This window comes from Sphingomonas sp. Leaf339, from assembly GCF_001426195.1.
Classification (GTDB): Bacteria; Pseudomonadota; Alphaproteobacteria; order Sphingomonadales; family Sphingomonadaceae; genus Sphingomonas.
Window position 1 is genome coordinate 1 of the sequence record NZ_LMRS01000034.1, and the last position, 114,490, is coordinate 114,490.

Annotated in this window: 110 protein-coding genes, 2 tRNA genes and 1 pseudogene (1 of these 113 cut by a window edge); 46 read left to right on the plus strand and 67 right to left on the minus strand. The window is 65.0% G+C overall.

Going from position 1 to position 114,490, the window contains the following annotated elements; all coding sequences use genetic code 11:
- Positions 1-334: 334 nt before the first annotated feature.
- Positions 335-1,457 (plus strand): annotated as a pseudogene (locus ASG67_RS12485) (IS3 family transposase).
- Between the two features lie 276 nt (positions 1,458-1,733).
- On the opposite strand, the gene ASG67_RS12490 reads toward ASG67_RS12485, so the two are convergent.
- The 27 genes from ASG67_RS12490 to rpsL all read right to left on the minus strand — a co-directional run bounded on the left by ASG67_RS12490 (position 1,734) and on the right by rpsL (position 18,489).
- Entirely contained in the window at positions 1,734-2,378 is a 645-nt protein-coding gene (locus ASG67_RS12490) for an adenylate kinase (RefSeq protein ID WP_056530688.1), read from the minus strand.
- A gap of 27 nt (positions 2,379-2,405) precedes the next feature.
- Positions 2,406-3,770, minus strand: coding sequence for a preprotein translocase subunit SecY (gene secY, locus ASG67_RS12495; RefSeq protein WP_056530691.1), 1,365 nt, complete (start codon positions 3,768-3,770; stop codon positions 2,406-2,408).
- Positions 3,771-3,903: 133 nt separating this feature from the next.
- The gene (gene rplO / locus ASG67_RS12500) at positions 3,904-4,446 is read right to left on the minus strand and encodes a 50S ribosomal protein L15 (protein ID WP_056530694.1); all 543 of its coding nucleotides are present in this window, start codon (positions 4,444-4,446) and stop codon (positions 3,904-3,906) included.
- 96 nt (positions 4,447-4,542) lie between these two features.
- On the minus strand, positions 4,543-4,719 hold the full coding sequence (rpmD, locus tag ASG67_RS12505) for a 50S ribosomal protein L30 (protein WP_056530697.1): 177 nt from the start codon (positions 4,717-4,719) through the stop codon (positions 4,543-4,545).
- A gap of 6 nt (positions 4,720-4,725) precedes the next feature.
- The gene (gene rpsE / locus ASG67_RS12510) at positions 4,726-5,523 is read right to left on the minus strand and encodes a 30S ribosomal protein S5 (RefSeq protein WP_082543505.1); all 798 of its coding nucleotides are present in this window, start codon (positions 5,521-5,523) and stop codon (positions 4,726-4,728) included.
- Positions 5,524-5,525: 2 nt separating this feature from the next.
- The gene (gene rplR / locus ASG67_RS12515; RefSeq protein ID WP_056530700.1) at positions 5,526-5,876 is read right to left on the minus strand and encodes a 50S ribosomal protein L18; all 351 of its coding nucleotides are present in this window, start codon (positions 5,874-5,876) and stop codon (positions 5,526-5,528) included.
- Positions 5,876-6,409, minus strand: coding sequence for a 50S ribosomal protein L6 (gene rplF, locus ASG67_RS12520; protein WP_056530703.1), 534 nt, complete (start codon positions 6,407-6,409; stop codon positions 5,876-5,878). Before rplF ends, rplR begins: the two co-directional genes overlap by 1 nt.
- The gene (gene rpsH / locus ASG67_RS12525; RefSeq protein WP_056530707.1) at positions 6,409-6,804 is read right to left on the minus strand and encodes a 30S ribosomal protein S8; all 396 of its coding nucleotides are present in this window, start codon (positions 6,802-6,804) and stop codon (positions 6,409-6,411) included. The genes rplF and rpsH overlap by 1 nt, the downstream gene beginning before the upstream one ends.
- A gap of 9 nt (positions 6,805-6,813) precedes the next feature.
- Positions 6,814-7,119 carry a 30S ribosomal protein S14 gene (gene rpsN, locus ASG67_RS12530; protein ID WP_056530710.1) on the minus strand — a complete coding sequence of 102 codons (306 nt, stop codon included), beginning with the start codon at positions 7,117-7,119 and terminating at the stop codon, positions 6,814-6,816.
- A 54-nt stretch (positions 7,120-7,173) separates the two neighbouring features.
- The gene (gene rplE / locus ASG67_RS12535; RefSeq protein WP_056530713.1) at positions 7,174-7,758 is read right to left on the minus strand and encodes a 50S ribosomal protein L5; all 585 of its coding nucleotides are present in this window, start codon (positions 7,756-7,758) and stop codon (positions 7,174-7,176) included.
- A complete protein-coding gene (gene rplX, locus ASG67_RS12540) occupies positions 7,751-8,068 on the minus strand; it encodes a 50S ribosomal protein L24 (protein WP_056530717.1) in 318 nt (105 codons plus the stop codon). Before rplX ends, rplE begins: the two co-directional genes overlap by 8 nt.
- Positions 8,068-8,436 (minus strand): 50S ribosomal protein L14, encoded by a 369-nt coding sequence (rplN, locus tag ASG67_RS12545; RefSeq protein WP_056530720.1) that lies wholly within the window; start codon positions 8,434-8,436, stop codon positions 8,068-8,070. Before rplN ends, rplX begins: the two co-directional genes overlap by 1 nt.
- Positions 8,437-8,627: 191 nt before the next feature.
- Positions 8,628-8,900: a 30S ribosomal protein S17 gene (rpsQ, locus tag ASG67_RS12550; RefSeq protein ID WP_056530723.1), complete on the minus strand. Its 273-nt coding sequence runs from the start codon at positions 8,898-8,900 to the stop codon at positions 8,628-8,630.
- 10 nt (positions 8,901-8,910) lie between these two features.
- Positions 8,911-9,111: a 50S ribosomal protein L29 gene (gene rpmC, locus ASG67_RS12555; RefSeq protein ID WP_056530727.1), complete on the minus strand. Its 201-nt coding sequence runs from the start codon at positions 9,109-9,111 to the stop codon at positions 8,911-8,913.
- Between the two features lies 1 nt (position 9,112).
- A complete protein-coding gene (gene rplP, locus ASG67_RS12560; RefSeq protein WP_056530730.1) occupies positions 9,113-9,547 on the minus strand; it encodes a 50S ribosomal protein L16 in 435 nt (144 codons plus the stop codon).
- Positions 9,548-9,562: 15 nt separating this feature from the next.
- Positions 9,563-10,270: a 30S ribosomal protein S3 gene (rpsC, locus tag ASG67_RS12565; RefSeq protein ID WP_056530733.1), complete on the minus strand. Its 708-nt coding sequence runs from the start codon at positions 10,268-10,270 to the stop codon at positions 9,563-9,565.
- Positions 10,270-10,647, minus strand: a complete 378-nt coding sequence (rplV, locus tag ASG67_RS12570) for a 50S ribosomal protein L22 (RefSeq protein ID WP_056530736.1) — start codon at positions 10,645-10,647, stop codon at positions 10,270-10,272. The genes rpsC and rplV overlap by 1 nt, the downstream gene beginning before the upstream one ends.
- The gene (rpsS, locus tag ASG67_RS12575) at positions 10,647-10,922 is read right to left on the minus strand and encodes a 30S ribosomal protein S19 (protein WP_056530739.1); all 276 of its coding nucleotides are present in this window, start codon (positions 10,920-10,922) and stop codon (positions 10,647-10,649) included. Before rpsS ends, rplV begins: the two co-directional genes overlap by 1 nt.
- A 3-nt stretch (positions 10,923-10,925) precedes the next feature.
- Positions 10,926-11,765, minus strand: coding sequence for a 50S ribosomal protein L2 (gene rplB, locus ASG67_RS12580; protein WP_056530742.1), 840 nt, complete (start codon positions 11,763-11,765; stop codon positions 10,926-10,928).
- Positions 11,766-11,771: 6 nt separating this feature from the next.
- Complete coding sequence (locus ASG67_RS12585; protein WP_056530744.1) at positions 11,772-12,086, minus strand: 50S ribosomal protein L23; 315 nt, start codon at positions 12,084-12,086, stop codon at positions 11,772-11,774.
- Positions 12,079-12,705, minus strand: a complete 627-nt coding sequence (gene rplD, locus ASG67_RS12590) for a 50S ribosomal protein L4 (RefSeq protein ID WP_056530748.1) — start codon at positions 12,703-12,705, stop codon at positions 12,079-12,081. The genes ASG67_RS12585 and rplD overlap by 8 nt, the downstream gene beginning before the upstream one ends.
- 4 nt (positions 12,706-12,709) lie before the next feature.
- A complete protein-coding gene (gene rplC / locus ASG67_RS12595; protein ID WP_056530751.1) occupies positions 12,710-13,444 on the minus strand; it encodes a 50S ribosomal protein L3 in 735 nt (244 codons plus the stop codon).
- A gap of 212 nt (positions 13,445-13,656) precedes the next feature.
- The gene (rpsJ, locus tag ASG67_RS12600; protein ID WP_007406109.1) at positions 13,657-13,965 is read right to left on the minus strand and encodes a 30S ribosomal protein S10; all 309 of its coding nucleotides are present in this window, start codon (positions 13,963-13,965) and stop codon (positions 13,657-13,659) included.
- 159 nt (positions 13,966-14,124) lie between these two features.
- Complete coding sequence (tuf, locus tag ASG67_RS12605) at positions 14,125-15,318, minus strand: elongation factor Tu (protein ID WP_056531388.1); 1,194 nt, start codon at positions 15,316-15,318, stop codon at positions 14,125-14,127.
- Positions 15,319-15,417: 99 nt separating this feature from the next.
- Positions 15,418-17,514: an elongation factor G gene (gene fusA / locus ASG67_RS12610; RefSeq protein ID WP_056530754.1), complete on the minus strand. Its 2,097-nt coding sequence runs from the start codon at positions 17,512-17,514 to the stop codon at positions 15,418-15,420.
- 82 nt (positions 17,515-17,596) lie between these two features.
- A complete protein-coding gene (rpsG, locus tag ASG67_RS12615; RefSeq protein WP_056530758.1) occupies positions 17,597-18,067 on the minus strand; it encodes a 30S ribosomal protein S7 in 471 nt (156 codons plus the stop codon).
- A 50-nt stretch (positions 18,068-18,117) separates the two neighbouring features.
- On the minus strand, positions 18,118-18,489 hold the full coding sequence (rpsL, locus tag ASG67_RS12620; protein WP_010164594.1) for a 30S ribosomal protein S12: 372 nt from the start codon (positions 18,487-18,489) through the stop codon (positions 18,118-18,120).
- 292 nt (positions 18,490-18,781) lie between these two features.
- On the opposite strand from rpsL, the gene ASG67_RS12625 reads away from it, so the two are divergent.
- From ASG67_RS12625 to nagA, 4 genes are all read left to right on the plus strand, one after another.
- Positions 18,782-18,858, plus strand: a tRNA-Trp gene (locus ASG67_RS12625).
- Between the two features lie 96 nt (positions 18,859-18,954).
- Positions 18,955-19,782 carry a copper homeostasis protein CutC gene (locus ASG67_RS12630; protein WP_235535196.1) on the plus strand — a complete coding sequence of 276 codons (828 nt, stop codon included), beginning with the start codon at positions 18,955-18,957 and terminating at the stop codon, positions 19,780-19,782.
- 160 nt (positions 19,783-19,942) lie between these two features.
- The gene (locus tag ASG67_RS12635) at positions 19,943-20,998 is read left to right on the plus strand and encodes an SIS domain-containing protein (RefSeq protein ID WP_056531391.1); all 1,056 of its coding nucleotides are present in this window, start codon (positions 19,943-19,945) and stop codon (positions 20,996-20,998) included.
- Positions 20,995-22,128 carry an N-acetylglucosamine-6-phosphate deacetylase gene (nagA, locus tag ASG67_RS12640; protein ID WP_056530762.1) on the plus strand — a complete coding sequence of 378 codons (1,134 nt, stop codon included), beginning with the start codon at positions 20,995-20,997 and terminating at the stop codon, positions 22,126-22,128. The genes ASG67_RS12635 and nagA overlap by 4 nt, the downstream gene beginning before the upstream one ends.
- Before the next feature lie 36 nt (positions 22,129-22,164).
- Here the strand turns inward: nagA and galA are convergent, their stop codons facing one another.
- Together galA and ASG67_RS12650 are read right to left on the minus strand one after the other, a co-directional pair.
- The gene (gene galA, locus ASG67_RS12645) at positions 22,165-25,056 is read right to left on the minus strand and encodes a beta-galactosidase GalA (protein ID WP_056530765.1); all 2,892 of its coding nucleotides are present in this window, start codon (positions 25,054-25,056) and stop codon (positions 22,165-22,167) included.
- Between the two features lie 39 nt (positions 25,057-25,095).
- The gene (locus tag ASG67_RS12650) at positions 25,096-25,833 is read right to left on the minus strand and encodes a GntR family transcriptional regulator (RefSeq protein ID WP_056530769.1); all 738 of its coding nucleotides are present in this window, start codon (positions 25,831-25,833) and stop codon (positions 25,096-25,098) included.
- 243 nt (positions 25,834-26,076) lie between these two features.
- On the opposite strand from ASG67_RS12650, the gene ASG67_RS12655 reads away from it, so the two are divergent.
- The 4 genes from ASG67_RS12655 to ASG67_RS12670 are packed head-to-tail and all read left to right on the plus strand — an operon-like array spanning position 26,077 to position 34,989.
- Positions 26,077-28,701 (plus strand): beta-mannosidase, encoded by a 2,625-nt coding sequence (locus ASG67_RS12655; RefSeq protein ID WP_082543546.1) that lies wholly within the window; start codon positions 26,077-26,079, stop codon positions 28,699-28,701.
- On the plus strand, positions 28,698-31,250 hold the full coding sequence (locus tag ASG67_RS12660) for a glycoside hydrolase family 3 C-terminal domain-containing protein (RefSeq protein ID WP_056530772.1): 2,553 nt from the start codon (positions 28,698-28,700) through the stop codon (positions 31,248-31,250). The genes ASG67_RS12655 and ASG67_RS12660 overlap by 4 nt, the downstream gene beginning before the upstream one ends.
- Positions 31,247-32,665 carry a glycoside hydrolase family 125 protein gene (locus ASG67_RS12665; protein ID WP_056530775.1) on the plus strand — a complete coding sequence of 473 codons (1,419 nt, stop codon included), beginning with the start codon at positions 31,247-31,249 and terminating at the stop codon, positions 32,663-32,665. Before ASG67_RS12660 ends, ASG67_RS12665 begins: the two co-directional genes overlap by 4 nt.
- Complete coding sequence (locus ASG67_RS12670; RefSeq protein ID WP_056530778.1) at positions 32,662-34,989, plus strand: GH92 family glycosyl hydrolase; 2,328 nt, start codon at positions 32,662-32,664, stop codon at positions 34,987-34,989. Before ASG67_RS12665 ends, ASG67_RS12670 begins: the two co-directional genes overlap by 4 nt.
- A gap of 36 nt (positions 34,990-35,025) precedes the next feature.
- On the opposite strand, the gene ASG67_RS12675 is transcribed toward ASG67_RS12670, so the two are convergent.
- Positions 35,026-35,484: a DUF3617 domain-containing protein gene (locus ASG67_RS12675; protein ID WP_082543507.1), complete on the minus strand. Its 459-nt coding sequence runs from the start codon at positions 35,482-35,484 to the stop codon at positions 35,026-35,028.
- A gap of 152 nt (positions 35,485-35,636) precedes the next feature.
- On the opposite strand from ASG67_RS12675, the gene ASG67_RS12680 reads away from it, so the two are divergent.
- Genes ASG67_RS12680 through ASG67_RS12690 form a run of 3 tightly spaced genes read left to right on the plus strand, consistent with a single transcriptional unit; the run spans position 35,637 to position 40,264 of the window.
- Positions 35,637-36,977 (plus strand): MFS transporter, encoded by a 1,341-nt coding sequence (locus ASG67_RS12680; protein WP_056530781.1) that lies wholly within the window; start codon positions 35,637-35,639, stop codon positions 36,975-36,977.
- A 3-nt stretch (positions 36,978-36,980) separates the two neighbouring features.
- The gene (locus ASG67_RS12685; RefSeq protein ID WP_056530785.1) at positions 36,981-39,092 is read left to right on the plus strand and encodes an alpha-galactosidase; all 2,112 of its coding nucleotides are present in this window, start codon (positions 36,981-36,983) and stop codon (positions 39,090-39,092) included.
- Between the two features lie 29 nt (positions 39,093-39,121).
- Positions 39,122-40,264 carry a glycoside hydrolase family 68 protein gene (locus ASG67_RS12690; protein WP_156460811.1) on the plus strand — a complete coding sequence of 381 codons (1,143 nt, stop codon included), beginning with the start codon at positions 39,122-39,124 and terminating at the stop codon, positions 40,262-40,264.
- A gap of 3 nt (positions 40,265-40,267) precedes the next feature.
- Here ASG67_RS12690 and ASG67_RS12695 read toward each other — a convergent pair whose 3' ends face one another.
- From ASG67_RS12695 to ASG67_RS12730, 8 genes are all read right to left on the minus strand, one after another.
- Complete coding sequence (locus ASG67_RS12695; protein WP_056530788.1) at positions 40,268-41,308, minus strand: LacI family DNA-binding transcriptional regulator; 1,041 nt, start codon at positions 41,306-41,308, stop codon at positions 40,268-40,270.
- 100 nt (positions 41,309-41,408) lie between these two features.
- Positions 41,409-44,027, minus strand: coding sequence for a TonB-dependent receptor domain-containing protein (locus ASG67_RS12700; protein ID WP_056530791.1), 2,619 nt, complete (start codon positions 44,025-44,027; stop codon positions 41,409-41,411).
- Positions 44,028-44,171: 144 nt separating this feature from the next.
- Positions 44,172-45,689 carry a tryptophan halogenase family protein gene (locus ASG67_RS12705; protein ID WP_056530794.1) on the minus strand — a complete coding sequence of 506 codons (1,518 nt, stop codon included), beginning with the start codon at positions 45,687-45,689 and terminating at the stop codon, positions 44,172-44,174.
- A gap of 2 nt (positions 45,690-45,691) precedes the next feature.
- Complete coding sequence (locus ASG67_RS12710) at positions 45,692-47,653, minus strand: glycoside hydrolase family 97 protein (RefSeq protein WP_056530796.1); 1,962 nt, start codon at positions 47,651-47,653, stop codon at positions 45,692-45,694.
- Positions 47,654-47,736: 83 nt separating this feature from the next.
- A complete protein-coding gene (locus tag ASG67_RS12715; protein WP_056530799.1) occupies positions 47,737-50,829 on the minus strand; it encodes an efflux RND transporter permease subunit in 3,093 nt (1,030 codons plus the stop codon).
- A gap of 4 nt (positions 50,830-50,833) precedes the next feature.
- Positions 50,834-51,868 carry an efflux RND transporter periplasmic adaptor subunit gene (locus ASG67_RS12720; protein ID WP_156460833.1) on the minus strand — a complete coding sequence of 345 codons (1,035 nt, stop codon included), beginning with the start codon at positions 51,866-51,868 and terminating at the stop codon, positions 50,834-50,836.
- Between the two features lie 20 nt (positions 51,869-51,888).
- Positions 51,889-54,357 carry a zinc-dependent metalloprotease gene (locus ASG67_RS12725; RefSeq protein ID WP_056530801.1) on the minus strand — a complete coding sequence of 823 codons (2,469 nt, stop codon included), beginning with the start codon at positions 54,355-54,357 and terminating at the stop codon, positions 51,889-51,891.
- A gap of 107 nt (positions 54,358-54,464) precedes the next feature.
- The gene (locus tag ASG67_RS12730) at positions 54,465-56,081 is read right to left on the minus strand and encodes a hypothetical protein (RefSeq protein WP_056530806.1); all 1,617 of its coding nucleotides are present in this window, start codon (positions 56,079-56,081) and stop codon (positions 54,465-54,467) included.
- 155 nt (positions 56,082-56,236) lie between these two features.
- Between ASG67_RS12730 and ASG67_RS12735 the strand changes: the two genes are divergently transcribed.
- From ASG67_RS12735 to ASG67_RS12760, 6 genes are all read left to right on the plus strand, one after another.
- Positions 56,237-57,418, plus strand: a complete 1,182-nt coding sequence (locus ASG67_RS12735) for an HlyD family efflux transporter periplasmic adaptor subunit (protein WP_056530809.1) — start codon at positions 56,237-56,239, stop codon at positions 57,416-57,418.
- An 8-nt stretch (positions 57,419-57,426) separates the two neighbouring features.
- Entirely contained in the window at positions 57,427-58,095 is a 669-nt protein-coding gene (locus tag ASG67_RS12740; RefSeq protein ID WP_056530812.1) for a glycosyltransferase, read from the plus strand.
- Between the two features lie 30 nt (positions 58,096-58,125).
- Positions 58,126-58,446 (plus strand): glycosyltransferase family 2 protein, encoded by a 321-nt coding sequence (locus tag ASG67_RS19860; protein WP_056530815.1) that lies wholly within the window; start codon positions 58,126-58,128, stop codon positions 58,444-58,446.
- 3 nt (positions 58,447-58,449) lie between these two features.
- A complete protein-coding gene (locus ASG67_RS12750) occupies positions 58,450-59,535 on the plus strand; it encodes a PilZ domain-containing protein (RefSeq protein ID WP_056530818.1) in 1,086 nt (361 codons plus the stop codon).
- A gap of 184 nt (positions 59,536-59,719) precedes the next feature.
- Positions 59,720-60,916 carry an HD-GYP domain-containing protein gene (locus tag ASG67_RS12755; protein WP_056530821.1) on the plus strand — a complete coding sequence of 399 codons (1,197 nt, stop codon included), beginning with the start codon at positions 59,720-59,722 and terminating at the stop codon, positions 60,914-60,916.
- A 59-nt stretch (positions 60,917-60,975) separates the two neighbouring features.
- A complete protein-coding gene (locus ASG67_RS12760; RefSeq protein WP_056530824.1) occupies positions 60,976-64,392 on the plus strand; it encodes an amidohydrolase family protein in 3,417 nt (1,138 codons plus the stop codon).
- Between the two features lie 304 nt (positions 64,393-64,696).
- On the opposite strand, the gene dxs is transcribed toward ASG67_RS12760, so the two are convergent.
- The 3 genes from dxs to ASG67_RS12775 form a co-directional block, all read right to left on the minus strand.
- A complete protein-coding gene (gene dxs, locus ASG67_RS12765; RefSeq protein ID WP_056530827.1) occupies positions 64,697-66,622 on the minus strand; it encodes a 1-deoxy-D-xylulose-5-phosphate synthase in 1,926 nt (641 codons plus the stop codon).
- Between the two features lie 43 nt (positions 66,623-66,665).
- Positions 66,666-67,127, minus strand: a complete 462-nt coding sequence (locus ASG67_RS12770) for a Fur family transcriptional regulator (RefSeq protein ID WP_056530830.1) — start codon at positions 67,125-67,127, stop codon at positions 66,666-66,668.
- A 64-nt stretch (positions 67,128-67,191) separates the two neighbouring features.
- Positions 67,192-67,575 carry a MerC domain-containing protein gene (locus tag ASG67_RS12775; RefSeq protein ID WP_056530833.1) on the minus strand — a complete coding sequence of 128 codons (384 nt, stop codon included), beginning with the start codon at positions 67,573-67,575 and terminating at the stop codon, positions 67,192-67,194.
- 307 nt (positions 67,576-67,882) lie between these two features.
- Here ASG67_RS12775 and ASG67_RS12780 point away from each other — a divergent pair, with 307 nt between their 5' ends.
- The 3 genes from ASG67_RS12780 (at position 67,883) to rpsI (ending at position 70,076) form a co-directional block, all read left to right on the plus strand.
- Positions 67,883-68,926, plus strand: a complete 1,044-nt coding sequence (locus ASG67_RS12780) for a COX15/CtaA family protein (protein WP_235535197.1) — start codon at positions 67,883-67,885, stop codon at positions 68,924-68,926.
- 119 nt (positions 68,927-69,045) lie between these two features.
- A complete protein-coding gene (gene rplM / locus ASG67_RS12785) occupies positions 69,046-69,525 on the plus strand; it encodes a 50S ribosomal protein L13 (protein WP_082543510.1) in 480 nt (159 codons plus the stop codon).
- Complete coding sequence (rpsI, locus tag ASG67_RS12790) at positions 69,525-70,076, plus strand: 30S ribosomal protein S9 (protein ID WP_082543511.1); 552 nt, start codon at positions 69,525-69,527, stop codon at positions 70,074-70,076. The genes rplM and rpsI overlap by 1 nt, the downstream gene beginning before the upstream one ends.
- Before the next feature lie 114 nt (positions 70,077-70,190).
- Here the strand turns inward: rpsI and ASG67_RS19230 are convergent, their stop codons facing one another.
- The 3 genes from ASG67_RS19230 to ASG67_RS19720 all read right to left on the minus strand — a co-directional run bounded on the left by ASG67_RS19230 (position 70,191) and on the right by ASG67_RS19720 (position 71,343).
- The gene (locus tag ASG67_RS19230; protein ID WP_200940795.1) at positions 70,191-70,430 is read right to left on the minus strand and encodes a hypothetical protein; all 240 of its coding nucleotides are present in this window, start codon (positions 70,428-70,430) and stop codon (positions 70,191-70,193) included.
- A 94-nt stretch (positions 70,431-70,524) separates the two neighbouring features.
- Positions 70,525-71,190, minus strand: a complete 666-nt coding sequence (locus ASG67_RS19235; RefSeq protein ID WP_200940804.1) for an acyltransferase family protein — start codon at positions 71,188-71,190, stop codon at positions 70,525-70,527.
- A gap of 24 nt (positions 71,191-71,214) precedes the next feature.
- A complete protein-coding gene (locus tag ASG67_RS19720; protein ID WP_268796294.1) occupies positions 71,215-71,343 on the minus strand; it encodes a hypothetical protein in 129 nt (42 codons plus the stop codon).
- A 358-nt stretch (positions 71,344-71,701) separates the two neighbouring features.
- On the opposite strand from ASG67_RS19720, the gene ASG67_RS19545 reads away from it, so the two are divergent.
- The 6 genes from ASG67_RS19545 to ASG67_RS12825 all read left to right on the plus strand — a co-directional run bounded on the left by ASG67_RS19545 (position 71,702) and on the right by ASG67_RS12825 (position 78,488).
- On the plus strand, positions 71,702-72,499 hold the full coding sequence (locus tag ASG67_RS19545; protein WP_056530836.1) for a PEPxxWA-CTERM sorting domain-containing protein: 798 nt from the start codon (positions 71,702-71,704) through the stop codon (positions 72,497-72,499).
- Between the two features lie 274 nt (positions 72,500-72,773).
- Positions 72,774-74,519, plus strand: a complete 1,746-nt coding sequence (locus tag ASG67_RS12805; RefSeq protein ID WP_235535198.1) for a DUF1800 domain-containing protein — start codon at positions 72,774-72,776, stop codon at positions 74,517-74,519.
- Positions 74,519-75,907, plus strand: a complete 1,389-nt coding sequence (locus ASG67_RS12810) for a DUF1501 domain-containing protein (RefSeq protein WP_056530839.1) — start codon at positions 74,519-74,521, stop codon at positions 75,905-75,907. The genes ASG67_RS12805 and ASG67_RS12810 overlap by 1 nt, the downstream gene beginning before the upstream one ends.
- Positions 75,908-75,971: 64 nt before the next feature.
- Positions 75,972-76,844, plus strand: coding sequence for an IclR family transcriptional regulator (locus ASG67_RS12815; RefSeq protein ID WP_162244357.1), 873 nt, complete (start codon positions 75,972-75,974; stop codon positions 76,842-76,844).
- Positions 76,845-76,901: 57 nt separating this feature from the next.
- Positions 76,902-77,813, plus strand: a complete 912-nt coding sequence (locus ASG67_RS12820; RefSeq protein ID WP_056530846.1) for a hypothetical protein — start codon at positions 76,902-76,904, stop codon at positions 77,811-77,813.
- A gap of 198 nt (positions 77,814-78,011) precedes the next feature.
- Positions 78,012-78,488, plus strand: coding sequence for a BLUF domain-containing protein (locus ASG67_RS12825; RefSeq protein WP_056531408.1), 477 nt, complete (start codon positions 78,012-78,014; stop codon positions 78,486-78,488).
- A gap of 59 nt (positions 78,489-78,547) precedes the next feature.
- Here ASG67_RS12825 and ASG67_RS12830 read toward each other — a convergent pair whose 3' ends face one another.
- The 3 genes from ASG67_RS12830 to lepA form a co-directional block, all read right to left on the minus strand.
- Entirely contained in the window at positions 78,548-78,964 is a 417-nt protein-coding gene (locus ASG67_RS12830) for a BLUF domain-containing protein (RefSeq protein ID WP_235535199.1), read from the minus strand.
- A gap of 296 nt (positions 78,965-79,260) precedes the next feature.
- The gene (locus tag ASG67_RS12835) at positions 79,261-79,797 is read right to left on the minus strand and encodes a DUF937 domain-containing protein (RefSeq protein WP_056530847.1); all 537 of its coding nucleotides are present in this window, start codon (positions 79,795-79,797) and stop codon (positions 79,261-79,263) included.
- A gap of 325 nt (positions 79,798-80,122) precedes the next feature.
- The gene (gene lepA, locus ASG67_RS12840; protein WP_056530850.1) at positions 80,123-81,946 is read right to left on the minus strand and encodes a translation elongation factor 4; all 1,824 of its coding nucleotides are present in this window, start codon (positions 81,944-81,946) and stop codon (positions 80,123-80,125) included.
- A gap of 295 nt (positions 81,947-82,241) precedes the next feature.
- Between lepA and ASG67_RS12845 the strand changes: the two genes are divergently transcribed.
- On the plus strand, positions 82,242-83,090 hold the full coding sequence (locus ASG67_RS12845; protein WP_235535221.1) for a CsgG/HfaB family protein: 849 nt from the start codon (positions 82,242-82,244) through the stop codon (positions 83,088-83,090).
- A gap of 21 nt (positions 83,091-83,111) precedes the next feature.
- Here the strand turns inward: ASG67_RS12845 and ASG67_RS12850 are convergent, their stop codons facing one another.
- Both ASG67_RS12850 and pnuC read right to left on the minus strand, forming a co-directional pair.
- Complete coding sequence (locus ASG67_RS12850) at positions 83,112-83,645, minus strand: AAA family ATPase (protein ID WP_056530858.1); 534 nt, start codon at positions 83,643-83,645, stop codon at positions 83,112-83,114.
- On the minus strand, positions 83,642-84,193 hold the full coding sequence (pnuC, locus tag ASG67_RS12855) for a nicotinamide riboside transporter PnuC (protein WP_056530861.1): 552 nt from the start codon (positions 84,191-84,193) through the stop codon (positions 83,642-83,644). Before pnuC ends, ASG67_RS12850 begins: the two co-directional genes overlap by 4 nt.
- A 160-nt stretch (positions 84,194-84,353) precedes the next feature.
- Here pnuC and ASG67_RS12860 point away from each other — a divergent pair.
- Positions 84,354-84,430, plus strand: a tRNA-Pro gene (locus ASG67_RS12860).
- A gap of 10 nt (positions 84,431-84,440) precedes the next feature.
- Here the strand turns inward: ASG67_RS12860 and ASG67_RS12865 are convergent.
- Complete coding sequence (locus ASG67_RS12865; RefSeq protein WP_056530864.1) at positions 84,441-84,800, minus strand: hypothetical protein; 360 nt, start codon at positions 84,798-84,800, stop codon at positions 84,441-84,443.
- A gap of 4 nt (positions 84,801-84,804) precedes the next feature.
- The gene (locus tag ASG67_RS12870; protein WP_235535200.1) at positions 84,805-85,425 is read right to left on the minus strand and encodes a transcriptional regulator; all 621 of its coding nucleotides are present in this window, start codon (positions 85,423-85,425) and stop codon (positions 84,805-84,807) included.
- Positions 85,426-85,740: 315 nt separating this feature from the next.
- Here ASG67_RS12870 and ASG67_RS12875 point away from each other — a divergent pair, with 315 nt between their 5' ends.
- A complete protein-coding gene (locus ASG67_RS12875; RefSeq protein ID WP_056530867.1) occupies positions 85,741-87,285 on the plus strand; it encodes an O-antigen ligase family protein in 1,545 nt (514 codons plus the stop codon).
- 3 nt (positions 87,286-87,288) lie between these two features.
- Here the strand turns inward: ASG67_RS12875 and ASG67_RS12880 are convergent, their stop codons facing one another.
- The 3 genes from ASG67_RS12880 to ASG67_RS12890 all read right to left on the minus strand — a co-directional run bounded on the left by ASG67_RS12880 (position 87,289) and on the right by ASG67_RS12890 (position 90,910).
- Positions 87,289-88,296, minus strand: coding sequence for an inorganic phosphate transporter (locus ASG67_RS12880; protein WP_056530871.1), 1,008 nt, complete (start codon positions 88,294-88,296; stop codon positions 87,289-87,291).
- Positions 88,297-88,306: 10 nt separating this feature from the next.
- Complete coding sequence (locus tag ASG67_RS12885) at positions 88,307-89,416, minus strand: DUF47 family protein (protein WP_056531414.1); 1,110 nt, start codon at positions 89,414-89,416, stop codon at positions 88,307-88,309.
- Between the two features lie 63 nt (positions 89,417-89,479).
- Positions 89,480-90,910 carry a phospholipase D-like domain-containing protein gene (locus tag ASG67_RS12890; RefSeq protein ID WP_056530874.1) on the minus strand — a complete coding sequence of 477 codons (1,431 nt, stop codon included), beginning with the start codon at positions 90,908-90,910 and terminating at the stop codon, positions 89,480-89,482.
- Between the two features lie 107 nt (positions 90,911-91,017).
- Between ASG67_RS12890 and dinB the strand changes: the two genes are divergently transcribed.
- Complete coding sequence (dinB, locus tag ASG67_RS12895; RefSeq protein ID WP_056530877.1) at positions 91,018-92,100, plus strand: DNA polymerase IV; 1,083 nt, start codon at positions 91,018-91,020, stop codon at positions 92,098-92,100.
- Positions 92,101-92,106: 6 nt separating this feature from the next.
- Here dinB and ASG67_RS12900 read toward each other — a convergent pair whose 3' ends face one another.
- Together ASG67_RS12900 and glmU are read right to left on the minus strand one after the other, a co-directional pair.
- Positions 92,107-93,024 carry an ROK family protein gene (locus tag ASG67_RS12900; RefSeq protein ID WP_056530880.1) on the minus strand — a complete coding sequence of 306 codons (918 nt, stop codon included), beginning with the start codon at positions 93,022-93,024 and terminating at the stop codon, positions 92,107-92,109.
- 63 nt (positions 93,025-93,087) lie between these two features.
- Entirely contained in the window at positions 93,088-94,452 is a 1,365-nt protein-coding gene (gene glmU / locus ASG67_RS12905) for a bifunctional UDP-N-acetylglucosamine diphosphorylase/glucosamine-1-phosphate N-acetyltransferase GlmU (protein WP_056530883.1), read from the minus strand.
- A 62-nt stretch (positions 94,453-94,514) separates the two neighbouring features.
- On the opposite strand from glmU, the gene ASG67_RS12910 reads away from it, so the two are divergent.
- From ASG67_RS12910 to ASG67_RS12950, 9 genes are all read left to right on the plus strand, one after another.
- Entirely contained in the window at positions 94,515-95,195 is a 681-nt protein-coding gene (locus tag ASG67_RS12910) for an HAD-IA family hydrolase (RefSeq protein ID WP_056530884.1), read from the plus strand.
- A 4-nt stretch (positions 95,196-95,199) separates the two neighbouring features.
- Positions 95,200-96,414: an ATP-binding protein gene (locus ASG67_RS12915; protein WP_056530887.1), complete on the plus strand. Its 1,215-nt coding sequence runs from the start codon at positions 95,200-95,202 to the stop codon at positions 96,412-96,414.
- Between the two features lie 59 nt (positions 96,415-96,473).
- Positions 96,474-97,517: a substrate-binding domain-containing protein gene (locus tag ASG67_RS12920; RefSeq protein ID WP_156460814.1), complete on the plus strand. Its 1,044-nt coding sequence runs from the start codon at positions 96,474-96,476 to the stop codon at positions 97,515-97,517.
- Positions 97,514-98,887: a phosphate ABC transporter permease subunit PstC gene (gene pstC, locus ASG67_RS12925; protein WP_056530893.1), complete on the plus strand. Its 1,374-nt coding sequence runs from the start codon at positions 97,514-97,516 to the stop codon at positions 98,885-98,887. The genes ASG67_RS12920 and pstC overlap by 4 nt, the downstream gene beginning before the upstream one ends.
- Positions 98,880-100,178: a phosphate ABC transporter permease PstA gene (pstA, locus tag ASG67_RS12930; RefSeq protein ID WP_056530896.1), complete on the plus strand. Its 1,299-nt coding sequence runs from the start codon at positions 98,880-98,882 to the stop codon at positions 100,176-100,178. The genes pstC and pstA overlap by 8 nt, the downstream gene beginning before the upstream one ends.
- A 14-nt stretch (positions 100,179-100,192) precedes the next feature.
- Positions 100,193-100,939 carry a phosphate ABC transporter ATP-binding protein PstB gene (gene pstB, locus ASG67_RS12935; protein WP_056530899.1) on the plus strand — a complete coding sequence of 249 codons (747 nt, stop codon included), beginning with the start codon at positions 100,193-100,195 and terminating at the stop codon, positions 100,937-100,939.
- A gap of 11 nt (positions 100,940-100,950) precedes the next feature.
- Positions 100,951-101,634, plus strand: a complete 684-nt coding sequence (phoU, locus tag ASG67_RS12940) for a phosphate signaling complex protein PhoU (protein WP_056530902.1) — start codon at positions 100,951-100,953, stop codon at positions 101,632-101,634.
- A gap of 3 nt (positions 101,635-101,637) precedes the next feature.
- Positions 101,638-102,330, plus strand: coding sequence for a phosphate regulon transcriptional regulator PhoB (gene phoB / locus ASG67_RS12945; protein ID WP_056530905.1), 693 nt, complete (start codon positions 101,638-101,640; stop codon positions 102,328-102,330).
- 90 nt (positions 102,331-102,420) lie between these two features.
- Positions 102,421-102,867 (plus strand): hypothetical protein, encoded by a 447-nt coding sequence (locus ASG67_RS12950; protein WP_056530908.1) that lies wholly within the window; start codon positions 102,421-102,423, stop codon positions 102,865-102,867.
- Positions 102,868-103,074: 207 nt separating this feature from the next.
- Here ASG67_RS12950 and ASG67_RS12955 read toward each other — a convergent pair whose 3' ends face one another.
- Together ASG67_RS12955 and epsC are read right to left on the minus strand one after the other, a co-directional pair.
- Positions 103,075-103,410 carry a DUF2794 domain-containing protein gene (locus tag ASG67_RS12955; protein WP_056530910.1) on the minus strand — a complete coding sequence of 112 codons (336 nt, stop codon included), beginning with the start codon at positions 103,408-103,410 and terminating at the stop codon, positions 103,075-103,077.
- On the minus strand, positions 103,410-104,111 hold the full coding sequence (epsC, locus tag ASG67_RS12960; RefSeq protein WP_056530912.1) for a serine O-acetyltransferase EpsC: 702 nt from the start codon (positions 104,109-104,111) through the stop codon (positions 103,410-103,412). Before epsC ends, ASG67_RS12955 begins: the two co-directional genes overlap by 1 nt.
- Positions 104,112-104,273: 162 nt before the next feature.
- Here epsC and ASG67_RS12965 point away from each other — a divergent pair, with 162 nt between their 5' ends.
- The 3 genes from ASG67_RS12965 (at position 104,274) to ASG67_RS12975 (ending at position 106,769) form a co-directional block, all read left to right on the plus strand.
- A complete protein-coding gene (locus ASG67_RS12965; RefSeq protein ID WP_056530915.1) occupies positions 104,274-105,038 on the plus strand; it encodes a sulfite exporter TauE/SafE family protein in 765 nt (254 codons plus the stop codon).
- Between the two features lie 54 nt (positions 105,039-105,092).
- Entirely contained in the window at positions 105,093-105,995 is a 903-nt protein-coding gene (locus ASG67_RS12970; RefSeq protein WP_056530918.1) for a hydrogen peroxide-inducible genes activator, read from the plus strand.
- A gap of 117 nt (positions 105,996-106,112) precedes the next feature.
- Positions 106,113-106,769 (plus strand): fasciclin domain-containing protein, encoded by a 657-nt coding sequence (locus ASG67_RS12975; RefSeq protein ID WP_082543514.1) that lies wholly within the window; start codon positions 106,113-106,115, stop codon positions 106,767-106,769.
- A gap of 44 nt (positions 106,770-106,813) precedes the next feature.
- On the opposite strand, the gene ASG67_RS12980 is transcribed toward ASG67_RS12975, so the two are convergent.
- Genes ASG67_RS12980 through pgsA form a run of 3 tightly spaced genes read right to left on the minus strand, consistent with a single transcriptional unit; the run spans position 106,814 to position 108,077 of the window.
- Positions 106,814-107,263: a molybdenum cofactor biosynthesis protein MoaE gene (locus ASG67_RS12980; RefSeq protein WP_056530924.1), complete on the minus strand. Its 450-nt coding sequence runs from the start codon at positions 107,261-107,263 to the stop codon at positions 106,814-106,816.
- Entirely contained in the window at positions 107,260-107,517 is a 258-nt protein-coding gene (moaD, locus tag ASG67_RS12985) for a molybdopterin converting factor subunit 1 (protein ID WP_056530927.1), read from the minus strand. The genes ASG67_RS12980 and moaD overlap by 4 nt, the downstream gene beginning before the upstream one ends.
- An 8-nt stretch (positions 107,518-107,525) precedes the next feature.
- Positions 107,526-108,077 (minus strand): CDP-diacylglycerol--glycerol-3-phosphate 3-phosphatidyltransferase, encoded by a 552-nt coding sequence (pgsA, locus tag ASG67_RS12990; RefSeq protein WP_056530930.1) that lies wholly within the window; start codon positions 108,075-108,077, stop codon positions 107,526-107,528.
- Positions 108,078-108,195: 118 nt separating this feature from the next.
- On the opposite strand from pgsA, the gene ASG67_RS12995 reads away from it, so the two are divergent.
- Positions 108,196-109,494 (plus strand): MFS transporter, encoded by a 1,299-nt coding sequence (locus ASG67_RS12995; RefSeq protein ID WP_056531416.1) that lies wholly within the window; start codon positions 108,196-108,198, stop codon positions 109,492-109,494.
- A 37-nt stretch (positions 109,495-109,531) separates the two neighbouring features.
- On the opposite strand, the gene ASG67_RS19240 is transcribed toward ASG67_RS12995, so the two are convergent.
- Complete coding sequence (locus tag ASG67_RS19240) at positions 109,532-109,696, minus strand: hypothetical protein (protein WP_200940796.1); 165 nt, start codon at positions 109,694-109,696, stop codon at positions 109,532-109,534.
- A 159-nt stretch (positions 109,697-109,855) separates the two neighbouring features.
- On the opposite strand from ASG67_RS19240, the gene ASG67_RS13000 reads away from it, so the two are divergent.
- Entirely contained in the window at positions 109,856-111,121 is a 1,266-nt protein-coding gene (locus ASG67_RS13000) for a M20/M25/M40 family metallo-hydrolase (protein ID WP_056530933.1), read from the plus strand.
- Between the two features lie 133 nt (positions 111,122-111,254).
- On the opposite strand, the gene ASG67_RS13005 is transcribed toward ASG67_RS13000, so the two are convergent.
- From ASG67_RS13005 to ASG67_RS13015, 3 genes are read right to left on the minus strand one after another with little or no spacing between them, the layout of a single operon-like run.
- Entirely contained in the window at positions 111,255-111,737 is a 483-nt protein-coding gene (locus ASG67_RS13005) for a GAF domain-containing protein (protein WP_056530936.1), read from the minus strand.
- Positions 111,738-111,764: 27 nt separating this feature from the next.
- The gene (gene arfB, locus ASG67_RS13010; RefSeq protein WP_056530939.1) at positions 111,765-112,187 is read right to left on the minus strand and encodes an alternative ribosome rescue aminoacyl-tRNA hydrolase ArfB; all 423 of its coding nucleotides are present in this window, start codon (positions 112,185-112,187) and stop codon (positions 111,765-111,767) included.
- 12 nt (positions 112,188-112,199) lie between these two features.
- Positions 112,200-112,835 (minus strand): RluA family pseudouridine synthase, encoded by a 636-nt coding sequence (locus tag ASG67_RS13015; RefSeq protein ID WP_056531418.1) that lies wholly within the window; start codon positions 112,833-112,835, stop codon positions 112,200-112,202.
- Between the two features lie 49 nt (positions 112,836-112,884).
- Here ASG67_RS13015 and ASG67_RS13020 point away from each other — a divergent pair, with 49 nt between their 5' ends.
- Positions 112,885-113,580: a M15 family metallopeptidase gene (locus ASG67_RS13020; protein WP_082543515.1), complete on the plus strand. Its 696-nt coding sequence runs from the start codon at positions 112,885-112,887 to the stop codon at positions 113,578-113,580.
- A gap of 156 nt (positions 113,581-113,736) precedes the next feature.
- On the opposite strand, the gene wrbA is transcribed toward ASG67_RS13020, so the two are convergent.
- Complete coding sequence (wrbA, locus tag ASG67_RS13025; RefSeq protein WP_056530945.1) at positions 113,737-114,339, minus strand: NAD(P)H:quinone oxidoreductase; 603 nt, start codon at positions 114,337-114,339, stop codon at positions 113,737-113,739.
- A gap of 54 nt (positions 114,340-114,393) precedes the next feature.
- On the minus strand, positions 114,394-114,490 hold the final stretch of the coding sequence (locus ASG67_RS13030) for a pirin family protein (protein WP_056530948.1). Its footprint extends 617 nt past the window's final position; 97 of the gene's 714 nt are visible here — the last part of the coding sequence; its start codon lies off the right edge, out of view — the gene reads right to left on this strand; it ends in the stop codon at positions 114,394-114,396.

Below are 114,490 nucleotides of genomic sequence, written 5' to 3' on the forward strand. Positions count from 1 at the left end.
CGATCCACCGCGGCACCAGCTCGTAAGCGACACCGCTGCGGTGAAACCCCTCTACCCACACACCCCAGATGCGTCAACCACCATGTGACAGTTTTTTGATGAAATGACGCAGAATGGTCGATGCCACACCGCCACCAGCCCTTCACACCATCGGGAACCCATAACAGCTCCCGGCTCTTACAGGCTTCGCGAACACCCCGTCGCGAAACCAGGAGAATCATATGGTTGCGCGACAGTGCGACAACACCATCGGGAACCCATAACAGCTCCCGGCTCTTACAGGCTTCGCGAACACCCCGTCGCGAAACCAGGAGAATCATATGGTTGCGCGACAGTGCGACGAGGTCGATTTACCGAGGATCAAATCATTGGCGTGCGGCGCGAGCATAAAGCTGGAATGAAGACCGCCGAGCTATGCCGGAAGCACGGTATCAGCGACGCAAGTTTTACAGTTGGAAAGCAAAGTATGACGGTATGACCGCTTCGGAGTCGGCGCGGTTGCGGACGCTGGAGGACGAGAACCGACGGCTGAAAAAGCTGCTGACGGAGTCGATACTCTACGTGTCGGCGTTGAAGGATCTGTTGGGAAAAAACTGACCCGGTCTGCAGAGCGCTGCGCTACGATGGAGAGGCTGATTGCCGGTCCTGGCTTCTCCGAGCGCCGCGCCTGCAGGCTGATCGGGGTCAATCGGTCCGCATGGCAACATGAGCCGCTTCGCGGGAAGGACGATGCGGTCCGCGAGCGAATGCGTGAAATCACGTACGAGCGTCGTCGGTTCGGCTACCGGCGACTGCCGATCCTGCTGCGGCGCGATGGCAAGGGCATGAACCTGAAGAAGGCGTACCGGCTGTATCGCGAGGAGCGGCTGACAGTGCGCAAGCGTGACGGCCGCAAGCGCACGCTTGGGACGCGAGCGCCTATGGCGATCCCGCAAGAAGCTAACCAGCGCTGGTCGCTCGACTTCGTGTCGGACTCGTTGGCCTGCGGGCGGCGGTTCCGCTTGCTCAACGTCATCGACGATTACAGCCGGGAATGCCTGCCGTGCATCATCGACACCTCTTTGTCGGGCCTGCGGGTCCTTCGCGAGTTGGGCGCCATCGCCGAACTTCGCGTGCTGCAGTGCATGGTGGTCAGCGACAATGGCACTGAGTTCACCAGTCACGCCGTCCTCGCCTGGTGCCAAGAGAGCAAGGTCGAGTGGCATTCCATCACGCCGCCGGGCAAGCCGCGGCAGAACGGCTTCATTGAGAGCGTTAATGGTCGCTTGCGAGACGCGTGTCTGAACAAGCACCTGTTCTCATCGCTGGCTGCGGCGAGACGGATCATTGAGGCATGGCTGACGGACCACAACAATGTGTGTTCGCACAACAGTAATGGCGGGTTGGCACCCGCCGAGTTTACCAACCGCCCCCGCCAAGGGCATATCGATACGATAGCCAAGTTATCAGCGGCATGAAAATGGAGAGCACGTCAATTGTTGAAATGCGGCACAGACGGATCCGCTAGTGGTGAAAAACGCCGCCTAAGCGTAGTCAAATATTCAAAGAGTATTCGCGACACCTTGACTGACATCAGACACCCTTCACTCCGAAGATTTAGGGGAAAAAAAACTTCTAACGAGCATCATCCAGCAAGCCAGGAGCATCAAATTAATGTTCCGGACATGATAAAATCAATAGACCACGCGAAAATGAAATCATTTTTAGTGCTACGTTTAGATTAACCGCACCGGTCAGATATCCAGAATGTCCGCAATCTGCGCACCAACGACATGCATGTCGGCCATACCGTCCACTCGTCTCACCAAGCCCCGCTTCTCGTAGATCGGCAGGATCGGCGCCGTTTTAGCGCGGTATTCAGCCATCCGTGTCGAAACCGTATTGGCATTGTCATCGGGACGACGTTTGAACTCCGTCGATCCACAAACGTCGCAAACGCCGTCCTGCCGGGGATGCTTGAACCGATCATGATAGCCTGTGCCACACTTACCACAGGTATATCGGCCGACGATACGTTCGATCAACGCCGCTTCGTCCACGTCAAGTTCAATCACATAATCGAGCTTTTGACCGCGCTCGGACAACAGCAGATCAAGCGCGTCGGCCTGAGCGGCGGTGCGCGGGTAGCCATCAAATATAGCACCGTCGGCGACACCTTGATCCAAGCGCTCACCGATCAGAGCCGACACGATCGCATCGGAAACGAGCTCGCCGGCGTCCATAACCGCCTTGGCCTGCACACCCACAGGCGTTGCCGCTCTCACTGCAGCGCGCAGCATATCGCCAGTCGACAACTGCGCCATGCCGCGCTCCTCGACCAGACGCGCCGCCTGGGTTCCCTTGCCCGCACCCGGCGGACCCAACAGGATGATATTCACTGATCTTCTCCCCCGGTTCCGCCGCTATCAGCGCAAGCGGCCGCCCTTGAGCTTCGCCTTCTTGATCAGGTCGCCATATTGGTGAGCCAACAGGTGCGACTGAATCTGCGTCACCGTATCCATCGTCACGTTCACAACGATTAATAGGCTCGTTCCGCCAAGATAGAAGGGGATCGACAGCGCTGACACCAGGTATTCCGGCAACAAGCAGATGACCGTCAGGTACGCCGCCCCGATCACGGTGATGCGCGTCAGCACGTAATCAAAATAATTCTCGGTATTCTTGCCAGGCCGGATACCCGGAACGAAGCCGCCATAGCGCTTCAGATTATCCGCCGTTTCTTCCGGATTGAACACGACCGCGGTGTAGAAGAACGAGAAGAAGATGATCCCGGCCGCATACAGCGCCATGTACACCGGGCTACCGTGCTGAAGATACTGGTTCAGCGCGATGATGAAGTCCCCCCACTTGCTCTCGCCCGCCACCCGCTGGCCCGCGAACTGGGAGATAGTCAGCGGCATGAGCAGCAAAGACGAAGCAAAAATCGGGGGAATGACACCCGCGGTGTTGATCTTCAGTGGCAGATGACTGCGATCCGCCTGCATCCCGCGCTGGGTCTGGCGCTTGGGATATTGGATCAAGATGCGGCGCTGGGCTCGCTCCATGAAGCAGATGAACAGAACCAGACCGATCACGGCAATGACAATACCGATCAGTTTGATCGGATCGAGGCTACCCGAACGGCCACCCTCAAGCAGGTTTACGAGCGTCGTCGGCAGATGTGCGACGATGCCGGCCATGATGATGAGCGACACACCATTGCCGATGCCACGGCTGGTGATCTGCTCGCCCAGCCACATCAGGAACATCGTCCCGCCAATCAACGACACGACCGCATTGATCCGGAACAGCATGCCCGGTTCGATCACCGCCTGCATACCGTTGGACGCACCCAGCGCCTCCAGCCCGACCGCGATGAAATAGCCCTGGATTGCCGTCAACAGCACCGTGCCGTAGCGCGTATACTGGTTCAGCTTCTTGCGGCCGCTCTCCCCTTCCTTCTTGATCGCAGCAAGCTGCGGCGACAGCGACGTCGCGAGCTGCACCACGATCGACGCAGTGATGTACGGCATCACGCCAAGCGCGATCAGCGACATCCGGCTGAGTGCACCACCCGAGAAGGTGTTGAAGAAATCGAGCACGCCGCCCGTCGTCCGCTGGCTGAGCAAACCCAGCGCCGTCGGGTCGATACCCGGCAGCGGCACAAAACTGAGCAAGCGGAAAACGATCAGCGCACCGATCGTGAACCACAACCGCTTCTTAAGGTCTGTCGCCTTGGCGAATTTCGCCAGGTTGATGCTTTGCGCCATCTGGTCGGCTGCGGATGCCATGCGTCTATCTGTCCTGGAAACAAAAGCGGCGGGATGCGTTTTGACCCGCCCCGCCGCTCATATAGTCACGCGTGTCGGCTTGTCTAATACCATAGCGTCACCCCGACCCTTGGTCGAACTGGTCGCGACGGGATCAGGCCTTGAACGACGCCTTGTGCGCCGCGCGCTCCTTGTACTTCACGCCCTTCTTGGCGGCAGCCTTTTCTGCAGCCGGCACAACGTGGATCACGTCGACCTTGCCGCCAAGCTTCTCAACCGACTCGATCGCGCCCTTCGATGCACCGGCAACGGTGAACGAAAGGACCGTGGTCAATTCGCCCTTTCCAAGCAGACGGACGCCATCCTTGCCACCGCGCGCCAGACCAGCGGCCTTCAGCGCATCATGGTCGAGCGTGGCGTTAGCCTCGATCTTGCCGGCATCGACTGCCAGCTGGATCGCGCCGAGGTTCACCTCAGCATAATCCTTGGCGAAGATGTTGTTGAAGCCACGCTTGGGCAGACGCATATGGAGAGGCATCTGGCCGCCCTCGAAACCGGCGATGGACACGCCCTCGCGGCTCTTCTGGCCCTTCTGGCCGCGACCGCCGGTTTTGCCCTTGCCGGAACCGATGCCGCGTCCAACGCGGATTTTCGATTTGCGCGCGCCCTGATTGTCGCGGAGTTCGTTGAGCTTCATGATATGCACTCGCTTTCGCTTGTTACGCGCTGATTGAAAGAAAGGGGGCCGTTTAGCCCCCTCTCCCATTTCTGTCACCCGGTCAGGTAAGAGCTTTTAGCTCTGAACCTCGACCATGTGCCGGACCTTGCGGATCATGCCACGGACTTCCGGGCTGTCCTGCAATTCCGACACGCGGTGCAACTTGTTGAGGCCAAGGCCGATCAGCGTCGCGCGCTGATCGGAAGTACGGCGGATCGGCGAACCGGTCTGCTTGATCTTGATCGTCGCCATCTTGGATTACTCCACCAACGCCGCGGCTTCGACCTCGGCGGTCTGCGCAGAAGCGCCCGCGCCGCGGCCGAGCAGGTCGGCGATCTTCTTGCCACGACGCTGTGCAACGGCCTTCGGCGACGTCTGGTCGCCCAGTGCCTCGAACGTCGCACGGATCATGTTGTACGGGTTGGACGTGCCCACCGACTTCGTCACCACGTCGGCAACGCCGAGCGACTCGAAGATGGCGCGCATTGGACCACCCGCGATGATACCCGTGCCCTGTGGAGCAGAACGCAGCGTCACGCGGCCGGCACCGAAGTGACCATTGCCGTCATGATGCAGCGTACGGCCATCCTTCAGCGGCACGCGGACCATGGCTTTCTTAGCCGCAGCAGTCGCTTTCGAGATCGCTTCCGGCACTTCGCGCGCCTTGCCGTGACCGAAGCCGACTCTACCCTTGCCATCACCAACGACGACGAGAGCCGCAAAGCCGAAGCGCTTACCGCCCTTCACCGTCTTGGAAACGCGGTTGATGTGGACCAGCTTCTCGATCAGCTCTTCGCCACCGTCATCGGCACCGGGACCACCGCGACCGCGGTTGTCACGGCCACCACGACCACCGTCACGGCCGCCACGATTGCCACCGGGGCCACCGCCACGATTGCCACCGGGACCGCCGCGACCACCGCCGCCGCCACCTGGACGACCGCGACCGCCACCCTGGCCTTGATAGCCAGTGCTCTGCTGAGCTTGCGGCGCTGCCTCGGGTGCGCCGTCGGCCGGCGCGCCAGGCTGAACCTGGATATCGTTCGTGTCAGCCATTCTTAGAACTCCAATCCGGCTTCGCGCGCGGCTTCAGCCAGCGCCTTGACGCGGCCGTGGAACAGGAAGCCACCACGATCGAACACGACCTGCGTGACACCCGCTGCCAAAGCGGCCTCGGCGACGCGCTTGCCGACCTCGGTCGCCGCGGCGACATTGGCGCCCGACTGGTCACGTGCGGTGAGCGTCGATGCCGATGCCACCGTCAGACCCTGGCGATCGTCGATCACCTGAGCATAAATGTGCTTGCCGGAACGATGTACGGAAAGACGCGGACGCGTACCCGAGCGCGCACGAAGCGCGGTGCGGTTACGCCGACGGCGCTTCTCGAAAAGAGTCATACCCTTCGACATTACTTCTTCTTCCCTTCCTTGCGGAAGATGAACTCGCCATCGTACTTGATGCCCTTGCCCTTGTACGGCTCGGGCTTGCGCCAACGACGGATCTCGGCAGCCAGCTGGCCGACCTTCTGCTTGTCCGCGCCAGAAATCTCAATCGTCGTGTTGTCCGGCGTCTTGACCTCAAGACCCTCCGGCACGGCGACATCGACGTCATGGCTGTAGCCAAGCTGCAGCTTCAGGTTGCGGCCGTGCGCGGCAGCGCGGTAACCGACGCCGGTGATAAGCAGCTTCTTGCTGAAGCCGTCCGTCACACCCGTCACCAGGTTCTGCACCAGCGTGCGCTGCATGCCCCAAAAAGCACGCGCCTGCTTGGTTTCGTTAGCCGGCTGCACCGAAATGCCGCCGTCCTCAAGGGTGTACTTGATCTCGTCGCGCAGTGTGAGGTTCAGAGTGCCTTTGGGACCCTTCACGTTCAGCTGCTTGCCCTCGATCGTGGCGGTCACGCCAGCCGGTACGGATACCGGCTTCTTACCGATGCGGCTCATCAGAAGACCTCCGCGAGTACTTCGCCACCGACATTCTGCTCGCGCGCTTCCGCGTCGGACAGAACGCCATTGGGCGTCGAGACGATGGTGATGCCAAGGCCGTTCATGATACGCGGGAGCTCTTGCGAGCCCGAATATACCCGACGACCGGGCTTCGAGACGCGCGCAACATGCTTGATCGCAGGCTGGCCCTCGAAATACTTGAGCTCGATGCGCACACCAGCGGCGGGGCCCATCTGCTCGTCGCTGTAACCGCGGATATAGCCTTCGCGCTGAAGCACGTCGAGCACGCGGATACGCAGCTTGCTCGCAGGCGAAAGGACGGAGTCCTTCTTCGCACGCTGGCCATTGCGGATGCGGGTGAGCAGGTCACCCAGGGGATCGGTCACTGCCATGATAATTCCTTACCAGCTCGACTTCGTGACGCCGGGGATCAGGCCCTTGTTGGCGAGATCGCGCAGCTGAATACGGCAAAGCCGGAACTTGCGGTAATAGGCGCGCGGACGACCCGTCGTCTCGCACCGGTTACGGACACGAGTGGGATTCGAGTTGCGCGGCAATTCGGCCATCTTCAGGCGCGCGATAAGACGCTCGGTCTCGTCGAGCGACTGGTCATTGGCCATTGCTTTCAGCTTCGCCAGCTTGGGAGCGTACTGCTTCACCAGCTTCTTGCGACGCTCATTCTTGTTGATCGAACTCAGTTTCGCCATGGACTTAAGCTCTTCCTTGGTAAGCCCTCTCCCGGCGACGGGAGAAGGGGTAGATCAGGCCGCCTTCTTTTCCTCGGCAGCCTCTTCGATCGGGAACGGGAAGCCGAACAGACGAAGCAGCTCGCGCGCTTCATCGTCGGTCTTTGCCGTGGTGGTGACGATCACATCCATGCCGCGCACCTTGTCGATGCGGTCATAGTTGATTTCGGGGAACACGATCTGCTCCTTGATGCCGCAGGCATAGTTGCCGCGACCATCAAAGGACTTCGGGTTCAGGCCACGAAAATCGCGAACGCGCGGCAACGCGATCGTGATGAAGCGGTCGAGGAACTCGTACATGCGTTCGCGACGAAGGGTAACCTTCACGCCGATCGGCATGCCTTCACGCAGCTTGAACTGCGCGATCGACTTCTTCGCCTTGGTGATGACCGGCTTCTGGCCGGCGATCAACTCCATTTCGGAAGCCGCCTGATCGACCCGCTTCTTGTCCTGCGTCGCTTCGCCAACGCCCATGTTGAGCACGATCTTGTCGAGCCGCGGCACTTCATTGACGTTCTTGTAACCGAACTTCTCGACCATCGCCTTGGCGATAGTCTCGTCGTACATGCCCTTCATGCGGGGCTTGTAGGCATCAGCCATCGATCTTCTCCCCGGTCTTCACGGCCACACGAACCTTCTGGCCATCCTGCGTCTCGAAACGGACGCGGGTCGGCTTGCCGTCGGCGGTCACGTGAGCGACCTTCGATACATGCATCGGGGCCTCGATCTTGACGAGGCCGCCCTGCGGCTCAGCCTGGGTCGGCTTACGATGACGGGTCGCGACGTTCACGCCGCCTACAACCACCTTGCCATCCTTAGGCATCGACTGGGTCACGGTGCCGGTCTTGCCCTTGTCCTTGCCGGACAGGACGATGACCTGATCACCCTTCTTGATGCGAGCGGTCGCCATTACAGCACCTCCGGCGCAAGGCTGATGATCTTCATGTGCTTCTTGCCACGAAGTTCGCGCACCACTGGGCCAAAAATACGGGTGCCGATCGGCTCCTCATTCTTGTTGACCAGCACGGCAGCGTTGCCGTCGAAACGGATCGTCGAACCGTCCGCCCGGTGAATGTCCTTGGCGGTGCGAACGATGACTGCGCGATGCACGTCACCCTTCTTCACCTTGCCGCGGGGCTGTGCTTCCTTGATGGACACGACGATAATATCGCCAACGCCCGCCACACGGCGCTTGGAACCCCCAAGCACCTTGATGCACTGCACCCGCTTCGCGCCGCTGTTGTCAGCGACGTCGAGATTGGACTGCATCTGGATCATTGATCCGCTTCCTTCTCGCTCTTGGGGTGGATACCGACCCAACCCCGCCTAAAATAATGACCCCCGGCATGGCACAATCCGAAGAGGCGCCGCACCAGGGGAGCGGCCCTTTAGCCACTCCTCGACAGAAACGCAACGCCCCTGTCGTCCGCAACGGCGTCACCCCAGCACTGAGCCGGGGCGACAGTCAGTTACGCGTCGACATCTACCCGCTCGGGCGTCGCGTGAGTGTTCACCCGATCGACGACCTTCCAGGTCTTCAGCTTAGAGATCGGTGCAGTCTCTTCTATCCGCACCGTCTCGCCAGCCTTGAACTCGTTCGCCTCGTCATGGGCGTGATACTTCTTCGAACGACGGATGATCTTGCCGTAGAGCGGGTGCTTGACCTTGCGCTCGACATTCACAACCACCGTCTTGTCGCCCTTGTCGGAGACGATCAGCCCGGTCAGCACGCGCTTTGGCATGTGCTCTTCCTTACTTCGCGGGGGCAGCGGAACGCTGCGCCTGCATGGTCTTGATGCGAGCGATGTCACGACGGACCTCGCGGACGCGGCTCGGCTTTTCCAGCTGGTTCGTCGCCGCCTGAAAGCGGAGATTGAACTGCTCGCGCTTCAACTCGCCCAGGCTCTCGCCCAGCTGGTCGTCGCTCTTGCCGGTGAAATCAGTCTTGGCCATGTTACTCGCCTCCGAGATGCGAGGTGTCGCCGAGGCGGGCAACGACCTTTACCTTGATCGGCAGCTTCATCGCCGCCCGCTCAAACGCCTCGGCGGCGATCTTGCCTTCGACGCCGTCGAGCTCGAACAGGATCCGGCCCGGCTTAACGCGTGCGGCCCAGAATTCCGGCGAACCTTTGCCCGAGCCCATGCGGACTTCGGCCGGCTTGCCCGAGACGGGAACGTCCGGGAAGATGCGGATCCACAAACGTCCCTGACGCTTGATATGACGCGTGATCGCGCGGCGAGCCGCCTCGATTTGGCGCGCGGTGATCCGCTCCGGCTCCATGGCCTTCAGGCCATATGATCCGAAATTCAGCGCAAAGCCGCTCTTGGCATCGCCAGAGATCTTGCCCTTGAATGCCTTGCGGAACTTGGTCTTTTTCGGTTGCAGCATGTCTGTTCCTGCCCCTTAGCGGCGATCGTCGCGCGCAGGGCGCACACCGGATGTTTGAGCCTCCATCATCAGCCGGTCGGTCGCCATCGGATCATGGCCGAGAATCTCGCCCTTGAAGACCCAGACCTTGACGCCGCAAACACCGTAAGAGGTGTGTGCCGTCGCCTCGGCATAGTCGATGTTGGCGCGCAGCGTATGCAGCGGCACGCGACCTTCACGATAGCTCTCTGACCGTGCGATTTCCGCACCGCCGAGCCGACCACCGCAATATACGCGAATGCCGTCGGCACCCAGGCGCATCGCAGACTGCACGGCCCGCTTCATCGCCCGGCGGAACGCGATACGGCGCTCCAACTGGTCGGCGATGCCCTGCGCCACGAGACGCGCATCGACTTCCGGCTTGCGGATTTCGACGATGTTGAGCGAGACGTCGGACGAGGTCATCGCCCCGATCGTCTTGCGCAGCTTCTCGATGTCGCCACCCTTCTTGCCGATGATCACGCCCGGGCGTGCAGCGAAGATCGAGATACGCGCCAGCTTGGCCGGACGCTCGATGACCACCTTGGAGATCGCAGCCTGCGGCAGCGTCTTCATGATGTAGGTGCGGATCTTCAGATCCTCGAGCAGCAGCCGACCATAGTCGGCGCCCTCGGCGAACCAGCGGCTGTCCCAGGTGCGGTTGATCTGCAACCGCATCCCGATCGGGTTGCTCTTGTGACCCATTATGCTTCTTCCTGCTCGCGCACGACGATGCGCAGACGGCTGAACGGCTTCAGGATGCGCGTCGACTTGCCGCGACCGCGGGTCGCGAAACGCTTCATCGTGATCGACTTGCCAACCGATGCCTCGGCGACGACGAGCGCGTCGACATCGAGGTTGTGGTTGTTTTCCGCATTGGCGATGGCCGAGGCCAGCACCTTGCGCGCGTCGATCGCCATGCCCTTGGACGAGAAAGCGAGGATGTTCATCGCATCCGACGCCTTCTTGCCGCGGATGAGACCGGCGACAAGGTTGAGCTTCTGGGCCGATCCGCGAATCTGCGTACCGACCGACAATGCTTCCTTGTCGCCGACCTTACGGGGAGCTGCTTGCTTGGACATCAGCGCTTGCCCTTCTTGTCCGCGGCGTGGCCGGGGAAGTAGCGCGTCGGCGCGAACTCACCCAACTTCATGCCGACCATGTCTTCGTTAACCGAGACGGGAACGAACTTGCGGCCGTTGTAGACATTGAACGTGAGCCCAACGAATGACGGCAGGATCGTGGAGCGACGCGACCAGGTCTTGATCGGTGCACGGCCACCGGCATCCTGTGCCGCTTCGGCCTTCTTCAGAAGGCTCAGTTCGACGAACGGGCCCTTCCAGACTGAACGAGCCATGTGTTAGCCCTTCCTCTTCGTCGAATGACGCGACCGGATGATCATCTTGTCGGTCGACTTGTTGTGACGGGTGCGTGCACCCTTCGTCGGCTTGCCCCAAGGCGTAACCGGATGACGGCCACCCGAGGTCCGGCCTTCGCCACCGCCATGCGGATGGTCGACCGGGTTCTTGGCGACGCCGCGCGTGAGCGGACGCTTGCCCATCCAGCGCGAACGACCTGCCTTGCCGAGGTTCTGGTTCTGGTTGTCCGGGTTCGACACCGCACCGACCGTCGCCATGCACTCGCCATGGATATAGCGCTGCTCGCCTGAGTTCAGACGAACGATCACCATGCCGCGATCACGACCGACGACCTGCACGTACGTACCGGCCGAACGGGCGATCTGGCCGCCCTTCATTGGCTTCATCTCCACATTGTGGACGATGGTGCCAACGGGGACCTGGCCCAGCTCCATGGCGTTGCCGGGCTTCACGTCGGTCTTCTTTGCCGCAAGCACCTTGTCACCAACCGCAAGACGCTGCGGCGCGATGATGTAGTTCTGCTCGCCATCGGCATAGCTGACCAGCGCGATGAACGCAGTACGGTTGGGATCATATTCCAGCCGCTCGACGGTACCCTCGGAGTCCCACTTGCGACGCTTGAAGTCGATGAAGCGGTACTTCTGCTTGTGACCACCCGCGATGCCGCGGCTGGTCACATGGCCCTTGTTGTTGCGGCCACCGGTCTTGGACTTACCCTCGGTAAGCGCCTTGACCGGCTTGCCCTTCCAGAGCTGCGACTTGTCGACCAGAACGAGGCCGCGCTGCGCGGGCGTCGTCGGGTTATATTGCTTGAGTGCCATGTTCCCTTAGACCCCCGTCGTCACGTCGATCGACTGACCGTCAGCGAGCGTGACGATCGCCTTCTTCATGTCGGACTTCGTGTAGGGCGTGCCCTTCCACTTCTTGGTCTTGCCCTTCTGGACGATCGTGTTCACGCCAAGGACCTTGACGTTGAACAGCGCCTCGACGGCGGCCTTGATCTCGGGCTTGGTGGCATCGTTCGCCACCTTGAACACGACGGCGTTCTGCTCGGACAGCAGGGTCGCCTTCTCGGTGATGTGCGGCGCAACGATCACGTCGTAATGACGGATGTCGATCCCCGCCTTCTGCGGCTTAGCCATTGAAGCGCGCCTCCAGCTTCTCGACCGCCGAGCGCGTTAGCACCAGCGTGTCTGCCTTGATAATGTCGTACACGTTGGCACCGACGGCGGGAAGAATGTCGATCTCGTGTAGGTTGCCGGCGGCAAATGCGAACGAGGTGTCGACCAGATCGCCGTCGATGACGAGCGCACGCTTGCCAAAGCCGAGCCTGGCGAGATCGCCCTTCAGCGTCTTCGTCTTGCCGCCCTCGACCGCCAAGCTGTCCATGACCACCAGCGAGCCGCCCTTGGCGTGACTCGACAGGGCCATCTTCAGACCCAGCGCCCGAATTTTCTTGTTCAGCGATGGGTTGAAGTCACGGACGCGAGCGCCGTGAGCCTTACCACCGCCGATGAAGACGGGGGCGCGACGATCGCCGTGACGAGCCGTGCCGCCACCCTTCTGGCGACCAAACTTCTTACCCGTACGAGCGACATCGGCACGCTCACGCGTACCACGTGCCGTCTCACGACGCTTTTCCAGCTGCCAAGTGATGACGCGGTGCAGGATGTCGGCGCGCGGATCGAGGCCGAAAACCTCGTCGTGGAGCTCGATGTCCGCTGCGTCGTTACCGGCGAAGGACTTGACTGTGACCTTCACGTGCTCAGCCCTCCTGGCTCGAAGCGGCTTCCGGAGCAGGCTCGGCAGAAGCGGTGTTGGTGGTGGCGACCTTCAGGCCGGCGGGCGTCGGCGCATCGGCATGGCGCGCGGTCTTCACCGCGTCCTTGACGAACAACCAACCACCCTTCGATCCCGGCACGGAGCCCTTCACGAAGATCAGACCGCGCTCTGCGTCGGTCGATACGATCTCGAGGTTCTGCTGGGTGCGATACTTGTCACCCATGTGGCCGGCCATCTTCTTGTTCTTAAAGACCTTGCCCGGATCCTGCCGCTGACCGGTCGAACCGAGCGAGCGGTGCGAAACGGAAACGCCGTGGGTGGCGCGCAGACCCCCGAAGTTCCAGCGCTTCATGCCACCCGCAAAGCCCTTACCCTGGGTACGACCCTGGATATCAACATACTGCCCTGCGACGAAATGATCCGCCGAAAGCTCTGCGCCGACGTCGAGGAGGTTATCCTCGGTCACGCGGAACTCAGCGAGAACAGCCTTGGGCTCAACTTCGGCCTTGCCGAAGTGGCCGCGCTGCGGCTTGGCGACATTCTTTGCCTTCGCGACGCCAGCACCAAGCTGAACGGCGGTATAGCCATCGATATTCTGTTCGCGGCGGGAAACGACCTGCAAGCCTTCAAGCTGCAGTACGGTAACCGGCACATGCCGACCATCGTCCTGGAACAGGCGGGTCATCCCCATCTTCTTCGCGATCACGCCGGTACGCATGATCCATACTCCTCACAGAGGCACCGTCGGACCATTCCGCCGATGCGTGTCAGCCCGGAATTGCGAAGCGAGCCCCCGTCCCGGGCTGGTTATTCGTAGCGGTAAGGCAACGAACGTGACGGGAGACGCTGGCCCGGCGACCGAGGCCGCCGGCGGTATCTCAAGATGCCGTAACGCCGCGGGACCAGAGTCGACCGCGGCGTGCAAGCCCCTTAAGCGAGCTTGATCTCGACGTCAACGCCTGCGGCGAGGTCGAGCTTCATCAAAGCGTCGACGGTTTGTGGTGTCGGCTGCACGATGTCCAGCATGCGCTTGTAGGTGCGGACCTCGAACTGCTCGCGCGACTTCTTGTCGATGTGCGGGCCACGGTTGACCGTGAACTTCTCGATACGCGTCGGAAGCGGAATCGGACCGCGGATGAGCGCGCCGGTGCGGCGTGCGGTGTCGGCGATATCGCCCGTCGCCTGATCGAGCACGCGATGGTCGAACGCCTTCAGACGAATGCGGATGTTGCTGTCCATGATCCCTACCGATGCGAAAGAGCGGGCCGCCAAGCGGCTCTTGGTGATTAATAAATTCGGATGGCAACCAGACCGCCAGAGCGACGGACATGGCTTCCATTAAAACGAAATGGCCGACCCCGTCGCCGGGGCCGGCCACTCCGAACGCCTGCGCCTATATTACTTAGAGATCGCGCTGACAACCCCTGCGCCGACGGTACGACCGCCTTCGCGAATGGTGAAGCGCTGACCGATGTCCATGGCAATCGGTGCAATCAGCTTGATGCCGAGCGACACGTTATCGCCTGGCATGACCATCTCGGTGCCTTCAGGCAGCTCGACGGTGCCGGTGACGTCCGTCGTGCGGAAATAGAACTGCGGACGATAGTTGGCGAAGAACGGCGTGTGACGGCCGCCCTCTTCCTTCGACAGCACATAGACTTCCGACGCGAAATCCGTGTGCGGCTTGATCGAGCCGGGCTTGCAGAGAACCTGGCCACGCTCAACTTCGTCACGAGCAACGCCGCGGATCAGCGCGCCGACGTTATCGCCAGCCTGGCCCTGGTCGAGCAGCTTGCGGAACATCTCGACGCCCGTGACCGTGGTCTTTCGGACCGTCGGGTGGATGCCGACGATCTCGACTTCCTCACCGACCTTGACGATGCCGGTCTCGACGCGACCGGTGACCACCGTACCACGACCCGAGATCGAGAACACGTCCTCGATCGGCATCATGAACGGCTTGTCGAGCGGACGCTCGGGCTGCGGAATGTAGTCGTCGACGGCCTTCATCAGCTCGAGCACGGCTTCCTTGCCGAACTTGTCGTTCGAACCGGACAGCGCGCACGTCGCCGAACCCTTGATGATGGGGATATCGTCGCCCGGGAACTCATAGGAGCTGAGCAGTTCGCGGATTTCCAGCTCGACCAGCTCGAGGATTTCCTCGTCGTCAACCAGATCGACCTTGTTCATGAACACGACCATCGCCGGCACGCCGACCTGACGAGCGAGCAGGATGTGCTCGCGGGTCTGCGGCATCGGACCGTCGGTGGCTGACACGACCAGGATCGCGCCGTCCATCTGGGCTGCGCCGGTGATCATGTTCTTCACATAATCGGCGTGGCCCGGGCAATCGACGTGTGCATAGTGACGGGCAGTCGTCTCATACTCGACGTGCGCGGTCGAGATCGTGATGCCGCGCTCACGCTCCTCCGGTGCCTTGTCGATGTTGGCGAAATCGACGGCAGTACCGCCGGTCGTCTCAGCCAGCACCTTGGTGATCGCGGCAGTGAGCGACGTCTTGCCATGGTCGACGTGACCGATGGTGCCGATGTTGAGATGCGGCTTGTTCCGCTCGAATTTTGCCTTTGCCATTTTCCTACCTTCTGATTCGAATTCGGTGCCGCCGAGGCCACGCGAACGCGGCCCCATAACGACTGATTGATGGTTACGCCAGCCCTGCGCCGAAGCGCGTTAGGCCATCTTCGCCTTGATTTCGTCGGCGACGTTCGTGGGAACCTCGTCGTAATGCGAGAACTGCATCGAATACTGCGCCCGTCCCTGCGTGAACGACCGGAGTTGGTTCACATACCCGAACATGTTGGCCAGCGGCACCATTGCCTCGACCGTCTGGGCGTTGCCGCGGCTGTCAGTGCCCTGAATCTGGCCACGACGGCTGTTCATGTCACCGATGACGTCGCCCAGATAATCTTCCGGGGTAACGACCTCGACCTTCATGATCGGCTCGAGCAGCTTGATACCGGCTTTCTGCGCCGCTTCCCGCATCGCGCCACGGGCACAGATTTCAAACGCCAGCGCCGACGAGTCGACGTCGTGGTACGCGCCGTCATACAGATGGACCTCGAAATCGATGATCGGAAAACCGATCAAGGAGCCCGACTCGGCGGTTTCGCGCATGCCCTTCTCGACAGAAGGGATATATTCCTTGGGAATATTGCCGCCCTTGACCTCGTCAAAGAACTGGAAGCCTGAGCCACGCTCGCCGGGGATCACGGTCAGCTTGACGCGACCAAACTGACCCGAACCACCCGACTGCTTCTTATGCGTGTAGTCGATATCGACCTTCTTACCGAGATACTCGCGGTACGCGACCTGCGGTGCGCCGACGTTCGCCTCGACCTTGAACTCACGCTTCATGCGATCAACGAGAATCTCGAGATGGAGCTCGCCCATACCCTTGATGATGGTCTGACCCGATTCGGGGTCCGACGACACGCGGAACGAAGGGTCTTCGCGTGCGAGACGATTGAGCGCGACGCCCATCTTCTCCTGGTCGGCCTTGGTCTTCGGTTCCACCGAAAGCTCGATGACGGGTTCGGGAAACTCCATCCGCTCCAGGATGATCGGATCGCCGATCGCACACAGCGTGTCGCCCGTGGTCGTATCCTTCAGTCCCGCCAGGGCGACGATGTCGCCCGCGAACGCTTCCTGGATGTCCTCACGGCTGTTCGCATGCATCAACAGCATGCGACCGACCTTTTCCTTCTTGTCCTTGACGGAATTCGTGACCTGAGACGCCGCCTCAAGCTTGCCCGAATAGATGCGTGCGAAAGTCAGCGTGCCGACGAACGGATCGTTCATGATCTTGAACGCCAGCGCCGAGAACGGCTCACTGTCCGAGGACGGACGCTCGTCCGGCGTCACGCCGTCGAGCTTCAGACCCTGGATGGCGGGCACGTCGAGCGGCGACGGCAGATAATCGACCACCGCGTCGAGCAGGGGCTGCACACCCTTGTTCTTGAACGCCGAGCCGCAAACCACCGGCACGAATGCCATGCTGAGCGTACCCTTGCGGATCAGCTTCTTCAGATCGGCCGTGCTCGGCTCATTGCCCTCGAGATAGGCCTCCATCAGGTCATCGTCCTGCTCGACGGCCATTTCGATCAGGTCGCTGCGATACTTCGCGGCCTTCTCCGCCATATCGGCCGGGATTTCCTGATATTCGAACTTCGCACCCAGGCTCTCCTCGAGCCAGATGATCGCGCGGTTCTCGACCAGATCGACCAGACCCTTGAATCCGCCTTCCATGCCGATCGGCAGATACAAGACGGCCGGACGGGCGCCGAGACGCTCGATGATCGAGTTGACGCAGAAATAGAAATCCGCGCCGGTACGGTCCAACTTGTTAACGAAGCACATGCGCGGCACGCCGTACTTGTCGGCCTGACGCCACACGGTTTCAGACTGCGGCTCAACGCCGGCAACGCCGTCGAAACAAGCAACGGCGCCATCCAGCACACGCAGCGAACGCTCGACTTCGATCGTGAAGTCGACGTGGCCGGGCGTATCGATGATATTGATAAGGTGCTCTTCGCCCTTACCCTCTTCGGCGCGCCACTTGCACGTGGTCGCAGCCGACGTGATCGTAATCCCGCGCTCCTGCTCCTGCTCCATCCAGTCCATCGTCGCCGTGCCTTCATGCACTTCGCCGATCTTGTAGGACTTGCCGGTATAATAGAGGATGCGCTCGGTCGTCGTCGTCTTGCCGGCGTCGATGTGCGCCATGATGCCGATGTTACGATAGCGATCGAGCGGATGGCTGCGGGCCATGATCGTATTTCCTTAGCGATGTGGGGAGCAGGCACATGGCCGGCTCCCCACGATATAGGTTAGATTAAAGGCGCTTCCAACCCTACCAGCGGTAGTGGCTGAATGCACGGTTCGCTTCAGCCATGCGATGCGTGTCTTCGCGCTTCTTTACCGCGTTGCCGCGGTTATTAGACGCGTCGAGCAATTCGCCGGACAGGCGCGCCGACATGGTGTTCTCGCTGCGGTTGCGGGCTGCGGTGATCAGCCAACGGATCGCCAGTGCCTGCGCACGCTCAGGACGCACCTCGACAGGAACCTGGTAGGTCGCACCACCGACGCGGCGCGAACGGACCTCGATGCCCGGCTTGATGTTGTTCAGGGCGTCGTGAAACACGCCGATCGGCTCGCGCTTGGCGCGCTGCTCGACGGTTTCCATTGCACCGTAAACGATCAGTTCCGCGACGGACTTCTTGCCGTCCAGCATGACCGAATTCATGAACTTCGACAGAACCTCATCCCCGAACTTGGGATCAGGCAGGATGACCCGCTTTTCGGGACGACGACGACGTGCCATTTCAAATTCCTTCTAACTTCAGCCGTTGGTGACGAAACGAGTTCGTCGGCTTACTTCGGACGCTTTGCGCCGTACTTGGAACGCGACTGACGCCGGTCCTTCACACCCTGTGTATCGAGCACGCCGCGAAGGACGTGGTAACGGACACCGGGAAGATCGCGAACACGACCGCCACGGATCAGGACCACGGAGTGCTCCTGAAGGTTATGGCCTTCGCCCGGAATGTAGCTGATGACTTCGCGTTGGTTGGTCAGGCGAACCTTGGCGACCTTGCGCAGAGCCGAGTTCGGCTTCTTCGGGGTCGTCGTGTACACGCGGGTGCAAACGCCACGCTTCTGCGGGTTTGCTTCCATCGCAGGGACCTTGGACTTGGCCTTCTGCGGATCGCGGCCCTTGCGGACCAGCTGGTTGATCGTGGGCATTGAAGCCTTCACCTTTCAGATGGTTACTTTGCTGGAGCCATCACGCCCTAGAATACAAAAAGAGCCTGCCAGCGACGCTTGCGTCGCCCGAGGCCCGTTCAAATCCCAGCAATGTTCAAGCATGCCTTTGGGGAACGAGCCCCCGAATGCAGGCGCTGCCTATACGCACGAGGTCCGGACAGGTCAACCGACCGTCGGCTGCCTATCCCCGACAACTCAGGAAAGATGCGCGGCGGGATGACGAAGACCGCTTGCCCCATTCGATCGATGCCGGTAATGGCCCGAACCACACAGGGGTGTAGCTCAGTTGGTTAGAGCGTCGGTCTCCAAAACCGAAGGCCCTCGGTTCGAGTCCGAGCTCCCCTGCCACTATCCCGGCACAACCGGTTGATAAATTTGCACCAAGCAACACCTCCCGGATCGTCACCATATTAGCCGCTGTGTGATTGAGCGCCGGCGGTATCGATGCATCTTGATGACCAAAGCCCGGCCGGACTGGTACCGGCGTTTCATCACCCGAACTACCGGCATGAGGAAACCGATGTGATCCGCCTGGAAGTATGTGTCGAAGATTTGGCCGGCATCGATGCCGCCATCGCCGGCGGCGCCGACCGAATCGAATTGTGCAGCGCGCTAACGGTCGGTGGATTGACGCCCGCCACATCGCTGATTCGCACCGCCGCCAACATCCCCCTGCCCGTTCATCTCTTGTGTCGGCCGCGTGCGGGCGGCTTCGTTTACACGGTGGCGGAACAGGCCTTGGTGGCAGATGATATCAGGATCGCCGCTGACGCCGGTCTGGCGGGCGCGGTCATCGGCGCAAGTCATTCGCGCGGCGGTCTAGACACGTCGCTGCTCGCCGAATGGGTAGCGCTGGCCCGGTCGCTAGCGATCGATCGCGGCAAACCGCTGTCCTTGACGCTGCACCGCGCCTTCGATCTCTGCCCGGACCTGACCGAAGCCCTCGACGAGGCAATCGCACTCGGATTCGATCGCATCCTGACATCGGGCGGCACACCGAAAGCGATCGACGGCATCGCCACGCTTACCCATCTCCACATGCGGGCCGCCGGCCGGATCGGCATCCTGCCGGGCAGTGGGATCGATCCGACGACGCTTCCCGCCATCCTCGCGACGGGTGTCGACGAGGTCCACGCCTCCTGCCGACGGCCCGTGACCGAACGAGTTGAGGAGATGACGGAACGCCGCTTCGGCTTCATCGCTGATCCCAACTTGGGAACCAATGCCAGTGCTGTCGCGGCCATCAAGGCAATGTTAAGGGCGCATGAATAGCGCTTGTATGATACCAATCTATGACTTAGCAAATGCCGGACGGGGGTTTGCGGTTGCCGGATCGTCCGATGGTCATGTCCTGCGGGTAGTTGCCGATCTGCCTGCCTGACGGATGTGGCCCCGACCGCCACTCGATTCGAAGGAGCCTTGGGTGATTGCCATGACCGACCCGTCCACCGCTACCGCGCCCGAATCCACGTTGATGTTCCGTGAGGCGGCGGAGGCCGGGGCCGCCGTGTCGCGCATGCTCGCCGCCAACACCGCCGCATTGACCGCGCTGGGCGAACGCCTCCGCGTCACGCCGCCCGCCGTCGTCGTCACCTGCGCTCGCGGATCATCGGACCATGCGGCGACTTATGGCAAATATCTGATCGAGACGATGACGGGTGTACCCGTCGCGTCGGCCGCGCCGTCGGTCGCCTCGATCTATGCCGCAGCCCCCGCCAAGGGGTCGATCGGCATGCTGTGTATTGCGATCTCGCAGAGCGGCCGCAGCCCCGATCTGCTCGCCACCGTCGCGACGTACAAGGCCGCCGGGGCGCATGTCGTCGCGCTGGTAAACGACGAAACGTCGCCGCTGGCCGAAACGGCGGATACGCTGATCGCGCTGAAGGCCGGACCCGAAAAGTCGGTCGCGGCCACCAAGTCCTACATCGCCGCCCTTGCCGCCCTCAGCGCCATCGTCGCACACTGGTCCGACGACGATGCCCTGACCGATGCGGTCGCGACCTTGCCGACCCGCCTCGAACAGGCTTGGGCGCTCGAATGGACCGGGATGGCCGCAATGCTCCACGATGCGCGCAACCTGTTCGTGATCGGTCGCGGTCTCGGCTACGGAATCGCGCAGGAAGCGGCACTAAAACTGAAGGAAACCTGCGCGTTGCACGCGGAAGCGTTCAGCGCGGCCGAGGTACGCCACGGACCGATGGCGATCGTCAACGACGGATTCCCCGTCATCGCCTTCGCCACGTCCGACACCGCAGGTGACGGCGTGCGCGACGCCGCCGCCGAGTTCGCCGCCCGCGGCGCGCATGTCGCACTGGCCGATGCCGGCGCGAATGGCGGCGGTGACGCCCCCGCCCTCGCCGCCCATCCCGCGATCGAACCGATCCTGATGATCCAGAGCTTCTATCGCATGGCCAACGCCCTGTCGCTCGCACGCGGCCTCAACCCGGACGCGCCGCAGCATCTCAGCAAGGTTACCCGCACGCTATGACGCTTAATCGTTTCATCAACGGCCATGTCGTCACCGATGCCGGCGTGCTGCCCGGCGCCGCGATTGATGTAAAAGCGGGTCTGATCGTCGCCATATCGCCGGATCAAAAGGGCGGCGAAACCGTCGATCTGGACGGAGGCTGGCTGGTGCCGGGCTTCATCGATACGCAGGTCAATGGCGGCGGCGGCGTGCTGTTCAACGACGCCCCCACGGTCGAGACGATCGCGGCGATCGGCGCCGCCCACGCGCCCTATGGCACGACCGGCTATCTCCCGACCCTCATCAGCGACGAAGCGGCGGTGATCGCCCAAGCGCTCGATGCGACCGATGCGGCGATCGAGGCGGGCGTGCCCGGCGTGGTCGGCATCCACGTCGAAGGGCCGGTCATCAACCTGTCGCGCAAGGGCATTCACGATCCCGCGCGCTTCCGCCGGCTCGGCCCGGACCTGATGGACCTGTTGACGCGGCCACGCCGTGGCCGGGTGATGCTGACACTAGCGCCCGAGCTGGTGAGTTCGGCCGACCTTCACGCACTGACCTCGGCCGGCGTCATCGTGAGCATTGGCCATAGCGATGGCGATTACGAAACCACGCGCGATCGCATCGCGGACGGTATCACCGGTGTCACGCATCTCTATAACGCCATGTCCCCGCTGGTTCAGCGCGCGCCCGGCGTCGTCGGCGCCGCGTTGGAGGACCAGTCGATCTATTGCGGGCTGATCGTCGATGGCTTCCACGTCCACGACGCCGCACTCCGCATCGCACTGCGTGCCCGTCCGATCGATCGCTTCATGCTGGTGACGGATGCGATGCCCTGCGTGGGAGCCGCGTCGAAGGACTTCGTGCTGCAGGGTCGCCAGATCACCGTCGAGAACGGCCGCTGCGTCGGCCCCGATGGCACGCTGGCCGGTTCCGATCTCGACATGACCGCCGCCGTCCGCAATGCAGTCGAGCGACTGGGCCTGAGCGTCGCACAGGCCGCGGCGATGGCCGCCACCTCACCCGCCGCCTTCCTGCGCCTGTCGGACGAGCGCGGCACGATCACGCCCGGCAAACGCGCCGACTTCGTTCACCTGACCGCCGATCTCTATCCGGCCGGCACTTGGATCGGCGGCACGCCCATCGCCTGATGCAGATTGGGCGGCCCGCAATGGGCCGCCCAGATATCAGTTTAGCGTCAGTGCTACCGGCCCGACGATCCCGGACGCTGCGCCCGCCGCTGCATTCACCAGCAACACGATCCGACGCGGCCCGGCACCCGCTGGAAACGCAGCTTCGATCGGTCCGGTCGTCGCCGATGTCTTCGTTGCGACCTGCTTGCCGTCGACCCACAATTCCGCCTGTCCGCTGACGGCCGCCAGACGGATCATGCCGCCGTCCGCCGCGATCCGGCGCCACGGCGTCACCACCGTACGATAGACGCGCCAGCCGCCCTTGTCCGCCGGTGTCGGCGAGTTGCCCCGCACGAAACCCCAACTGTTGTTGTCGCCATCCGCCGGCGCCAGCTCGGGCGACGGGCGCGTCGAATACAGAGACGACCGGCGCCACTCGCGGATCGTCATCGCCGCCGCCGTGGCCGGCACCTGAACCCGCGGCGGCACCGCCAGCCGATCGATCGACAGCCGCGCCGACTTCAACCCCGCAGCGCTGGCCTCCACCACGATCCGCCCACGCCCGCTGCCGGCCCGCACGATCACCTGCGCCAGCCCGTTGAACAGCGACCGGGCGCCGCCCTGCTCCGGCTCATGGCTATTCGGATCGCCATTGCCGACACCGATGATCGTGCCACCCGCTACGGTGAAGCGGGTCGGCAGATTGGCGGTTGGCACGTGCCGGCCACGCGCATCGATGGCGTCGATCGTGATGGGCTGCACATCCTCGTCATCGCCCGCCATCACCGTGCGGGCCGGCGTCAGCCGCAGGGCAACCGGCACCCCCGCCGTTTCCTGCGCTGCGCTCGCGACGACACGCCCCCCGCTCGACGCGTGCGCCTCGATCCGGCCGTCGGCATAAGGAACCGTCCACTCATTCCCCATGATCCGGTCGACTGCCTGCTCGCCCAGATCGCGGCCGTTCAGCGTCAACCGCACCCGTTCGGTATTGCTGGTCACGAAGACCTTGATCGGCTGCCCTTCGCGCCCCGGCCATGTCCAATGTGGCGCGATGGCGACAACCGCGCGGTCATCGACCCAATGCGCGCGGTGGATATTGAACGCAGTCTTGGGAAATCCGCACAAGTCCATGATTCCAAAGAAACTGGCGATCGTCGGCCATTCGTGCGGCGTCGGCTCGCCATGATAATCGAAGCCGGTCCACACGAACCCGCCCGCCACGAACGGCCGGTCCATGATGTTCTTCCACGTCTTGCGATGCGTATCACCCCAGCTCGCTGCCTCGGTATCGTAGGAAGTGATGACATGGCCTTTGAAATCGCTGGCAAAGGCGCCGCGCGTCTCGAACGCGCTGGTATCTTCCGAACTGGTCAGCGGCCGGTCCGGATACATCTGGTGGAACCGGTCGTAATCGCCCTGATAGTAATTGAAGCCGGTCACATCGACCACGCTCGACACGTTCTGCGGATTGAAGAAACCGCCGTTCATCGCCGCCGTCACCGGGCGCTCATCGTCCAGCCGGCGAACCGTCGCCGCCATCCGCCGCACCATCTCAACGCCGGCCTCGGTCGCCTGCATAGGTTCCTCGTTGAATACCGACCACAGGATGACGCTGGGATGATTGCGGTCACGCCGCACCAGCCATTCCAGCTGCGCCATGTAATCGGGCGACGGATTGAACAACCGGTTCTCGTCCATGACCAGGAAACCCATCCGGTCGCACAGGTCCAGAAATTCGGCCGCCGGCGCATTGTGCGAACAGCGGATCGCGTTGCACCCCATCGCCTTCAATCGTTCCAGCCGCCAGCGGATCAGCGCATCCGGCACCGCCACGCCGACGCCGGCATGGTCCTGATGCAGGCACACGCCCTTCAGCTTCACCGGCCGGTCATTCAGGAAGAAGCCCTTGTCGGCATCGAAGCGGATGGTGCGGAACCCCACCGCGATCCGCCGCTCGTCCACTGCCGCCCCGTCCCGCACCAGCCGCGTGACGACGGTGTAGAGCGTCGGCGTCTCGACCGACCACAGGGCGGGCGCGCTCACCGCTAGCGTCACCGATGCTTCTGCCCGGTCGAGCGGCGCGACCTCGACCGGTGCCTGTCCGCTCGCCACCTGTCGGCCGTCGACATCCAGCAACTGTACCTCGACCGACGCCGCGCTTCGGTCGCGCGCTATGCTGGCGACCGTCACCGCCACTGGCACCTGCCAACCGCCGTCCGCGCCCCGGCGCGGGTGGCAATGGACGCCGTCCGTGGCGATCGCCACCGGCGCCCGCCGCACGAGCCAGACATGCCGGTACAGGCCGCCGCCTTCGTACCACCATCCCTCCATCGCCTCCGCATCGACACGAATGGCAATCACGTTGGTTTCGTCGCCGAAGCGCGCAAACGGCGTCAGATCGACATAAACGCTATTGTACCCCGACCAGTTGTGCGTCGCGATGCTGCCGTTGATCCAGATCGTCGCATTGGTCGCGATCGCATCGAAATGCAGCTCCAGCGTCTTGCCGCGATCGGCGGTGTCCAGCCGCAGCGTCCGCCGATACCAGCCGATCCCGCGCGGCCGATACCCTTGTGACAGGTTCGCCGTCTCGACGAACGGCTGCTCCGCGACCCAGTCATGCGGCAGCCGAACCGATTGCCAGTCCGAATCGTCGAACGCCATCGCCGCCGCGCCTGCCGCGTTGCCCGCCTTTGCGCGCAGATAGGTAGCCTCATGCCCGACCGGCACCGGCATCGGAATGTCGCCCAGATGGAACAGCCATCCACGCTCCAGCAGCGTTCGGCCCGGATCGGCCACCGGCAGCGCCTTGGGCAGATCACGAACCGGCGCGGGCATCGGCAGTCCCGATGCGGCCATGGTCGCCGGCGCGCGCGCCAAAGCCCGGTCCGCCGTCGTCAGCGCACCCACGCTGACGCCGCCGACCAGCATTTCGCGACGGTTCATGGCAATACTCCGAATGGCAATTTCGTGGCGCAGACGCCGTCAGATATCAGAAAGCTCGGCAACGAAATCATACGCATCGCCGCGATAATAGGACCGCGTGAACTCCGCCGCCCGGCCATCGCGCAGGAATCCGCGCCGTTCAATCAGCAGTCCGGCATGGCCCGCATCGACCCCCAGCATCCGCGCATGTTCGGACACGAACGGCACCGCGCGCAGACGCTGCAGGGCACGCACCGGCCGACAGTCGGACTGGCCCAACGCCTCGTAAAGCGAGTCTTTCACCGCCTGCACCGACGGCAGGCAATATCCCGCGATCGTCGACATCTCGAGCGCCATCGGCTCGTCATCGGCGAAGCGGATTCGGTGGAAGCGATAGACCGGCGCTCCCGGCGACAAGCCGAGCGCCATCGATTCCTCTGGATTCACCGTTCCCGCCGCCCGTGAAATCCAGGTGCTCGACGCGGTCTTGCCCCGCGTCGCCATGTCTTCGGAAAAAGAGGACAGTTTGGAAAAACTCTTCTCTACCCGCCCCGCCACGAACGTGCCGGCGCCCCGGCGGCGCGTCAGCAGCCCATCCTCGACCAGCCCGCCGATCGCCTTGCGCACCGTGATGCGCGACACGTCATATTCGACCGCCAGATCGCGCTCGGCCGGGATCGCGTCGCCCTGCGCCAGGATGTCGCGACCGATCGCCTCTCGGATCAGCTGCTGCAATTGCAGATAGAGCGGCGAAGGATTGCCCTCCCTGAACCGCCCTACCTCGTCGGAAAATGCCATCCTGCCCCCTTAACCGAAGGCGGTCGCGGCCTTCATCGTCGATACCAGCGTATCGGAACCCATGGCGAGCGGCAACCGACGGCAGCCACAGGATAGATTGGTCCTAACAAAGTCCGATCGGCAACCAGCGATCGTATTGCGCGATTGGCCGGCAGCAGCGCTCACTATTGTGCATGGACCTATATTGGTTACACTCATGCCTCAGCGAACTGTCTGTCAAGGCGCGTACCTCGGAGAATGAAGATGCGGCGATCCGCTGCCGGTATCCACACCACGAGCTTCCTGTTGAGACTGGTGGCATCGACTGCGTTGCCGCTGCTGTTCGCCGCCGCGCCGGCGGCCGCCGCGCCGCGCAGCGTGACCACCCTGAACGATGGCTGGCAGGTCCGCATCGCACCGACCGACACGACCGCTGCTACGGCGCACCCCGGCGAGGCGAAGTGGTTTCCCGCCGCCGTCCCCGGCAGCGTCCAGCAGGATCTGATCGCCGCTGCCCGCGTCCCCGATCCATTCAAGGGCATCAATGAGGGCGCGATCCAGTGGGTCGGCCGGACCGACTGGGAATATGCCCGCACCCTGAACCTGACACCCGCGATGTTGGCCCGCGATCATCTCGATCTGGTGTTCGACGGTCTCGACACCTTCGCCAAGGTGACCGTCAACGGCCATCCACTCCTGACCGCGAACAACGCGCATCGCCGCTGGCGGGTGGATGCAAAGCCGTTCCTGAAGCCCGGCCGCAACACCATCACCATCACCTTCGCCGCGCCGATCCGCACGCTGCAACCAATGGTGCTGGCCGAAAAGAACCCGCTACCCGGCGAATATGACAGCGCCTTCGGTGATGAGCCGAAGGGCGAGCAGACCTCGCCCTACATTCGCAAACCCAAATATCATTACAGCTGGGACTGGGGTCCGCGCATCCTCGCCATCGGGCCATGGCGTCCGATCCGGCTGGAAGCATGGGACAACGCCCGCATCGACGAATTTCGCGTCGAACAAGAAGCGCTGACCGATGTCGAAGCGCGACTGACGGCGGTGTTCGACATCGTCGCCGACCGACCCGGCACCACCACCGTGCGTGCCGTGGTGGAGGGTGGCGCACCGTTGCTGCGCCAAGTCGCGCTGGCACCGGGACACAACCGCGTCACCGTGCCGCTGACCGTCGCGCAGCCGAAGCGATGGCAACCGGTCGGCTATGGCGAACAGCCGCTCTATCGCGTGTCGGGTTCGCTGTTGAGCGACAACACCGTCGAGGACAGTGCCGACCGGCGCATCGGCCTGCGCACGGTCGAACTGATCCGTCAGGGCGGCAGTTTCGGCTTCCGCGTCAACGGCACACCCATCTTCGCCAAGGGCGCGAACCTGATCCCGTTTGACATGTTCCCCGCCCGCGTCACCCCCGCCGCAATGCGCCCGCTGCTGACCGCCGCGCGCGATACGCACATGAACATGATCCGCGTCTGGGGCGGCGGCTATTATCTCGATGACGCCTTTTATGACATGGCCGACGAGATGGGCCTGATGGTGTGGCAGGACTTCATGTTCGGTGGCGCCGTCACGCCCCCCGACGCCGCGTTCCGCGAGAATGTGCGGATCGAGGCGGAGGAACAGGTCGCGCGCCTGCAATCGCACCCGTCGATCGTCCTCTGGGCCGGCGGCAACGAGATATTGTCGGGCTGGGAAAACTGGGCTGACCGCAAGGCATTCAAGAAGGCGGTGGGCGCCGACGAGCAGGAGCGTATCGGCGTCGGGATGGCTGTACTGTTCGACCGCGTACTGCGCGGCGCAGTGATGGCGAAATCGCCCGGCGTCCCCTATTGGCCCGGCTCACCCTCGACCGATTACGAGGGTCCGACCGACACAGACAAGGATGGCGACCGCCATTTCTGGGACGTATGGTCGGGATCGAAGCCGGTCGAACGCTACCTCGACAGTTGCCCGCGCTTCATGTCCGAATACGGGTTTCAGGCGATGCCGGACCTATCCACGATCCGCGGCTTCGCGGGTCCAGGGCCGCTTGCCGCCGACAGTCCGGTGATGAAAGCTCATCAGCGCTTCCTCGCCGGCGAGGGCAATGAGCGCCTGTTGTTCTACATCCGCGAACGCCTTGGCGAGCCACGCGACTTCGCCGATCTGGTCTATCTCAGTCAGGTCAATCAGGCGCAGGCGATCGGCATGGCCGCGCTCCACCACCGCGCCTGCCGGCCGGTGACGATGGGGTCGCTCTACTGGCAGTTGAACGATGTGTGGCCCGCGATCTCATGGGCGAGCATCGATCATGACGGCCGGTGGAAGTTGCTCCAGTACGAAACCCGCCGCTTCTTCGCCCCGCAGGCGATCGTCGCCGAGCGGCACGACGGCAAGACGCGGATCGCACTCGTCTCTGATGCCACCACGCCGACGCCCGCGCGCTGGCGGGTGCGGGCTATCGACATGGCCGGTCGGCGATTGGGTGAACGCACCGGCGACGTGACGCTCTCACCTTTATCGGCAACCGACATCGTGACGCTGGACGATACCACGCTCTTCGGCACCGCTGCCCCCGCACGAAGCTATGCGGTCGCCGAACTGATCGTCGGCGATGCCGTCGTCAGCCGCGCCATCGTCGAGCGGGTGCTGCCCAAAGCCATGGCCTATCCCGATCCGAAGATCGCGGTGGTGTGGAAAGGCCATGACCTGACCGTTACGGCGGGGGCGTTCGCCCGTGCCATCATGCTCGATTTCGGCGATACCGCCGCGCAACCGTCCGACGACGGTTTTGACCTGCTGCCCGGAGAAAGCCGTACCGTGACGATCGCTTCCGATGCCTCCCCCGCCGCCTTGGCGCGCGCGCTGACCGTCCGCTCGCTTGGGGCGCATCGATGATCTGGCTGTTGCTCGCCCAAGCCGCAGACCCGGCCATCGCCGCGGCGATCGCAACGATGACGGTGGAGGAAAAGGCCGCCCAACTGCAAAGCACCGCGCCCGCCGAACCCAAGGCGAAACTGCCCGCCTATGATTGGTGGAACGAGGGGCTGCACGGTCTCGCCCGCAATGGCCACGCCACCGTTTTTCCACAGGCGATCGGGATGGCGGCGACCTGGGACACCAACCTGATCCACCGCATCGGCGACGTCGTCGCGACCGAGGCGCGCGCGAAGTTCAATGCGCAACCCGTCGATGCGGACCGACGTATCTACGAAGGGCTGACGATCTGGTCACCCAACATCAACATCTTCCGCGATCCACGCTGGGGCCGGGGTCAGGAAACCTATGGCGAAGACCCCTATCTGACCGGGCATCTGGGCGTCGCCTTCGTCACCGGCCTCCAAGGGCCGGACACCGCGCACCCCAAGGTGATCGCCACGCCGAAGCACCTTGCCGTGCACAGTGGCCCTGAGGCCGGTCGCGACAGTTTCGACGTCGATCCCAGCCCGCAGGATCTGGAGGCCACCTACCTCCCCGCTTTCCGCCTCGCCGTGACCGAGGGCAGGGCGCAGTCGCTGATGTGCGCGTACAACTCGATCCACGGCACCCCCGCCTGTGCCAGCGCGCCACTGATGATCGATCGCATCCGCAAAGATTGGGGCTTCACCGGCTTCACCGTGTCGGACTGCGACGCGATCGCCAACATCCACCTGTTCCACCACTACCGCCTCGATGCCGCCGCCGCCGCCGCGGCCGCGGTCAAGGGCGGCACCGACCTGAACTGCGGCACCGCCTATGCCGCCCTGCCGCAGGCGGTATCGCGCGGACTGGTGACGGAGGCGGAGATCGACACCGCGCTTGCCCGCTCGCTCGAAGCCCGCCGCGCGCTGGGCATCGCATTCGGCGCGGCGAACCCGTGGCGACGCATCAAGCCGTCCGCCCTCGGCGCCCCCGCCCATCACGCCCTGGCGCTGGAGGCGGCGCGCAAGTCGATCGTCCTGCTGAAGAACGACGCCGATCGCCTGCCACTGAAGTCCGGCGCGCGCATCGCGGTGATCGGCGCAGATGCCGACGATCTCGGCGTGTTGCAGGCCAATTACCACGGCACCGCCATCGCCCCCGTCACCCCGCTCGACGGCATCCGCACGCAGTTCGGCGCGGCGAACGTCCGCTACGCGCAAGGATCGCTGCTCGCCGATGGCGCCGCCGTCGTCATCCCCGAAACCGCGTTCCGCAACGATAGCAAGACCGGGCTGAAGGCGGAATATTTCGCCGCCGCCGATCTATCCGGCACCCCCGTCGCAACGCGGCAGGAACGTCGCATCGACGTCGATCACAACCGCGCCAGCCCGCTGCCGCAATTGGGCGCACAGTTCGGCGTCCGCTGGTCGGGAGAATTCGCTCCCCCCGGCCCCGGCGATTATCGCCTCGTGGTCGATGTACCGGCCTGCTGGAAGAACTGCACCCGCCACGATGCGGTGCGCGTGTCGATCGACGGAAAGCCGCTCGCCGATGGCGACGTGAAGAAGGGCCGCATCGAAATCCCCTATGCCAGCGACGGCCGCGCCGTGCCGTTCGCGCTGGAACTGCAACACCATAGCGAGGACGAGGGCATCCGCCTGCTCTGGCTGCCCCCCGCCGAACCGCTGCTGCGAGAGGCGGTGGCCGCGACCGAGGGTGTCGATGCGATCGTCGCCGTCGTCGGCCTGTCGCCCGATCTGGAGGGCGAGGCGCTGTCGGTGAGCGTCCCCGGCTTCGTCGGCGGCGACCGCACCGACATCGCCCTGCCACTGCCGCAACAGCATCTGCTCGCCGCATTGAAGGCGACCGGCAAGCCGCTGATGATCGTCCTGACCAGCGGCAGCGCCGTTGCGGTCGATCCGGCAGCCGCCGACGCGATCCTGACCGCCTGGTATCCGGGCGAAGCGGGCGGCACCGCCATCGCCGAGACGCTGGCCGGCCGCAACAATCCCGCCGGCCGCCTGCCGGTGACGTTCTACAAGCAGACCAGCGACCTGCCCGCCTTCGTCGATTACGGCATGAAAGGACGGACCTATCGCTATTTCACCGGGAAGCCACTCTGGGGCTTCGGCCACGGCCTTAGCTACACGAAGTTCGGCTATGCCACGCGCCAGCCGACCGCGACGGTAGCGGCGGGCGCCAACCTTACCATCGAGGCGGACGTGACGAACATCGGTGCGCGCGCCGGTGATGAAGTGGCGCAGGTTTATCTCGTGCCACCCGCCGGTGCCGCCAGCGGCCTGACGACTCCGGTCCTGCAACGCCAGTTGGTCGGGTTCCGCCGCCTGTCGCTTGCCCCCGGCAAGGGCAGCCGCGTCGCTTTCACGCTCGACCCCCGCGCGATGAGTACCGTTGCGCGAGACGGCACCCGTTCGGTGGTCCCAGGTCAGTATCGGCTGTTCGTCGGTGGCGGCCAGCCCGACGATGCACCTGGCGCGTGGATCGACTTGACCATTACCGGCAGCGCGACGGAGTTGCCCAAATGACGATCGACCGCCGCACGTTGCTGGCCGGGGGGCTGGCGCTCGCCGGCACCCCGACCTTTGCCGCGCCCGCTTTCCCCGACAAGCGCCCCGCTCGCGGCGACCGCCGTTTCACCAGCCCCGCCGTAGAGCGCGAGATCGTGCGCGTGTCGAAACTGATCGCCGACCCGAAACTGCGCTGGATGTTCGGCAACTGCTATCCGAACACGCTCGATACGACGGTGAAGATGAGCACCATCGGCAGCCAGCCCGATGCGTTCGTCATCACCGGCGACATCCCCTGCCTGTGGCTGCGTGATTCGGCGGCGCAGGTGAAGCCTTACCTCCATCTGGTCCGCGACGACCCGAAGCTGGGTGAGCTGTTCCGCGGCCTGATCGCCCGGCAGGCGCGCTCGATCCTGATCGACCCGTACGCCAACGCCTTCATGGAAGACCCGACCGCCAAGACCAACCTCGGCTGGGCGCTGGAGGACGAAACCACCATGAAGCCCGGCGTCGCTGAGCGAAAATGGGAGATCGATTCGCTCTGTTATCCGATGCGTCTGGCCCACGGCTACTGGCAGGCGACGCGCGATCCGCGACCGTTCGACGCCACCTGGGCACAAGCCGCCCGCGCCAGCATCCGCACCTTTCGCGAACAACAGCGAAAGGACGGCCCCGGTCCCTACAGCTTCCGCCGCAACGCCCCACAGCCGACTGAGACATTGCTCTGGGGCCACGGCAACCCGACCCGCCCGGTCGGTCTGATCCATTCCGGCTTCCGCCCCTCCGACGACGCCTGCCTCTACCCCTTCCTGATCCCCGCCAATCTGTTCGCGGTCAGCGCACTGCGCGAACTGGCTATCGTCGCCAGCGAAGCCCGGCAGGACGCGGCCCTCTCCACCGACGCCACCGCGCTCGCCACCGAGGTAGAGGCGGCCTTACGCCAATGGGGCACGATGCGGCTCAAGGACGGTCGTGAGGTCTGGGCCTATGAGGTCGATGGCTATGGGAACGCCGTCTTCATGGACGACGCCAACGTGCCCTCGCTATCCGGCCTCGCCTATCTCGGCTGCGTCGCGCCCTCCAATCCGCTATGGCAACGCACCCGCGACGCCGCGTGGAGCGAGGCGAATCCATGGTTCTTCCGCGGCAGCAAGGCGAAGGGTATCGGCGGCCCCCATGTCGGCGCCGGGCAGATCTGGCCGATGTCGCTGACCATCCGCGCGCTGTCCGCCACCGACGATGCAACGATTCTCGCCTGCCTGCGCACCCTGCGCGATACCGATGGCGGCACGGGCTTCATGCACGAGGCGTTCGACCAGGATGACCCCGCCAAATTCACCCGCGAATGGTTCGCGTGGGCGAACGGGCTGTTCGGCGAGCTGATCGTCCACCTCGCCGCTACCCGCCCCGCATTGCTGAAGGCCCCGCTGTGACCGATCTCACCCGCCGCACCCTGCTCTCCACGTCCGCGCTGGCCTTCGCTGCGCTGCCATTGCCCGCCATCGCCGCGAAGCGTGACGAGTCGAAGGCCAATCTGTTCATCGGCACCGGCGGCGACGGCCACACCTATCCCGGCCCGACGCTGCCATTCGGCATGGTCCAGCTTGGCCCCGATACCGATGTCGAGCGGTGGGATACCTGTTCCGGCTTTCACCGCACCGACACGTCGATTATGGGGTTCAGCCACACGCATCTGTCCGGCACCGGCATCGGCGACATGCTCGACGTGCTGGTGGTGCCGACGACCGGCCCCGTCCAGCTGCTGCCCGGTCCGCGTACTGACCCCGACAAGGGATACCGCCAGCGTTTCTCCGCCGAACATGCGGAACCCGGATACTACCGCGTCGCGCTGGAATCAGGCGTTCGCGCCGAACTGACCGTGACGGACCGGACCGGCTGGCACCGCTACACCTTCCCCACCGGCGCCGGGCATATCCTGGTAGATCTGTCGCACCTGATTCACGACACGTCGGATCAGGCACCGCTGATTACCGACGCTTCACTCGCGATCGATCCGGACGGCACGCTGACCGGTGGTCGCCGCGTACATCGCTGGGCCAAGGGCCGGCACATCCATTTCGCGATGCAGCTGTCCCGCCGCCCTAATCGCATCACCTTCTACGGCGACGGCGATACCGAGCAACCCGCCGGCACCGCCGCCATCAAGGGCAATCGGCTGAAGGCCGTGCTGCACTATGACGATGCCGGTGCTGCTCCAATCGTGATCCGCTGTGGCATCTCCGCGGTTGATGTGTCCGGCGCCCGCGCGAATCTCGCCGCCGAAGCACGCGACTGGAACTTCGACCGCACGCTCGCCGCTGCTCGCGGTCGCTGGGCGACTCATCTGGGATCGATCGCGGTCGAGGGCGGCACCGCCGATCAGCGCACGATCATGACCTCTGCTCTCTATCATTCGATGCTGGCGCCGACGCTCTTCTCTGACGTCGATGGCCGTTATGTCGGGCTCGACCGGCAGGTCCACACCGTCCCCAAGGGCGAGGCCGCCTATTCTACCTATTCGCTGTGGGACACATATCGCGCGCTCCATCCCCTGCTGACGATCGTCGCGCCGGACCGGGTGAAGAGCCTAGTCGCCGACATGATCCGCCAGACGCAGCAAAGCCCCTATGGCCCGCTGGTCTGGCCGTTGCAGGGGGTCGAAACCGGCACGATGATCGGTTGGCACGGTGTCTCCGTCCTCGCCGAGGCGCAGGCCAAGGGGATCGAGGCGGACTACGCCGCCGCGTGGCCCGCGATCGCCAAACGCAGCTTCGATGTCACCGCCCCCGATCTCGACAACAGCAAGGGTCGCGACCTGTATGACCAGCTGGGCTATGTCCCCGCCGACAAATGGTTCGAAAGCGTCAGCCGGACCCAGGAATATGCCTATGACGACTGGGCATCCTCGCACCTTGCTCGCACCGCCGGTAAAACGTCGGACGCGGATCGCCTGCTGAAACGGTCGGGCAACTGGCGCAACGTGCTGGACGCCTCGATCGGCTTCGCTCGCCCACGCTTCGCCGATGGCAGCTGGTGGACGCCGTACGACCCGATCCAGCTTGGCCATATGCCCAAACCCTGGTGGCGCGATTACACCGAGGCGAATGGCTGGCAGGCGACGTTCCTAAACCAGCACGACATTTACGGCCAGATCGCTCATTTCGGCGGCGACAAGGCGTTCGAGGCGAAGCTCGACGCGCTGTTCACCGCCCCCTCGACCCTCCCCGACAACGCCCCGCCCGACATCGCGGGCCTCGTCGGCCAATATGCGCACGGCAACGAGCCGGATCAGCACGCCGCCTATCTCTACGCCTATGTCGGCACCCCGTGGAAAACGCAGGCGATGGTCCGGCGTCTCTGCACCGAAATGTACAAGAACGATCCCAACGGCATGATCGGCAACGACGATTGCGGCCAGATGAGCGCATGGTTCGTCCTGTCCGCGCTGGGCTTCTATCCCGTTGATCCGGTCGAGGCGGTGTATGTCTTCGGCTCACCCCTGTTCGAACGGGCGACGGTGCGGCTGCCCGGCGACCGCAAGCTGATCGTCGAGGCGCCCGGCAATCGTGCCGATACGCCCTACATCCAGTCGGTGCAGTGGAACGGCAAACCATGGACGCGCAGCTGGATCAGCCACGCCGATCTGGTGAAGGGCGGGCGCCTGCGCTTCACGATGGGAACGAAGCCCGACCCGTCCTTCGGCGCCGCCCACACCGATCGACCGCCTTCATTCGGACGCCCCGCCCCGACTGGCTGAAGCCGTCACTGCGAGCGTAGCGAATGACGGCAAGCCCTATTTCCGGCAGGTCGCCCCCGTCCGCGTGGCGACCTGATCCGCCACGATCCGCATGGCGCCCTTCTCGGTCTGCCCGGTCATCGTCATCCGCGCAGTGAAGCCCGCCGCGTTATATGTGCCGGTGCGAACGACCCGCATCGGCGGTCCCTTCTTCTGCGGACACGACATCACGTGATCGATCCGGCCATCGGCGATCACCGCGCGCTCGACCGTGCACTTCGCCTCCGCCTTCGGCACGAACAACGCGGCAACTCCCGCTCGCGATTGTTCGGGCGGCAGGCAGCGGTGCTCGGTCTTCGACTTGCCGCGCATCATTCGCATAAGGAAGGCGGGCGCACCCGGCACGACCAGATCGACGGCGGTCGATGTCAGATCCCAATTGCCAGGTTGCAGCGACTGCGCCGACGCGGACAGCGGCAGCGACAACAAGATGAGCGAAGGGATGATGGCACGCATGCAGCCGCCTCTGTGGTTTTCGGTCGCGACACGCAAGCGAGCAACGTCCCCGACAATATTTTGCCGTTATTCCTACAATCGATTGTTGCAATCGAACGTCGATCCGGCGATACCGGATGAAAGCGATAATCGCGGGAAGGATCGGGAGAGCCATGCCAGCATTGGACAACAAGCCGCGCCTGTCGATGGCCCGCATCCTCGAAATGAACCTCGGCTTCCTCGGCCTGCAGTTCAGCTTCGGCCTGCAGCAGGGGAACATGACGCCCATCTACAGCTATCTCGGCGCGTCGGAGGCGGCGTTGCCACTCCTGCAACTCGCCGGGCCGATCACCGGCCTGCTCGTCCAGCCGCTGATCGGCGCGATGAGTGACCAGACGGATTCGCGCTGGGGCCGGCGCACTCCCTATTTCCTGTTCGGCGCGGTACTGTGCGCGATCGGACTGTTTTTCATGCCGCTCAGCTCATCGATCCTGATGGCGGTATCGATGCTCTGGATTCTGGACGCCGGCAACAACATCACGATGGAGCCATACCGCGCCTACGTCTCCGATCGGTTGGCGGAGGAACAACACCAGATCGGCTTCCTGACGCAAAGCGCGTTCACCGGCCTCGCCCAGATGCTCGCATTCCTAACCCCATCGCTGCTGGTGTGGTGGGGGATGGATCAGGACTGGGTCGACACCCACAACATACCCTATACGGCGCGCATCGCTTTCATGGTCGGTGCCGGCCTCAGCTTCTCGACCATTCTCTGGTCGATCTGGCGCGTCCCAGAACTGCCCCTGACCCCGGATCAGCGCGCGCACATCGCCGCCCAACCCAAAACACTAAAATCGACCTTGGCCGAGATCGGCAGCGCGATCCGCGACATGCCGCTGGCGATGCGAAAGATGGCGTTGATGAGCCTGTTCCAGTGGTACGCGATGGCGACCTATTGGGCCTATGTGATCTATGCGATCGGCCGGTCGGTCTATGGCACCGACGTGCCAACCTCCTCCGGCTTCCATTCCGCGGTGCTGACCAATGGCGAGATGGCCGCTTTCTACAACGGCGTCGCCTTTCTCGCCGCGTTCGCGATGGTGCCATTGGCGCGCCGGATGGGCGCCGCCAGCCTGCATGCCATCTGCCTCGTCATCGCCGGCATCGGCATGCTGTGGCTGCCGCACGTCACCGAGAAGTGGATGCTGTTCTTCCCCGCCATCGGTGTCGGCCTCGGTTGGGCCAGCATCATGGGCAATCCGTACATCATCCTCGCCGGATCGATCCCGGCAGAGCGGACGGGCGTCTACATGGGCATCTTCAACATGATGATCGTGATCCCGATGCTGCTCTTCGCAGTGACGATGCCGCTGATCTACCAGCCGCTGCTGGGCGGCGATCCACGCAACGTGCTGACGCTGTGCGGCGTGCTGATGTTCTGCGCGGCGGCGGCGGTGTGGACGGTGCGCGAGCGCAATGCCCAAGGGCTGCCCGTCGGTGCGGTCGCGGAATAAGCCATGATCGTACTGAACGGCACCGCTTCCGGAATCGTGCTGGAGCCCCGACCAGACGGCGCCCCTTTATGGCGCTGGTGGGGTCCACGCGTCGGCACCGATGCGTTGCCGACGCTCGCCGACACTCGCCCTGCCGCGTCGTTCTCGCTCGATGTCGATCAGCCGCTGACGCTGGTTCCCACCTATGGCGCCGGCTGGTTCGGCCCCGCCGCCCTCCGCGCGCATCGTGATGGTCAAGCGTTCTTCCAACACTGGGACGACGTTAAAATCGGCCGGCGATCCGGTGGCATAGTCGTCACATTGCGCGACACTGCCGCCAATATAACGCTCGTTCAGCGATTGACGCTGGACCCGGCAACCGACGTGTTGACCTTGTCCGCCAGCGTCCGCAACGATGGCGACGATACCCTCACCATCGACTGGCTCGCCGCGGGCACGCTGCCCCTGCCCGCCGATGCGGAAACGATCCGCAGCTTCACCGGCCGCCACAATGCCGAGTTCGTGCCTCAAGTCGAACCGATGCCGGCGCATGGCTGGGTCCGCGAGAACCGTCGCGGCATGACCGGCCATGCCGGGCCACCCGGCTTGTTCGTCGAGGGACCGGGCGCGACATGGCACGCCGGCACCATCCGCGCCGCGCAGTTGGCGTGGTCGGGGAATCACCGGCTGGCTATCGAGCGCGATGACGAGGGGTTCTGGACGCTCCAGATGGGCGAGGCGCTTGCTCCCGGCGAAATCCGCCTAGCGCCCGGCGAAACCTATGATACGCCCGACATGCTGGCGACCGCCTCCGCCTCGGGCCGAAACGGCGCGATCCAATCGTTCCACGCCGGCATCCGCGCCGCCGCGCCATGGCCGGCGACGGGCATGGCGCCCCGCAAAGTGCATGTGAACAGCTGGGAGGGTTTCTACTTCGACCATGACGAAGCGGCGCTGATGGCGCTGGCGGATCGCTCCGCCGCGTTGGGGATCGAACGGTTCGTGCTCGACGACGGCTGGTTCAGGGGCCGCGACGACGACACCGCCGCGCTGGGCGACTGGACGCCGGACGCAGTGAAATACCCCAACGGCCTCCGCCCGCTGGCCGATCACGTCGTCGCACTCGGCATGGAATTCGGCCTGTGGGTCGAACCGGAGATGATAAACCCGGACAGCGACCTGTACCGCGCGCATCCCGACTGGGTGCTGGCCGGGCCGGACGCACCACGACCGACATCGCGCAATCAGCTGGTCCTCGATCTCGGCCGCGCCGGCGTGCGCGACCATCTGTTCGCGGTCCTCGACACCCTGCTGCGCGACCTGCCGATCGGGTATCTCAAATGGGACCACAATCGCGATCTCGCCCCGACCGGTGGCGCGGACGGCACCGCCGGTTATGGCGCACAGATACGCGGCGCCTATGCCCTGTTCGATCGCATCGGCGCCGCCCATCCGGCGGTGGAGATCGAGGCATGCGCTGGCGGCGGCGGCCGGATCGATGCCGGGATCGCCCGCCGCACGCACCGTTTCTGGACCAGCGACTGTATCGACGCGGTCAGCCGGGTGCGGATGCAGCGCGGCTATCTTCACTTCATGCCGCCCGAAATGATGGGATCGCATGTCGGCGCCAGCCCCGCGCATTCGACCGGTCGCGGCCAGTCGATGGCGTTCCGCGCCGCCGTCGCGCTGCCGGGCCATTTCGGCGTCGAACTGGACCCGGCGACCATCGATCCCGATGGTACGGCGACGCTCACCCGCTGGATCGCGCACCACAAGGCGCTGCGTGGCACGCTGCATCACGGCCGCGTCTGGCTGGGTGAGGGCACGGACAGCCTTGTCTGGCAATTGCACGGTACACCGACCGATGGCCTGCTCGCCGTGACGCGGGTGGAGCCGACCGTGATCCGCCGCCCGCCCGCCCTGCCGCTGCCGCCGCTCGCCGGCATGGGCGCGGTGCGAGTGCGGCTGATCGATATCGCCACCACGCCCGGCCATCCCGCCCCCGACGCGTCCGTCTTCGCGGCGATGCGTGGTGAGGGGGTGGTCTGGGATGGTGACTGGCTGGCGCAGGCCGGCCTGCCGATGCCGGCGATAAAGGCGGAAAGCGTCGCGCTCTTCGCGATCGAGCCGGCATGATGACGACAATGGATGATGGGGGAATGACGATGGCAACCCGGCTAAACGACGACACGATACCCGGTTCGCCGTGGACGATCGATGCGGCCCGCGGCGCGGCCAACCAGCCACGGGCGGCGATCCCGGTGATCGGCCCGGATGACGTCGTGCCGATCGTGCCGGGTCATGACCTGTGGGACATGTGGCAGATCGCCCGTGCCGACGGATCGACCGTGATCGCGGGCGGGCGCAGCTGGTGGTTCTTCCTCGCGACTCCCCAGCTCGACGATCCCGAAGCCCGCCACGACCGCGCGCGTATCCGCCTGACGAGCCACGGCGCCGATGGCTGGCGCGACCATGGCTGGGTGTATGAACCTGGCTTCACGCCCGGCAGCCGCGAATGGTCCGGGTCCGCCGTGCTGGAAGCCGATGGCGAGACGCTGACAATGTACTTCACCGCCGCCGGCCGCCACGGTGGCGCGCCCAGTTTCGAACAGCGCCTGTTCGAAACGCGGGGTCGCTTCACCGTCGATGGCGACACGCCGCATCTGAGCGGCTGGAGCGAGCCGATGGAGTCGTTCGCTGCCGACGACCATTGGTACGCCCGCGCCGACGAGACCGAGGCCCCCGCCACCGGCATCAAAGGCTTCCGCGATCCCGGCTTCTTCCGCGATCCCGCCACCGGCCATGATTACCTGCTGTTCGTCGGCACCGCCGGCTGGACCACCGAGCAGTTGAACGGCGTCATCGGCGTCGCAGAACGCACCGCGACCGGCTGGTCGCTGCGCGCGCCGATGGTGCATGCGCTGGGCGTCAACAGCGAACTCGAACGCCCGCACATCGTGATGCACGCCGGCCGCTATTACCTGTTCTGGTCGACCCAGGGTCGCCGTTTTGCGCCCGGCCTCGGCGCTCCCACCGGACTATACGGGATGGTCGCCGATCGGTTCGAAGGGCCATGGCGACCGATTAACGGCACCGGCCTCGTCGCCGCCAATCCGACTAACGAGCCGTTCCAGGCCTATTGCTGGTGGGTCACCGGCGAACTCGATGTTATCAGCTTCGTCGACTACTGGGGTCTGGGCGACGGCGTGTATCCCAGCGATCCGGCCCGGCGTCGGCCGCGTTTCGGCGGCACCGCCGCGCCATGGTTCCGGCTGGCGATCGACGGCGACCGCGTGACGATCGCCTGACGGTCAGGCGGTATCGCGCAGGATCAGTTCCGGTGTCATCTCCATCGATGGCGCCTCCTTGCCGTCGATTCGCGCGAACAGCGCCGCGACCATCGCCTGCGCACCCGCGACCAGATCCTGCCGGATCGTCGTAAGGCGCGGCACCGTCTGTTCGGCGAGCGGCAGATCGTCGAATCCGGTGATCGGCATCCGGTCCGGCACGTCGATGCCGCGATCCGTCAGAACGCGCACCGCCCGCATGGCGATCACGTCGGATGCCGCGACGATGCCGTCGATCCGGTCGCCCACCTCATCCAGATGCGCCGCGATCTCGCCCGCCATGATGTCGGATGCCAGATGCGTATTAAGCTGCAACGGCGGATCGATCCCCGCCGCCGCCGCCGCATCCTGCAATCCCAGGAAGCGCTGGCTCAGTTCCAGCGTCCGGGTCTCGCCCAGAAACGCGATCCGTCGGCATCCCCGTCCGATCAGCCGCTCGCCCGCCAGCCGCCCGCCCAGCCGGTTGTCGACACCAACGGCGCAATGCACCTGGTCGGGCAGATGGCTGCCCCACACCACCATCGGGCGATAATGCGCCGCGACGCGCTCGATCGCCTCGAACTGGTCCGACTGGCCGATCAACAATACGCCGTCGAGCATCCCGGACTGGACGATGCGTTCCAGCCAGTCGTCTGCATCGGGGATGATCCGCGACAGCATCAGATCGTATCCCGCTTCCGTCACCGCGTCCGCCAGATGGCCGAGCAACGTCATGAAGAACGGATCGGACAGGTGCTGGCGACGCTCGTGGCCCAGCGGCACGACGACGCCGATCACGTTGGTCCGCTGCGTCCGCAACCGGCGCGCCATCTGGTTCGGGCGAAACCCATGTTCGATCGCCAGCGCCTCGATCCGCTCGCGTGTTTCGCGGTTGACGACGGACTTGCCGGCCAGCGCGCGGGACACGGTGCCGGCGGACACCCCGGCGATGCGCGCGAATTCACTAATATTGCGCACGCGCGGCGGCGGCGTGGGAGAAGGTGGCGGCGTGATGGGGTCGCTCATGCCATCCTTTTCGCGGTCGCGGCACCGCTTGGCAATGCCGGCCGGAAAAACCGAAAAAGCGGCGGGACCGGCGTTGTGCCGGTCCCGCCATCAGGGGAGGTCAGAAAACGTAGCGGATCGATGCGGTCACGGTCCGGCCATAGACCGCCGAGTTCTGAAAGATCGCGCTGGTGCTCGACAGCGGGATCAGGCTGCCACCGCCTCGATAACCGAGCTTGTCGAACAGGTTGTTGGCGTTCAGGCCCAATTCCACCTTGTCGACCGGCCGGACCTTCAGGAAGCCGTTGACGAAGGTCGATCCCTTCACCGTGGACATGTTGAAGTCGTCCAGCGGCACGCTGCTCTGCCCGCTGAAGCTCAGGCCGCCCGCCAGGAAGCCGGTGTCGTACGACGGCGACACCAGGAAGATGAAGCGCGGAATGCCACCCGGCCGGTTGCCCACCAGTGCCGCCGTCGCGCTGTCGCGGATCTTGGAGTTGATGTACGTCGCGTCCGCCGCCAGCCGAAACCCGCCCAGATTGAACCGGCCGGTAAACTCGACGCCGTACGACCGGTATCCGTTCGAGATGTTCGGATCGTTGTTCGGTGCGGGCTGGTTGATCCGCGTGAAGTCGTAGTTGTTCTCGGTCAATGTCGACCGGAAACCGGTGACCTCGACCGAGTAATTGCCCGCGAACAGGTCGCCGCGCTGCTTCAGGCCGATTTCCTGCTGGTTCAGGAAGTTGACCGACGTGCTCTTGCCCTGCGAATTGAGCGAACCGTCCGCATTGAAATTGCCGCTCAGCACCCGGCGATCCGCGTTGAAACGACCACCACGGCTGGCGCGGGCGAAGATGCTGGTGCGGTTGTCAAAGGCATAGAGCGCACCGAACGACCAGCTGACGTAATTGTCGCTGTAATCGATGTTTTCGACGGTCGCACCGGCGACCAGCGACGGCAACGTCGCCGTGCCGAGGCCCGCGGTGACGGTGTAGTTCGGCCCGGCCACGCCGCCGATCGCCGTCCCCTTGCCCTTCACGCTATCGAACCGGACGCTGGCGTCCAGGTTCAGGCCGCCACGCTCGTAACCCGCCGACAGGACGCCGGCATCGTCGGTATAGGTCAGGTCGACTGAGCGTGCGCAGCACGATCCCCAATTGTCGTTGAAGCCCGCCTGCCCCGCCGCCGTCAACTGCGTGCCGGTGGTCGAGAACAGCTCCAGCGGCGATGCGTTCTCGCCGTTAACTTCGCTGAACTGACGGTTGACGTGCCAATCCTGCACGATGTTCTGGCTCATGTGGAACCAGCCCGCCGACGTCGACACCTTGCCGCCCAGCGCATCGAACTTGCCGGCGACCGACAGGTTGTTGGCGAAGCTGTTCATGTTGCGCATGCGCGTGTTGATGTTCGGGTTATTGTTCACATAGGCGCCGGTATAGACCTGCCCCTTGTTCGGACCCGCCGCATAACGGACCGATCCGACGACCCCGCCGTTCACGCACGACCCGACGACGCCGTTTGCCGAGAAACCGGAACTCGCCGGCACGAAGCACGACGAGAAGCCGGTCGGTACCGCATTGGTGTTCACCCGGTTGGTCACGTTCATGAACTGCGTCGTGAAATTGCCGCTCATGTCGCTGTAGCGCATGCTGTCGTCGATCGTGATCGCATCGGTCAGCGCATAATGGAACTGGCCGCCGATCGCGGTGATGCGCGGGTGGATGCCCTGAACCTGCGCGTTCTTTACCTTGCCGTCGCGATCGACGAACTGGAACGAACGCGCGTTGGTCGAGTAGGTCGATCCGTCACGCCCGTCGAAATTGGGGAACGGATCGAAATCCGTCACCTTGTTGCCGTCCAGCGTCGCGATCGATGGCGTCGCGGTGTTGGTCGGTGCCTGCTCGTCCAGCCGCTTGAAGTTCAGGCGGATATAGCCGCGATTGTCGGCGAAGTCCTTGGTGACGTTCGCCTTGATCTGGTAACCGCGCAGGATGTTGAAATTCTCGTTGGTGAGGCCGCCGCCGTTGCGGGCATAACCGCCGACATGGAAGCGCAGCGTGTCCGAGATCGGCGCGCCATAATCGAAATCGACGCGGTTCTCGCGGTAACCGACACCCTTCGAGAACGCGACCGAGCCACCCGCGCGGTCGCCGGTCTTGCTCAGATAGTTGATGACCGCGCCCGGCGCCTGCGAGGTGAAGGTGGAGGCTGAACCGCCACGCACCGCCTCGACCCGCTCGACATTCTGATCGAAGCGGATCCAGTAATCGTTGTTGCCGAAATTGATGTCCCCAAACAGCGTGACGGGCAGGCCGTCTTCCTGCAACGCGACATATTCGGAACCGCCGGTCGACACCGGGATACCGCGCACACCGATATTGGCGTTACCGCCGGGGCCGGCTGTATCCGACGGCTGTAGACCGGGAATGTTGCGCAGCACTTCCGCTTCGGAACGCGGCGTGAAGTTCGAAATCGCCTCCTGGCTGACCTGCGAGACCGAGATCGAACTGCGAAACCGCGAACGCTCGCCGGTGGTTGCGGTGACGACGATATCCTCGGCGCCGGCATCCGTCTCCGCCTGCGCGGCGACCGGATCGGCCGACTGCGTGGTCGTGGAGGTGGCACCCGTTGCCGTAGCTGCGGCGGGATCGGTAATCTGTGCGGCAGCGGGCAGTGCCCAGCACGCCGTGGTCAGCGCAATGGCCGACACACAGGATTGCAGCGCGACGTTCCTCATCATGATCCTCCCAGTCAAAATTCCTGCTCTGACCGGCAGGCGAAGCTGAAAGGTACATACTGACCACGCAATCGTTTGCAACAGATTTCTACAAACGATTGCAAAAGACGGCGATGATGAACGTCATTTCATCTCTCAGGCAGCTCTTCAGGCGGCACAGTGGCGGGCGATATAGTCGGCGTGCGTCGGCATCGTCTCCGCCGCCCGCCCAATCGCCCCCGCCAGTTGCTCCACGAACCGACGGCTCGCGGCGGGGTCGGCGGCATAGTCGATCAGTGGATCGCCACCTTCGGGCAGGTTCAACTGCCCCACATGCACCGCCAGCCAGCTCGCTGCCCCGAACAGGTCCATGTCGCGCGCAATCAACCGGCCGTGGCGGCGGAAATGCTCAATCTTCATCGCCAGCGTATCGGGGATCGCCATCGCCGCGCATTGCCGCCACAATGGCGCGTCGTCACGTTGCGTCAGCTTGTAATGCAGGATCAGGAAATCGCGGATGCGCTCGCATTCGGTGATCGCGACGCGGTTATACTCCTCGATCCCCAGCGGCTCGAAATCGCGCGTCGGAAAGAACGCCAGCAGCTTAGCGATCCCCGCCTGGATCAGGTGTATGCTGGTTGATTCCAGCGGCTCCATAAACCCGCTCGCCAGTCCGATCGCGACCACGTTGCGGTTCCAGAATTGCCGCCGCCGCCCGGTCTGGAATTGCAGGAAGCGCGGATCGCCCAGCGCTTCGCCGTCCAGTCCCGCCAGCAGCGTCGTCGCCGCCTTGTCATCCGACAGATGATCGCTGCAATAGACATATCCGTTGCCGACTCGGTGTTGCAGCGGGATGCGCCACTGCCACCCCGCCGCCCGCGCCGTCGACCGTGTATAGGGCGTCAGCACGCCGCCCGGCGCATGCGCGCATGGTACCGCCACCGCCCGGTCGCACGGCAACCAGTGCGTCCAGCTTTCATACCCGGTCTGCAACGCCCCCTCGATCAGCAGGCCCCGAAAGCCGCTGCAATCGACGAACAGCTCGGCGGCCAGCACGCGGCCATCGGTCAGCGTCACCGACGCAACGTGACCGCTCTCGCCCTCCAGTGCCACATCGCCGACCTTCCCCTCGACCCGAACGACGCCGCGCGCCTCGGCATAATGGCGCAGGAACGCGGCATAGAGACCGGCGTCGAAGTGATACGCATAATCGAACGTCGATCCCACGCTGCGTGGATCGACCATCGGCGGCGCGAACCGGTTTCGGCTCGCCGCACCCCACGCCATCGACAGATCGTCCAGCGGCACCATCGATCCCGCCGCCCGCGCACGCAGCCAGTGCTGGTGCACCGCCAGCATGTCGAACGGTTTGCCGAACGTGCCGAACGGGTGAAAATAGCGATGCTCCTGCTTCGCCCAATCGACGAACTCGATGCCTAGCTTAAAGCTGCCCTTCGTCGCGCGCAGGAACTCCGCCTCGTTGATCCCCAGCGTCTCGTTGAACAGACGGATAGGCGGAATCGTGGCCTCGCCGACGCCGACGGTGCCGATATCCTCGGATTCGACCAGTTCGATCCGGCATCCGCGTGGCAGCGCATGGGCCAGCGCCGCCGCCGTCATCCACCCGGCCGTACCGCCGCCGACGATCAGGATGCGGCGGATGCGGCGATCGTCGGCACCGGTCATCTTCAGCGCCCCGCCCGCAACCGCACCGCCGCACCACCCGCCGCCGCCAGTTGCAGCGTCAGCGTGTCGCCGGCACCGACGCTGCGCTCGGTCAGCGCGACCTTGTCCGCCGCCGCCCCGTCCTGCCAGATCGTCGCCGCAAAGCGCCCCTTGCCCAGGAACGCCAGCGGCAACGTCACCGTCCGCGCCTCAGCGCCGTTCATCGCGCCGATGTACCAGTCGCGCCCCTTGCGCCGGGCGACCACGACATGGCTGCCGATATCGCCATCCAGGAACCGCGGCTCGTCCCACGTCGTCGGCACGTCGCGGATGAAGGCGAACTCCGGTTGACCCTGATACGCATCGGGGCTGTCCGACACCATCTGTACCGGGCTTTCATAGACGACGTACATCGCCAGTGCCTGTCCGCGCGTCGTCTGCACCTGTGGCGGGCTGTTCACGGGCGTGAAGTCGCCCGGCGTCCGGTTGCGGAACGCGCCCGGCGTATAATCCAGCGGCCCCAGCACCGTGCGCGTGAACGCCAGGCTGACATTGTGCGTCGCCGTGACGCGCTTCGACCATTTATTATACTCCGCGCCCATCACGCCCTCCTGCGTGACGAAATTGGGATAGGTGCGGTTCAGCCCGGTCGGCTGATAGGCGCCGTGCAGGTCGACCAGCAGATGGCGCTTCGCCGCCTCGGCCACCACGCGGTGGTAATAATCGACCATCACCTGATCGTTCCGGTCCATGAAATCGACCTTGATGCCCTTGATCCCCCAGTGGGCATATTGATCCATTGCCTCGGTCATCCGCGCATCGAGCTGGCTCCATTGCAGCCACAACATCAGGTCGACCTTGCGCGCCGCGGCGTAGCGAACCAGCTCGGGCATATCCAACCCGGCCTGCGTCTTGGTGATGTCGGTATCCGCCGGCGCCGATCCGCCGACCCCGGAATTGAGCGCCCATCCTTCATCGACCAGCATGTATTTCAGGCCCGACGCACCGGCGAAATCGATCAGCTTCTTCAGATCGGCCATGTTCATCGCCGTCTGCGCCCGACCGGGGAAGTAAGGCCCCGACCACCAGTCCCATGCCGACTTGCCCGGCTGTACCCAGCGCCAGTCACCTGTCGCGGGCGGGTTGAGATTGCCGATCAGGTTCGACGCGATCAGGTCGCCTGCGCGATCGGCCATCATCACCACCCGCCACGACGACGTCAGCGGCTGCCCGGCGGCGGCCCGCACCGCCGTCCGCAATTCGCCCGGCAACGGCGCCAGCCGTGTATCGAGGCCCAACCCGCCATCCTCACGCCCGCGCAAATACAGTCCCGCATAATTCGTCAGACCGGCCTCGGCGATCACGAAGCTGGTGCGCTCGCTGCCGGTCTTGCACAGCATGCCGGGGTCGAACATGTGCATCGGTCGCACCTGCGAGACGCGGAGGGGATCATATTCTCCCTCATGACTGCTCGTCGCGCGACCGACGTTCAGGCCCCAGCACCGGTCGTCGGTCGGGAAATAGAAACCTGTCCGCTCCTCCCGGATCGCAATCGGCTGCTCACCACCGGGCAGGCGATAACGAAAGGCGATGCCATCGTCATAGGCACGCAGATCCAGTTCGATCGGCGCGCCCTTACCGGCCGGATCGGCGAGCGAGACGACCAACTCGTTATAATGGTCGCGCGCGCTTGCCGCCTTGGTCGCGACCAGCGGCACCGTGCGGTCGACGGCGGCACGGCGCACCTCGGCCATCCGCAACGCATCCGTCCGCGATCCATCGGTGAAATCGAACCCCAGCGGCGACGGCGCCAGCACTGCCTCACCGCGCCGCGTAACCTCGTATTTCGGCGGGCCGTTGCCGTCCGACGCGATCGACAGCGTGATCGTGCCGTCCGGCGACGCCAGATCGAGCCGGTTCTGCGCCGCTGCCGGCGCAGCAATGACGATCGCGATGCTGGCCAGCAATAACGTGCCCAGTCTCATACATCTCTCCGACAAACCGTTGCTTCGCAACGGTGCATCGGAGGGACAGGACGACCGGTCAAGCGGCGATACGCAGGGTCCCGCTATTCCGCCGGATGGAGAGCCGCATCCAGTTCGCGACCCACCGCCTGCGGCGACCGTGTCCGCCCCGCCAGCCGCGCGTACAGCACCGGCACGACGAACATCGTAATCGCCGTCGCGATGCTGACGCCGAACACGATCACCACGCCGATCGCCGATCGCGACCCGGCGCCCGCGCCGTGGCTGATCGCCAGCGGCACCGCGCCCATGACGGTCGCGATCGACGTCATCAGGATCGGCCGCAACCGCCGGACCGACGCCTGCGCGATCGCCTCGGCCACGCTCGCGCCCTCGTCGCGTAGCTGGTTGGCGAACTCCACGATCAGGATGCCGTTCTTGGCGGCCAGACCGACGAGCATGACGATACCGATCTGGCTGAACAGGTTGATCGTCATTCCCGTCGCCGCCAGTCCGACGACCCCGCCCGCCACCGCCAGCGGCACCGCCGCGATGATGACGACGGGATGCACGAAGCTCTCGAACTGCGCCGCCAGCAACAGATAGATGATGACGATGGTCAGCCCGAACACCAGCCAGATCGAACTGCCCGTCTGCTTGAACGCCTGACTCTCGCCGCGATACCCCACCGCGATGACCTCCGGCGATTGCCGCGCCTGTTCCTCCATGAAGGCGAGCGCCCGGCCCAGCGTGTAACCGGGGGCAAGACCGCCCTGAAAGGTGATCGCCCGCATCTTGTTGAACCGCCCCAGCTCACGCGCCGACGCCGCATCGCGGGTGCGGACCAGATTGGACAGCGGCACCAGATCGCCGGTGCGCGACCGGACATAGACGGTCGCCAACCGCCCCTCGCGGTCACGGCCATTGGCCTCCGCCTGCACCAGCACACGGTATTCCTCACCGTCCTGCACGTACGTCGATGCGCGGCGCGATCCCATCAGCGTCTGGAGCGCCTGACTGACGTCATCGACTGACACACCGAGGTCGCCAGCGCGCTGTGTATCGACGTCGATCAGGATTTGCGGCTTCGATTCGACATAATCGGCATCGAGATTGACGAGGCCGGGATTCTCCCGCGAAGCGGCGAGGATACGATCCCGCGCCTTCGCCAGCGCCGGATAGCTCGACCCGGCGATCACGAAGTTCAGCGGCTGCCCACGCCCACGCCCCAGCGACGACCGCACCGTGGCATTGCCGCGCGTCGCGGTCAGTTGCGATAGTCGCTCCGTCACCAGCCGCGCGACCTGTTGCGACGACACCGACCGGTCCTCCCACGGCTTCAGGAACACGGTCATGCTCGCGCTGTTGAAATCCTCCGACGCGCCGAAACTGGCGGGCAATCGCGCGACGAGGCCACGGACCGCACCGTTCCCGACCATCGGTTCGACCAGCTTCTCCGCCTGCGCGACATAGGCGTCGAGCTGCGCGAAGCCGGTCCCCTCCGGTGCGTTCAGCCGCACCTCGACCACGCCGGTATCCTCCGGTGGCACCAGTTCGGCGTCGATCGTCGTGAACAGCCACCCTGCCGCGATCAGGAACGCCGCCGTCGCCAGCATCGCCGGCCACGGCCGCGCCAGCGTGCGCGTCAGCCACCGCCCGTAGCCGCGCTCCACCGACGCGAAACCGCGATCGACCTTCGCCGCGAACCCGCGCCGCTCCTGATGCTTCAACAGCTTGGAACACAGCATCGGCGCCAGCGACAGCGCGAGCAGCCCCGACAGCGCCACCGCCGCGATCATCGCCACCGCCAGCTCGCGGAACAGCAACCCCGTCTGCCCGGCGATGAACATCACCGGCACGAACACCGCGCAGACGACGGCGGTGGTCGAGATGACGGCGAACCCCACCTGCCGCGTACCCAGATACGACGCGACCAGCGGATTCTCGCCGCCCTCTATCCGGTGATGGACATTCTCCAGCACCACGATCGCGTCATCCACGACCAGCCCGATCGCCAGCACCAGCGCCAGCAGCGTCAGCAGGTTGATCGAATAGCCCAGCCCCCACAGCACCGCGAAGGTCGCCAGCAGGCAGATCGGCACCGTGATCGCCGGGATCAACGTCGCGCGCCAACTGCCCAGAAACAGGAAGATGACCAGCACCACCAGCACCGCCGCCTCGGCCAGCGTATGCCACACGCCCTCGATCGCGCGTTCGATGAACAGCGAGCTGTCGGAGCCGACCTGCACCGTCACGCCGCGCGGCAGATCGGGGGCCATGTCGACCATCATCTGCTTGGCCGCCTGCGCCACCGCCAGCGTGTTCGCGCCCGACTGGCGGACGATGCCCATGCCGATGCCGGTCTGCCCGTTGAAGCGGAAACGGGTGTAGGGATTCTCCGCCCCCTGCTCGATCCGCGCCACATCGCCCAGCCGCACCAGATAGCCATCGGCGCCGCGCCCGATCACCAGCGACCGGAAATCGGCCGGCGTCACGAACCCGCGCGTGACGCGCAACGATACGTTCTGCTGGCTCGCCTCCAGCCGCCCCGCCGGCAGCTCGACATTCTGCGTCCTCAGCGCGGTTTCCACGTCGCGGGGCGTCAGCCGGAACGCGGCGAGCCGGTCGGCGTCCAGCCACACCCGCATCGATGGCTTGGCCAGCCCGACCAGATTGACCTGCGCCACCCCGTCCAGCGTCGACAGTCGATCGGCGATCACCCGATCGACATAATCGGACAGCTTCATGCGGTCCCATCCGGGCGCCTGCACGACAAGAAACAGCACCGGCTGCGAATCCGAATCGACCTTGCGCACCTCCGGCGCCAGCGCCTCTTCGGGCAGGTCCTGCGCGGCGCCGGCCACCCGGTCGCGCACGTCGTTGGCGGCGGAATCGATGTCGCGGCCGGGGCGGAATTCGATCGAGATGTCCGATCGCCCGTCCGACGATCGGCTGGTGATCGTCTCGATCCCCTCGACCCCCGCCAGCCGTTCTTCCAGCGGCTGGGTGATGCGGCTCTCGATCACCGCCGCCGCCGCGCCCGTGTAGGTGGTCTGCACCGACACCACCGGCGGATCGGTATCGGGATATTCGCGCACCGACAGGTTCATGAAGCCGACCACGCCGACGATGGTCAGCAGGATCGCCATCACCGCCGCGACCACCGGCCGCCGGACGGAGAGATCGGAGAGCATCATCGCGTCAGCCGCCCGCCCGCGGTGCCGGCGCGCCCTGCACGCGGACCCGCGCGCCGTCGCTCACCTTCACCACGCCCTCGACGATCACCTTCGCATCCGCCGGCAGGCCGCGTATCTCGACCAGCCCGTTGTCGCGCAAGCCCGTCGTCACCGCCGCCCGCGCCGCCTTGTTGTCCTTGCCGACGACATAGACATATCGTTCCGACCCCTCCCCCACGATCGCCAGTTCAGGCAGAGACGCCGCCTCCCGCGTGGCGGCATCGACCCGAACGGTCAACAACATGCCCGGCTTCAGCGCCCGATCGGGATTGGGCAACAACGCGCGGACCAGCACCGCCCGCGTCGTCGGATCGATCACCGGATCGATCGTCGCCACCACCCCGCGAAACGCACGCCCCGGAAAGGCGGCGGCGGTGGCGTCCAGCGCCTGCCCCTTGCGCAAGCTCGCCAGCATCGTCTCCGGCACCGAGAAATCGAGCTTGATCCGCGAAACGTCGCTGACCGTCGCGATCACCGTCCCCGCCCCGACGATCGCACCCTCCGAAATCGTCCGCAGCGACACATACCCGCCGAACGGCGCCCGGATCACCCGGTCGCTGATCTGCGCCCGCGCATCGTCGGCGGTGGCGCGCGCCTGTTGCGCCGCTGCCGTCTGCTGTTCCAGACTGGCCCGCGTCACGAAACCACGCCCGGTCAGCGATTCGATCCGCCCCAGCTGCGCCTTCGCCTGTCGCTCCGCCGCCAGCGCCCCCGCCAGCGACGCCTGTTCCTGCCCCTGCGCCAGCACCGCGATCACCTGACCCCGAGCAACATAGCCGCCATCGTCGAAATGCAGCCGCTCGATCCGCTCGGTCACCGGCGAGGCGAGTGTCACCTGTTCGTTGGCACGCGCGGTCCCCACCGCCTCGATCCGATCGACGAAGCGATGCGGCGCGGGCGCGGCGACGCGCACCAGCGGCGGCTGCGACTTCGCCCGTTCAGATCCACCCTTGCCGCATCCCGCCAGCGCCAGTGCCAGCAGGGATGCGGCCATCCTCATCGTCATCGATCGCATCACCCTCAATCGCCGAACCAGCCGGTATCGCCACCGATCGGCATCCCCGGCGGGATGGTCGGCACCGCCTGACGCTTGTCGAGTTCGCGCGTCAGCTTGTCCTCGTCGGTCAGCAGCATTGCGACATGGCGGCTCCACGCCCCGTCCTCGCCGCTACCCGCTTTGCCCAGCTTCGTGGCGATCCCGCGCAGCCGGTCGCCCAGCAGCGCCGCCACATCGGGCGAGGTCGCACCGTCACGGGCGGTATCGGCCATCGTCATGATCGTCCGATACGCGATCCGCCGGCCGACCGCATCACGCCGCGCATCGACGGTCGCGGCCACCAGCCGGTCGAGCAGCGGATCGACCCCCGGCATCCCCGCCTCGCGCCGATGCTGCTCATACACCCGCGCCAATCGCGCCGGGGCGAGCAGCGAATCCAGCGTCACCTGCGCCGCGACATCGGCGGCGACCAGCGGGTCGAACGCGGCAGCCCCGGCATTGCGGAACACCTCCTGATCGAACTGCACATCGCCGCGCCCGTTCATCGGCGACGACAGCGGCATCACCAGCGTCGCCGGCACCGTCAGCACATCCGCCGACAACGTCCCCAGCATCGCCCCGATCGCGGCATCCTGTACGGCGGCGGTAACCGGCACGGCGGGCGGGTGATTGTCCCCCGCCACGGCATAGGCATAATCGATGCCGCCGACCAGCTTGCCCACCGCATCGATATCGTACCGATGCAGCAGCCACACCGGCACGAACTTGCGACGCAGATCGGACAGCGCCTCGCCTTGGCGCAGCACGCCCGGCCCGAACTGCGCGATGGCAATACGGCGCACTGCCATCATGTGGTTCAGCGAGGCAACCGGGTCAGGCCCGTCGTCCCACATGCTCCCCCACGGACTGGGCGTATCCGATGCGCGGCCGTCGATATCGGTGATGAAGCGTACGCCCTTTGCCTGGATCGCCAGCGCCTTGGCGCGCGCCGCCACGTCGGGATCGGTGCCCGGCGCGGGATCGGCATAAAGCCAGTCGATCGTGAAATCGTCCCACGCACCACCGCCCGGCGCATAGGCTTCGGACAGGTCGATCTTGCCGTCGGTCAGTTTGATACGCGGCCCCGGATAATCCATCACCGTCGTGCGGCCCTGCGTGCTGCCCGCGAAGTTGTGCATGAACCCGATCGCGTGGCCGACCTCATGCGCGCCCAACTGGCGGATGCGGTCGAGCGATGCCTTCACCAGATCGTTGCCGCCGCCGGTGCCGTTCTGCGCGGTGCCGACCAGCCCCTCGAAGATCGCCATGTCCTGCCGCACGCGCAGCGCGCCGATCACGACATTGCCTTTGATGATCTCCCCCGTCCGCGGATCGACGATGCCGCCGCCATACGACCAGCCGCGCGTCAGCCGGTTCGACCAGTTGACCATGCTGTACCGCACGTCAAGCGGATCGGCGCCCACCGGCAGCATTTCCGCCCGGAACGCATCGATCAGTCCCGCCTTGTCGAATGCCGTCTTCCAGTAATTCACGCCCTCCAGCAACGCGGTGCGGATCGGCTCCGGCGCGGCGCGATCGATGTAGAATATGATCGGCTTCTTCACCCGCGACCGCGTGGCGGCGGGATCGACCTTTTCCAGCCGGAAGCGGTTGGCGAACTGCTGCACCACATCCTCACCCAGCGGCGTGCCATAGTCGTAATATTGGTTGCCGCCCGCCGCCGAACGGATGTCGAACTTGCGCGACACGAAGCCCGGCGCCGGCAACCGGACGAAGCTGTGATGCACGGTGAAACCGATCTGGCGCGGTTCGGCGGCGATCCGCTCCACCTCACGGCCGGGCGTGTCGCTCTGATAGGTCTGGAGTGCGTCCACCTCGATATTGTCGGGAAACACCTTCACCGATCCCGGATCGGCGGCGCTCAGCCCATCGACCAGCCGGAAACCCTTGCCCGCTACCGATCCGCCGCCCGCCCCGGCCAGCGCCCAACTGGCGTTCAGCGAATCCGCGATCCCCATCGTGTCACGGGTCAGGAACGGCGCGATATCCACCGTAACGCCGCCGCCGGGTTCGGTCGATACGATGTCGAGCATCGCCATGATGCTGGTCGGGAAACTGGTGCGGCCACCCGCCGCCACGCCGGCATCGCCAGTGGCCCGGAACTGGTGATTCTCGAACGTCACCGCTACCTTCTTGCCGATCCGCCGGAACGCAACGATGTGCTCCGGCCCGAGCATCCCACGATCCAGCCTCAGATTGGCGGAGCCGATCCCGGTGCGCAGGGACGTAGCATAGATAAAGCGCCCCGATGCTCCATCAGCATCAGCGGCCGGCAACGTCACCAGAATGCGCCCATCCGCCGCGACCGCCTTCACCGGCAGCAACCCGCCGGCGGTCATCACCGCCTGCTGCGCCGACACCGGGCCGGCACCGACGCCGGCTATCGCCAACGCCATCAGCCCGACCGCCGCACTCTGCCTGATACCCCGCATGGCATCGCCCCTTTTTTGCTGCCCTGCAGCGAAGCTAGCACGATCGGTCGGACTGTATACGGCAATATTCCTAACCTATCGATTTTTTGGCCAGCGATATCCAGGCATCAGTGCTTCTCCGCATAGTCGAGCACGCCGCGCAGCTTGGGCGTGGCACTCAACGGCTGCCCAGCATATTCACGCAGACCCCACGCACCGTACCGGCTGATCGGCCCGGTCGCGGAATATAGCGTGAAGACATCGCCGGTCAGTACGTTCCAGTCGGTCAGATACTGGCGATAGATCGCTTCCATCCGGGGATCTCGGTTCATCACCGCCAACCGTTTCTGATTATCCGGATCGATCTGATGCTGACCGCCTTCATAGGCGATCAGGCGCTTGTCCCACTTATCGGCCAGCGCCTTATATTCTGCCGACTTGACCGCGATCTGCCGCTTCGCCTCGGCGGCCAGCGCCACCATGTTGGCATCATGGTCACCCGTCAGGTGATCGGTATCCACCTTGAAATACGGTGCGATGGCGATCGCGTCGATCTGTCCGGCGGCCGCCCCCTTGTTCCATTCGAAGATGTTGGCGCCCACCCACGCATTGTCCGCCTGCGTCGCGGCGACCCGGACCAGATCTTTGGGCCGATCTTCGAAGACCTCCGCCCAGATCGGCATTACCTCGGTGATCTTTTGCGCATATCGATAGACGTTCGCTTGAAAACGAGTGTCCGACAGCTTGCGCTCCTGACCTTCGCGTTCCGCCTGACCCGCCTGACCGAACGAGTAATTCCAGACCTCGTTCGATATCTCGACATATACCGGCTTGCCCGCCGGGATGCTGTCATGGACCAATTGCGCCATGCGGCGATGATAATCGGCGTCGGCATTCCACGGCACCGTGAACCACGGGCTGGAGCCATTGGCATTGGCGAGCGCCACCATGTTCTCGATCGACGTGCTGTCGCTGCCGCGCTGGACCAGATCACCCGGCAGACTGCGCGTCGCCCATGTCACCGATGCCGGATTGCTGTTGGCCGCCGACATGTCGAGGAACCGCAGCACGCCGAACGGCTTCAGATACGCCAGCAGCGAAGGCGCGAACTGAGCATTGTTCGCAAGCCCGACCTGCCGGCAATCCATCGCGCGGATCGGATTGGCGGCATCCGACCGGTCGATGCTGATCCAAACCCGATTGGCACTGCCGATCGCCTTCCCCCAACGGAATTGCAGGCTGTGATTGCCCACCCGAAGATCGGATTGCATGCCACCGGCACCCACGATCCCCTTCCCCTGCCACGTACAGCGCGTGACCGCGGTTGCGCTCGTCTGCGCATCGGCGGGCGGGTTCAGGATCGATACGACGCCCGGCGCCGCCGCCGACCCATCGACCCCCTTCGGAAAACCATCGGGCCGCAAGCGCCCATTGTCGATGCCACCCCACCCAGCCGACGGCACCAGCCAGCGCAACCCGAACAACTGGTTCGCGTAAATCGGCTCGCCGCCATAATAGGTAACGCCCGCCACATTGATGCCCAGCCGATCGCGCGGCGCAGCAGGTTTTCCACCGACGGCAGATACCGACGCGACACTGCCGTTGTTCGCGGGGAAACGGTTCTTGAAGAAACCCGCGATCGGCCGAACGCCAAGTACCATCGTAACGCCCAGAACAGCAACGACTGCGATGATCGCCAGTAACTTCCACGCGCCATTCCGGGCGATACTTGTCGTCGATGCCATATTGCTTCGCCCTGACCGGTTGATCCACGCTGAGGGGCTAATGTAGCCGCGTTCCGCCGTGGATGGCGACCCGTCACCGTCGATAACGTGATGGTAACGCGTCTATCCTATACAACCATTTAGAATAGTATCAGGCCGTAGCATACGGAATTCGCATGATAAAATTTCAAACCATTGCCCGATCACGCGTCGCACGGCTCATCTTGGTCGGCTCGCTATTTGCCACCAGCGCCTGGGGATTCGCCCCCTATGTGTTCAACGACGTCTCGACTCAGGCGTCGATCAACGCGCCGCTGATCCGGCTGACCTCGGCGACGAACGGCACCGTATCGCGGCTGCCGAACGACGGTCGCTATTTTCCAAGGCCGACCGCGATCACGCTGGTCGCACTGTCGCAGAACACCGGCCAGATCGCTGATCTGCGCGCCAAGGCCGATCTGGCACAGGCACAGATCGACCTCGCCGTTCGGCAACTGGCCGAATTGTCCGCGCAGGGAAGCGACCTCCGCCACCGCGCCTCGATCTTCTCAACCACGATGAACGCCCGCCTCGCCCACGATTACGAAGCGGCTCAGTCGACGCTGCGCAGTTGCCGCGCGGAGCGCGCAGAGCTCGCCGTTACCCGCAGTCGCGTACAGAAACTGACCGAACAGGGCTTCATGGCGGCCGCCGCCATGCAAAAAGCCGATACCGCCAGCGCCATCAAGGACAACGAGTGCCAGAGCGCGGAGGCCGGCATCCATTCGCTGGCCATCACCCGGTCGGCCGCGCGCTCGGGCGTCTTCCTGGGCGATGGCTATAACGAGGCGCCCTATGCGGTGCAGCAGGCCGATCGCGTCCTGCTCCAGCGACAGGCGATCGAACGCATGCTGAGCGACGCCACTGCCGAACGCCGCGACACCGGCCTGCGCCTGAAGGATGCCCTCGCCCGTGCACAATATGTCGCCCCCGCAGGCACGCTGGTCTGGGCGACGCTCGCCAGCACCGGCACCGCGATCGGCGAAGGCGCGCCGATCCTCGACCTGCTCGATTGCCGCCGTCGCTTCGTCCAGGTGTCGCTGCCCGAGCGCAAGGCAGAGGCGGTGGCCCCGCACAGCGAGGCCGACATCCGGCTGATCGGCTCCGGCGAGTGGCTAAAGGGTCATGTCGTCAACATCACCGGCGCGGCGGGCCGCCGCCGGCAAGACCTGCTCGCCGCCGCCACCCTGTCGCTGCCCGCCGCGCGCGAGGTGATCGTCGATGTCGCCCTGCCACCGCCCGGCGCGGGCCAGCCCGATACCGGCCGCAATTGCGACGTCGGCCGCATGGCCGAGGTCCGCTTCAACCGCCGGTTCTGAGCACGTCCATGCCCGGCAGTACCGTCATCGCGCCGCTGTGCCTGCTGCTCGGCTGTCTGCTGCTCTTCGGCAAGATCCGGTATTCCCGCCCCGGCATCATTCTGACGGTCGTGGTCGCTGTCGGCCACTACCTCATCTGGCGGCTGACCGACACGATCGACTGGCACAGCGGTGCTGCCAAGCTTTGGTGGCCGCTGACCTGTCTCACGGTCGAACTGGCGGCGCTGTTCGATGCTGGGATCTTGCTCATCCTGCTGTCGCGACCGACTGATCGGTCGCGGGAAGCGGACGCCGGCGAGCGCCGTCTACGCGCGTCATGGGCTACCGACGCGTCGCTGCTGCCCCCGGTCGATGTCTTCATCACCACCTACAACGAACCACGCGAAGTGTTGGAAAAGACGATCGTCGGCACCCTGTCGCTCGAATGGCCGGACGCGCGCATCTGGGTGCTGGACGACGGGCGCCGGCAATGGGTCCATGATCTATGTGCGGCCAAGGGCGCCGGTTACATCACCCGCGACAATAATCGCGGGGCGAAGGCGGGCAATATCAACCACGCCCTCACTCAAACGCAGGCACCATTCGTCACCGTGTTCGATGCCGATTTCGTGCCGCGTCGCGATTTCCTGATGCGCACGATGGGCTTCTTCGAGGACGCGCGCATCGGCATCGTCTAGATCCCGCACAGCTTCTACAATCACGATCCGATGCAGGCCAATCTCGGCCTGGAACAGGCGATGCCCGACGACCAACGGTTCTTCTTCGAAGGGATCATGCCTGGCCGCGATGGCTGGGACGCCGCGTTCTGCTGCGGCTCCAATTCAGTCACCCGCCGTGCGCTCTTTGACGAAATCGGCGGCGGCCTACCTGATGGGTCGATCACTGAGGATATGCTGCTGACGCTGTCTAGTCTGCGCCGTGGCTATATCACTCGCTATCTCAACGAACCTCTTGCCTTCGGCCTCGCGCCAGAAAGCACGGCCGCCTTCTTCGTCCGGCGTCAGCGATGGGCACAGGGCGCGATCTAGATCATGCACCTGAAACTTGGGCCGCTGGGGCCAGGACTGAAGCTGCACTATCGCTTCATGTTTCTGCCGACCGCGTGGATCACGCAAGGATTGCAATCGGTCTTCACGATCATCACGCCAATCATGTTCCTGCTGCTGGGCTTGGTCCCGATGACCGGCGTCGATGTGAACGCGTTGATCTATTACCTCGTCCCCGCCCTGATCGCGCTGGTCGGCGGCATCACCCTGCTTGCGCCACGGCTCTATTATCCGCTGGCGGCGCAGATCCTCGGTATGTTCCAGACCTTCCGCATACTGCCCGTGGCGTTGCAGGCGCTGTTCCGTCCAAAAGGCCTGATCTTCAAGGTGACGCCAAAGGGCGCGAACGCCGGCAGCGAAAGCTGGCAAAAGGCGATCCTGATCGCCGCGATCACCCTGATCGGCCTGACCGCCGCCGGCATCGCGATCAACATGTCGCCCGATCACCGGATCGTCGAGGATGGCAGCCTCGTTGGCGCCGTCGCCTTTTGGTCGGCGATCAACATGATCCTGCTGTTGCTGGTCGCGATGATGTGCCTTGAACGCCCCCGGATGCGCGGCGAGGAACGCTTCCCCATCATCCAGCCGGTCTCGATCCTGGGGGAGCGCGGCGCGATCGTCACCTCCTCGCGCGGCGACATCTCCCTTTCGGGCCTCGGCCTCGATATCGCCGCGACCGGCGACTTCACAATCGGCGAGCGAGTGCAGGTGGTCGTGCCGGATGTCGGGATCGTACGCGGCATCGTCCGCCGGGCCGATCGCCGCATCGGTGTCGCCTTCGATTTCCAGTCGGAACAGCTTCGCGACCGTCTGATCGTGGCGTTATTCACCGGCCGTATGATCAACACCGGTGAGCGTCCGTCGACGCTGTCGGTCGCGCTGGCGATGCTGCAACGCCTGTGGTCGGCCCGGCTCGACGTCGCACCAGCCCCGGTCGCCTTCCCCTCGGCGGAGATGGTCGAAACCAGATTGTCGCCTGCGACCCGCGTCTTTCCGCCCGCGCCAAAAATAACTCCGGTTCAACAGGATGACATTGCCCTCCTGCCGCAACGACTATCGAAGACCGGATAGGCCCGATGGGCGATAAACACCGACCCATCGACCGGAAAACCCGGTCGTTTCCTATGATGAACCTTGATAGTGGGAGACCGGCGATGTCAGGAGTTACTAACGGCAATCGCCCCATGCCGACCAAACGACCAGGTCGGTCGATCCCTTCTGCAGTTTGTCTCAATATCCATGCCGGCACTCCGTCATGCTGAAATCGATCCGCGCGCAAGACGCGACGCTTGGCATGTATGTCCAGTCGTTCGGCGGCAACTGGCTGTCGCATCCGTTCTGGAAAGCAAAATTCCTGATCTCGTCACTGGACGATCTCGCCAAGATCCGGGCCAGCGAAGTCGCGGTCATGATCGACACCGCCAGGGGATGCGATATCGCGCCGCCGCCTGCGGCCCGGCCCCTCACTCCCCCCGCCGGCCGGTTCGGCCGCGCCGGGCAAAAACGCGTGGTCGATCTGGCCCAGCGTTCGACCAGCGTGGTCAAATCGTTGTTCGATGACTGCCGGCTCGGCCGGACCATCGATACCGCCGACATCCTGTCGACCGTCGACGACATCGCCGATGTGCTGGTGCACGATCTGTCCGCGTTCATCAGCGTGACACGACTGAAGGCAAAGGACGATTACACCTACACCCATTCGGTCGCCGTCTGCGCCCTGATGATCAGCCTGGCACAGGAACTGGGCGAGCCGGCAAAGGTCGTCCGCGAACTCGGCATGGCCGGTCTGCTGCACGATCTCGGCAAGACCGCCGTGCCTGACGCTATCCTGTTTACCGCCAGCCCACTCACGGCGGCGGAGATCGCCGAGATACGACGGCATACCACCCATGGTCACGTCATGCTGTCGCAGGCCAGCGATGTGCCGCCCGTCGCGCTCGACGTGGCCCTGCATCATCACGAGCGGCCCGATGGCACAGGATATCCGTTCAGATTAAAGGGAGATGCGATCAGTCGGGCAACGCGGATGGCCAGCATCTGCAACGTCTATGACACGCTCACCTCGATTCATCCCGATCGGAAGGGACTGTCGCCGATGGCGGCAATCGCCGCGATGGAGGCATCGATTGGAGAGTTCGACCCCGACCTTCTGTTCCGGTTCATGCGTCAGTTGGGCGTCTATCCGGTCGGCAAGCTCGTCAGGTTCCGCAGCACGCGCCTAGCGGTGACGATGCCCGCCGTTCGCGACGGACTCGGCCCCGCCTTCCGCACCTTCTATTCGACCGTCGATACCCGGTTCATTCCTTATGAGGACATCATCCTCAGCAACGACCAGAGCAACGCCGACGCGATCAGCGCGGCGGACCCCGGCGCCTGGTTCTCGGCCGACTGGCCGACGATGGCGAGCAGCATCGTCGAGGGGAAGGAGATCGGCCGTCAGGATGCCGCATAATCGATAGACCCCGGCGCGCGATCGGTTAAACCTGCGCGCAACAAGGGGATATCATCACCGTGAAGCACCGCGCACTGACCGCCATCGCTCTTTGCCTCGTCGCCGGCGAGCTTGCCGCTCAAACGCCGCCGTCGCCCGCCAAGCCTGTCGAACAGACGCAGGCGCCCGAGGATCAGGCGACCGCGCCGCCGCCGGTAACCGCCCCGTCCGCCTTGCCGGCGCCCATCCCCGCCGCGAGCATGCCCCCCGCCACAGCAACCGCCGCAAAGCCGCCGGTGTGGGACGTCTCCAATCCCCGCGGCCTGAAAACGCGCGAAGTGCGCCTGCAGGTCGACCAGGGAAGCTGGATGAATGTCGATGTCTCGCCCGACGGTCGCCTGATCGCGTTCGACCTGCTCGGCGACCTCTACACCATGCCGATCGCGGGCGGCACGCCGACGCGGATCGCCGACGGCCTCGCCTTCGAACATCAGCCGCGCTTTTCGCCCGATGGCCAGCGGATCGCCTTCACCTCCGATCGCGGCGGCGGCGACAATATCTGGGTGATGAACGTCGACGGCACCGACAAGCGCCAGGTGACGAAGGAGGATTTCCGTCTCCTCAACCAGCCGACCTGGAGCCCCGATGGCCGCTTCATCGCGGCCAAGAAGCATTTCACCACCGGCCGCTCGCTCGGCACCGGCGAAATCTGGCTCTATCATGTTTCCGGCGGCGGCGGCGTGCAACTGGTCAAGCGCGCCAGCGAAGTTCTGCAAAAGGAACTGGGCGAACCCATCTACGCCCCTGATGGCAAGAGCATCTTCTACACCCGCAATATCTCTCCCGGCCCGATCTTCGAATACGCGCAAAACTCCAGGCAAGACCTGTTCGACATCGAACGCTACGACATCGACACGGGTGAGGTGACGACCGCCGTGTCCGGGGTCGGCGGCTCGGTCCGCCCGACACCGTCGCGCGACGGCAAGCGGATCGCCTTCGTCCGGCGCGAAAACAACGTCAGCAAGCTGTGGGTGAAGGACCTCGCCACCGGCGTCGAGCGCGTTGTCTATGGTCCGCTCGACCGTGACGTGCAGGAAACATGGGCCGTCACCGGCGTCTATCCCGACATGGCGTGGACGCCGGGCGACGGCGCCATCGTCTTCTGGGCGGGCGGCAAGCTGCGGCGCGTCGCGCCGGACGGGTCGAGCGCCGCGATCATCCCGTTTCGGATCGACGATACCCGCGTGATCGTGGATGCCGTCCATCCGCAGGTCGCCGTCGCCCCCGATCGCTTCGCCACCAAGATGCCGCGCTGGGCCACCGTATCGCCCGACGGCCGCACCATCGTCTTCGAAACGCTAGGCAAGCTGTGGACGAAGCCTGCCGCCGGCGGCACCGCCAAGCGCCTGACGCGCAGCACCGACGAACTGGAATTGTTCCCCAGCTGGTCGCGCGACGGCCGCCAGATCGTGTTCGTCGGCTGGACCGATGCCGGCCTCGGCCAGATCCGCACCATCTCCTCCACCGGCGGCAGCCCGCGCACCGTGACGACCGTGGCGGGCAACTATCGCCGTCCGCGCTTCTCGCCGGACGGCAAGATCATCGTGTTCGAACAGGGCGAGGGCGGCGGCCTGACCGCGGCGCGCGGCAATCCCGGCAGCGGCGCCTACCGCGTCGCCACCAGCGGCGGCGCGCCGATCCGTATCGCCAATGACGTCGCCTCCCCGCAATTTGGCGCGTCCAACGACCGCGTCTTCCTGATGGCGACCGAAAAGGACAAGCGCCAGCTCGTCAGCACCGACCTGACCGGACAGGACCGCCGCGTCCATGCCGCGGGCGAACTGGTCAACGACTACCAGATTTCCCCCGCCGGCGATTACGTCGCCTTCCGCCAGAATTACGAAGCGTTCGTGATGCCGCTGATCCCCGGCCGCCAGTCGGTGGAAACGGATGCGAAGGGCGGCCCCCTGCCCGTCACCCGCGTCAGCGGCGACGGCGCGGACTTCATCAACTGGTCGAACGACGGTCGCCAGGTTCACTGGAGTGCCGGCCCCACCCTCTACACCGCCGATACCGCCGCCCTGTTCCGCAATCAGCCGTTGCCGGCCGGTGAGGAAGCGCCGAAGTTCACGCCCCCGCGCACTGGCACATCGCTGTCGATGGACATCGCCGCCGACAAGCCGACCGCCACCGTCGCCCTTACCGGCGCGCGCGTCGTCACGATGGCGAAAGGCGACGGCGGCATCATCGACGACGCCACGATCCTGATCCGCGGCGACCGGATCGTAGCGGTCGGCCCGCGCGCCACGGTCACGATCCCGACCGGCGCGAAGACGATCGACGTCACCGGCAAGACAATTATCCCCGGCCTGGTCGATGCGCACGCGCACGGACCGCAGGGCGATGACGAGTTGGTCCCGCAACAAAACTGGTCGGCGATGGCGAACCTCGCGCTCGGCACCACCACCATCCACGATCCCTCCTCGCGCTCGGCGGAAATCTTCCCCGCCGCCGAAATGCAACAGGCCGGCATGGTGCTTGCCCCGCGCACCTTCTCGACCGGCGAGATCGTCTATGGCGCCAAGGCGCCCGACGTGTACGCGCAGATCGACAAGTACGAAGACGCGCTCGCCGTCATCCGCCGGCTGAAGGCGCAGGGTGCCCACAGCGTCAAGAACTACAACCAGCCCCGCCGCGAACAGCGCCAGATGGTCGTCGCTGCCGCGCAAGCCGAGAACATGGAGGTCGTGCCTGAGGGCGGCTCGCTGTTCACCCTCGACATGAGCCTGGTGCAGGACGGCAACGCCACCGTCGAACACAATGTCCCGCTCGAACATTTCTACGCCGACGTCGTCAGCCTGTGGTCGCAGACGACGGTGGGCTACACGCCAACCTTGGTGGTGGCCTATGGCGGGCCGGCCGGCGATCCATATTGGCGTGCGCATAGCGACGTGTGGCGCCATCCGCTCCTCAGCCGCCACGCCCCGCCCGCGCTCCTCGCCGCCCAGAATGCTCGCCGCGAGATCGCGCCAGAGGAGGATTATGTCGACGGCGCCACGGCGCGTGAGGCGAAGAAGCTGGCCGACAAGGGGGTGCCCGTCGCGATCGGCGCGCATGGGCAGCAATCGGGCCTCGGCGCACATTGGGAATTGTGGAGCTTCGTCCGCGGCGGCTTCACCCCCATCGAGGCACTCCGCGCCGGCACGATCGCCGCCGCCACCTCGCTGGGCTATGCAAAGGACGTTGGTTCACTGGAGCCCGGCAAGCTAGCCGATCTCGTGGTGCTGAACGCCGATCCCACCACCGACATCCGCAACAGCGACAAGGTCGCGCAGGTGATGCTCGGCGGCCGCCTGTACGACGCCGCCACCCTGAACGAGGTCAGCACCGGCACCCGCCAGCGCCGGCCCTATTGGTGGGAAGGTGGCAAGGGCGGCACCGACACCGGCGTGCGCCTGACCGTCGGCCATGGCTACGGTCACGACGATATCGACTGAGGGTGCTCAGTCCGTTTCCCTGCTCGGCGCGGGCAGGGAAACGGCCGGCACCGTCATCACCCGCACACCGTCATCACCCGCACACCGTCGTCACTCCCCGATCCGTCATTCCGGCGAAAGCCGGGACCCATGGTCGCGGCGCACTTGGATAGCGGTTGTGACGGATGCCGATGTTCCCTGTCCATGAGTCCCGGCTTTCGCCGGAATGACGGATGGATAAACAGGCAAACTTAAGAAGCGACAGATCGAGAATTGCCCGAACCAATCAGGCTTCAGCCACGCTCACCCATCCTCCCTCACATCCTCAGGCCCGCGCCCCCTCCGGCACCGACGCGCTGTTGTGCCTGAGCGCCGTCAGCACCGTCGTCACGATCGCGTCCGCATCCAGCCCGGCCTGCGCATATTGCACATCCGGCTTGTCCTGATCCTGGAACGTGTCGGGCAACCGCATCGTGCGGATCTTCAGCCCGCCATCGGTCAGCCCCTCGTCCGACGCCAGCGTCAGCACATGCGCGCCGAACCCGCCGACTGCACCTTCCTCGATCGTCACCGCGACCTCGTGCGTCGTCAGCAACCGGCGGATCAGCGCCTCGTCGAGCGGCTTGGCGAAACGCAGGTCGGCAACGCTGGTCGACAGACCCTTGGCCTCCAGCAGGTCCGCCGCCTTCAATGCTTCGGTCAGTCGGGTGCCGAGCGACAGGATCGCCACCGTCTTGCCCTCACGCACCATCCGCCCCTTGCCGATCTCCAGCAGCTCGGGCGCGGCAGGCAGGTCCACCCCGGTCCCGTTGCCGCGCGGATACCGCACCGCGATCGGGCCGCTATCATGCTGCGCGCAGGTGTGCGTCATGTGCACCAGCTCCGCTTCGTCGGCGGCGGCCATCACGACGAAATTGGGTAGCGTCGCCAGATAGGTGACGTCGAACGAACCGGCATGCGTCGCACCGTCCGCGCCGACCAGCCCCGCCCGGTCGATCGCGAAGCGCACCGGTAGGTTCTGGATCGCGACGTCATGCACCACCTGATCGTACGCCCGCTGCAGGAACGTCGAATAGATCGCGCAGAATGGCCGCATACCCTGCGCCGCCAGACCGGCGGCAAAGGTCACGCCATGCTGTTCGGCGATGCCCACGTCGAAGAAGCGATCGGGATAGGCCGCCGCAAACTTGTCGAGCCCGGTGCCGGACGGCATCGCCGCAGTAATCGCGCAGATGCGATCGTCCTCGGCCGCCTCGTCGCACAGCGCCTGCCCGAACACGTTCTGGTATTGCGGCGGCCCCGGTGGGGCCTTGGCCTGCGTGCCGGTGATGACGTCGAACTTCTGGACGCCGTGATATTTGTCCGCCGCCGCCTCGGCCGGAGCGTATCCCTTGCCCTTCTTGGTCACGACATGGACCAGGATCGGGCCTTCCTCCGCATCCCGCACATTTTCCAGCACCGGGATCAGATGATCGAGATTATGCCCGTCGATCGGCCCGACATAATAGAATCCAAGCTCCTCGAACAACGTGCCGCCCATCGTCATCCCGCGCGCGAACTCGTCCGTCTTGCGCGCGGCGGTGTGAAATGGCCGTGGCAGTTTGCGCGCGAGTTTCTTCATCATCTCGCGCACGCTCAGGAATTCGCGGCTCGTCACGATTCGCGACAGATAGGCGGAAAGGCCGCCCACCGGCGGCGCGATCGACATGTCGTTGTCGTTCAGGATCACGACCAGCCGGTTGCCCGCGTGCTCGGCGTTGTTCATCGCCTCGTACGCCATGCCCGCCGACATCGCGCCGTCGCCGATCACCGCAATGCCTTTGCCCGGCGTCCCCGCCAGCTTGTTGGCGATCGCGAAACCCAGCGCGGCCGATATCGAGGTCGACGAATGCGCCGCGCCGAACGGGTCGTATTCGCTCTCGCTACGCTTGGTGAAACCTGACAAACCGCCGCCCTGCCGTAACGTCCGGATGCGGTCGCGCCGCCCGGTCAGGATCTTGTGCGGATAGCATTGATGGCCGACGTCCCAGACCAGGCGGTCGCGTGGCGTATCGAACACATAATGGATCGCGGTGGTCAGCTCGACCACGCCAAGCCCCGATCCCAGATGACCGCCGGTAGTGCCGACCGCCGAGATCGTCTCGGCGCGGAGTTCATCGGCCAACTGCCGAAGCTGTTCGGGCTTCAGTTGGCGGAGCGCGTCGGGCGTATCAACGGTATCGAGCAGCGGCGTTAGGGGAAGATCAACCATTGGACGGGCTTACTACCACACCGCGATAGTGTCGATTGCCCGATCAGTCGCAATCGGCGCATTTCCCACGCACCTCGATCACCGGCCGCACCGGCGCGAATCCCGCTGCCTCGGCCGCATGGCGCACGCCGCGCGTGATACGGTCATCGTCCAGATGCGTCGTCTGCCCGCACGAATCGCACACCAGGAAGATGCAGTCGTGCAGGCATCCCGGATGGGTGTTGGCCACATACGCGTTGGCGCTTTCCACCCGCCGCGCCAGATTGGCGCCGACGAACAGGTCGAGTATCCGGTACACGCTGTTCGCCGCGACCCGGCGCCCCTCGCTCTTCGACACCGCATCGGCAATGTCATAGGCGGAGGCCGGCTTTTCGAACTGCGCCAGCGACCGGAACACACTGGCCCGCATCGCCGTCCATTGCTCGCCCGCCTTCTCCAGAGCTGCCTGCGCAGCGGCGGGAAGATCGGGACCTTGCGGCTCGTGATGAAGGTGCGCGTTGGCCATTGTTAACAAATAGGGCGTGAGCGGTTGCCCGGCAAGCGATGCCCGGCATGCAAGCCTACTCGCCTCAGCAGCCGGCCCGGCGGTTCAGATCGTGGCCGAATGCCAACAGACCAACACCGATGATCGTCCAGAGCGCCTCGCCGCCCGACGAATCATGCGGCAGGTGCATCGCCCCCGCCATGATCCCCAGGCCGAACGCGCCCATCGACGCCGGCATGGCATATCCATGCTGCATGATGCCGCGACCGAGTGCGATCGCCCCCATCAGGATCGCCAACGACAACCCGACTTCATGAAAGATCGGATCGACCAGCATCCCGCCCGCCGCCGACATCAGCGCCAGCAGCACGGTCGTCGCCAGACAATGCACCACGCACAACCCCGACAGGGCGATCGCGACACGATCCAGCCCCGGCAAGCGGCGTGAGAGGGAAAGCGCATTGGTCACACACAATCATATAAACCGGCCAGCGAAAGGTTACAACATCACATTGCAGTTAAATACCGTTAAATCTTGACCACCAGTCTACTCCACCCGAACGCCGTGCCGGGCTGGCGGACAAGGAACGCCTTACGCCTGAAACCGTTGGCCGCCGCACGAAAGCCGCCCTCGAACTGCATCGGAAACGCGTCATCGCGATGGACGATGATTGGTGGTCAATCGCAGCGGCCGATGTCATCGATCGGGGCGCGATACCCGTCGAAAACTACTGGGGCGGCATTGCCGCAACGGGTGGCCGTACGTAAATAGGGTCATGCTCCTGCCCAGCGCCGCCTTCATGTCCCACGCCCGGCCACGGGCGGTCGCGCGGTGGCTGTTCGCCGTGGCCGCCCTGATCGTCGCGATGGTCGTCGTCGGCGGCATCACCCGCCTTACCGAATCGGGCCTGTCGATCACCCGCTGGCAACCGATCAGCGGCATCGTGCCGCCGCTGAACCAGATTGCGTGGCAGGCGGAATTCGACCGCTACAAGCAGATTCCCGAATATGCCGCGTTCAACCGCGGCATGACGCTGGCCGGGTTCAAGGCGATCTTCTTTTGGGAATACGCCCACCGTCTGCTGGGCCGGGTTATTGGCCTCGCCTTCGCCCTCCCCCTTCTGTGGTTCGCGATCCGCCGCCGCATTCCGGCCGGATATGGCGTTCGCCTGTTCGCGTTGCTGGCGCTCGGTGGCTTTCAGGGCGCGATCGGCTGGTGGATGGTCGCGTCCGGCTTGTCGGCGCGTACCGACGTCAGCCATCTCCGCCTCGCCGCGCATCTCATCACCGCGCTGGTGATCCTTGCCGGCATCGTCTGGACCGCGCTCGACCTGATGCAACTACACCGTGACCGGCTAGCCGTCCCCGCCCGACTCGGCGGCGCGGCGGCGTTGGCAATTGGCCTGTTGTTCGTCCAGATCGTCTGGGGGGCCTTCACCGCCGGGCTCGATGCCGGCTATGCCTTTGCCAGCTGGCCGCTGATGGGCGACAGCTTCTTTCCCGCGGGCGTCACCATGTTGACGCCGGGCTGGAGCAACGCAATCGACAACCCTGTCGTCGTCCAGTTCATCCACCGCTGGTTCGCCTTCGCGGTAGCCGCCGCGATGTTCTGGCTGGCGGTACGCGCCACCCGGCGCGGGTCGCGCAGCGGCTTCGTCGTCGTCGGCCTCGTCACGCTGCAGATATTCCTGGGCGTCGCCACGCTGATGACCGGCGTGCTGATCGACATCGCCGTCGCGCACCAGGCGAACGCGGCATTGTTGCTGATCGCTACCATCGTCGCAGCCCACCGGATCGGCGTCGCCAAGCCTCGGGTATGATAATACCCGTCAGGAATACCGCTGAATTGTTGACTTTCTGACGCCGCTTCATCATTAGCCGCCCGTCCGCGTCGTTCCGCATCAGGAACGGCGCGTTACTGTTTTGAAAGGTCTCGCCCATGAAGGCGCTCATGAAGACCACCAAGTCGGTCAAGCCGCACGAAGTGGAAAAGAAGTGGCATATCGTTGACGCCACCGACCTGGTGGTCGGTCGCGCTGCCGTGGTGATTGCCAACGTCCTGCGCGGCAAGCACAAGACGTCGTTCACCCCGCACGTCGATTGCGGCGACAACGTCGTCGTCATCAACGCCGACAAGATCCGCTTCACCGGCAACAAGGCCGCGAAGAAGATCTATTACAAGCACACCGGTTATGCCGGCGGCATCAAGGGCGTCACCGCCGCCAAGGTCCTCGAAGGCCGCTTCCCGGAGCGCGTGCTGGAAAAGGCCGTCGAGCGCATGATCCCGCGCGGTCCCCTAGGCCGTGACCAGATGCGTAACCTCCGCATCTTCAAGGGCACCGAGCATCCGCACACCGCCCAGAACCCCGAGGCTCTCGACATCGCCGGCATGAGCCGCAAGAACAAGGTGGGCGCATAATGTCCGACAACCGCCAGTCCCTCGCCGATCTGGGTTCGGCGCTGAACCAGCAGGCTGCCGCCGCTGCCAACCCCGATGCCGCCCCGGTCGAGATCAACGGCCAGGTCGGCGACAACGGCCCGGCACGCGAGCCCGCCCCTTTGCGTGAGCAGATCATCGACAGCCTCGGTCGCGCCTATGCGACCGGTCGTCGTAAGGACGCCGTCGCCCGCGTCTGGCTGAAGCCGGGTTCGGGTAAGATCACGATCAACGGTCGTGATCAGGAAGTGTATTTCGCCCGCCCGACCCTGCGTCTCGTCATCAACCAGGTGTTCGGCATCGCCGAGCGCGAGGGCCAGTATGACGTCATCTGCACCGTCAAGGGTGGTGGCCTGTCGGGCCAGGCCGGCGCCGTGAAGCATGGCATCAGCCAGGCGATCACGCGTTACGAGCCGATCCTGCGCGCGCCCGTCAAGGCCGCCGGCTTCCTGACCCGCGACAGCCGCACCGTGGAGCGTAAGAAGTACGGCCGCGCCAAGGCACGCCGCAGCTTCCAGTTCTCGAAGCGCTGATCGATCGCTGCCCGCCCTCACGGGGGCGGGTGGTTCGATGGTGGTTTTGCAAAAACGCTCGAACGGTCAGCCGTTCGGGCGTTTTTCGTTATGTGGATATCCGCCGATCCACGGTTATCGCACGCCTCTCGTCAGGAACCGTGACGCAAGCCAGCGCCGTACCGGTTCATCATAGAGTTTCAGGCTGGCATAGGCGATCGCCACCGCCGCCCGCACCAAGGCTAAGCCCCATATCGCCCCGCGCGCCGGCGGGATGCGATTGTCGACCACCCAGGCCGTATAGACGTAGATCAGCGGATAGTGCGTGATGTACAAGGGGAACGACAGATCGCCGAAGAAGCGAGCGATACGCACGCTAAAGCCCGTCAACCCGCTTTTCACCCGCCCCGATCGCGACGATCAGCGGAAACAGTAAGATCACGCACGCCGCGTCGTACAGCCCATTGCTCTAGTGATGCGGCGTCGCTCCCATGCGCGGCAACGCCAGCGCCGCGATCAGCAACAGGCTGCTGATGGCAAAGCCATGTCTGGTCCTGATCCGCTTGCCGATCCGCATCAGCAACATGCCCGCCAGAAAAGGATACGCCACGCGGGCGAAACCGATATGCAGCCCCGCCGGATCGAGCGACCAGCCACCGATCAGATCGCGGCGCTCTCCCCGCAGCGCGATATCGACCAGCATGCTCGCCGCCAGCACCACCAGAACGCCCAACACCCGGCGCGACAATTTCCGGAAGACCACGGCGTAACCGATGTTCGCGATATACTCGAAGAACAGCGACCATGCCGGCCCGTTCAGAGGATGCATCTCGTCCCAACCACGAATGTCGAAGGCGGTCGGCAACGGGAGTAGCGTGAACCCCAGCAGCATGACGAACAGCATCTGCCACACCGGTGTCTCGGCGATCTTCGGAAAGAACGCACCCGCCTGAACATAGAACAGCGCAGCGCCGATCACGCTGCCCAGCACCACCATCGGCTGCAACCGGATCAGGCGCCGCTTGTAGAACTCAACCTGACCCATCCGGCCCCAGCGATCGTCATAGGCATAGGCGATGACGAATCCCGACAGCAGGAAGAAGAAATCGACCGCCAGATATCCGTGATTGATGATCTGCTTCGTCGCATCGCCATCGGCTTATGCTTCGAAGGTATGGAACATGACGACCATCAGCGCGGCCACACCGCGCAGGCCGTCGAGGACGACATAATGGCTCTTCTCCGGGCCGATCGCCGTCGTCGAAGTCGCTGCCGACGCTGTATCCATATCTCTCCTGACGGGAGCATTTGTTGCCCACGTTCCGATACACCCCAGCCGCGCCGATGGAACAACCCTCATCGGCCCGATCCAGCGGCTCTCGATTCGCCGGCACCACGGGGATCGGCACAATAGAACGGCACGCAAACAAAAATCCGTTGCCTGACACCAATGATGTCAGGCGTCGAATGCCGCACCCCTGCAGCGTTAACCACCATAATGCATCGACCACCCCGTCAAACAGTTAACAGCCTCCGCAGTTAACCATTTTCCGTATCACACCGGGATAATCCCGTTGCGCTACCCGATTGTGTCGATCCGCCAAAGTTGAGATCAGCATCTCACAACATCGGTGGGACGATAAATCATGAACAAGCTTCTCAAGATCAGCCTCGCAGCTAGCGTCTTCTTTGCCGCAACCTCGGCGAACGCGACGACTTTCGTTTTCGACACGACCAAGGCCGGTACCGGCAGCACGGGCACGACCGGCAATTCGATGACCTATACCGCCAAGACTGGCGCGGAAACGCTGTCGATGAAGGCGACCGGCTGGAACCTCGCACAGGCGACCGGGTCGTTCTGGGGCTTCACCTATGGCCTCGGCTATAATGTCGTCGGCGCATCGCAGCTGACCAGCTACTCCGCCGGCCTCGGCGTCGTCTCGCCGGGCGACAGCGCCAGCAACGCGACGCACACGATCGACAATGCGGGCCGTACCGATTTCGTGCTGCTGCAGTTCAGCCAGCCGGTGACGTTGAAGTCCGCCGCCCTGAACACGTTCAGCATCGACGGCGGCTCACCCGATGCCGACGCCACGATCGGCTGGGGGTCGACCACCGGCGCCTGGGACCAGTCGCTGCCGTTGAACGGCACTACGCAGAGCGCGTTCAACAGCTATCTGACCGGCACCGCCGCCTCCAGCGGCACCACCAGCGGCACGCGCACGCTCAACCTGGGCGCCGTCACCGGCAATCTCTGGATGATCAGCGCCGCCCAGCTCAACCCCGATTGCCTGGTCGACGGCTTCAAGCTCGCCGGCCTGACCGTCAACACGGTCAGCGCCGTGCCGGAACCGGCAACCTGGGCGATGATGCTCGTCGGCTTCGGCATGGTCGGCGCCGCCACCCGCGTCCGCCGCCGCAAGACCACCGTTTCCTTCGCCTGACCGGTCCCACCGTCAGGTGAGGCGAAAGGCCGTCGGTCGAAAGACCGGCGGCCATTTTCGTGAACGTGAATTTGCTAAGCAGCGACGTGGCTAGCATCAATGTCTGCGCGCGAACCTCCTGCTTCGAACGCCGCGCCCAACCGCCCGATCATCGCGACCAGCGGCACGGCGCCCTCCGCCCGCCTTACCAATTCCAGCATTTCCTTAACCTCTTTCCGTCTATCGTGATGGCCGATCCATGCAGGCGCCGGGGGGTCAGGGGCCGGAGCAAGCGATGGCGGGGGAAGCGGACGTGTCGTACGATCAGGACCAGACGACGATCCACGTCGGTGTCGATACCGGCGACGATGCCATCATTCCGGCACCGCCGTCCGCCGACGCATCCGCCCCCTCCACCGCCGTCCTGATCCCAGCGCTATTCCTCGCCGCCTGTGGCAGTGGCGGCGGCGGCGGCAGTACCGCCGATGCCGGCACCGCCGCACCTGCCCCGGTCGTCGTCGTCCGCACCGCCCCGACCTCGGCACAGGCCAGCCGCTTCCTCGCGCAATCGACGATGGGCGCGACCAAGGCGACGATCGCCGACGTGATCGACAAGGGATATGAGGCGTGGATCACCGCGCAATTCGCCCTGCCCCGCGCGACCACGCACTGGGACTGGCTGGTCGCCAACGGCTACAACGTTACCGGCAACATCAACAACACCGCCGGCTTCGACACCACCATGTGGCGGCAACTGATCGTCGAGCCGGACCAGTTGCGTCAGCGCGTCGGCATGGCGTTGCTGGATATGCTGGTCGTCGGCATCGATGCGGTGAACCTCAATTGGAAACAGTTCGCGGCCGCCGCCTATGTCGACCTCCTGCTCGACAATGCCTTCGGTAATTACCGCACGCTGATGGATGCGATCACGACCAGCGCGGCGATGGGATCGTTCCTCACCTTCCTCGGCAACCGCAAGGCGAACGCGACGACCGGCGCGGCCCCCGACGAGAATTATGCACGTGAACTGATGCAGTTGTTCACGCTCGGCCTCTATCAATTGAACATGGATGGCAGCGTGAAGGGCGGCTCGAACCCGCCCGGCACCTATACGCAGGCCGATGTCGCCGGCCTCGCCCGCGTCTTCACCGGCCTGTCGCTGGCCACCAACGTCAGCACCACGCCCGATCGTTACCGCCAGCCGCTGGTGATGAACGCCGCGATCAACGAAACGGGCAGCGCCAGCTTCCTCAGCACCGGCGCGTCGGGCGGCGGCATGGCCGCCATCAAGACCGCGCTCGATGCGATCTTCGCCCATCCCAATGTGCCGCCCTTCGTGTCGAAACAACTGATCCAGCGCCTCGTCACCTCCAACCCCTCGCCCGCCTATGTCGGCCGCGTCGCCGCGAAGTTCGCCGACAACGGCAGCGGCGTGCGCGGCGACATGAAGGCGGTCGTGACCGCGATCCTGCTCGATACCGAGGCGCGCAGCGACACCGCGCTCACCACTGCCACGGCGGGGAAGCTGCGCGAGCCGGTGATGCGCCTCACCGCTTGGGCGCGTGCCTTCTCCGTCACCTCGCCCTCCAACGCCTGGAGCTTCGGCGACACCAGCAGTCAGTCGACCCGGCTCGCCCAGTCGATGGGCCGAAGCCAGACCGTCTTCAACTTCTTCCGCCCCGGCTATTCCCCGCCCGCCAGTGCGATCGCCAGCGCCGGCCTCGTCGCGCCGGAATTCCAGATTACCAACGAACAGTCAGTCGTTGGTTACGTCAATTACATGTACGGCCTCGTCGCCAACGGTGCGGGCGATGCCAAGGCGGACTACACCGACATCCTGCTGAAGGCCGCCGACACGGCCGCGCTGGTGGACGAGGTGAACCTGCTCCTCGCCGCCGGGCAGTTGTCCGCCACCACCCTCGCCGCCATTCGTCTCGCGGTCGACAGCGTGGCCGCCACCGCCGCCGGCGGCCCGACCAACCGCGTGGGGATCGCGATCATGCTGACGCTCGCCGCCCCCGAATTCCTGATGGTGAAGTGATGAGCTGCTTCGATCACGACCAGTCCCGCCGCGCCTTCCTGAAACGGTCCGCCGCCCTCGGGATGGCCGGCGTCGCCGCGCCCTTCGTCGCTAGTCTCGGCGCGATCGGCGAGGCAGCGGCCGCCACCGCCACCGATTACAAGGCGCTCGTCTGCATCTTCCTGTACGGCGGCAACGACTACGCCAACACGCTGACCCCCTACGACCAGGCCAGCTACGACCAGTATCGCGCCGCGCGCAGCAACATCGCCCACACCCGCGAGTCGCTCGCCGCAACCCTGCTCAATCCGGCCGAGGCGCTGGCCGGCGGTCGCCAATACGCGCTGGCGCCGACAATGACCTCGCTGATGCCGCTGTTCGCCGGTGGCCAGCTCGCCTCCATCCTGAACGTCGGCACCCTCGTCCAGCCGACCACCAAGGCGCAGTATCAGGCAAATTCGGTCCGCCTGCCGCCCAAACTGTTCAGCCACAACGACCAGCAAAGCTATTTCCAGGCATCCAGTCCCGAAGGTGCCACCTCCGGCTGGGGTGGCCGCATCGGCGACGTGTTCCAGAACGGCAACGGCACCGCCGCGCTGACCTGCATCAACGCCAGCGGCAACGCGGTGTATCTGACCGGCCGCAATGCCGTGCAATATTCGGTCGGCACCGGCGGCCCGATCGCGCTGCTGAACAACGCGAAGACGATGTACGGCTCCGCCGCCGCCGCCACAACGCTGCGCACCCTGATGACCGCCCCGCCCGGCAGCCTGCTCGGCGACGAGCATGCCCGCGTCTCGAAACGTGCGCTCGACACCTATGCGCAGGTCGCCGGTGCCTTGGCTGGTGCCCCCGCCGCCAGTTTCCCGCTGTTCCCCACCGGCAACAGCCTCGCCGACCAGTTGAAGATGGTCGCCCGCCTGATCTCCGTCTCGTCGGAACTGGGCGTGAAGCGGCAGGTGTTTTTCGTCTCGCTCGGCGGCTTCGACCTGCACGACAACCTCGTCGCGCAGCATCCGGGGCTCATGGCGAAGGTCGCCGACGGGATGAAGGCGTTCTACGACACCACCGTGGCGCTGGGCGTCGCCGACCGCGTGACCAGCTTCACCGCGTCGGATTTCGGCCGCACCCTGCAATCCAACGACGACGGATCGGACCATGGCTGGGGGTCGATGCACTTCGCGATGGGCGGCGCGGTGCGGGGCAAGCGCATCTATGGCACACCGCCCGCGATCGGCAACGGTACCGCCGACGATGTCGGGCAGGGCCGCCTGCTCCCGACCATCGCGGTCGATCAATATGCCGCCACCCTCGCCAGCTGGTTCGGCGTGTCCGACACCGACCTGCCCACCGTCCTGCCCAACATGGGCAACTACAACCGATCCGCCTGGAAACTGGGTTTCGTCTGACGAATTGTCTCGGATCGGGCCGGACCGGAGACATTGCGATGGCGCGCCGGCCCCGGCTCGCGCTATGAGCACTGCCACCGTGGCCAATTCCTCTCTCTCCACCCGCCCTCCGCGCGCCCCGATTGGCGAGGACGCCATGCTGGACCCCGCACTGGAAGACGACGCGCCCGACATCACGACCGCGGACCCGCTGGCGCGCGAGACCGCCGGCGCGCAAACGCTGTTCCGCGGTCTCGACATCCTCGAACTCGTGGCGCTCCGCCCGATCACCGCCGCCGACGTGATCCGCGAAACCGGCCTCACCCGCGCCACCGCCGCGCGTTTCATCGCCGCGCTCGTCGCCCGCCAGATGCTCGGCCGCGGGTCGGACGGCACGCTGCGCCTCGGCCCCCGCCTGATGTACGCCGCCTCGCGCGCCGCCGAGCAGGTCAACATCCTCAGCATCTGCCGCCCTTATTTCGAACGCTTCGTCATGACGGAGGGTCTGAGCATCTTCCTCGGCCGCCGCGACGGTGACTTCTCGGTGCATCTCGATCGGCATTCGGGCCGCGAGCATGTCGGCGTCTCGACCCGCCCCGGCGATCGTCGCGCCCTGCCCGACACCGGCATGGGCAAGGCGCTGATGCTGGATGACGATCCCGCCAACTGGGCCCGCCTGTTCGTGGAGGGTGGCGACCGCCACACCACGCCCGGCTGGGAAGCGCGGATGCATGAACACGTCCGCACCGGCGTCGTCATCCAGCAAGGCCCCCCGCCGGACCGGATCCGCTCCGTCGCCGCGCCGATCCGCGACGCCGCCGGCCGCATCGTCGCCGCGATCAGTGTCGCCACCGCCGCACAGAATCTCGACGACGCCGCGATGGCCGCACTTGCCCCCCGCGTCCTCGACATCGCCGCCGCGATCAGCGGCGAACTCGGCTGGGTGCCCGCCCGCTAAGGCACCGCCGCGCCACCCCTGTCCTACAGCCAACCAGATAGGTTAGTCACTGCGGTCATGATAGACCGCACCCCGACCCCGCGCGACCAGCGCCCCTCACTGCCGGCCTTTGATCCGGTCCCCCGCCGCAAGCCCCGCCACGACGGCTGGACACCCGCCCGCCAGGTCGCCTTCATCGAGGCGCTGGCCGATACCGGCTCCGTCACCCGCGCCGCCGCGCAGGTCAACATGAGCAGCGAGAGCGCCTATTACCTCCGCCGCCAGCCCGGCGCGGAGGGCTTCGCACGCGCCTGGGAAGCCGCGCTCGACATGGGCGTCCTCCGCCTGAAGGACGAGGCGTTCGATCGCGCGCTCAACGGCCAGCTCGTCCCCGTCATCGCCGGCGGCCAGTTGATCGGATATCGCCGCCGCAAGAACGACCGCCTCATCATGTTCATCCTGCGCCACTATGGCGCCCGCCCACAATCGGGCAGCTTCCGCCCCGCCCGCACGCCGCAGGCGGGGGCCACCCCCGTCGCGCCACCCGCCAACACCCTGCTCGCCGCGTTCGAGGGCCTCGACCTCGACGACGCCGCGCAGGACCAGATCGCCGCCATCCTCACCGCCTGCGCCGCCCGCGCCCGCGTCACCACCGCGCCGGACGATCCCGCCATCGCCTTCGTCCCCGCCCGCCGGATGCCCGACGACCACCCCGACGCGATCGAACTCACCGATGCCTTCCACTTCGAAGACGCCACCGATGCCGCGCCCGGCAACGAGTGCTGGCAGACCCTCGACCTGCCCGATCAGCGCGACGCCATCGCCGAAGCCGTCGCCGCGATCGCCGCCAGCAAGGCGAACGGCGAATGGGACCGCCAGCGCGCGGAGAGCCAGGCGGCATGGGAAGCCGGCGCCGCCAAGCGCGATCGCGACGCCCGCTTCGACTTGTTCATGCCATCGGGCCGACCGCCGGACGAGTGGAAGGGGTGATCCGGACGCCGCGTCCGTCGCTGATCTCCCTATGGCCGGCCGGGTCGCAACCCGTATCCCCCCTTTGTCAGCCTTCTGTGACTGCCAGTCACGCGCCCCGGTTTTCCTCGCTCTAGTTACACGAACAGATCGATGCGCTAACCAGACCCTCATTCGCTCGGCGGTATGGCCTGCCTGGCACACAAAGCGAGCCAGCCCATGTTCGATGAACCCGGTTTTCCACGCGGCGCTGACATCGACGACGACGACGCCCCCCTCATTTATACGTTTGCCTACTGCAGTCGTGCCGCCGAAGGGGTCGACGAAATCGAGGTCGGCCGTATCGTCGAGGCGGCTCAACGTCGTAATCTGGCACGCGGGATCACCGGGGTGCTGGTTTTTGGCAGCGGTGTCTTCTTTCAATGGGTCGAAGGATCTGCGGCCCAAATCGAGACTCTAATCGCGAACCTTCATCGCGATCCGCGCCACCACGATATCGTCACGCTGGAACGGGGTGAGGAAAATCGCGAGCGTCTGTATCCGAATTGGGAAATGGAGCGGGTCGATGCCGACAATATCCGCGCCGTACTGTTGGATGCACTAGAGAGCGCAGAAGACGCGAACAATGTCGCGGCACTGAAGCGTATCCTCGATCATCTAGATTCTGAGCCTCTCAATTCGCTGGAGCGCCGCTGAGTACGTCGGCGACTTTCAGCTTCGACCGTCGAAACCCAACGGCAAGTAAGCCGCGCTGTTCAACTGCTGGCCGCTTCGGCACCGGCACGCAAAAACACCTGTTGCAGCGCCTCTGGCGTAGCCTCTCGAACCGCGCCGCTGGCGACCTCCTCGGCTGTCCAAAGCCATGTGTGCGCTGGATCATGTAGCATCGCCCACTGCGGAAGGAGGCGGTCAGCTACCTCGACTCGACTGAGCAGTGTCACCGCGAGATGTCGGTCGTCAGCCAATATGCGGGCGAACAGCGCGTCAATCGCTCCCTCGTCTCCTTCGATTAGCTGAAGATAGATGTCGTGGCGGCAGATCAACGCGCCAGTGATACCGTCCCGCTCGTTTCTCCGGCGTGCAGTCGCGAGAATTGTAGCGAGTATATTTTCGTCATAGCCGAACGGCTCCGACATGTAGATCAATTGTGTAACCACGGCAACGACTCCCACTTGCCGCTCATGCTACGCGATCCGGGAACCATGGGCCATGACTGCTCTGCAACCCCTCGGCAAGCGGCTGGGCAATCACTCAACCGGAAGGTCGCGGCCGAGCCGGATCCGATCCCGCGTTGGAGGAAACGACCTTCCGGCCAGTCGGCATCGGTCGAACAAACGGTACACCTGTTACTAAGCGCGCCGCCCCGCGCGCCGAACGAGTGTCTCGTTTTTAGCGACACCAAACCGCTGATGTATGTCCAGACCTAGGCGATGCCAGAAGGCCCGTCGTCGAGATATCCAGCCCACCCTCAGCGGCGAAGATTACCCAGTATCGCATCGAGCGGATTGCCGCCGCCACTGCCGCCGAACAGACCACCCAATCCACCCAGGCCGCCAAGCCCGCCGGCGGCGGCGCCGGCATTGTGATTGCCCGCGCCCCCACCCAGCACCGATGCCAGAATACCGCCAAGGCTGCCGCCCGCACCGCCGCCACTGGTCGCCAGATGCCGCGCGACCATCGCCGCGACGATCGGCAACATCGCTTTCAGAATCGTCTGCGACACGCCCGACTCGCCGGCCGCCTGATCGGCGACCTGCCGGCTCACATCCTTGCTGCCGAAAATGCGGCCGAGAATATCGTTGCCCGCATCCGTCGTCGGCTGATCGACCGTGCCGACTGCTTCCGCGACAGAGGCGGGATCACCCGCCGCCGCCTGGTTCTGAAAACCGCCTAGCACCGACGGTATCAGCGTGGACAACGCCGATCGCGCCTGATCCGGGCTGATCCCGAATTGCGTCGCCAGCGCATCGATGTTCATGCCGCTCGATCCGAGTATCTGGTCCATTCCCTGCACGTCGCGTCTCCCTCGGGAGGATGGCCTACGCCACCCGGTCGATATCGCAGCGTATCAGTCGCCCCGTCGTTCCGTGGAAAGCCCGGATCGTTTCAAAAACAATTGTTGCCGTCTCCACTCCCGCTCGCGGGAGGGGTCGGGGGTGGGCCTGCCCGCAAGGGTGCGCGACGCGAGGGGTGCACGGCATCCAGCCCCGCGCCGCGGCAAAGCCGCGTCGTCGATCGACACGGGCGAGGACAGGCTCGCCCGGCCGTCGACCGGCTCGACGCTGGTCCTCGTCCAACTTGGCGATTGCTCCGCAATCCCCTCCTTGGCCTCAGGCGTCGTCGCCCATCCTCAGCGCCGCGATGAACGCCTCCTGCGGAATGCTCACCGAGCCATATTCCCGCATCTTCGCCTTGCCCTTCTTCTGCTTCTCCAGCAGCTTCTTCTTGCGGGTCGCGTCGCCGCCGTAACATTTCGCGGTCACGTCCTTGCGCATCGCGCTGATCGTCTCGCGCGCGATCACCTTGCCGCCGATCGCCGCCTGGATCGGGATCTTGAACAGATGGCGCGGGATCAGGTCCTTCAGGCGCTCGACCATGCCGCGCCCGCGAATCTCTGCCGTGCCGCGATGGACGATCATGCTCAGCGCATCGACCGGCTCCTCGTTGACGAGGATGCTCATCTTGACGAGATCACCCTCGCGATAGCCGATCTGCGTATAATCGAAGCTGGCATAGCCCTTCGACAGCGATTTCAGCCGGTCATAGAAATCGAACACCACCTCGTTCAGCGGCAATTCGTACGTCGCCTGCGCGCGGCCGCCGACATAGGTCAGGTTCTTCTGAACGCCGCGCCGGTCCTGACACAGCTTCAGGATGCTGCCGAGATATTCGTCGGGGACATAGATCGTCGCCTGAATCCACGGCTCGCTGATCGTCGCGATCTTGTTGGGATCGGGCATGTCGGCCGGGTTGTGCAGATCGATCTGCGTGATCCCCGCCGGATCGGGATGGGTGAACTCGATCTGGTACACCACCGACGGCGCGGTGGTGATCAAGTCCAGGTCATATTCACGCGTCAGCCGCTCCTGGATGATCTCCAGATGCAACAGGCCCAGGAACCCGCAGCGGAAACCGAAGCCCAGTGCGGCGCTCGTCTCCATCTCGAAACTGAACGACGCGTCGTTCAGCCGCAGCTTGCTGATCGATTCGCGCAGCTTCTCGAAGTCGTTAGCGTCGACCGGGAACAGCCCGCAGAACACCACCGGCTGCACTTCCTTGAAGCCTTCCAGCGCCTGTTCCGCCGGCCGCTTCGCATCGGTCAGCGTGTCGCCGACGCGGGCCTGTGCCACATCCTTGATCTGCGCGGTGATGAAGCCGATCTCGCCCGTGCCCAGTTCCTGCAACTGCTCGATCTTGGGCCGGAAACAGCCGACGCGGTCGACCAGATGGGTGGTACCCGCCTGCATGAACTTGATCTGCTGCCCGCGCTTCAGCGCGCCGTCGATCACGCGGATCAAGATGACGACGCCCAGATACGGGTCGTACCAGCTATCGACCAGCATCGCCTTCAGCGGCGCCGCCGCATCGCCCTTGGGCGGCGGGATGTTGGTCACGATCGCTTCCAGGATTTCGGCGATGCCGATTCCCGATTTCGCGGATGCCATCACCGCCTCGGACGCGTCGATGCCGATCACGTCCTCGATTTCCTTGCGGACCTTCTCGGGCTCGGCAGCGGGCAGGTCGATCTTGTTGATGACGGGCACGATCTCGTGATCGTGCTCGATCGACTGGTACACATTGGCCAGCGTCTGCGCCTCGACCCCCTGTGCGGCGTCCACGACCAGCAACGCGCCCTCGCACGCTGCCAGCGAGCGGCTTACCTCGTACGCGAAGTCGACATGCCCGGGCGTGTCCATCAGGTTCAGGACGTAATCCAGCCCGTCCTTCGCCTGATAGGCCAGACGCACCGTCTGGGCCTTGATGGTGATCCCCCGTTCCTTTTCAATGTCCATGTTATCAAGGACTTGCTCACTCATCTCGCGCGCCGTCAGCCCGCCCGTCTGTTGGATCAGCCGGTCGGCCAGCGTCGACTTGCCATGGTCGATATGCGCGATGATGGAGAAGTTGCGGATGCGGTCGAGCGGGGTGGACATAATCCTGCCGCCTCTAGCAGCGGCATCGCCACCGTCAAAGGCGATAGCGGACGACGGCCGCATTACCCGTCATCTGGTGGCAACCAACCCATGCTGTTACACGATCGAAACGGACACGACCCGTTGCCGCACGTCGGTTTGGTCCGTGGAGGGCATCATCTTGGGGGACTGCATTGTGATCGTTGCGAAAGACATGTTGATGGCCGGCAGCGCGGCGATGCTGCTGCTCGCGACTCCGGCCGCGGCCCAGCGACTCGCCAAGCCGTCAGGGACGCAGAAGACGCAGGGCGCGACGATGAGCGACGTGCCGCATTGCGCCCGCAAGCTTGGCACGATCTCGGTCGTCGATGGCGACGATCCGCGCGGCTGGACGCAATATTCGCTGGCCTCACCCCAGAAGCTGTTGAAGGTGCTGATCCAGCGATCCGGCTGCTTCAACCTCGTCGATCGCGGTAGCGGCCTGCAAGCAGCACAGCTGGAACGCAACATCGGCAGCGACCTGGGCCTGCAACGCCGCTCCAATGTCGGCCAAGGCCAGATCAAGGCGGCCGATTATGTGATGATCGCCGAGCTTCAGGCGGCGAACAGCAATTCGGGCGGCAGCGGCATCGGCGCCGGGATCGGCGGCCTGCTCGGCGGCCGCTTCGGCGCCGCGGTCGGCGGCATGGGCAGCAAAAAGATGGAGGCGAACACAGTCCTGTCCGTCACCAACGTCCGCACGACCGAGACGATCGCGACCACCGATGGCTATGCCGCCAAGAACAGCCTGTCTTTCGGCGGTGGCGCGGGCGGCTTTCTGGGCGCCGGTGTCGGCATTGTCGGCGGCGGATACGACAATACCGATATCGGTCGCATCGTGACGCTGTCTTTCATCCAGGCCTATTCGAAACTGGTCAACGAACTCGGCCTCGTCCAGACGGGCGATACCGGCACGGCACAGGCGGCCCCCTCCAAGACCTTCACCGCCATGGCCCCGGTCGCGATGCGCGCCACCGCCGCGGCGACCGGTAAGACGGTCCGGATGCTGTCGCCCGGTGCGATCGTCTATCCCACGGGCACGAAGAACGGCCTGTGGTGGGAAGTCGCCGACGAGAACGACAATGTCGGCTGGGTCCTGAACACCAAGCTTACTCCCTCACAGTAAGAGGCGGCTACACCCGGCGCATCAAGGGTGCGTCGGGGTATCCATCATCCGCCTGATGGCAGCGACGGCATTCAGGTATCGTTGCTCCCCTTGCCCGCCGACCAGCGCCCATCGCACGCCCCGCCGGTCCAACTCCGCCCGGCATAAGTCGAAGAACCGCTGCCTCGCTTCGACGGAACCGAACATGCGGGTGCCATCGTCCACCCACGGCAGATCGATGTCGAACAACAGATAGAGGTCGGCTGTACCGCCCCAGGCATCGAACCATGGATCGCGCCGCCGGAATAACATGTCGGCCCAGACCGCGGTCATAAGCGGATCGGTGTCGACGATCACCGGAGTCGGTCCAGTCGCGATCGCAGCCCGAGCCAGCCGGTCATGTCCCTCTGCAATGGCGACCAGATCGGCCATCGCAAAGTCGGTGCCGTGCGCCTCGGCATAATCCCGGCCATATTCGGCGACATAGGGCGTGCCCAGCCACGCCGCGAGCCGTGGTCCAACCGTCGATTTGCCGGTGCTTTCCGGCCCATGCAGGCAGATCGACCGGATCGTCATGCCCGTCGCCGCCAATCGACCAAGCCCCATGTCGCCAGGATCAGGAAAACACCGTACAACACTGCCGTCAGCCACAATCCCTTGACGACGTAAAGCCCGATCGATCCGACATCGACGGCGATCCACAGCACCCAATTCTCCCATTTCCGCTTTGCCATCAGCCATTGCGCGGCAATGCTGGCGGCGGCCAGCGCGGCGTCCCACCATGGCATGCTGGCATCGGTGAAACGGTGCATGCCCGTCCCCCAGATCGTGGCGGCCAGCGCGATGCCAATCAGCCAGCCGATCCGCGCTGGCCATGTCATCGTCTCGACCATCACCTGCCCCGCCGCCGCCCGGTTCCGCGTCCAGGCAACCCAGCCATAGGCATTCACGACGACGAAGAATCCCTGCAACAGCGTGTCGCTGTACAGCCGCGCCTCGACGAACACGACGGCATAGACCGCGACCGTCGCTATCCCGAACGGGTAATTCCAGATGCTGCGGCGCACCACCAACGTCACGTTGATTACACCCAGCACAAAGGCGACAGCTTCAAGATCGTTCACGCGCCCGCCCCTACTGCCTACACCCGGCAATACCAATGGCCCGCCGCGCGATACGCAAAACCGCAGCGATCCATGAAGACGCTTGCGTCAGTCGGGACCGCTAGGTATAGGCGCGCCTCCAAGCACGGCCGGCCTTTTCGAAGCGCCTGTCGCACTCCGTCGGGGAGTAGCTCAGCCTGGTAGAGCACTGTCTTCGGGAGGCAGGGGCCGGAGGTTCGAATCCTCTCTTCCCGACCACATTATCATATCATTTGGTGGAACCGATCCCGTCTTGGCCGGATCGTCCGAGGTCTGCGAACCAGTCCGCGTAGGGCGTGTTGCGCGCCATATGACGGTTGAGGTCGGGGGCACCGTCCTGCCACCATACCGGCCCGCGCTCGCCCAGCGCCCGCTTTGCTTCATCGACGGCTGCGCGGGCGGATCGTTCGGCAAGCAGGGTTTCTGCGCGCTTGGCGATCCCGACCGCACGCCGGGCGCGCATCAGTTCGTCAACCAACCGCTGTCGTTCTACATCCGAGAGGCTGGGATCAGCCATCCGCCACAACCGTCCGCGCACCACGAAATAGCGGCCGTCCGGTGTCACCGGATGACCACTAGCGCCCTGCATGCTGTTAGCCGGCAACCGACAGTTCCTTCGCCAGCGTGCGGGCGGCCTGCCCCACCGCCAGCCAGCATTGACGTTCGTCTTCGGCATCGGCCAAGGCGCGATGCGCGGGGGTCTGGCCGGGTGCACGGACATTGGTCATCGCAAGCAGATCGCCGACCGTCGCGGTCAGCCGGTCCGCCGGCACGACCGGCGCGAGGATCGCGGTCGCGCATTCGCGCTGGGCATCATCGCTGTCGCGTAGGCGCAAGGTGTGGCGATCGAACCCGGCCGCGCGAAGCAGAGCGCTGAGCCATTTGCCATCCCAAGACGGCGCGCTCGCCAACAGATCATGCCCCGTCAGTTCCGCTACCATCCGCCGGGCGACCACATCGTGAGCGGTCCCTTCACGCACCAACCGATCACGCGGAATATGATGAATCGCCTCGGCCGTATCATCCCAATCAGTCCAAGACGGTGCTGGATGGATAAGATGCGCCTCGGACCGACCGTCTTCGAACACCCAGGCCACCTCGATCGGTACACCACGTTTTCCGAGTGACGAGGCTTCGAAGTCGATGAACACCAGCATCGTGCCACAATGCAATGGACGGCGGAACGACCCGATCCGATCCCGATGAGCCGTCATATGCCCATCAAGGCACCGTCGCTTTGGTCGCGGCAGAGCGCGCCAGTGGGTGCCGACCGACAACTCCTTGGCGCGCGGCGACTTCACCGATCCTGACGAGATCGAGCATCGACGGACCCTTCACCACCGGCAGTTCGGCGCCGGCAGTTCGGCGCCGTCGGCATCATGGCAATGATGATGGATCAAGGCGTTCTTAACCCGCGACGTGCATGATGACGATCGATGCATGACCTGCGCGCCGGTTTGCTGTAGCGCCATGCGCGGTCAAGCGTCGGCGCAGCGGCCGTTTCGTCAGAACTTTCTAGGACGCACCTGTTGTATCTGATCAAAGCAGCATTGTTCCTGGGTTTTGCCTCGATGGCGGGGCTGGTCCTGTTTTTCGTGTGCGCGAACAAGTCGATCGGGCGCGAATTCCGTAACAAGCTGATGATGGTGCTGGCCTATGGCATCCTCGTCTCGTTCTTCAGTCCCACGCCGCTGATCTGCAACCTGCTGGCGTTCCTCACGGTGCCGCTGTTCGCCCGCAAGCGGACCGAGATCGCGCCGATCTATATCTTCTCGTTTCTGATCCTGCCGGGTGTCGGCATGCCGCTGACGATCGGCGGCACCTGGCTGATGGCGGTCGACAACATCATGAGCGTGACCGCCGGCGCGGCGGTGATGGCGACGATCAAGGGCGGGGGCGGCGGTCAGCGCAGTTGGACCATACCCGGCATCTGCCTGCTCGCCATCTTCTCCGTCTATGTTCTGTCCGGCATCCGCGCGACGACCGCGACCAATATGCTACGCGTGCTCGTCGAGCAGCTTTGCACCATCGTCCTGCCCTTTTACGCGGTGCGGCGGTCGATCCGGACCGGTGACGACGTCCGGCGCATCTTCATCGGCATGGTTGCCGCGACGGCCGCGCTATCGTCGCTGGCAATCTATGAGGCATGGACGACATGGCCGCTATATCGTGTGATCTACGATCATTACGGAATTACGCTGGGCAGTGGCGCGTCGGTTAAGATGCGTGGCGGCCTGTTACGCTCGCCGGGACCGTTTCCGGAGCCGACCTCATTCGCGTATTGGCTGTCGATCGGTACGTTCATCGGCATGTCGAGCAGTTGGATGTTCCGGTCGAAGATGATGTTCTGGGGGATGTGCGCGCTGCTGTTGCTGGGCATGTACGCGCCGCAATCGCGCGGCGCCTGGCTGGGCCTGATCGTCGCCTATCTGGTCTATCAGATCGGCACGGGGCAGGTTTCGAAGATGCTGAAAGGGGTCGTCGTCGCGGCCCTGTTCGGCGGCCTGGTATATGGCGCGGCCCTGACTATTCCACAGGTCGCCCAGACGCTCGGTCTGGATACGACCGGCGTCGTCAAACGCGACTATCGCCAGGATCTCTGGACGCGCGGGATCGAGGAAGCGCAGCATAATCTGTTGTTCGGCACCGACATTGGTACGGTCGTGACCAGCCTCGCCGATATGAAACAGGGTGAGGGCATCGTCGATTTCGTGAACACCTATCTCTACGTGCTGCTCGTGTCGGGGCTGGTCGGCGTGATGGCGTTCGGCAGTAGCCTGTTGATCCCGATCGGCGTGTTGTGGAAACGGGCCAAGATGCTGCGGCGTTACGATACCCGGCAGCTATCCGTGATCGCCGCGCTGTTGGGGTCGATCGCGGTCATGCTGGCCTTCACGTCGCTCGTCGGTCGATCGACCATGGGACTGGGCGTCATGCTCGGCATGGCCGCGGCCTTATCGAAGATGCGGCCGGCCAATCTGATGACCCAGAAAAAGCCGTCACGCCGACCAAGAAACCTCGGTGCGAACGATGCTATGCCTCAGGTCGATCCCATCCCGGCGATGGCGGGATAACCTTCAGAACCCGCCGCCGATCGCCCGCGTCGCATAATAGACGCCGGCTCCGATCAGACCAGCGGCGGGCAACGTCACGAACCATGCGATGACGATGTTTGAAGCGACATTCCAGCGGACCGCGGACACCCGCCGGGCCGCACCGACACCGACGATCGCGCCGGTGATCGTGTGCGTCGACGACACCGGGATACCCCACAACGTCGCCGCGAACAGCGTGATCGCGCCACCCGTTTCGGCGCAAAATCCCTGCGCCGGTGTCAGCCGCGTGATCTTCGACCCCATGGTGTGGACGATCCGCCAACCGCCCGACAGCGTTCCCAGCGCCATCGCCGCCTGACAGCTCAGCACGACCCAGAACGGCACGGTGAACTCGCCACCGCCCATATAGCCCTGACTGTAGAGCAACACCGCGATGATCCCCATTGTCTTCTGCGCGTCGTTGCCGCCGTGCCCGAGAGAATAGAGCGCGGCCGAGATCAACTGCAACTTGCGGAACCGCTTGTCGACGCCGATCGGCGTCAGCTTCAGGCTGGTCCACGCCACCACCAGCACCAGCATCAGCGCCAACAGCAACCCGATCGCGGGCGAGGCGAAGATCGCCACCACCGTCTTGATGACGCCGCCCCATACGATCGCCACCGATCCCGCCTTGGCCATGCCGGCGCCCAGCAATCCGCCGATCAGCGCGTGGCTGGACGAGGACGGGATGCCCAACACCCAGGTAATGACGTTCCAGCTGATCGCCCCCATCAGCGCGCCAAAGATCACCGCCGCGTCGATCACCTCGGCCTGAATGATGCCCTTGCCCACCGTCTGCGCGACATGGAGGCCAAAAACGGCAAAGGCGATGAAGTTGAAGAACGCCGCCCACGCTACAGCCCATTCGGGCTTCAGCACGCGCGTCGATACGACGGTGGCGATGGAATTGGCGGCATCGTGCAGGCCGTTCAGGAAATCGAACAGCAGCGCGATACCGATCAAGCCGATCAGCAGGGGAAGCGAAATCATGTCGGGCCTCTCAGGCGTGGTCGATCACAAGACCCTGGATTTCATTCGCGACATCCTCGAACCGGTCGACGATCCGTTCCAGATGGCTGTAGATTTCGCGACCGACGACGAACTGCATCGGGTTGTCCTGATGCTCCAGGAACAATGATCGGATGCCCTGATCATGGATATCGTCCGCCTGACCCTCGATCCGGATCATCCGCGCGGTGAGCTCGTTCAACCGGTCGCCGTTGCGGTTCACCGATCGTAGCAGCGGGATCGCCTCCGCCGTGATGCGCGCCGCCTCGACGATGATGCCGGCCATGTCGCGCATCGCCGGATAGAAGTCGGTGACGCCGTACAGCGTGATCGAATTCGCCGTCTGGTTCATCTGGTCGATCGCGTCGTCCATCGCGCCGATCAATTCGATGATCGCGCTACGGTCGAACGGAGTCACGAACACCCGGCGAACGTCCTGCAACACGTCGCGGGTGATGTCGTCCGCTTCATGCTCATGCGCGACGATCGCCGCGACCTGTTCGGCGATCGCCCCCTCGCCGTGCAGCAATTTCGCCAGCGCGTCGGCGCCGGCGACCAGCGTCGCGGCATGCGCCTCGAACTGCTCGAAGAATCGCCCCTGCTTGGGCATCAACGACTGGAACCAGCCAAGCATCGGAAATCGCCTCCTTATCCCGGTGCAGATCACCGGGAGCATTCGTTCAGCGAGCGTCGATGGCGCAGGTGGCGTGCGAAAGCCAGCGATCAACGCCTGCAATTCCGGCTCATCTACCGCCGCGGCGGCATCCGACAGGGTGAACCAGCGCGTCTGGCGCTGCCCGCGCTCGGGCCAATCCGCGTCCTGCCGCACCGCCGCCAGCGGATAGATCGCGACCGTCGCCTCGATGACGCCGCGGCGGCGCCGCTTGATATACCGGAAATCGCCCAGCATGGCGGCACAGGGATAGCCGCGCACGCCGGCCTCCTCCCACGCCTCCTGCGCGGCGGCATCGTGCGGGGCTAGTCCAACAATGGGATGCCCCTTGGGCACCACCCAGCGACCGGTGTCGCGCGAGGTGATGAGCATCACCTCGATCGCGCCATCGGCCGTCATTCTATAGGGCAGGGCACCGATCTGATGCAGCATCGCTGTCCAACGTGGGCCGCGCCGATCGACTTGGCAACGGCGAACGCGACCCGCCCGTCGTCAAGACTTCCGCTTAAGTCCGAACCGGCGGAACAGGCCGCGCTTCGACAGCGCCTCGAACATCTCCTCCGGCCCTTCGGGATCGAGCACCTCGTTATCCGCCAACCATTCCTCGATCGCGCTCAGATCGGGTTCTTCGAACGGGCGCAGCGTCTTGCCCGATCCGCGCAGTCGCTCGATCGTCTCGATGATCGACCCGGACGACTCGATCGCGTCGGCTACCACTTTCCGCTCCAGCCCCAGATGCTCGGCGATCAAGCCGTCACGAATCGCCGTTACACCCGCCCGCTCGCTCTCCGTTCCCGCCACGATCGCCAGATCGCACTCGGTATCCAGCCGCAGCGACCGGTTATTCATATTGCTGGATCCCAGCCGGAAGATGCGATCGTCGGCAATCAGGATCTTGGCGTGGCAATAGATCGAGGTGCCGCCCTTCGTACAAGGATGATACATGCGCAGCCGGCGATGCTTGTCACGCCGCCGCAGCGCCTCCATCAATCGGCCGCGTGCGGTGTCCATCGCCAATGGCTCCAGCCACCCTTGCGCGGTGACGGGGTTGATGATGACGATCTCCGGCCCGTCCGGCTCGTCCAGTCGCCGCGCTACCGCCTCGGCGATCCGGCGCGAGGCGAAATACTGGCTTTCGATGTATAAGTGGCGCTTGGCCGACGCGATCTGCGTCAGGAACAGTGCCTCGCTCTCATGCACCGGCACCTGATCGGGCATTTTCGGGAAGGTTCGGGCGATGCCGACATCGATGTCGGTGAAATCGACCGCCAGCCCCTCCGGCCAGCAACCACCAACCGCGTCCGGTTCGGGCAGCAGTTCCTTGCCCCCCGCCGCCCGCCATCGTTCGCGGAACAGCACGCCCAGCGTCGCGGCGACCGGCCCCTGCACGGCGCTGATCGCATCGTGCCAGGGCTTGTACGACTGGCCCCAGGAGTGCTTGCGCAGCGGCTGTTCGTCGAGATGCTCGCGCGTGTCCCAGCGATCGCCGGTCATGTCGATGCCGCCGCAAAAGGCCAGGCAATCGTCGATGATGACGATCTTCTGATGGTGCGACGCGCCGGTCGGGTGATGGCCATCCAGCTTGGTGTGGATACGCGGATGCGCCATCCATTTCAGGACGGTGAATAACGTCCCCCCGCGCCCTAGCGACTTGATCGCGCCCAAATCCCAGCGAAGCAGGAACACCTCCAGATCAGGATTGCGCTCGACCACATCGTACACGAACGCGCCCAGCGATCGGGGCGGCCCGTTCACGCTGTGGTCCAGCACGATGCGCGCGTCGAAATCCCAGCCGATCAGCAGGATGCGCTTCTTTGCCTGCAACATCGCCTCTCGGGCGACCCGGAAATACGAGTCCGCATCGACGATCACCGACATTCGGTCGGCGCGTTCGATACGCCAGCAATCCTTGCCCGGTGTCATAATCGGCTTTTGCCCCCGTGTTCGCGGCGCTCATGATGAGGGCGCTGCGCGCTGGCAAACGCCGAAAGCTCGCACCGGGTCCCTCAACGCCTTATCTCTGCGGCACCATGACCGAGCAGGTTCTCCGCAAGATCATCCACGTCGACATGGACGCCTTCTACGCATCCGTCGAACAGCGCGACGATCCGGCCCTGCGCGGGCGGCCGGTGGCGGTCGGCGGATCGCGGGCGCGTGGCGTCGTGGCGGCGGCGAGTTATGAGGCGCGCGCTTTCGGCGTCCGGTCGGCGATGCCCTCGTCCAGCGCCGCCCGCGCCTGCCCCGATTTGATCTTCGTGCCGCCGCGATTCGATGTGTATCGCACCGTTTCCGGCCAGATCCGCGCGATCTTCGCCGACTATACCGACCTGATCGAACCGCTGTCACTGGACGAGGCATATCTTGACGTGTCAGAGGATCGCCACCGACTCGGCTCCGCCCGTGCTATTGCCGAGGCGATCCGCGCCCGCATCCACGCCGACACCGGCCTCACCGCATCCGCTGGCGTCAGCTACAACAAGTTCATCGCCAAGCTGGCCTCCGACCAGAACAAGCCAGACGGCCTGTGCGTCATCCCGCCCCGCCATGGCCCCGCTTTCGTCGCCGGCCTGCCGGTAAAACGCTTCCACGGCGTCGGCCCGGTCACTGCGCGGCGGATGGAGGCGCTCGGCATACTGAGCGGTGCCGATCTGGCGGAGCGGTCGCTGGCGTTCCTGCAACAGCATTTCGGCAGCTATGCCGCCTATCTGTACAACGCCGCACGAGGACAGGACGATCGCCCCGTCCGCGCCCACCGCGCCGCCAAGTCGATCGGCGCCGAACGCACGTTCGAGCAGGATTTGAGCGACCCCGTCGCGCTCCGCGATGCGCTCGTCGTCGTCGCCGATGCCGCCTGGGCGCGGATCGACCGCGCGTCTGCGCTCGGGCGGACCGTGACGCTGAAGCTGCGTCGGGCGGATTTCACCACGATTACCCGCGCCCGCTCACTGATCCGACCAGTGGCCGATCGTACCGAGTTTTTCGGCATCGGCCATGACCTGCTGGCTGCGCAATTGCCGGTGCCCGGCGGTGTCCGCCTGCTCGGCCTGACGCTGTCGGCGCTGGTCGACGAGGCGGCGATCGTCCCTGATCGCCAGCCCCTGCTGCCACTATAACAGCCGTCAGCCCGTCGTGAACGACGTCTGCAATTGCGCACCCAACGCTTGCGCCCCCAGCACGATCGCACCCAACGGACCGGCGTTGCCGCCCAGCGCCGGCGGCACGACATAGGTCTCGGGATCGCCCACCTCCGGCAGGGCGACGTAACCGGCCAGACTCTTCGCCATCGCCGCCCGTACCCGCGGGAAGAGGTGATCGGTGCCGACCATCACCCCGCCACCCATCACGATCCGCCGCGGCACGCCGGTCAGCACGAGTGAATGGAGCAGCTGACCCAGAGCATGCGCGATCAGGTCCCAGGCGGGATCGTCCGCGGCCAGCTTGTCGCCGGGAATTCCCGTGCGCGCGGCAATTGCCGGACCAGCCGCGAGCCCCTCCAGGCACGCGCCATGATAGGGGCAGTTGCCCACCCAATCGTCGCCGGGCATCCGTACCGGGCGCAGATGGCCAAGCTCCGAATGCGTCAACCCATCGACCGGCTTACCGCCGGCGATCAGGCCGACGCCGATACCGGTGCCGACTGTCGCATAGGCGATATCCGCCAGCCCCTTCGCCGCACCCCACCGCGCCTCGGCCAGCGCCGCGCCGACGACGTCGGTGTGGAAACCGGTCGGAACGCCGGCATGGCGCTTCAGTCGCGCCGCCACGTCCTGCCCCGCCCAACCCGGCTTTGGGGTCGAGGTGATATGGCCGTAAAGCGGACTGGCATGGTCGATCGACACTGGCCCGAAACTGGCGATGCCCAGTGCCGAAAAGCCCGACCACCGGTCCAGCACCGCCTCGATCGCACTCAGCGTCTCTTCCGGCCGCGTCGTCGGCAGTTGGACGCGATCCTCGATATCGTCGGGGCCACGCGCCAGAATGCAGATGCACTTGGTGCCGCCCAGTTCCACGCCGGCGACCAGCGGTGCCTCGCCCATATCACTCTCCCGAATTGCTGACATGATTATGAGTGAAATCGATTGCGCGCGAAAGCCCCGCCGTTAAAGAGCTGCCTTTTTAGCTTTCATCATGGTGCGAAACCGGGCTGCCCAGCCAGGCCGGCTTTCTTGTCGTCCACGCGCCAGCGCCAGCGCATCCGCATCGACATCGCCGGTGATGACTGATCCCGCGCCGACGATCGCACCGGCGCCGATCGATACCGGCGCCACCAGTGCGGAATTGGAGCCGATGAACGCGCCCGCGCCGATCGTCGTGCGGTATTTCAGATAACCGTCGTAATTGCAGGTGATGGTGCCCGCGCCGATGTTCACGCCCGGCCCGACATCCGCATCGCCCAGATAGGTCAGGTGGCTGGCCTTGGCGCCCTCGCCCAGCACCGCCTTCTTCATTTCGACGAAGTTGCCGACCTTGGCATGCGCGCCCATCACCGCCCCCGGCCGCAGTCGGGCATAGGGGCCGACCTCCGCGCCCTCGCCCACGATCGCGCCCTCCAGATGGCTGAATGCGTGGATCATGGCGCCATCCGCCACCCGCACGCCGGGGCCGAACACGACGTTCGGTTCCACCGTCACATCGCGGCCCAGCACCGTATCGTGTGCGAACCACACCGTATCGGGCGCGACCAGCGTCACCCCATCGCGCATCGCCTCGATCCGCCGCCGCGCCTGCCAACCGGCCTCGACCGTCGCCAGTTCGCCGCGGCTATTGACGCCCGCCACTTCGTCCGCGCCTGTCTCGATGACCGCCGATCCGTGGCCGTCCGCGCTTGCCAGTATGACGATATCGGGCAGGTAATATTCGCCCGCCGCATTGTCGTTGCCAACCCGCGCCAGCAGCGACCACAGATTCTCCGCCCGTGCGGCCATCAGCCCTGAATTGCACAGCGTTTCCGCCCGTTCGGCCTCGGTTGCGTCCTTGTACTCGACCATCCGGTCGATACGCCCTTCGGCGTCGGCGATTACCCGGCCATAGGCGCCCGGGTCGACGGGACGAAAGCCCAGCACCACCGCTGCTGGCGCGTCATCCGCGCGCAACCGATCGAGCATCCGCCGCATCGTCGCTGCCGTCACCAGCGGCACGTCACCATACAGGACCAGCACATCGCCCGCGAAGCCGGCCAGCGCCGCCTCTGCCTGCCGCACCGCGTGGCCCGTGCCGAGCTGTTCGGCCTGCAGCGCCGTGGCGATCCCCAGCGGCGCGACCGCCGCTTCCACCTGTTCGCGACCCGCACCCGTCACCACCACCACTCGCTCGGGTGCCAGTTCACCGACCGCGGCGAGCAGATGCAGCAGCATTGGCCGCCCCGCGATCGGATGTAGCACCTTGTGCGTGTCGGACTTCATCCGCGTGCCCTTGCCCGCAGCGAGGACGATGGCGGCAAGCGGACGGGTCGTTGAATCGGTCATGACGCGGGCGGGTGCCACGAAAGCCTTGCCAATGCCATAGGCTGGCTGGCACGCCCCGCCGCATGACCGATTTTCCCTTCGCCATCGTCGGATTCGACATGGACGGCACGCTGCTCGACACCAGCGGCGATCTCGCCGCCGCGGTCAATCACGCCCTGGAAAGCGCAGGGCGACCAACGCTGCCGGTCGATGAGATCCGCACGATGATCGGCGGCGGCGCACGGCATATGCTGGCGCAGGGTATGGCCCGCACCGGCGGCTGCACCGATGACGAACTCGATGTGCTCCACCACCGCCTCCTCGATTATTACGAAACGCATATGATCGTGGAGACAGCACCCTATCCCCACGCCCTCGCCGCCCTCGACACACTGGCCGAACAGGGCGTGACGCTGGCCGTCGTCACCAACAAGCTGGAACGATACGCCGCCCACATCCTCGACTCGCTCGATCTCGCGGATCGGTTCGCCTGCCTGATCGGCGGCGATACGATGGGGCCGGGAAACGGCAAGCCATCGCCAGCACCGATCCACGCGATGATCGACCGCTGCGGCGGCGGTCGCGCCGCCTTCGTCGGCGATTCGATCTATGACGTGAAGGCTGCAAAGGCCGCTCACGTGCCGGTGGTTGCATGCAGTTTCGGCTTCCTCGATCGTCCGGTCGCCGATCTGGGCGCTGACGCGGTCATCGACGGGTTCGACCAGTTGGTGCCGACATTGCGCCGACTGGGTGGCGATCGCTGAACCGATGAGCGGAAGATCGGCTCGCCACGCCCTGCCCGCGCTGGCGATCGTCATGGTCGCCACCGTCGCGGTGTTCCTGATCGGGCGGCAATGGGAACCGGCGATGGTCGCGCTGGTCGGTGGCATCGCCGCCGTTCTGCTCGCCCGTGGTCGGGAAGACGATGCGCCGACCACGCCGGTGGCCGAGCCGCAGGAATCGCCCCTGGGTCAAGTGCTGGACGCCGTCGCCGATCCCGTTCTTCTCGTGTCGGCGGGCCGGGTAACACTCGCCAATCGCGCCGCGCGGACGCTGCTGGGCACGCATATCATCGGTGAAGATGCGCGCGTCGCAATCCGCCACCCCGCCGCCGCCGCCGCGCTCGCCGCGCCGGGTGGCCAGCCGGTCGAACTCGTCGGCATCGGCGCCCGCGACCGACGCTGGGAGATGCGCGTCGCCGCCGTGTCCGACGATCTCGCCGTCGTCGACCTGATCGACCGCACCGAATATGCGGCGGCCGAGCGGATGCGCGTCGATTTCGTCGCAAATGCCAGCCACGAACTGCGCACGCCACTCGCCTCGATCCTCGGTTACATCGAAACGCTGGGCGAAGAAGCGGGCGAGGAACCCGCGATCCGCAAACGCTTCCTGAAGATCATGATGGACGAGGCACGGCGGATGCAGCGGCTGGTCGAGGACCTGTTGTCGCTGTCGCGGATCGAGGCGGACAAATATCGTCTGCCCGACCAGCCGATCGATCTTGGCGTCCTGCTGGGCGAGGTATGCGTGGAACTTCGCTCGTCCGGCAGCGCCCGCGCCGCCGACGTGGAATGCGTCGTCGCAGAGGGGATCGGCACGATCGCGGGCGACCGTGCGCAATTGTCGCAGCTGTTCCACAACCTGCTGGGCAACGCGATGAAATATGGCCGCGCCGCCACCCCCGTCATCGCCCGGATCGATCGCGTGCCGACCGGTGTCGCGATCATCGTCACCGATCAGGGCGACGGCATCGCGCCGGAACATCTACCCCGTCTCACCGAGCGATTCTATCGCGCCGATCCGGGGCGCAGCCGCTCGCTGGGCGGCACCGGACTTGGCCTGGCGATCGTAAAGCATGTGGCGGAGCGGCATCGCGGCCGGCTCGACATCGCCAGCCGCGTCGGCGTCGGCACGACGGTCACGGTTACGCTGCCGCCCCCGCCCTCCGGATCGCTGCCCGGATCGACTGTCATGAAAGCGTAACCGCAGCGTCACATAGGCGGCTCGCACGGGTGGCAGGGCCACTCCTCATGGGAATGTTCATGCGCCGCCAGCTTATCATCGGCCTGCTGCTGCCGCTGGCCGCGTGTCAGGATCAGGCCAATGGCGGCGGCGCCGGCGCGCGTGACCAGATCACGGCGGTCGGATCATCCACCGTCTATCCTTTCACCACGATGGTCGCCGAACAGTTCGTCGCCAGCGATCCCGATGCGAAGGCGCCGGTGATCGAATCGACCGGCACCGGCGCCGGCATGAAACTGTTCTGCGCCGGCATCGGCGCCGCCCACCCGGATATCGAGGACGCCTCGCGCCGGATAAAGGCCAGCGAGTACAAGGATTGCGCCGCCAACGGCGCGCGCGACGTGCTGGAAATTCAGGTGGGCATCGATGGAATCGCCTTTGCCGAGGCGAAGAATGGTCCGAAGATGCAGTTGACGCCCACCGACCTCTATCTGGCGCTGGCCGCCGCGCCGAACGGCAAGCCAAACCAAAGCAGCACGTGGCGGGACGTGAACCCCGCCCTGCCCGCCATTCCCATCCAGGTGTACGGCCCGCCCGCGACCAGCGGCACCCGCGACGCATTGGCCGAACTGATCCTGACCAAGGGATGCGAGACATCGAACCCCGCCGCCAAGCCGATGGCCAAATCCGACCCCGACGGCCACAAGGCGCTGTGCACCCGCGTTCGCGAGGACGGCGCCTATGTCGATGCCGGCGAGAACGACAATCTGATCGTCCAGAAACTGCAATCGAACCCCAATGCAATCGGCGTGTTCGGGTACAGCTATCTTGAAGAGAACAGCAACGCGGTGAACGGTGTCCCGATCAGCGGCGTCGCCCCCACCTATGCCGCGATCGCCGATGGGCGATATCCGGGATCGCGCCCGCTCTATCTATACGTCAAGAAAGCGCATCTGAATGCGATACCCGGCTTGCGTGATTTCCTGATGCTGTACGCCAAGGCATGGGGGCCTGACGGCCCGCTGATCCGTCGTGGCCTGATCGCCGCACCCGACGATGTGCGCGCCCGCGCCGCGCAAGTGATCGCGAACGAAACGCCGCTCGATCCGGCGACCCTGAAATGAGCGGCATCACCCTTTCCCTCGTCGTCGCTGGCCTGGCACTGATCGGCTGGCTCACCGCGCGCACCCGTGCCGCCGGCTTCCGTACCGGCGCCCAGCGGTTCAGTTCGCTGCCGACGCATCACGGCTGGTACGTCGCATTGTGGACGGTGATCCCGCCACTCGTCTTCCTCGTCATCTGGTCGGTGGTGTCGCCTGCTCTGGTAACGGACGCGGTTCTGACGAATCCTGCCGCCACACAATTGCCGCCTCCCGGTTTCGACCGTGCATCGATCCTGTCGGAGGCGCGTGAGCTAGGTGCGGGTCGCGCATTCGGCGCGTTCAACGAAACCTCGCGGCTACTCGCCCCCGCCTATGCCGCCGCGCAGAGCCGGTACGACTGGATCGCCACCGCCCTGGCGTTGCTGCTCGCCTTTGCCGGCGGCGCCTATGCCTTCACCCGCATCCGCCCCGGCTTTGCCGCACGCACCCGGATCGAGCGCATCGTAATGGGCGCGCTGCTCGCCGCATCGTTGATCGCGATCCTGACCACCATCGGCATCGTCGCATCGCTGGTGTACGAAGCGGCGCGGTTCTTCTCGGTCGTGCCGATCACCGATTTCCTGTTCGGCACGCACTGGAGCCCGCAGGTGATCGACCCGCGCGATCCCGGCGCGTCGCTGGGTGCGGTGCCGCTGTTCTGGGGCACGTTCTTCATCGGCGCGGTCATCGCGATGGCGGTCGCCATTCCATTCGGCCTGATGAGCGCGATCTATCTGACCCAATATGCCGCCCCGCGCACCCGCCGCTGGATGAAACCGATCCTCGAGGTGCTCGCGGGCGTCCCCACCGTCGTCTACGGTTACTTCGCCGCGCTGACGGTGGCGCCGGCGGTGCGCGATTTCGCCGTGTCGATCGGGATCAGCTGGGCCTCGTCGGAGAGCGCACTGGCTGCGGGCGCGGTGATGGGCGTGATGATTATCCCGTTCGTCTCGTCGATGGCGGACGACAGCCTCGCTGCCGTCCCCAGCGCGATGCGCGACGGCAGTCTGGCGATGGGCGCGACCTCGTCGGAAACCATCCGCAAGGTGCTGCTCCCTGCGGCCCTCCCCGGCGTGGTCGGCGGCGTGTTGCTGGCGATCAGCCGCGCGATCGGTGAGACGATGATCGTCGTGATGGCCGCCAGCGGCGTCGCGACGCTGACCGCCAATCCCTTCGCCTCGACTACCACCGTCACCCGCCAGATCGTCGATCTCCTGACCGGCGAGGCGGAGTTCGACAGCCCCAAGACGCTTGCCGCCTTTGCGCTCGGCCTGACGCTGTTCGTCGTCACGCTGCTCCTCAACATCGTCGCCCTGCGCGTCGTCAAACGCTACCGGGAAGCATATGAGTAACACGCTCGTCGCCCAGTTACCCGATATGGGTGTCGCGCATAACGATGCGCCGGGCGTGCCGACCGATTGGACCACCGGCGCAATGCAGGGCCGCATCCGTCGCCGCTATCGCGCGGAACGGCGCTTCCGCCTGATGGGGTTGTCGGCGGTAGTCATGTCGGCGGGGTTCCTCGCCTTCCTGCTCGCCACCATGCTGATGCAGGGACTGGGCGGTTTCACCGAAACGCGCGTCTCGCTGCCGATCGATTTCGCCGCCGCGAAATTACCGGTGACGGCAAAGCAGCTCGACGGCCGCGGTGCCGATCTGGCGCTGGCCGGCGCGGGCCTCGAAAGCGCGGTCGATGCCGCGGCGACGCGCGCGTTCGGCGACGCCAACATCCTGTCCGACGGTGCGTGGGTCCGCGTTCGCAATGCGATCAAGGCCGATCCCGCGCTGCTGTCGCGTACAGCGCAGTTCGACCTGCCAGCCTCCAGCGCGCTCGACGTTGCCAATAAGGGGAACGGCACCCCTGAGGCGGAGGCAACGCTCGCTTCCCTGAAACAACGCGGCGTCCTGTCGCGCGGCGTCAACACCGGCTTCCTGGCCGGCGCGGACGCGACCGACCCGACGCGGGTCGGCATCTGGGGCGCGTTCAAGGGTTCGTTGCTGACGATGCTCGTCACCCTCGGCCTCGCCTTTCCGATCGGCGTCCTGTCGGCGCTGTATCTGGAAGAATATGCGCCGAAGAACCGCTGGACCGACCTGATCGAGGTATCGATCAACAATCTCGCGGCCGTGCCCTCGATCATCTTCGGCCTCCTCGGCCTCGCCGTCTTTCTCGGCACGTTCGGGATGCCGCGATCGGCGCCGATCGTCGGCGGATTGACGCTGGCACTGATGACGATGCCGGTTATCGTCATCGCCGGCCGCAACGCGATCAAGGCGGTGCCGCCGTCGATCCGCGATGCCGCGCTCGGCGTCGGCGCATCGCCGGTGCAGGTTGTGTTCCACCACGTCCTGCCGCTCGCCCTGCCCGGCATCCTAACCGGCACCATCATCGGCATGGCGCGCGCGCTCGGCGAGACGGCGCCGCTGCTGATGATCGGCATGCGCGCCTTCATCGCCGCGCCGCCCTCTGGCCTCGGCAGCCCGGCCACCGCATTGCCCGTCCAGATATTCCTCTGGTCGGATCAGGTCGATCGCGGCTTCGTCGAAAAGACGTCCGCGGCGATCATCGTGCTTCTCGTCTTCCTGCTCGCGATGAACGGGCTGGCCATCTACCTCCGCAACCGATTCGAGACCCGCTGGTGAGCAACGAACCAAAAATGACCGCGCGCCACGTCAACGTGTCGTACGGTCCCAAACAAGCGCTCCACGATGTCTCGATCGACATCGAACAGGACAAGGTCGTCGCCTTCATCGGCCCGTCCGGCTGCGGCAAGAGCACGTTCCTGCGCACGCTCAACCGGATGAACGACACCGTCGCCTCCGCCCGCGTCGAAGGCGATATCCGGCTCGACGGGCAGGACATTTATGCGCCGGAAATGGACGTGGTGCAGCTGCGCGCCCGGGTCGGCATGGTGTTTCAGAAACCGAACCCGTTCCCGAAATCGATCTTTGAGAACATCGCCTATGGCCCGCGCATCCACGGTCTCGCCACCGGTAAGGCGGATCTCGACGTCGTGGTCGAACGCTCGCTGACCCGCGCCGGCCTGTGGAACGAAGTGAAGGATCGCCTGACCGACAGCGGCACCGCCCTGTCCGGTGGCCAGCAACAGCGGCTGTGCATTGCGCGGGCCATCGCGGTCGATCCGGAAGTGATCCTGATGGACGAACCCTGCAGCGCGCTCGATCCGATCGCGACCGCCAAGATCGAGGAACTGATCCACGAACTGCGCGGCCGCTATGCCATCGCGATCGTCACGCACAACATGCAACAGGCGGCGCGTGTCAGTCAGAAAACCGCATTCTTCCACCTCGGCACGCTCGTCGAATACGGCGCCACCTCCGACATCTTCACCAATCCCGTCCAGGAACGGACCAAGGATTACATCACCGGCCGCTACGGCTGAGTGGGGGATCTATGAACCAGCATACGGTCAAGGCCTTCGACAACGATATCGGCCAGTTGCGCGGGCTCATCAGCCAGATGGGCGGCCTCGCGGAAGACGCGATTGCCAAGGCGATGCAGGCGCTGCAACGCAACGACCTGGTTCTCGCGGCCGAGGTGCGCGCGGGCGACAAGGCGATCGATGCGATCGAGGCCGAGGTGGAACGCCTCGTCGTCCAGATCATCGCACTGCGCGCACCGATGGCGGTCGATCTGCGCGAGGTCGTGGCGGCGCTGAAGATCGCCAATGTGGTCGAACGCATCGGCGATTATGCCAAGAACATCGCCAAGCGCGTGCCGTTGATCGAAAGCGAACATCGCATTGAGCCCGTCTCGGTCTTGCCCGCAATGGGTCGGATGGCATCCGAGATGGTGCGCGACGCGCTCGACGCGTTCGGCGCGCGCGATGCGCCGGCCGCCGTCCGGGTCTGCGACAGCGATGCCGCGCTCGACGATTTCTACGATTCAATCTTCCGCACGCTCGTGACCTACATGGTCGAGAACCCGGCGACGATCAGCCAGGTCGCGCATCTGCTGTTCATCGCCAAGAACCTCGAACGCATCGGCGACCATGCTACCAACGTCGCCGAGATGGTCTATTTCGCCGCGACCGGCTCCCAGATGGCCGACCGCGACCGCGGCGGCGACAAGGATTGAACCATGGCACGTGTCACGATGTTGCTGGTCGAGGACGATGCGGCGCTCGCCGAACTTCTCGAATTCCATTTCCGGCGCGAGGACTTCGACGTCGTCCACACCGCCGATGGCGAGGAGGCATTGCTGCTCGCGCGTGAGCGAACACCCGACATCGTACTGCTCGACTGGATGGTCGAGGGGATTTCCGGGATCGAGGTCTGTCGTCGCCTGCGCCGGGCGCCCGAGACGCAGAATGTCCCGATCATCATGCTGACCGCACGCGGCGAAGAAGAGGACCGCGTCCGCGGGCTCGAAACCGGCGCGGACGATTACGTCACCAAGCCCTTCTCGCCGCGCGAACTGGTCGCGCGCGTCGGTGCAGTCCTGCGCCGCGTCCGTCCGGGCCTCGCGGGCGAGGCGCTGAATTATTCGGACATCGAGATGGACACCGTCGGCCACAAGGTCCGGCGCGGTGGCGAGATGGTTGCGCTCGGGCCGACGGAATTCCGCCTGCTCAAGCATTTCCTCGAACATCCCGGCTGGGTCTTTTCGCGCGAACGATTGCTCGATGCCGTGTGGGGGCATGACAGCGATATCGAAAGCCGCACCGTCGATGTACACATCCGTCGCCTGCGCAAAGCGATCAACGTGGGCGACCGACCCGACATCATCCGCACCGTCCGCTCCGCCGGCTACGCTTTGGACGCCGAGGGCTGAATCGTTTCGCGAAGGACACAAATCACAGGATGGGCGTTAGTCGGCGGCGTGATCGAAAAGAACACGTCAGATTTTCTCAGGAGATTCGCCATGAAGCTCATCCTATTGGCCGCGACGGCCCTGATCGCCAGCCCGGTGATTGCACAGGACATGACCGCACCGGCAACGCCGCCGGCGGCACAGACCCCACCAACGGCGCCTGCGGCTGATCCGGCCATGCCCGCCGATCAGGCCATGCCCGCCGACACCGCCGCGCCGACTGCCCCCGCTGAGCCGGCAATGCCCGCTGATCCCGCCGCGCCCATGGCCCAGCAGGCACCAACGACCACGGCGGCACCCGCCGGCGTAGCGACCGGCGACCCGGTCGGCGGCTATCAGCCGACCCAGCCGGCGACCACCGGCACCCCCGGCGGCCCGGTGACCTTCCGTCCGGCGGCCGCACCGTCGGAAGCATTCCCGGCACCGGCCGCATTGCAGTCTTATCCGATCTGCAAAAAGGGTCAGTACGACAAGTGCCGTCAGCGCGGCGGCAAGTAATTCGCTGACCGGCAATGATGCCCGCTGGACAGGCGCTCACCTTCGGGTGGGCGCCTTTTCCATGTCTGTTCGCGGTCGGGGGGTGTCAGTCGCCGATCAATCCGCCGTGCTTCTGCGAAGGCAGGAATCTCGGATCAACAACGATATCCGATGCGGTCTTGGTTTGCCGCCTGCGCAGAAGCACTCAGGAACGAACGGCCGCCCCGCTCACTCGTCAATCAGCTTCATCAACCGCCGCTCGACGGGTGCCAGCACCGGCCCCAGTTCCTGCCCGCGCTTCAACACCGCCCCCGCTTCACCCACCAGCGCCCACATGCCCTGGCGCAAGCGCAACGCAGGCCGCTTCTCGATCCGGATTTCCGGTCGTTCGGCAGCACGGCGAAAGGCGGAGAAGACCGCTGCCTCACGACCCAGTTCGATCGCATAATCGCGCCAATGCCCCGCCGCGACCATGCGGCCATACAGGTCCAGGATGCGCGACAGTTCCGCACGGTCGAACCCGACCTGTGCGTTCCGGCGCTCAGGAAATGGTACGACTCCCATCAGGCCCGATCACGCTCTCCGGCCTCAATGCCGCCCTGCTCATGTTCGGCGATCAACGCTTCCAATCGCCGCCGCAGATGTTCGACTTCGCAACGGAGCAATTCCGTCTTCTGCGTCGCCGGATCGAAATTCTCCGAGCAGGGCGTACCATAGGGGACGAAGCGCGGCGCCGGGGCCGCGCCGCCCTCGATCGTCGTCGGGCGAGCGGGAATGCCGACCATTACCGCACCCTCCGGCACATCGCGCGTCACCACCGCATTGGCGCCGATGCGCGACCGTGCACCGACCAGGATCGGCCCCAGCACCTGCGCGCCCGACCCGATGATCGCGCCATCGCTGATCGTCGGGTGCCGCTTGCCGCCGACGCCATTGTCGGGGCTGGTCCCGCCCAGCGTCACGCACTGATAGATCGTCACGTCGTCGCCGATCGTCGCCGTCTCGCCGATCACCACGAAGCCGTGATCGATGAAGAAATTCCGGCCGATCGTCGCGCCCGGATGGATGTCGATCGCGGTCCAGGCTCGCGTCCAGTGATTCACGATCCGCGCCAGCAGGAACAGCCGTGCCCGGAACAACCGGTGCGCCACCCGGTGACCCGCCAGCGCCCAGACGCCCGGATAGGTCAGCACCTCCGCCCGACTGCGCGGGGCCGGATCGCGAGCGCGAATGGAATCGATATACGCGACGAGGCGGTTTGGCATGACTTAGCGTTCCTTCGCGCTTTCCCTGACGCGTCATCGCGATCTAGGGCGCAGACACGACAATTGCCAGTATGCGACGAACCGTGATCGCCGCTCGCTAAAGCCTATCTTTCTTGTGGATATTGTCGGTTCCAGCCACGTTGCGCCTTCGAAAGGAATTTCATGCCCGATCTCGCGACGTTCGATTTCTCGTCCATCCTGCCCTTCATTCTCATCGGTTTCGGCGCGCAGGTGGTCGACGGCGCACTGGGCATGGCGTTTGGTGTCATCTCGAATACGGCGCTGTTGTGGATAGGCGTACCCCCCGCTGCCGCCTCGGCCGGCGTCCATACCGTCGAAACCTTCACGACGGCGGTGTCGGGGATCAGCCATACGCTTCACCGCAACGTGAACTGGAAACTGTTCCTGCGGCTGATGATCCCCGGCGTCATCGGTGGCGTCCTGGGCGCCTATGTACTGTCGAACATCGACGCCGCCGTCGCCAAGCCGTTCATCCTCGCCTACCTCGCCGGCATCGGCGTCTATCTGCTCTTTCGCGCCGCCCGCCACGCCCCGATCGGCAAGGAACCCAAGGTGGTCGAGCCGCTCGGCCTGATCGGCGGTTTCCTCGATGCGGCGGGCGGCGGGGGCTGGGGACCGGTCGTCACGTCGAACCTGCTGGTGCAGGGGGCGACGCCCCGAACCACGATCGGCACCGTCAATACCGCCGAATTCTTCCTGACCGTGACGATCTCGATCACCTTCCTGACGCAATTGGGTTGGGCCGCGTTCACCATCGCTACCGTCGGCCTGCTGATCGGCGGCGTGCTGGCCGCCCCGTTTGGCGCGATTCTGGCGAAGCGGGTGCCGGCGCGGACGTTGATGACACTGGTCGGCGTCATCCTGATCATCACCAGCCTGTTCGGCCTGTGGCGCGCGCTGCACTGATCGCGGCGGCGTCACGGGTAGGCGCGCGGGCATGGGTAGGCTAGCGGAGGCGCCATGGCCGCCACCTACCTGCCCACGCTCAAGCAACTTCAATATCTCGTCGCCCTGCGCGATCACGGTCATTTCGGTCGCGCTGCCGAGGCATGTTTCGTCACCCAGTCGACATTGTCGGCGGGCCTGCGCGACCTGGAAACGCTGATCGGCGTCGTACTGGTCGAACGCACCCGCCGGGTCGTCCGCTTCACGCCAGTCGGCGAGCGGATCGTCGACAAGGCGCGGCGTGTCCTCCGCGAAGCCGACGAACTGGGCGATCTCGCTCGCGCTGCCGGCCGGCCGCTGACGGGCGACATGCGGATGAGCGTCATCCCCACCATCGCGCCGTTCATGCTTCCCCATATCCTGCCGCATCTGCGCCGCGATTATCCGGATCTGCGCCTGTTCCTGCGCGAGGAGCCGAGCGCCGCTGCGTGCGAGGGCCTGCAAAACGGCCGGACCGACTGCGTCCTGCTCGCCTTGCCCTTCGCTTGTGGTGAAGTGGCCTCGGCGCCGCTGTTCGACGACCGGCTGTTCGTGGCGTTCCAAGGGAGCGAAGCGGACAGCCTGCCCCCCGCCATCGCCGACGACGCGATCGATGGCAGCCGCCTGTTGCTGCTGGAAGACGGCCATTGCCTGAAGGACCATGCGCTCGCCGCGTGCAGCCGGCCGGAAACGCGGGCCGAGGCGACGATGCTCGGCACCTCGCTGCATACGATCGTGCAGATGGTCGATAATGGCCTCGGCATCACGATGCTGCCGGAAATGGCGCTGAAGGCCGGGATCCTCGACCATACCAGCGTGACTGCCCGGCCGCTTGCCGCCCCGGATGCCGTCCGCCAGATCGCGCTGGTCTGGCGGCGCGCCTCACCGCGCGAGGCCGATTTCCGGCTGCTCGCCGAGGTGCTGGCGCAGGCTCGCTGAGCCGAATCGTTAACGGCTGGTCGCAATGAGGCTTCGGTTCGTCGCGTCCGCCGAAACCATCGGCGCATTGGCGCGGTGAAAGGTCAGTGCAATTACGCAACGATCGGGAGTGTACGAATGCGTTCTACCTTGCTGACCCTGACCGCCGGCCTGATCGCCGTGCCTGCTCTGGCTTCTGCCCAGACCACGACGCCGGTCTCGCCCGCCCCCACGACGGCACCAGCCACGGGCACGGCTCCGGCAACTGCGACGACGACCGCGCCTCAGGCTATGCCAGCGACACCAGCCGCACCTGCGGCCCCGATGGCGCCAGCCGCCACGACGACGATCGTTCAAGCACTACCGTCCGTGCCCGCCCACGCCACGCTTGTCCGGCTCATCACGGCGGCCAAGCTCGACGCGCAGCTCGGCGGCCCCGGCCCATTCACGCTGTTCGCGCCGAATGATGAAGCGTTCACCCGACTGCCGGCCGGTACGCTCGACACGCTGCTGGCTCCCGCCAACGTCGCCAGCCTGACGACCATCCTGAAGAATCACGTCGTCGCAGGTGCGATCACATCCGACCAGCTCAAGGCGCAGATTGCGGCCGGTGGCGGTCGCGCGACGCTGAACACTTTGTCGGGCCAGCCCCTCGTGGCGACGATCGACAACGGCTCGATCCTGCTGACCGACGCGGTCGGCAACAAGAGCTATATCGACAAGCCCGCCGATCTGCGTGAAGCGAACGGTGTTATCCATTCGACCAACGGCATCAGCCTGCCCAAGCTCGGCTGATCCGGTCGCTCCCCTCCCGGATATGGGAGGGGAGCTTCAACCGACTAAGTCCACCGCCGGGCGGCAGCATCATCCGCCTCGCGCGCCTCGACCCAAGCGGCGGTGCCACCACGCGTCTCCCGTTTCCAGAACGGCGCATCGGTTTTCAACCGATCGATCAGAAACGCACAGGCGTCGAGCGCCGCACCACGGTGCCGCGACGATGCTGCCACGAATACGATCCGCTCGCCTGGCCGCATCGGCCCCACCCGGTGCACCACCGTCACCGACCCTAGCGACCACCGCGTCTGCGCTTCTCGAGCAAGCGCCTCCAGCGCGGCCTCGGTCGCGCCGGGATAATGTTCAAGTTCCAGCGTCTCGACATCACCGACCGCGCCGGGGTCCGCCCGCACCAATCCGGTGAACGTCGCAACCGCGCCGACGCCGTCCGCCTCGGACAGCGCCATCTCCGCCGCCACATCAATGGTCGCCGGCGATACGACGACCCGGATCATCCGCCGGTCACCGGCGGAAATAACGCAACCTCGCGCGCGCCGCCGATCGGCGCATCAAGCGGAACGAAAACCTGATCCACCGCCGCCCGCAACCGATCCCGCTCCGCAAAGGCTGCGGCATGTGCGGCGCTACCGGTCGCCAGCCAGTCGATCAGCGCGGCTACCGTCGCCACCGTTGCCGGTGGGTCGACCACTTCCTCACCCGTCCCTACGCTCTCGCGCACCCAAGCGAAATACAGCATCCGGATCGCCATAGTCCCGATCAGTCCATATGCTTCAGGCCGACGCACAGATAATCCCAGCCGGTTATCAGCGTCAGCACCGCCGCACCCCACAACGCCGCCAGACTCGTGACCTGTATCCACGCCTCATGCGGGATCGCGCCCGCCAGGATCAGCCCACCCAGTGATACCAGTTGCAGCGTCGTCTTCCACTTGGCCAGCTTCGACACCGGCATCGACACGTGCAGCGGCGCCAGGAATTCGCGCAGGCCAGACACGGCGATCTCGCGGAGCAGAATCACCAATGCCGCGACCAGATGCACGCCGACGATGTCGCGCGTGCCCACCAGCATCAGGATCACCGCCGCGACCATGATCTTGTCCGCGATCGGATCGAGGAACATGCCCAATCGCGACACCGCGCCGTTCGACCGCGCCAGATAGCCGTCGAAATAATCGGTGATGCCCATCAGGCAATAAAGCGCGAACGCGATGGCATAACCCGCGGCCCATTGCGGCCACCACAGGAATGCCACCAGCAGCGGTACCGCCACGATTCGCGACAGCGTCAGGAGATTGGGCAGCGTCAGCATCCGATCCTCCCCTAGCTTGCGATCACGCCGGCGGGAACCGACTTATTAGACGTTGGCGTCGCGCCGTCCGCTGGGCTAAGTGCCTGCGCTGTATGTCACGACCGAGGCCCCGCCCATCATGATCAATGCGCTCGGGCTGTTGAAGCAACGTCGCTTCCTGCCCCTGTTCACGACGCAGTTCCTCGGCGCGTTCAACGACAATCTGTTCAAGACGTCGATGGTCCTGTTCGCGACCTATGTCGTGTTCAATGATGCCGGTCACGAAGCGAACTTCAATGCGCTGGCCACCGGTCTTGGCATCCTGCCCTTCTTTCTCTTGTCGGCACTGGCGGGACAATTGGCGGACAGCCACGACAAGGCGCGCATCATCCGCCTCGTGAAGTCGGCGGAGATCGGCATCATGGCGATCGGCGCGGCGGGGTTGTACGCGGTGAACCGAAACCACGTCTCGCTCGGGCTCGCGCTGATGCTGGGATCGGTGCTGCTGCTGGGCGTCCATTCGACATTCTTCGGGCCGATTAAATACGCCATCCTGCCCCAGCATCTTCGCCCCGCCGACGTGCTGGGCGGCACCGGACTGGTGGAGGCGGGCACCTACCTGGCGATCCTGCTCGGCACCGTCACCGCCGGCTTCCTGGTTAAACTGTCCTTCTGGTGGACGATCGGCGCGATCCTGGGCATCGCCGTCATCGGCCTGCTGGCGGGCCGGCAAGTGCCACCCGCCCCGCGTGAGGGGCCGTTGCTGCGGCTGAACTATAACCCTTTCACCGCGTCGTGGCGGCTGATTTCTGCCACGCTCCACATCCCGCGCCTGTTTCTGGCGATCTGTGCGATCAGCTTCTTCTGGACGATCGCCTCGGTCCTCATCATCATTTTCCCGCCACTGGTGAAGAACGTGCTGACCGCGGACGAACAGGTCGCGAGCATCGCCATCGCCGTCTTCTCGGTCGGCGTCGCAATCGGATCGGTGGTTATCAACACCATGCTGAAGGGGAATATATCCGCCCGCTATTCGCCCGGCTCGGTGATCGCGATGGGGGTGTTCGTCGTCCTGTTCTCGTTCCTGTCACGCGGCTGGACGCCCGCCCCTGCTGGACAGTTCTATGGCTGGACCGCGTTCCTCGCCCAGCCCGGATCGGTGCCGATCCTGCTGACGCTGCTGGCGATCGCGATCACCGGCGGCATGTTCGTGGTGCCGCTCTATGCCTTCCTCACCACCACCGTGGAAAAGGACCATACCGCCCGCACCGTCGCGGCCAACAATGTCGTGAATGCCGGCGCGATGACGGTCGGGTCGATCGCCGTGATCGGCATCACCGCGCTGGGCGCGACGCCGGAGAACATGCTGCTGCTGGTAGCCGGCATGTGCCTGATCTCCGCATGGATCGCACAGAAACTCCACCGCGCCTGCGATTAAAGCGCCGCCCGTCGTAGGGAGCGCGGAACCGGTCGGGTCAGAAGATAAAGCTGTAAAAGCAGGTGAAGAACGCCGCGAAGCTCAGCAGGAACAGCTTCACGTCCTTATCGTCCGATCGCGCCACCACCCGCGGCGGTGGCGGTAGCGACTGGCGCATCGGATGGCGGGCGGCTTCGTTGGTAAGGACAAGGCGTCTGGTCATAGTGTGACTATTAACGCCATGTTTACCTATTCGGACCACCCTCAAAATGGGTTAACACGCCACCGTACCATGCCGGGACGATTAAGGTCGGCGTGCACGAAGTTCAATTTTCCGCCCGAAACGCTTGAGCGGAGCCCCGATCCGCTCCACCGTGACGACATGTCGATCATCGCCCCCCTGCTCCTCGCCGCCGCCGTCACCTCGTCACCCTCGCCGGAACGGTTGAAGGCCGATGTCACCGCGCTCGTCGGTTTCGGCACTCGCCACACCGCCTCCACCACCACCGATCCCCGCCGCGGCATCGGCGCCGCACGCGACTGGGCGGCGCGGCGGTTTCAGGAGATCGGCCGCGCCTGCAACGGCTGCATCACGGTGGAGCGAATCGAACGATCCTTCACCGGACCCCGCGCGCCCAATGGTGTCGTGGTGCAGGACGTGCTGGGCATCCAGCCGGGCCGCAATCCCAACCGCGTCGTCATCGTCGGCGCACATATCGACAGCCGCGTGACCGACGTGATGGACACGACCAGCGACGCGCCCGGCGCCAATGACGACGCTTCCGGTGTCGCCCTGGTGCTGGAGGCCGCCCGCCTCCTGTCGCGGCAAAAGTTCGACGCCACCATCGTCTACGCCGTCTTTTCCGGCGAGGAGCAGGGCCTGTGGGGCGCGACCCTGCTGGCCGACACGGCAAAGGCGCGTGGCTGGCAGGTGTCAGCGATGCTCAACAACGACATCGTCGGCAACACGCTGGGCCAGGGCAGCGCCCGCGAGGCCCGCTGGGTCCGCGTCTTCTCAGAAGGCATCCGCTCGTCGGAGGACGCCACCCAGTCGCTCGCCCGCCGCGGCAATGGCGGCGAGGATGACGGCCCCAGCCGCGCGCTCGCCAAGGCGATCGACGGAATCGCCGCCGGCAACAAGCGCGGCCTCGACGTCTTCCTCGATCGTCGCCCCGATCGCTTCGGGCGTGGCGGCGATCACGAACCGTTTCTGAAGCTCGGCTATCCCGCCGTCCGCTTCTCCGTCGCCAATGAAAATTGGGACGCACAGCATCAGGATCTCCGCACCGAAAATGGCACAGTGTACGGCGATACGATCGACCGGATGGACTTCGCCTATCTTGCCAAGGTCACCGCGACCAACGTGGCGACCCTGAGCCGCCTCGCCACCGCCCCCGCCGCGCCCGCCACCGCGACCATCGCCGGCCCCCTGTCACGCGATACATCGGTCAAATGGGCCGCCGTCCCCGGTGCTGCCCGCTACCGAGTCCGCTGGCGGCGCAACGACAGCGCAGACTGGTCGAAGTCGATCGAGGTGACCGGCACCGAAACCCTGTTGAAGCAGACCCCCGTCGACGACCATTTCGTCGGCGTTTCGGCCTTGGCGGCGGACGGATCGGAAAGCCTCGTCACATTCGCCGGCCGCTGATCCGGCAAAAGGTAATGCCGCCCCGCGGGAGTCCATCGCGGGGCGGCATCTTGAGCGGTCGCGTCTGGGAAGACCGCCTGAGTAAAAAGTACCACCGCTCCGGCACGATCGCTAGTGCAGATCGCGTCCCGATTCAGGTCAAACGTTTACTCAGCACTGCCGCCAGTGCCTCGCACCCCGCCGCGTCCGCTGCATCGAAGCGCGCCGGTATCGGGCTGTCGAGATCGAGCACCCCCAACACCACGCCGTCCCTCAACAACGGCACCACCAGTTCCGACCGACTCGCCGCGTCGCACGCAATATGCCCCGGAAACGCATGGACGTCCTCGACCAGTTGCGTCGTCCGCTCCGCCGCCGCCGTACCGCAAACACCACGGCCTACCGGAATGCGAATACACGCCGCCTTGCCTTGGAACGGCCCCAGCACCAGCTCGCCATCGACCATGCGGTAAAATCCCGCCCAGTTCAGGTCGGGCAGATATTGCCAGATCAGCGCCGATGCATTGGCCATGTTGGCGATCGCATCCGTTTCGCCGTCGGTAAGGGCGTCCAGCGCCGCCAGCATATCGCGGTACAGTTCTGCCTTCGATCCGGCAGCCACATCGAACTGGTACATCAACTGGTCCTCATCATTCCCGCACGGTCATTCGCGAACTGGCCCACGCCCCGCCTTCACCGCCGACCGCTTGGTCTTGCCATCAACCCGCCGCGTCTGCGACGCCTTGGTCGGCCGGGTCGGGCGGCGCTTCTTCGGCACGATCGTCGCCTCGCGGATCATCTCGATCAGCCGCTCGCGCACTTCCTGCCGGTTGAGCAATTGGGATCGCGACCCCTCGCTGCGCAAGGTCAGGACACCATCACGCGTCATCCGCGATCCGGCCAGCGCGGCCAGCCGCTCCTTCACCATCTCCGGCAAACCCGGCGAGCGCTCCACGTCGAACCGCAGCAGCACCGCCGAATCGGTGGTGTTCACATGCTGCCCACCGGGGCCGCCCGACCGGGTGAAGCTCTCCTCGATCTCGCCGCTATCGATCGAAATCGACCGGGTGATGGGAATGGCCACCATCGCCCTTCACCGTCACCAGTTCTCGAACCGCTCAGGGATCGGCGCTTCCGCCTTGATCGGGTCCTTGCCCGGCCGCTGCACGACCAGTTCCGCCGCGTGCAGCAGCATGCCGATCCTGTCCGCCCGGCCATACACCGGATCGCCGACCACTGCCGCGCCCAAACCGGTGGCGGCGTGGACACGAATCTGGTGAGTGCGCCCTGTTTCCGGCTTGAACTCCACCAGCGTCCGCTCGCCACGCGTCTCGATCGCGCGCCAGTGGGTACGCGCCGCCTTGCCACGCTCGTCCGGCACGATCCGCCAGCCATCTTCGGCCGTGCTGGTCTTGCCCAGCGCCATCTCGATCAGCCCCTCGCCCTCGACCACGCCGTCCAGCACCGCCAGATACCGTTTCTCGACCAATCCCTGCTCGAACGCCTGCTGAAACCGCGCACCCGCCTTGGGATTGCGCGCCAGCAACAGGCAACCGCTGGTGTCACGGTCCAGCCGGTGCACCGCCGTCGGCCAGCGCTGAAAGCCGAAGCGCAGCGATTCGAGGTGGTTTTCGAGGCTGATCGATCCGTCACGCGGCCGATCGACCGGCAAGCCCGTGGGCTTGTCGATCACCAGCGCTTCGCCATCGATGAAAAGTACGCGGTCACCATGCATGCCGCGCTCCTTGCCACCGCCGGCCCCCGCATGCCAGAGCCCGTAGTCGATGCTGGTGCTTATCCTTGCCCAGGCCGTCATGGCCCCCATCGGTGACGGCCGGGTGCTGGGCCACTTTCCTTACGGCAACGTCGCGCCCGGCGAACTGGTCGAGGCCCCCGTCGGCTTCGGCCTGCACGCCTGCCAGATCCGGCGCGACGTCCTGCCCGATCTGACCGCGCTGTTGGCCGCCGCCGCCACCGATCCGACGACGGGCGGCAGCGTGCGCGGCGTATCGTGCCATCGTTCGATCGAACGGCAGAGCGGCGTCTTCCGCACCGGCGGCGAGGGTGACGACCAGAGCCGCGCGATCTCGGTCGCGCCGGCGGGGTACAGCGAGCACACCACCGGCTACGCGATCGACTTCGCCGTCCGTCCGTCGCCCAATTGCCCGGACATCGAGGCATGCATGGCGGCCCTGCCCGCCGCCCGCTGGCTGCTCGCCAACGCCCCGCGCTTCGGATTCGAGCTAAGCTTCCCGCCCGGCAATCGCCAGCAGGTGAAATGGGAACCCTGGCACTGGCGCTGGGTCGGCCGCACGGCGGACGCCCCCGGCGCGGCCAAGGCGCGCTTCATCTTCGCCAAGGCACGCGCGGCGTTCCCGGCGAACCCCAGCATCTATCCGCCGCTGAACATCGTGCTGACTGGCCAGCCCTCGCCACCGATCCTGCCACCCGAACCGAAGAAGAAAAAGCGCCGCCGATAACGCATAACACACCCGTCATTGCGAGCGTAGCGAAGCAACCCAAGGCATCACGCGAAACACTGGATTTCTTCGCTACGCTCGCAACGACGGATCAAGCATATGTTGGGTGCGCCCGGAACGTCGCCGTTCAGGGCGCGCCCCCCACGCAAGATCACCTCACCCGAACAGCTTCACCGCCGTCTCGGCAATCCGCTTGCCCTGATACCGCGCGCCGTCCAGTTCGACCGCACTCGGCTGTCGCGATCCATCGCCATCGGCCAGCGTCGACGCGCCATAAGGCGTGCCGCCCTTCACTTCGTCAACGCCCATCTGGCCCTGAAAGCCGTAATCCAGCCCGACGATCGTCATGCCATGATGCAGCAGGTTGGTGATGATCGAAAACAGCGTCGTCTCCTGCCCGCCATGCTGACTGGCGGTCGACGTGAAGGCGCCACCGACCTTGCCGATCAGCTTGCCCTGAAACCACAGGCCACCCGTCGTATCCCAGAACGACGCCATCTGCGCCGGCATCCGGCCGTACCGGGTCGGCGCGCCGACGATGATCGCGTCATAGGTGGCAAGTGCATCAGGCGATTCGATCAGCGGATGCGCGGTATCGGTCTTGAAATGCGCGGCCTCGACGACCTCGGCCGGCGCGGTTTCGGCGACACGGCGGATATCCACCTCGGCCCCACTGGTACGCGCGCCCTCGGCGATGGCATCGGCCATCTGCTCGATATGCCCGTAAGACGAATAATAAAGAACGAGTACCTTGGCCATGAAACCTCCTGCAAATAGGGAACGGCCCCGACCGAAGCCGGGGCCGGATGAAATTTACGCCGCGTCGACCAATACGATCTCCGCATCCTCGGTCGCGGTGATCGTCACCGTCCCAGCCGACAACGCCACACCGTCGCGGGCGTTCACCGTC

Bases quoted from the DNA above. Each gene is read 5' to 3' on its own strand.
- rpsI (WP_082543511.1), top strand. From the start codon at position 69,525: ATGTCCGACAACCGCCAGTCCCTCGCCGATCTGGGTTCGGCGCTGAAC.
- rpsN (WP_056530710.1), bottom strand. From the start codon at position 7,119: ATGGCGAAACTGAGTTCGATCAACAAGAATGAGCGTCGCAAGAAGCTG.
- ASG67_RS12845 (WP_235535221.1), top strand. From the start codon at position 82,242: ATGAGCGACGTGCCGCATTGCGCCCGCAAGCTTGGCACGATCTCGGTC.
- ASG67_RS12975 (WP_082543514.1), top strand. From the start codon at position 106,113: ATGCGTTCTACCTTGCTGACCCTGACCGCCGGCCTGATCGCCGTGCCT.
- ASG67_RS12710 (WP_056530796.1), bottom strand. From the start codon at position 47,653: ATGAGACTGGGCACGTTATTGCTGGCCAGCATCGCGATCGTCATTGCT.
- galA (WP_056530765.1), bottom strand. From the start codon at position 25,056: ATGAACCGTCGCGAAATGCTGGTCGGCGGCGTCAGCGTGGGTGCGCTG.
- phoB (WP_056530905.1), top strand. From the start codon at position 101,638: ATGGCACGTGTCACGATGTTGCTGGTCGAGGACGATGCGGCGCTCGCC.
- rplB (WP_056530742.1), bottom strand. From the start codon at position 11,765: ATGGCACTCAAGCAATATAACCCGACGACGCCCGCGCAGCGCGGCCTC.
- nagA (WP_056530762.1), top strand. From the start codon at position 20,995: ATGACGCTTAATCGTTTCATCAACGGCCATGTCGTCACCGATGCCGGC.
- ASG67_RS12630 (WP_235535196.1), top strand. From the start codon at position 18,955: ATGCATCTTGATGACCAAAGCCCGGCCGGACTGGTACCGGCGTTTCAT.
- rplN (WP_056530720.1), bottom strand. From the start codon at position 8,436: ATGATCCAGATGCAGTCCAATCTCGACGTCGCTGACAACAGCGGCGCG.
- ASG67_RS12825 (WP_056531408.1), top strand. From the start codon at position 78,012: ATGTTCGATGAACCCGGTTTTCCACGCGGCGCTGACATCGACGACGAC.
- ASG67_RS12820 (WP_056530846.1), top strand. From the start codon at position 76,902: ATGATAGACCGCACCCCGACCCCGCGCGACCAGCGCCCCTCACTGCCG.
- ASG67_RS13000 (WP_056530933.1), top strand. From the start codon at position 109,856: ATGTCGATCATCGCCCCCCTGCTCCTCGCCGCCGCCGTCACCTCGTCA.
- ASG67_RS12675 (WP_082543507.1), bottom strand. From the start codon at position 35,484: ATGCGTGCCATCATCCCTTCGCTCATCTTGTTGTCGCTGCCGCTGTCC.
- ASG67_RS12965 (WP_056530915.1), top strand. From the start codon at position 104,274: ATGCCCGATCTCGCGACGTTCGATTTCTCGTCCATCCTGCCCTTCATT.
- rplF (WP_056530703.1), bottom strand. From the start codon at position 6,409: ATGAGCCGCATCGGTAAGAAGCCGGTATCCGTACCGGCTGGCGTGACC.
- ASG67_RS12980 (WP_056530924.1), bottom strand. From the start codon at position 107,263: ATGATCCGGGTCGTCGTATCGCCGGCGACCATTGATGTGGCGGCGGAG.
- ASG67_RS12870 (WP_235535200.1), bottom strand. From the start codon at position 85,425: ATGACGGCTCATCGGGATCGGATCGGGTCGTTCCGCCGTCCATTGCAT.
- ASG67_RS12700 (WP_056530791.1), bottom strand. From the start codon at position 44,027: ATGATGAGGAACGTCGCGCTGCAATCCTGTGTGTCGGCCATTGCGCTG.
- ASG67_RS12755 (WP_056530821.1), top strand. From the start codon at position 59,720: ATGCTGAAATCGATCCGCGCGCAAGACGCGACGCTTGGCATGTATGTC.
- rplE (WP_056530713.1), bottom strand. From the start codon at position 7,758: ATGGCTGATGCCTACAAGCCCCGCATGAAGGGCATGTACGACGAGACT.
- wrbA (WP_056530945.1), bottom strand. From the start codon at position 114,339: ATGGCCAAGGTACTCGTTCTTTATTATTCGTCTTACGGGCATATCGAG.
- moaD (WP_056530927.1), bottom strand. From the start codon at position 107,517: ATGGCGATCCGGATGCTGTATTTCGCTTGGGTGCGCGAGAGCGTAGGG.
- rplO (WP_056530694.1), bottom strand. From the start codon at position 4,446: ATGAAGCTCAACGAACTCCGCGACAATCAGGGCGCGCGCAAATCGAAA.
- rpsL (WP_010164594.1), bottom strand. From the start codon at position 18,489: ATGCCCACGATCAACCAGCTGGTCCGCAAGGGCCGCGATCCGCAGAAG.
- ASG67_RS12715 (WP_056530799.1), bottom strand. From the start codon at position 50,829: ATGATGCTCTCCGATCTCTCCGTCCGGCGGCCGGTGGTCGCGGCGGTG.
- ASG67_RS12915 (WP_056530887.1), top strand. From the start codon at position 95,200: ATGAGCGGAAGATCGGCTCGCCACGCCCTGCCCGCGCTGGCGATCGTC.
- rplC (WP_056530751.1), bottom strand. From the start codon at position 13,444: ATGCGTACCGGCGTGATCGCGAAGAAGATGGGGATGACCCGCCTGTTC.
- rplX (WP_056530717.1), bottom strand. From the start codon at position 8,068: ATGGCGACCGCTCGCATCAAGAAGGGTGATCAGGTCATCGTCCTGTCC.
- ASG67_RS12680 (WP_056530781.1), top strand. From the start codon at position 35,637: ATGCCAGCATTGGACAACAAGCCGCGCCTGTCGATGGCCCGCATCCTC.
- rpsS (WP_056530739.1), bottom strand. From the start codon at position 10,922: ATGGCTCGTTCAGTCTGGAAGGGCCCGTTCGTCGAACTGAGCCTTCTG.
- ASG67_RS13005 (WP_056530936.1), bottom strand. From the start codon at position 111,737: ATGTACCAGTTCGATGTGGCTGCCGGATCGAAGGCAGAACTGTACCGC.
- pgsA (WP_056530930.1), bottom strand. From the start codon at position 108,077: ATGCTGACGCTGCCCAATCTCCTGACGCTGTCGCGAATCGTGGCGGTA.
- pstC (WP_056530893.1), top strand. From the start codon at position 97,514: ATGAGCGGCATCACCCTTTCCCTCGTCGTCGCTGGCCTGGCACTGATC.
- rpsE (WP_082543505.1), bottom strand. From the start codon at position 5,523: ATGGCTGACACGAACGATATCCAGGTTCAGCCTGGCGCGCCGGCCGAC.
- rplR (WP_056530700.1), bottom strand. From the start codon at position 5,876: ATGTCGAAGGGTATGACTCTTTTCGAGAAGCGCCGTCGGCGTAACCGC.
- tuf (WP_056531388.1), bottom strand. From the start codon at position 15,318: ATGGCAAAGGCAAAATTCGAGCGGAACAAGCCGCATCTCAACATCGGC.
- ASG67_RS12635 (WP_056531391.1), top strand. From the start codon at position 19,943: ATGACCGACCCGTCCACCGCTACCGCGCCCGAATCCACGTTGATGTTC.
- ASG67_RS12740 (WP_056530812.1), top strand. From the start codon at position 57,427: ATGCCCGGCAGTACCGTCATCGCGCCGCTGTGCCTGCTGCTCGGCTGT.
- rpsQ (WP_056530723.1), bottom strand. From the start codon at position 8,900: ATGCCAAAGCGCGTGCTGACCGGGCTGATCGTCTCCGACAAGGGCGAC.
- ASG67_RS12950 (WP_056530908.1), top strand. From the start codon at position 102,421: ATGAAGCTCATCCTATTGGCCGCGACGGCCCTGATCGCCAGCCCGGTG.
- ASG67_RS13020 (WP_082543515.1), top strand. From the start codon at position 112,885: ATGCTGGTGCTTATCCTTGCCCAGGCCGTCATGGCCCCCATCGGTGAC.
- ASG67_RS12850 (WP_056530858.1), bottom strand. From the start codon at position 83,645: ATGACGATCCGGTCGATCTGCCTGCATGGGCCGGAAAGCACCGGCAAA.
- ASG67_RS12685 (WP_056530785.1), top strand. From the start codon at position 36,981: ATGATCGTACTGAACGGCACCGCTTCCGGAATCGTGCTGGAGCCCCGA.
- ASG67_RS12810 (WP_056530839.1), top strand. From the start codon at position 74,519: ATGAGCTGCTTCGATCACGACCAGTCCCGCCGCGCCTTCCTGAAACGG.
- ASG67_RS12665 (WP_056530775.1), top strand. From the start codon at position 31,247: ATGACGATCGACCGCCGCACGTTGCTGGCCGGGGGGCTGGCGCTCGCC.
- ASG67_RS12970 (WP_056530918.1), top strand. From the start codon at position 105,093: ATGGCCGCCACCTACCTGCCCACGCTCAAGCAACTTCAATATCTCGTC.
- ASG67_RS12690 (WP_156460811.1), top strand. From the start codon at position 39,122: ATGGCAACCCGGCTAAACGACGACACGATACCCGGTTCGCCGTGGACG.
- dxs (WP_056530827.1), bottom strand. From the start codon at position 66,622: ATGGTTGATCTTCCCCTAACGCCGCTGCTCGATACCGTTGATACGCCC.
- rplV (WP_056530736.1), bottom strand. From the start codon at position 10,647: ATGTCCAAGCAAGCAGCTCCCCGTAAGGTCGGCGACAAGGAAGCATTG.
- ASG67_RS19240 (WP_200940796.1), bottom strand. From the start codon at position 109,696: ATGACCAGACGCCTTGTCCTTACCAACGAAGCCGCCCGCCATCCGATG.
- rpsC (WP_056530733.1), bottom strand. From the start codon at position 10,270: ATGGGTCACAAGAGCAACCCGATCGGGATGCGGTTGCAGATCAACCGC.
- rplM (WP_082543510.1), top strand. From the start codon at position 69,046: ATGAAGGCGCTCATGAAGACCACCAAGTCGGTCAAGCCGCACGAAGTG.
- phoU (WP_056530902.1), top strand. From the start codon at position 100,951: ATGAACCAGCATACGGTCAAGGCCTTCGACAACGATATCGGCCAGTTG.
- ASG67_RS12920 (WP_156460814.1), top strand. From the start codon at position 96,474: ATGCGCCGCCAGCTTATCATCGGCCTGCTGCTGCCGCTGGCCGCGTGT.
- ASG67_RS12835 (WP_056530847.1), bottom strand. From the start codon at position 79,797: ATGGACCAGATACTCGGATCGAGCGGCATGAACATCGATGCGCTGGCG.
- ASG67_RS12995 (WP_056531416.1), top strand. From the start codon at position 108,196: ATGATCAATGCGCTCGGGCTGTTGAAGCAACGTCGCTTCCTGCCCCTG.
- rpsH (WP_056530707.1), bottom strand. From the start codon at position 6,804: ATGGCAGTGACCGATCCCCTGGGTGACCTGCTCACCCGCATCCGCAAT.
- ASG67_RS12900 (WP_056530880.1), bottom strand. From the start codon at position 93,024: ATGGGCGAGGCACCGCTGGTCGCCGGCGTGGAACTGGGCGGCACCAAG.
- ASG67_RS12805 (WP_235535198.1), top strand. From the start codon at position 72,774: ATGGCGGGGGAAGCGGACGTGTCGTACGATCAGGACCAGACGACGATC.
- ASG67_RS12780 (WP_235535197.1), top strand. From the start codon at position 67,883: ATGCTCCTGCCCAGCGCCGCCTTCATGTCCCACGCCCGGCCACGGGCG.
- ASG67_RS12750 (WP_056530818.1), top strand. From the start codon at position 58,450: ATGCACCTGAAACTTGGGCCGCTGGGGCCAGGACTGAAGCTGCACTAT.
- ASG67_RS12865 (WP_056530864.1), bottom strand. From the start codon at position 84,800: ATGCAGGGCGCTAGTGGTCATCCGGTGACACCGGACGGCCGCTATTTC.
- pstB (WP_056530899.1), top strand. From the start codon at position 100,193: ATGACCGCGCGCCACGTCAACGTGTCGTACGGTCCCAAACAAGCGCTC.
- dinB (WP_056530877.1), top strand. From the start codon at position 91,018: ATGACCGAGCAGGTTCTCCGCAAGATCATCCACGTCGACATGGACGCC.
- epsC (WP_056530912.1), bottom strand. From the start codon at position 104,111: ATGCCAAACCGCCTCGTCGCGTATATCGATTCCATTCGCGCTCGCGAT.
- ASG67_RS12725 (WP_056530801.1), bottom strand. From the start codon at position 54,357: ATGCGGGGTATCAGGCAGAGTGCGGCGGTCGGGCTGATGGCGTTGGCG.
- fusA (WP_056530754.1), bottom strand. From the start codon at position 17,514: ATGGCCCGCAGCCATCCGCTCGATCGCTATCGTAACATCGGCATCATG.
- ASG67_RS12910 (WP_056530884.1), top strand. From the start codon at position 94,515: ATGACCGATTTTCCCTTCGCCATCGTCGGATTCGACATGGACGGCACG.
- pstA (WP_056530896.1), top strand. From the start codon at position 98,880: ATGAGTAACACGCTCGTCGCCCAGTTACCCGATATGGGTGTCGCGCAT.
- rpmC (WP_056530727.1), bottom strand. From the start codon at position 9,111: ATGGCCAAGACTGATTTCACCGGCAAGAGCGACGACCAGCTGGGCGAG.
- ASG67_RS12770 (WP_056530830.1), bottom strand. From the start codon at position 67,127: ATGGCCAACGCGCACCTTCATCACGAGCCGCAAGGTCCCGATCTTCCC.
- ASG67_RS12655 (WP_082543546.1), top strand. From the start codon at position 26,077: ATGCGGCGATCCGCTGCCGGTATCCACACCACGAGCTTCCTGTTGAGA.
- ASG67_RS12735 (WP_056530809.1), top strand. From the start codon at position 56,237: ATGATAAAATTTCAAACCATTGCCCGATCACGCGTCGCACGGCTCATC.
- ASG67_RS13015 (WP_056531418.1), bottom strand. From the start codon at position 112,835: ATGCATGGTGACCGCGTACTTTTCATCGATGGCGAAGCGCTGGTGATC.
- glmU (WP_056530883.1), bottom strand. From the start codon at position 94,452: ATGACCGATTCAACGACCCGTCCGCTTGCCGCCATCGTCCTCGCTGCG.
- ASG67_RS12705 (WP_056530794.1), bottom strand. From the start codon at position 45,689: ATGACCGGTGCCGACGATCGCCGCATCCGCCGCATCCTGATCGTCGGC.
- ASG67_RS12720 (WP_156460833.1), bottom strand. From the start codon at position 51,868: ATGAGGATGGCCGCATCCCTGCTGGCACTGGCGCTGGCGGGATGCGGC.
- lepA (WP_056530850.1), bottom strand. From the start codon at position 81,946: ATGTCCACCCCGCTCGACCGCATCCGCAACTTCTCCATCATCGCGCAT.
- rplP (WP_056530730.1), bottom strand. From the start codon at position 9,547: ATGCTGCAACCGAAAAAGACCAAGTTCCGCAAGGCATTCAAGGGCAAG.
- ASG67_RS12650 (WP_056530769.1), bottom strand. From the start codon at position 25,833: ATGGCATTTTCCGACGAGGTAGGGCGGTTCAGGGAGGGCAATCCTTCG.
- ASG67_RS12585 (WP_056530744.1), bottom strand. From the start codon at position 12,086: ATGGCTAAGCCGCAGAAGGCGGGGATCGACATCCGTCATTACGACGTG.
- rpsJ (WP_007406109.1), bottom strand. From the start codon at position 13,965: ATGGACAGCAACATCCGCATTCGTCTGAAGGCGTTCGACCATCGCGTG.
- ASG67_RS19860 (WP_056530815.1), top strand. From the start codon at position 58,126: ATGCAGGCCAATCTCGGCCTGGAACAGGCGATGCCCGACGACCAACGG.
- ASG67_RS12660 (WP_056530772.1), top strand. From the start codon at position 28,698: ATGATCTGGCTGTTGCTCGCCCAAGCCGCAGACCCGGCCATCGCCGCG.
- arfB (WP_056530939.1), bottom strand. From the start codon at position 112,187: ATGGTGGCCATTCCCATCACCCGGTCGATTTCGATCGATAGCGGCGAG.
- rpmD (WP_056530697.1), bottom strand. From the start codon at position 4,719: ATGGCGACGATCAAGATCAAGCAGACCGGTTCGCCGATCCGCCGTACT.
- secY (WP_056530691.1), bottom strand. From the start codon at position 3,770: ATGGCATCCGCAGCCGACCAGATGGCGCAAAGCATCAACCTGGCGAAA.
- ASG67_RS19720 (WP_268796294.1), bottom strand. From the start codon at position 71,343: ATGGATACAGCGTCGGCAGCGACTTCGACGACGGCGATCGGCCCGGAG.
- ASG67_RS12880 (WP_056530871.1), bottom strand. From the start codon at position 88,296: ATGATTTCGCTTCCCCTGCTGATCGGCTTGATCGGTATCGCGCTGCTG.
- ASG67_RS12730 (WP_056530806.1), bottom strand. From the start codon at position 56,081: ATGGCATCGACGACAAGTATCGCCCGGAATGGCGCGTGGAAGTTACTG.
- ASG67_RS12815 (WP_162244357.1), top strand. From the start codon at position 75,972: ATGAGCACTGCCACCGTGGCCAATTCCTCTCTCTCCACCCGCCCTCCG.
- ASG67_RS12890 (WP_056530874.1), bottom strand. From the start codon at position 90,910: ATGACACCGGGCAAGGATTGCTGGCGTATCGAACGCGCCGACCGAATG.
- ASG67_RS12955 (WP_056530910.1), bottom strand. From the start codon at position 103,410: ATGGGAGTCGTACCATTTCCTGAGCGCCGGAACGCACAGGTCGGGTTC.
- rpsG (WP_056530758.1), bottom strand. From the start codon at position 18,067: ATGGCACGTCGTCGTCGTCCCGAAAAGCGGGTCATCCTGCCTGATCCC.
- ASG67_RS19545 (WP_056530836.1), top strand. From the start codon at position 71,702: ATGAACAAGCTTCTCAAGATCAGCCTCGCAGCTAGCGTCTTCTTTGCC.
- ASG67_RS12695 (WP_056530788.1), bottom strand. From the start codon at position 41,308: ATGAGCGACCCCATCACGCCGCCACCTTCTCCCACGCCGCCGCCGCGC.